The 115,343-nt window shown below is 33.5% G+C and carries 106 protein-coding genes (1 of these 106 running past the window's edge); 12 read left to right on the forward strand and 94 right to left on the reverse strand.

Features of this window, described 5'->3' with window-relative positions; translation table 11 throughout:
* Positions 1 to 85: 85 nt before the first annotated feature.
* From QO182_RS11485 to recR, 48 genes are all read right to left on the reverse strand, one after another.
* Positions 86 to 2,044: a polysaccharide biosynthesis protein gene (locus QO182_RS11485; protein WP_371561826.1), complete on the reverse strand. Its 1,959-nt coding sequence runs from the start codon at positions 2,042 to 2,044 to the stop codon at positions 86 to 88.
* Positions 2,045 to 2,148: 104 nt separating this feature from the next.
* Positions 2,149 to 3,288 carry a DegT/DnrJ/EryC1/StrS family aminotransferase gene (locus tag QO182_RS11490; protein WP_371561716.1) on the reverse strand — a complete coding sequence of 380 codons (1,140 nt, stop codon included), beginning with the start codon at positions 3,286 to 3,288 and terminating at the stop codon, positions 2,149 to 2,151.
* A 55-nt stretch (positions 3,289 to 3,343) separates the two neighbouring features.
* The gene (locus tag QO182_RS11495; RefSeq protein WP_371561718.1) at positions 3,344 to 4,297 is read right to left on the reverse strand and encodes a glycosyltransferase family 4 protein; all 954 of its coding nucleotides are present in this window, start codon (positions 4,295 to 4,297) and stop codon (positions 3,344 to 3,346) included.
* Positions 4,298 to 4,368: 71 nt separating this feature from the next.
* On the reverse strand, positions 4,369 to 5,235 hold the full coding sequence (rfbA, locus tag QO182_RS11500) for a glucose-1-phosphate thymidylyltransferase RfbA (RefSeq protein ID WP_371561720.1): 867 nt from the start codon (positions 5,233 to 5,235) through the stop codon (positions 4,369 to 4,371).
* Positions 5,236 to 5,804: 569 nt separating this feature from the next.
* Positions 5,805 to 6,854: a dTDP-glucose 4,6-dehydratase gene (gene rfbB / locus QO182_RS11505; RefSeq protein ID WP_371561722.1), complete on the reverse strand. Its 1,050-nt coding sequence runs from the start codon at positions 6,852 to 6,854 to the stop codon at positions 5,805 to 5,807.
* Between the two features lies 1 nt (position 6,855).
* The gene (locus tag QO182_RS11510; RefSeq protein ID WP_371561724.1) at positions 6,856 to 7,251 is read right to left on the reverse strand and encodes an endonuclease domain-containing protein; all 396 of its coding nucleotides are present in this window, start codon (positions 7,249 to 7,251) and stop codon (positions 6,856 to 6,858) included.
* A gap of 218 nt (positions 7,252 to 7,469) precedes the next feature.
* Complete coding sequence (gene rfbD, locus QO182_RS11515) at positions 7,470 to 8,324, reverse strand: dTDP-4-dehydrorhamnose reductase (protein WP_371561726.1); 855 nt, start codon at positions 8,322 to 8,324, stop codon at positions 7,470 to 7,472.
* 279 nt (positions 8,325 to 8,603) lie between these two features.
* The gene (gene rfbC, locus QO182_RS11520; protein WP_371561728.1) at positions 8,604 to 9,152 is read right to left on the reverse strand and encodes a dTDP-4-dehydrorhamnose 3,5-epimerase; all 549 of its coding nucleotides are present in this window, start codon (positions 9,150 to 9,152) and stop codon (positions 8,604 to 8,606) included.
* A gap of 10 nt (positions 9,153 to 9,162) precedes the next feature.
* Positions 9,163 to 10,062, reverse strand: coding sequence for an NAD-dependent epimerase/dehydratase family protein (locus tag QO182_RS11525; RefSeq protein WP_371535268.1), 900 nt, complete (start codon positions 10,060 to 10,062; stop codon positions 9,163 to 9,165).
* The gene (locus tag QO182_RS11530) at positions 10,062 to 11,168 is read right to left on the reverse strand and encodes a glycosyltransferase (RefSeq protein ID WP_371535269.1); all 1,107 of its coding nucleotides are present in this window, start codon (positions 11,166 to 11,168) and stop codon (positions 10,062 to 10,064) included. Before QO182_RS11530 ends, QO182_RS11525 begins: the two co-directional genes overlap by 1 nt.
* Before the next feature lie 2 nt (positions 11,169 to 11,170).
* The gene (locus QO182_RS11535; protein ID WP_371535271.1) at positions 11,171 to 12,199 is read right to left on the reverse strand and encodes a glycosyltransferase family 4 protein; all 1,029 of its coding nucleotides are present in this window, start codon (positions 12,197 to 12,199) and stop codon (positions 11,171 to 11,173) included.
* 135 nt (positions 12,200 to 12,334) lie between these two features.
* Positions 12,335 to 13,459, reverse strand: a complete 1,125-nt coding sequence (locus QO182_RS11540) for a glycosyltransferase family 4 protein (protein ID WP_371561730.1) — start codon at positions 13,457 to 13,459, stop codon at positions 12,335 to 12,337.
* Positions 13,459 to 14,271, reverse strand: a complete 813-nt coding sequence (locus tag QO182_RS11545) for a glycosyltransferase family 2 protein (protein ID WP_371561732.1) — start codon at positions 14,269 to 14,271, stop codon at positions 13,459 to 13,461. The genes QO182_RS11540 and QO182_RS11545 overlap by 1 nt, the downstream gene beginning before the upstream one ends.
* Complete coding sequence (locus tag QO182_RS11550; RefSeq protein WP_371561734.1) at positions 14,264 to 15,202, reverse strand: O-antigen ligase family protein; 939 nt, start codon at positions 15,200 to 15,202, stop codon at positions 14,264 to 14,266. The genes QO182_RS11545 and QO182_RS11550 overlap by 8 nt, the downstream gene beginning before the upstream one ends.
* Positions 15,203 to 16,203: 1,001 nt before the next feature.
* Positions 16,204 to 17,421 carry a glycosyltransferase gene (locus QO182_RS11555; RefSeq protein WP_371561736.1) on the reverse strand — a complete coding sequence of 406 codons (1,218 nt, stop codon included), beginning with the start codon at positions 17,419 to 17,421 and terminating at the stop codon, positions 16,204 to 16,206.
* Complete coding sequence (locus QO182_RS11560) at positions 17,422 to 18,297, reverse strand: glycosyltransferase family 2 protein (RefSeq protein ID WP_371561737.1); 876 nt, start codon at positions 18,295 to 18,297, stop codon at positions 17,422 to 17,424. It abuts the gene before it with no gap.
* Positions 18,297 to 19,187 (reverse strand): hypothetical protein, encoded by an 891-nt coding sequence (locus tag QO182_RS11565; RefSeq protein ID WP_371561739.1) that lies wholly within the window; start codon positions 19,185 to 19,187, stop codon positions 18,297 to 18,299. Before QO182_RS11565 ends, QO182_RS11560 begins: the two co-directional genes overlap by 1 nt.
* A gap of 370 nt (positions 19,188 to 19,557) precedes the next feature.
* A complete protein-coding gene (locus QO182_RS11570; protein WP_371561740.1) occupies positions 19,558 to 20,877 on the reverse strand; it encodes a glycosyltransferase in 1,320 nt (439 codons plus the stop codon).
* Positions 20,870 to 22,411 carry a murein biosynthesis integral membrane protein MurJ gene (gene murJ, locus QO182_RS11575; protein WP_371535285.1) on the reverse strand — a complete coding sequence of 514 codons (1,542 nt, stop codon included), beginning with the start codon at positions 22,409 to 22,411 and terminating at the stop codon, positions 20,870 to 20,872. The genes QO182_RS11570 and murJ overlap by 8 nt, the downstream gene beginning before the upstream one ends.
* 566 nt (positions 22,412 to 22,977) lie before the next feature.
* On the reverse strand, positions 22,978 to 23,916 hold the full coding sequence (locus QO182_RS11580) for a UDP-glucuronic acid decarboxylase family protein (protein WP_371561742.1): 939 nt from the start codon (positions 23,914 to 23,916) through the stop codon (positions 22,978 to 22,980).
* A gap of 454 nt (positions 23,917 to 24,370) precedes the next feature.
* The gene (locus tag QO182_RS11585) at positions 24,371 to 25,435 is read right to left on the reverse strand and encodes a Wzz/FepE/Etk N-terminal domain-containing protein (RefSeq protein ID WP_371561744.1); all 1,065 of its coding nucleotides are present in this window, start codon (positions 25,433 to 25,435) and stop codon (positions 24,371 to 24,373) included.
* Positions 25,436 to 25,600: 165 nt separating this feature from the next.
* Positions 25,601 to 28,027: an SLBB domain-containing protein gene (locus QO182_RS11590; protein ID WP_371561746.1), complete on the reverse strand. Its 2,427-nt coding sequence runs from the start codon at positions 28,025 to 28,027 to the stop codon at positions 25,601 to 25,603.
* A 396-nt stretch (positions 28,028 to 28,423) separates the two neighbouring features.
* Positions 28,424 to 30,799, reverse strand: a complete 2,376-nt coding sequence (locus tag QO182_RS11595; protein ID WP_371561748.1) for a GumC family protein — start codon at positions 30,797 to 30,799, stop codon at positions 28,424 to 28,426.
* A gap of 8 nt (positions 30,800 to 30,807) precedes the next feature.
* Positions 30,808 to 31,572 carry a polysaccharide biosynthesis/export family protein gene (locus QO182_RS11600; RefSeq protein ID WP_371561750.1) on the reverse strand — a complete coding sequence of 255 codons (765 nt, stop codon included), beginning with the start codon at positions 31,570 to 31,572 and terminating at the stop codon, positions 30,808 to 30,810.
* 163 nt (positions 31,573 to 31,735) lie between these two features.
* Positions 31,736 to 32,899: a DegT/DnrJ/EryC1/StrS family aminotransferase gene (locus tag QO182_RS11605; RefSeq protein WP_371561752.1), complete on the reverse strand. Its 1,164-nt coding sequence runs from the start codon at positions 32,897 to 32,899 to the stop codon at positions 31,736 to 31,738.
* 175 nt (positions 32,900 to 33,074) lie between these two features.
* Complete coding sequence (locus QO182_RS11610; protein ID WP_371561753.1) at positions 33,075 to 33,839, reverse strand: WecB/TagA/CpsF family glycosyltransferase; 765 nt, start codon at positions 33,837 to 33,839, stop codon at positions 33,075 to 33,077.
* Between the two features lie 45 nt (positions 33,840 to 33,884).
* A complete protein-coding gene (locus QO182_RS11615) occupies positions 33,885 to 34,988 on the reverse strand; it encodes a glycosyltransferase family 4 protein (RefSeq protein WP_371561754.1) in 1,104 nt (367 codons plus the stop codon).
* Positions 34,989 to 35,018: 30 nt separating this feature from the next.
* Positions 35,019 to 35,951 carry a sugar transferase gene (locus tag QO182_RS11620; RefSeq protein ID WP_371561756.1) on the reverse strand — a complete coding sequence of 311 codons (933 nt, stop codon included), beginning with the start codon at positions 35,949 to 35,951 and terminating at the stop codon, positions 35,019 to 35,021.
* A complete protein-coding gene (locus QO182_RS11625; RefSeq protein ID WP_371561758.1) occupies positions 35,936 to 36,769 on the reverse strand; it encodes a glycosyltransferase family 2 protein in 834 nt (277 codons plus the stop codon). The genes QO182_RS11620 and QO182_RS11625 overlap by 16 nt, the downstream gene beginning before the upstream one ends.
* Positions 36,770 to 36,784: 15 nt before the next feature.
* Positions 36,785 to 38,077 (reverse strand): hypothetical protein, encoded by a 1,293-nt coding sequence (locus QO182_RS11630; protein WP_371561760.1) that lies wholly within the window; start codon positions 38,075 to 38,077, stop codon positions 36,785 to 36,787.
* Positions 38,078 to 38,282: 205 nt separating this feature from the next.
* Positions 38,283 to 39,380: a glycosyltransferase gene (locus QO182_RS11635; RefSeq protein WP_371561762.1), complete on the reverse strand. Its 1,098-nt coding sequence runs from the start codon at positions 39,378 to 39,380 to the stop codon at positions 38,283 to 38,285.
* On the reverse strand, positions 39,355 to 40,335 hold the full coding sequence (locus QO182_RS11640) for an acyltransferase family protein (RefSeq protein ID WP_371561764.1): 981 nt from the start codon (positions 40,333 to 40,335) through the stop codon (positions 39,355 to 39,357). Before QO182_RS11640 ends, QO182_RS11635 begins: the two co-directional genes overlap by 26 nt.
* A complete protein-coding gene (locus tag QO182_RS11645; RefSeq protein ID WP_371561766.1) occupies positions 40,328 to 40,489 on the reverse strand; it encodes a hypothetical protein in 162 nt (53 codons plus the stop codon). The genes QO182_RS11640 and QO182_RS11645 overlap by 8 nt, the downstream gene beginning before the upstream one ends.
* Before the next feature lie 32 nt (positions 40,490 to 40,521).
* Positions 40,522 to 41,694: a glycosyltransferase family 4 protein gene (locus tag QO182_RS11650; RefSeq protein ID WP_371561768.1), complete on the reverse strand. Its 1,173-nt coding sequence runs from the start codon at positions 41,692 to 41,694 to the stop codon at positions 40,522 to 40,524.
* An 18-nt stretch (positions 41,695 to 41,712) separates the two neighbouring features.
* Positions 41,713 to 42,678 carry a hypothetical protein gene (locus tag QO182_RS11655; RefSeq protein WP_371561770.1) on the reverse strand — a complete coding sequence of 322 codons (966 nt, stop codon included), beginning with the start codon at positions 42,676 to 42,678 and terminating at the stop codon, positions 41,713 to 41,715.
* Positions 42,679 to 42,683: 5 nt separating this feature from the next.
* Positions 42,684 to 43,688 carry a hypothetical protein gene (locus QO182_RS11660; protein WP_371561772.1) on the reverse strand — a complete coding sequence of 335 codons (1,005 nt, stop codon included), beginning with the start codon at positions 43,686 to 43,688 and terminating at the stop codon, positions 42,684 to 42,686.
* 46 nt (positions 43,689 to 43,734) lie between these two features.
* A complete protein-coding gene (locus tag QO182_RS11665; RefSeq protein WP_371561774.1) occupies positions 43,735 to 45,276 on the reverse strand; it encodes an MATE family efflux transporter in 1,542 nt (513 codons plus the stop codon).
* A 162-nt stretch (positions 45,277 to 45,438) separates the two neighbouring features.
* The gene (gene gmd / locus QO182_RS11670) at positions 45,439 to 46,563 is read right to left on the reverse strand and encodes a GDP-mannose 4,6-dehydratase (protein WP_371561776.1); all 1,125 of its coding nucleotides are present in this window, start codon (positions 46,561 to 46,563) and stop codon (positions 45,439 to 45,441) included.
* Between the two features lie 230 nt (positions 46,564 to 46,793).
* Positions 46,794 to 47,138, reverse strand: coding sequence for a four helix bundle protein (locus tag QO182_RS11675; RefSeq protein WP_371561778.1), 345 nt, complete (start codon positions 47,136 to 47,138; stop codon positions 46,794 to 46,796).
* Positions 47,139 to 47,366: 228 nt separating this feature from the next.
* Entirely contained in the window at positions 47,367 to 48,317 is a 951-nt protein-coding gene (locus tag QO182_RS11680) for a GDP-L-fucose synthase family protein (RefSeq protein ID WP_371561780.1), read from the reverse strand.
* A gap of 7 nt (positions 48,318 to 48,324) precedes the next feature.
* Positions 48,325 to 49,332, reverse strand: coding sequence for a mannose-1-phosphate guanylyltransferase (locus QO182_RS11685; RefSeq protein ID WP_371561782.1), 1,008 nt, complete (start codon positions 49,330 to 49,332; stop codon positions 48,325 to 48,327).
* Positions 49,333 to 49,391: 59 nt separating this feature from the next.
* Positions 49,392 to 50,675 (reverse strand): nucleotide sugar dehydrogenase, encoded by a 1,284-nt coding sequence (locus QO182_RS11690; protein WP_371561784.1) that lies wholly within the window; start codon positions 50,673 to 50,675, stop codon positions 49,392 to 49,394.
* Positions 50,676 to 51,193: 518 nt separating this feature from the next.
* Positions 51,194 to 51,661, reverse strand: coding sequence for a UpxY family transcription antiterminator (locus QO182_RS11695; RefSeq protein ID WP_371561786.1), 468 nt, complete (start codon positions 51,659 to 51,661; stop codon positions 51,194 to 51,196).
* A gap of 388 nt (positions 51,662 to 52,049) precedes the next feature.
* Positions 52,050 to 53,441: a UDP-glucose 6-dehydrogenase gene (locus QO182_RS11700; protein ID WP_371561788.1), complete on the reverse strand. Its 1,392-nt coding sequence runs from the start codon at positions 53,439 to 53,441 to the stop codon at positions 52,050 to 52,052.
* 489 nt (positions 53,442 to 53,930) lie between these two features.
* Entirely contained in the window at positions 53,931 to 54,914 is a 984-nt protein-coding gene (locus tag QO182_RS11705) for an SDR family oxidoreductase (RefSeq protein ID WP_371561790.1), read from the reverse strand.
* A 25-nt stretch (positions 54,915 to 54,939) separates the two neighbouring features.
* Positions 54,940 to 57,402 carry a polysaccharide biosynthesis tyrosine autokinase gene (locus QO182_RS11710; RefSeq protein ID WP_371561791.1) on the reverse strand — a complete coding sequence of 821 codons (2,463 nt, stop codon included), beginning with the start codon at positions 57,400 to 57,402 and terminating at the stop codon, positions 54,940 to 54,942.
* Positions 57,403 to 57,417: 15 nt separating this feature from the next.
* Complete coding sequence (locus tag QO182_RS11715) at positions 57,418 to 58,209, reverse strand: polysaccharide biosynthesis/export family protein (protein ID WP_371535323.1); 792 nt, start codon at positions 58,207 to 58,209, stop codon at positions 57,418 to 57,420.
* A gap of 70 nt (positions 58,210 to 58,279) precedes the next feature.
* Positions 58,280 to 58,900 (reverse strand): recombination mediator RecR, encoded by a 621-nt coding sequence (gene recR / locus QO182_RS11720; RefSeq protein WP_371535325.1) that lies wholly within the window; start codon positions 58,898 to 58,900, stop codon positions 58,280 to 58,282.
* Between the two features lie 259 nt (positions 58,901 to 59,159).
* Here recR and QO182_RS11725 point away from each other — a divergent pair, with 259 nt between their 5' ends.
* The gene (locus tag QO182_RS11725; RefSeq protein WP_371535327.1) at positions 59,160 to 60,668 is read left to right on the forward strand and encodes a sodium:solute symporter; all 1,509 of its coding nucleotides are present in this window, start codon (positions 59,160 to 59,162) and stop codon (positions 60,666 to 60,668) included.
* A gap of 131 nt (positions 60,669 to 60,799) precedes the next feature.
* Here the strand turns inward: QO182_RS11725 and QO182_RS11730 are convergent, their stop codons facing one another.
* Positions 60,800 to 61,165, reverse strand: coding sequence for a CoA-binding protein (locus tag QO182_RS11730; RefSeq protein WP_371535329.1), 366 nt, complete (start codon positions 61,163 to 61,165; stop codon positions 60,800 to 60,802).
* 174 nt (positions 61,166 to 61,339) lie between these two features.
* Between QO182_RS11730 and QO182_RS11735 the strand changes: the two genes are divergently transcribed.
* Positions 61,340 to 61,969, forward strand: a complete 630-nt coding sequence (locus tag QO182_RS11735) for a MarC family NAAT transporter (protein ID WP_371535331.1) — start codon at positions 61,340 to 61,342, stop codon at positions 61,967 to 61,969.
* Positions 61,970 to 62,027: 58 nt separating this feature from the next.
* On the opposite strand, the gene ctlX is transcribed toward QO182_RS11735, so the two are convergent.
* From ctlX to rpsL, 37 genes are all read right to left on the reverse strand, one after another.
* Positions 62,028 to 62,963, reverse strand: a complete 936-nt coding sequence (ctlX, locus tag QO182_RS11740) for a citrulline utilization hydrolase CtlX (protein WP_371561793.1) — start codon at positions 62,961 to 62,963, stop codon at positions 62,028 to 62,030.
* A 49-nt stretch (positions 62,964 to 63,012) separates the two neighbouring features.
* A complete protein-coding gene (locus tag QO182_RS11745; RefSeq protein WP_371561794.1) occupies positions 63,013 to 63,927 on the reverse strand; it encodes a dimethylarginine dimethylaminohydrolase family protein in 915 nt (304 codons plus the stop codon).
* A gap of 67 nt (positions 63,928 to 63,994) precedes the next feature.
* Positions 63,995 to 65,278 (reverse strand): citrate synthase, encoded by a 1,284-nt coding sequence (locus QO182_RS11750; protein WP_371561796.1) that lies wholly within the window; start codon positions 65,276 to 65,278, stop codon positions 63,995 to 63,997.
* 155 nt (positions 65,279 to 65,433) lie between these two features.
* On the reverse strand, positions 65,434 to 66,726 hold the full coding sequence (eno, locus tag QO182_RS11755) for a phosphopyruvate hydratase (protein ID WP_371561799.1): 1,293 nt from the start codon (positions 66,724 to 66,726) through the stop codon (positions 65,434 to 65,436).
* Between the two features lie 349 nt (positions 66,727 to 67,075).
* Positions 67,076 to 68,176 (reverse strand): glutamine-hydrolyzing carbamoyl-phosphate synthase small subunit, encoded by a 1,101-nt coding sequence (gene carA / locus QO182_RS11760; RefSeq protein ID WP_371561801.1) that lies wholly within the window; start codon positions 68,174 to 68,176, stop codon positions 67,076 to 67,078.
* A gap of 242 nt (positions 68,177 to 68,418) precedes the next feature.
* Positions 68,419 to 68,910 (reverse strand): 50S ribosomal protein L17, encoded by a 492-nt coding sequence (gene rplQ, locus QO182_RS11765; protein WP_091091615.1) that lies wholly within the window; start codon positions 68,908 to 68,910, stop codon positions 68,419 to 68,421.
* A 62-nt stretch (positions 68,911 to 68,972) separates the two neighbouring features.
* Positions 68,973 to 69,965 (reverse strand): DNA-directed RNA polymerase subunit alpha, encoded by a 993-nt coding sequence (locus QO182_RS11770; protein WP_074724330.1) that lies wholly within the window; start codon positions 69,963 to 69,965, stop codon positions 68,973 to 68,975.
* A gap of 21 nt (positions 69,966 to 69,986) precedes the next feature.
* The gene (gene rpsD / locus QO182_RS11775; RefSeq protein WP_074724331.1) at positions 69,987 to 70,592 is read right to left on the reverse strand and encodes a 30S ribosomal protein S4; all 606 of its coding nucleotides are present in this window, start codon (positions 70,590 to 70,592) and stop codon (positions 69,987 to 69,989) included.
* A 90-nt stretch (positions 70,593 to 70,682) separates the two neighbouring features.
* Complete coding sequence (gene rpsK / locus QO182_RS11780; protein WP_007136543.1) at positions 70,683 to 71,066, reverse strand: 30S ribosomal protein S11; 384 nt, start codon at positions 71,064 to 71,066, stop codon at positions 70,683 to 70,685.
* Positions 71,067 to 71,074: 8 nt separating this feature from the next.
* Positions 71,075 to 71,449: a 30S ribosomal protein S13 gene (gene rpsM, locus QO182_RS11785; RefSeq protein WP_074724332.1), complete on the reverse strand. Its 375-nt coding sequence runs from the start codon at positions 71,447 to 71,449 to the stop codon at positions 71,075 to 71,077.
* Between the two features lie 2 nt (positions 71,450 to 71,451).
* On the reverse strand, positions 71,452 to 71,568 hold the full coding sequence (gene ykgO, locus QO182_RS11790; RefSeq protein WP_074724333.1) for a type B 50S ribosomal protein L36: 117 nt from the start codon (positions 71,566 to 71,568) through the stop codon (positions 71,452 to 71,454).
* Between the two features lie 12 nt (positions 71,569 to 71,580).
* Positions 71,581 to 71,796 (reverse strand): translation initiation factor IF-1, encoded by a 216-nt coding sequence (gene infA, locus QO182_RS11795; RefSeq protein ID WP_007136545.1) that lies wholly within the window; start codon positions 71,794 to 71,796, stop codon positions 71,581 to 71,583.
* Between the two features lie 4 nt (positions 71,797 to 71,800).
* Positions 71,801 to 73,147 (reverse strand): preprotein translocase subunit SecY, encoded by a 1,347-nt coding sequence (secY, locus tag QO182_RS11800; RefSeq protein WP_074724334.1) that lies wholly within the window; start codon positions 73,145 to 73,147, stop codon positions 71,801 to 71,803.
* A gap of 13 nt (positions 73,148 to 73,160) precedes the next feature.
* Positions 73,161 to 73,613, reverse strand: coding sequence for a 50S ribosomal protein L15 (gene rplO / locus QO182_RS11805; RefSeq protein ID WP_101137086.1), 453 nt, complete (start codon positions 73,611 to 73,613; stop codon positions 73,161 to 73,163).
* Positions 73,614 to 73,624: 11 nt separating this feature from the next.
* Positions 73,625 to 73,807 carry a 50S ribosomal protein L30 gene (gene rpmD, locus QO182_RS11810; protein ID WP_091203662.1) on the reverse strand — a complete coding sequence of 61 codons (183 nt, stop codon included), beginning with the start codon at positions 73,805 to 73,807 and terminating at the stop codon, positions 73,625 to 73,627.
* Positions 73,808 to 73,819: 12 nt separating this feature from the next.
* A complete protein-coding gene (rpsE, locus tag QO182_RS11815; RefSeq protein ID WP_091091607.1) occupies positions 73,820 to 74,344 on the reverse strand; it encodes a 30S ribosomal protein S5 in 525 nt (174 codons plus the stop codon).
* Positions 74,345 to 74,350: 6 nt separating this feature from the next.
* The gene (gene rplR, locus QO182_RS11820) at positions 74,351 to 74,701 is read right to left on the reverse strand and encodes a 50S ribosomal protein L18 (RefSeq protein ID WP_371535346.1); all 351 of its coding nucleotides are present in this window, start codon (positions 74,699 to 74,701) and stop codon (positions 74,351 to 74,353) included.
* A gap of 11 nt (positions 74,702 to 74,712) precedes the next feature.
* On the reverse strand, positions 74,713 to 75,255 hold the full coding sequence (gene rplF / locus QO182_RS11825; RefSeq protein ID WP_371535348.1) for a 50S ribosomal protein L6: 543 nt from the start codon (positions 75,253 to 75,255) through the stop codon (positions 74,713 to 74,715).
* A gap of 15 nt (positions 75,256 to 75,270) precedes the next feature.
* A complete protein-coding gene (gene rpsH / locus QO182_RS11830; protein ID WP_066081018.1) occupies positions 75,271 to 75,669 on the reverse strand; it encodes a 30S ribosomal protein S8 in 399 nt (132 codons plus the stop codon).
* Between the two features lie 70 nt (positions 75,670 to 75,739).
* A complete protein-coding gene (gene rpsN / locus QO182_RS11835) occupies positions 75,740 to 76,009 on the reverse strand; it encodes a 30S ribosomal protein S14 (RefSeq protein WP_074724338.1) in 270 nt (89 codons plus the stop codon).
* 3 nt (positions 76,010 to 76,012) lie between these two features.
* Entirely contained in the window at positions 76,013 to 76,564 is a 552-nt protein-coding gene (gene rplE / locus QO182_RS11840; protein WP_074724339.1) for a 50S ribosomal protein L5, read from the reverse strand.
* A gap of 2 nt (positions 76,565 to 76,566) precedes the next feature.
* Complete coding sequence (gene rplX, locus QO182_RS11845) at positions 76,567 to 76,881, reverse strand: 50S ribosomal protein L24 (protein WP_371535350.1); 315 nt, start codon at positions 76,879 to 76,881, stop codon at positions 76,567 to 76,569.
* Positions 76,882 to 76,892: 11 nt separating this feature from the next.
* Positions 76,893 to 77,261 carry a 50S ribosomal protein L14 gene (rplN, locus tag QO182_RS11850; protein WP_007136556.1) on the reverse strand — a complete coding sequence of 123 codons (369 nt, stop codon included), beginning with the start codon at positions 77,259 to 77,261 and terminating at the stop codon, positions 76,893 to 76,895.
* 2 nt (positions 77,262 to 77,263) lie between these two features.
* Complete coding sequence (gene rpsQ, locus QO182_RS11855; protein WP_091091594.1) at positions 77,264 to 77,524, reverse strand: 30S ribosomal protein S17; 261 nt, start codon at positions 77,522 to 77,524, stop codon at positions 77,264 to 77,266.
* Positions 77,525 to 77,535: 11 nt separating this feature from the next.
* A complete protein-coding gene (gene rpmC, locus QO182_RS11860; protein WP_371535353.1) occupies positions 77,536 to 77,733 on the reverse strand; it encodes a 50S ribosomal protein L29 in 198 nt (65 codons plus the stop codon).
* Between the two features lie 13 nt (positions 77,734 to 77,746).
* Positions 77,747 to 78,172, reverse strand: a complete 426-nt coding sequence (gene rplP, locus QO182_RS11865; RefSeq protein ID WP_016989325.1) for a 50S ribosomal protein L16 — start codon at positions 78,170 to 78,172, stop codon at positions 77,747 to 77,749.
* Positions 78,173 to 78,190: 18 nt separating this feature from the next.
* Positions 78,191 to 78,940 (reverse strand): 30S ribosomal protein S3, encoded by a 750-nt coding sequence (gene rpsC / locus QO182_RS11870; protein WP_026707012.1) that lies wholly within the window; start codon positions 78,938 to 78,940, stop codon positions 78,191 to 78,193.
* Positions 78,941 to 78,946: 6 nt separating this feature from the next.
* Complete coding sequence (gene rplV / locus QO182_RS11875) at positions 78,947 to 79,357, reverse strand: 50S ribosomal protein L22 (RefSeq protein ID WP_007136561.1); 411 nt, start codon at positions 79,355 to 79,357, stop codon at positions 78,947 to 78,949.
* A gap of 6 nt (positions 79,358 to 79,363) precedes the next feature.
* Entirely contained in the window at positions 79,364 to 79,642 is a 279-nt protein-coding gene (rpsS, locus tag QO182_RS11880; RefSeq protein WP_007136562.1) for a 30S ribosomal protein S19, read from the reverse strand.
* A 6-nt stretch (positions 79,643 to 79,648) separates the two neighbouring features.
* Complete coding sequence (gene rplB / locus QO182_RS11885; RefSeq protein WP_091091587.1) at positions 79,649 to 80,473, reverse strand: 50S ribosomal protein L2; 825 nt, start codon at positions 80,471 to 80,473, stop codon at positions 79,649 to 79,651.
* A gap of 9 nt (positions 80,474 to 80,482) precedes the next feature.
* A complete protein-coding gene (rplW, locus tag QO182_RS11890) occupies positions 80,483 to 80,773 on the reverse strand; it encodes a 50S ribosomal protein L23 (protein ID WP_007136564.1) in 291 nt (96 codons plus the stop codon).
* 6 nt (positions 80,774 to 80,779) lie between these two features.
* Positions 80,780 to 81,409 (reverse strand): 50S ribosomal protein L4, encoded by a 630-nt coding sequence (gene rplD / locus QO182_RS11895; RefSeq protein ID WP_371535361.1) that lies wholly within the window; start codon positions 81,407 to 81,409, stop codon positions 80,780 to 80,782.
* Positions 81,409 to 82,026, reverse strand: coding sequence for a 50S ribosomal protein L3 (rplC, locus tag QO182_RS11900; RefSeq protein WP_371535363.1), 618 nt, complete (start codon positions 82,024 to 82,026; stop codon positions 81,409 to 81,411). Before rplC ends, rplD begins: the two co-directional genes overlap by 1 nt.
* A gap of 153 nt (positions 82,027 to 82,179) precedes the next feature.
* Complete coding sequence (rpsJ, locus tag QO182_RS11905) at positions 82,180 to 82,485, reverse strand: 30S ribosomal protein S10 (RefSeq protein ID WP_011963470.1); 306 nt, start codon at positions 82,483 to 82,485, stop codon at positions 82,180 to 82,182.
* 11 nt (positions 82,486 to 82,496) lie between these two features.
* Entirely contained in the window at positions 82,497 to 84,653 is a 2,157-nt protein-coding gene (fusA, locus tag QO182_RS11910; protein WP_371535365.1) for an elongation factor G, read from the reverse strand.
* Positions 84,654 to 84,663: 10 nt separating this feature from the next.
* Entirely contained in the window at positions 84,664 to 85,140 is a 477-nt protein-coding gene (rpsG, locus tag QO182_RS11915) for a 30S ribosomal protein S7 (protein WP_091091578.1), read from the reverse strand.
* 73 nt (positions 85,141 to 85,213) lie between these two features.
* Positions 85,214 to 85,597, reverse strand: a complete 384-nt coding sequence (gene rpsL, locus QO182_RS11920; RefSeq protein ID WP_022828353.1) for a 30S ribosomal protein S12 — start codon at positions 85,595 to 85,597, stop codon at positions 85,214 to 85,216.
* A gap of 274 nt (positions 85,598 to 85,871) precedes the next feature.
* Here rpsL and QO182_RS11925 point away from each other — a divergent pair, with 274 nt between their 5' ends.
* The 6 genes from QO182_RS11925 to QO182_RS11950 all read left to right on the forward strand — a co-directional run bounded on the left by QO182_RS11925 (position 85,872) and on the right by QO182_RS11950 (position 98,199).
* On the forward strand, positions 85,872 to 87,572 hold the full coding sequence (locus QO182_RS11925) for a hypothetical protein (protein WP_371561804.1): 1,701 nt from the start codon (positions 85,872 to 85,874) through the stop codon (positions 87,570 to 87,572).
* An 85-nt stretch (positions 87,573 to 87,657) separates the two neighbouring features.
* Positions 87,658 to 90,885 carry a SusC/RagA family TonB-linked outer membrane protein gene (locus tag QO182_RS11930; RefSeq protein WP_371561806.1) on the forward strand — a complete coding sequence of 1,076 codons (3,228 nt, stop codon included), beginning with the start codon at positions 87,658 to 87,660 and terminating at the stop codon, positions 90,883 to 90,885.
* A gap of 3 nt (positions 90,886 to 90,888) precedes the next feature.
* A complete protein-coding gene (locus QO182_RS11935) occupies positions 90,889 to 92,358 on the forward strand; it encodes a SusD/RagB family nutrient-binding outer membrane lipoprotein (protein ID WP_371535374.1) in 1,470 nt (489 codons plus the stop codon).
* A gap of 65 nt (positions 92,359 to 92,423) precedes the next feature.
* Positions 92,424 to 93,158, forward strand: coding sequence for a 23S rRNA (guanosine(2251)-2'-O)-methyltransferase RlmB (rlmB, locus tag QO182_RS11940; protein WP_371535376.1), 735 nt, complete (start codon positions 92,424 to 92,426; stop codon positions 93,156 to 93,158).
* A 391-nt stretch (positions 93,159 to 93,549) separates the two neighbouring features.
* Positions 93,550 to 96,693, forward strand: a complete 3,144-nt coding sequence (locus QO182_RS11945) for a SusC/RagA family TonB-linked outer membrane protein (RefSeq protein ID WP_371561807.1) — start codon at positions 93,550 to 93,552, stop codon at positions 96,691 to 96,693.
* 9 nt (positions 96,694 to 96,702) lie between these two features.
* The gene (locus tag QO182_RS11950) at positions 96,703 to 98,199 is read left to right on the forward strand and encodes a RagB/SusD family nutrient uptake outer membrane protein (protein WP_371561809.1); all 1,497 of its coding nucleotides are present in this window, start codon (positions 96,703 to 96,705) and stop codon (positions 98,197 to 98,199) included.
* 82 nt (positions 98,200 to 98,281) lie between these two features.
* On the opposite strand, the gene QO182_RS11955 is transcribed toward QO182_RS11950, so the two are convergent.
* Positions 98,282 to 99,034, reverse strand: coding sequence for a rhomboid family intramembrane serine protease (locus QO182_RS11955; protein WP_371561811.1), 753 nt, complete (start codon positions 99,032 to 99,034; stop codon positions 98,282 to 98,284).
* A gap of 232 nt (positions 99,035 to 99,266) precedes the next feature.
* Here QO182_RS11955 and QO182_RS11960 point away from each other — a divergent pair, with 232 nt between their 5' ends.
* On the forward strand, positions 99,267 to 100,544 hold the full coding sequence (locus QO182_RS11960; protein WP_371535386.1) for a replication-associated recombination protein A: 1,278 nt from the start codon (positions 99,267 to 99,269) through the stop codon (positions 100,542 to 100,544).
* A 65-nt stretch (positions 100,545 to 100,609) separates the two neighbouring features.
* On the opposite strand, the gene QO182_RS11965 is transcribed toward QO182_RS11960, so the two are convergent.
* The 5 genes from QO182_RS11965 to QO182_RS11985 all read right to left on the reverse strand — a co-directional run bounded on the left by QO182_RS11965 (position 100,610) and on the right by QO182_RS11985 (position 105,418).
* A complete protein-coding gene (locus tag QO182_RS11965) occupies positions 100,610 to 101,371 on the reverse strand; it encodes a hypothetical protein (protein ID WP_371561812.1) in 762 nt (253 codons plus the stop codon).
* Between the two features lie 2 nt (positions 101,372 to 101,373).
* Entirely contained in the window at positions 101,374 to 102,063 is a 690-nt protein-coding gene (locus QO182_RS11970; RefSeq protein WP_371561814.1) for a YjjG family noncanonical pyrimidine nucleotidase, read from the reverse strand.
* A 9-nt stretch (positions 102,064 to 102,072) separates the two neighbouring features.
* Entirely contained in the window at positions 102,073 to 102,765 is a 693-nt protein-coding gene (radC, locus tag QO182_RS11975; protein ID WP_371561816.1) for a DNA repair protein RadC, read from the reverse strand.
* A 541-nt stretch (positions 102,766 to 103,306) separates the two neighbouring features.
* On the reverse strand, positions 103,307 to 104,662 hold the full coding sequence (gene murC / locus QO182_RS11980) for a UDP-N-acetylmuramate--L-alanine ligase (protein ID WP_371535393.1): 1,356 nt from the start codon (positions 104,660 to 104,662) through the stop codon (positions 103,307 to 103,309).
* 51 nt (positions 104,663 to 104,713) lie between these two features.
* Complete coding sequence (locus QO182_RS11985) at positions 104,714 to 105,418, reverse strand: tetratricopeptide repeat protein (RefSeq protein ID WP_371561817.1); 705 nt, start codon at positions 105,416 to 105,418, stop codon at positions 104,714 to 104,716.
* A gap of 187 nt (positions 105,419 to 105,605) precedes the next feature.
* Here QO182_RS11985 and QO182_RS11990 point away from each other — a divergent pair, with 187 nt between their 5' ends.
* The 3 genes from QO182_RS11990 (at position 105,606) to QO182_RS12000 (ending at position 113,941) form a co-directional block, all read left to right on the forward strand.
* On the forward strand, positions 105,606 to 106,595 hold the full coding sequence (locus tag QO182_RS11990; protein ID WP_371561818.1) for a glycosyltransferase family protein: 990 nt from the start codon (positions 105,606 to 105,608) through the stop codon (positions 106,593 to 106,595).
* Between the two features lie 246 nt (positions 106,596 to 106,841).
* Complete coding sequence (locus QO182_RS11995; RefSeq protein WP_371561820.1) at positions 106,842 to 107,303, forward strand: DUF962 domain-containing protein; 462 nt, start codon at positions 106,842 to 106,844, stop codon at positions 107,301 to 107,303.
* Positions 107,304 to 107,437: 134 nt separating this feature from the next.
* Entirely contained in the window at positions 107,438 to 113,941 is a 6,504-nt protein-coding gene (locus QO182_RS12000) for an MG2 domain-containing protein (protein ID WP_371561823.1), read from the forward strand.
* Between the two features lie 69 nt (positions 113,942 to 114,010).
* Here QO182_RS12000 and obgE read toward each other — a convergent pair whose 3' ends face one another.
* Both obgE and QO182_RS12010 read right to left on the reverse strand, forming a co-directional pair.
* Entirely contained in the window at positions 114,011 to 115,012 is a 1,002-nt protein-coding gene (gene obgE, locus QO182_RS12005) for a GTPase ObgE (protein ID WP_371535406.1), read from the reverse strand.
* Between the two features lie 152 nt (positions 115,013 to 115,164).
* Positions 115,165 to 115,343, reverse strand: the 3' end of a protein-coding gene (locus QO182_RS12010) for a hemolysin family protein (RefSeq protein ID WP_371535511.1). It continues 1,045 nt past the right edge of the window; only the last 179 of its 1,224 coding nucleotides appear in the window; the start codon falls outside the window, past its right edge — the gene reads right to left on this strand; the stop codon is at positions 115,165 to 115,167.

A 115,343-nucleotide genomic window follows, 5' to 3' on the forward strand; every position in this document is an offset into this window, starting at 1 on the left:
ATTTTAATGAAAAAATTAACCGCATAATTAATAATCGAAATTTAGAATAACTCTCTTGTTTTATAGGGGTCAAAACATTTAGTTATTATTTTACATCCAACAATTCAAAAGTAGAATTCATACTTTTAAATTCCGGAACTATTTTTTTCATCTTCCTAACGATCTCATCGTTTCCAAAATAATTTGCTTGATCGATTAACTCTTCGATATCAGCATGCAAAGTTTCAAACTCATCTTGAATTTCTTCTGCAATCATTATTTTTTCATGATAAGTAGGAATCGTTTTCGAAGTATCATTAAGTAATTCTTCATATAATTTCTCCCCTGGTCTTAAACCTACGATTTGTATTTTGATTTCTTTTTCAGGAATGTATCCGGCCAACTTAATCATCTTCCTTGCCAAATCAATGATCTTAACAGGTTTTCCCATATCAAAAATATAAATTTCGCCTCCTTTACCCATCGCACCAGCTTCCAGAACTAACTGGCAAGCCTCTGGAATAGTCATGAAGTACCTAATAATATCAGGATGTGTTATTGTGACTGGTCCCCCTTGCGCAATTTGCTTTGTAAATAAAGGCACAACAGACCCATTAGATCCTAAAACATTACCAAAACGGGTAGTAATAAATTTGGTAGTGTTTTTTTCGCCTACATTTTGAACTTTTAATTGCAGCGACTGTACATATTTCTCGGAAATACGCTTACTTGCCCCCATAACATTACTAGGGTTAACTGCTTTGTCAGTAGATATCATTACAAATTTCTTTACCTTATACAAACAGGCTAAGTCAGCAAGATTTTTAGTCCCTCCAATATTGGTAAGAATAGCCTGAGAAGGATTTTCTTCCATTAAGGGCACATGCTTATAAGCAGCTGCGTGGAAAACTACCTGGGGCTTATATAGCCTAAAAACCTTATCCATTGCATCTTTATTTCTAATATCTGCAACAATAATTTTAATTTTTGAATTTGTAGGTAGCATTTCAGTCTCTAAATTCAAATGATGTAATGGAGTCTCAGCTTGGTCTAAGATAATAACCTTTTTAGGATTATAAATTAATACCTGCCGTACAATTTCACTACCTATAGAACCTGCGGCGCCCGTAATTAAAACCGTATTGTCTTTTAATTGTTTTGAAATAGATTTATTATCTAAAACAATTGGTTTTCTTTCCAGAAGGTCTTCAATTTGAATCGTTTTTACTTTTTGCGATATCTCTTTTTGATTTTCCCAGTCAGCAATAAGTGGAACTATGTATACCTTATAATTAAACTCTAAGCATTGGTCCACAATGATTAATCGTTCTTCTTTTGACAAACTTTTATCAGCAATAATTACTCCCTCTGCTCCCACGGAGCGCATTAAAGTGGGAAGTTTTTTCTTTAACGTTAAAATAGGCAAATCCAACATTCGTTTGGAGGAGTTTTGATTATTTCTATCTACAAACCCTACAATTTTAAAACGAGGAGGGGATTCCAGCTTTAAAGCTTTTGCAACTGACATAGCGTTAGCGTCTGTTCCATAAATAACAGTTCTTGATAGTTTTATATCACTTTTTTCTAAAAGATAATGCTCGAAAGTTTGTTTGACAATAACACGATACAAAAATAATCCACAGAAAGAAAGCACCATATTGATAAAAAGTGCCGTATTCAAAAATGCCTTATGTCCGTATAGAAGATCAAAAGCAAAGTTAAACATTATGAATAATATTAGAACCGCTAATTGCGAAAACAATAATTTAACAGCATCAATGAAAGAAGAGTGCCTTATAATTCCAGAATAAGTCCTAAACAACCAAAAAAAGAATATATTAACACCAAATAGCAATAAAATAAATAGTGCACTATAAGGAGTTGTTATATAATTTAACCCAGTACCCCTAAAAAGTAGATAGGTAAAAAAAAATGTAATTACTAAAACAAAAAAATCCAACCCAACTATTATCCACCTAGGTAAATAGCTTATATTATGGATATTAAATCTTAACTTTTCTTTAGAAAAAAGATTTCTAAAAAATGAATTTGAACGCGGATTTATATAATTACTCAAAATAGATTTTTTACTAATTTAAATTAAGATGTCAAAAATACTACTATTTATTTTATTTATTCATATTATTTAAAATCAAATATTAAACATTTTTATTTACTGAATAAATCTAAAACAATAGATTTTATTCTGTTTCGATCCTGTTTTGTAAGATTAGAGCCGGATGGCAAACAGAGTCCATTTGAAAAAAGCGTTTCAGAAACACCGTTACCATAATAGGGGTAGTCAGAAAAAATCGGTTGTAAATGCATCGGTTTCCATAATGGTCTTGATTCAATATTCTCTTTCTCTAATACTAATCGTAACATTTCCCTTGTTATTGCATTTGTTTTCGAAGGATCTATTAGAACAGCACATAACCAATAATTGGAGAAGAAACTTTCGTCAGGCACAGTAAAGACAGTAACCCCTTCTATTGCGCTAAACAAATCCACATAAAATTCATGCATTTTTCTTCTTAAAAACACATGAGCATCTAGAACTTCCATTTGTCCTCTGCCTATTGCTGCACAAATATTACTCATTCGATAGTTATATCCAATTTCAGAATGCTGATAATGTGGCGCATCCTCTCTTGCTTGAGTTGCTAAAAAAATGGCTCGTTCTTTTAGTGCCTTAGAATTGGTTACAATCGCTCCTCCACCCGAGGTCGTTACAACCTTACTTCCGTTAAAAGATAAAACGCTAATATCTCCAAAAGTGCCACATTTTTGACCTTTATAACTACTCCCCAATGCCTCTGCACTATCTTCTAGAATGGGTATCGAATATTTATTTGCAATGCGCCTTATTTCCTCAATTTTATAAGGAGTACCATATAAATCGACAGCGATTATTGCTTTTGGTTTTAGTCCTTTAGAAATTCTGTCTAAAATCGCTGTTTCTAGCAGTATGGGACATAAATTCCAAGTCTCTGGTTCACTATCAATAAATAAAGGGGTAGCTCCCAAATATAAAATAGGGTTGGCTGACGCCGAAAAAGTCATGCTTTGACATAATACCTCATCCCCTGACTTAATTCCTAAAAGAATTAATCCTAAATGAATGGCTGCTGTCCCCGAATTTAGTACCGCAACATATCCTGAAAGTAAATAATTTTCTAAATTTTGCTCAAAAATAGCCAAATTTGGACCCATTGGAGCAACCCAATTAGAATCAAAAGCCTCTTGAACGTACTTTTGTTCATTTCCACCCATATGAGGAGTCGAAAGCCAAATTTTATTCTCAGCCATTTCTTAAAAATTAAAAATCATTCAGTTTATACTTTCCCAGTAAGCAGAATAATAATTATGCCCTATTAATACGCACTTTACTAATAATGATTGCCCTACTCCCTAAATAAATAAGAGTCATCAGTAGTAAAAAACCTCCTATAAAAAGCAGTGACAAACTTCCATTTGTAGCCATATATATCACAATGACATTGATTCCCAACTGAACTACCGCATAAAGAAATGCAACAGCGACATGAGAATATCCCATTTCATTGGCTAGGTATTGATACAAATGAGAACGATGAGGCTCAAATATATTTTCTTTCTTAAGCAGTCTATTTACGATAGTAATGACAGCATCAATTCCGTAAACGCTAAAGAATAAAATGTATCCTAATTGACCAGAATCTGTAATTGTCTTTATCATAAAATAGCCCAAAAAAAGCGCCATACTAATACTTCCCACATCACCAGCAAAGGTTTTTGCTTTTTTTCGAACATTAAATATTCCGAAAACCACACAAGACAACCCCATTGTGATAAGAAGTGGTAAGCTTTCTTCGTTTATTGCTAAATAAGCAAAACTTATAATGGCAGTTAGTGCATACAATACTGTTATTCCGTTGATACCATCCATAAAATTGAAAGCATTAACCCAACCTATCATCAAGACAAATAGAATTGGAAGCAACCATATTGCTTCAGAAAATAAATTCAAATCATAAAACACTAAAAGCACAGCAACCACATGTGTTGCAAAACGTGGCAATTGTGACAATGGTTTAATATCGTCAATAAAACTTACTAAAGCGACCATTGTAACAGCCAACGTTAGCTCCCACGAAACATATCCCAAAGAAAAAGCAATTAAAGTGGCTACTGGAAAAATAATTCCACCCCCTCTTAAAGTGATTGCTGTATGAGAAGACCTACTGTTAGGCTTATCAATAATATTGTATTTGTCTGCTATTTTAAAATAAATAAGCTCAATAGCGATTAACAAGATGAATAATATGAGGTATTGCATATATGGAATATTGATTTCATATTAGAAAATGATTACATCAATTTCTAGAAAGCACTAATTTTAAATAGTTACTATTTGTGTTTTAATAATCCTAAAAGATACTCACCATAACCTGATTTCTTTAAAGGGTCGGCTAGTTCTCTTAGTTGTTGTTCTGTGATGAATCCTTGGCGCCAAGCAATTTCTTCAATACATCCCACTTTTAATCCTTGTCGTTCTTCAAGAACTTGAACAAATTGACCAGCTTGCATTAAGCTATTGAAAGTCCCTGTATCTAACCAAGCAGTTCCTCTACTTAAAATACCTACTTTCAAATTTCCTTTTGCTAAATATACTTTATTAACATCCGTGATTTCATATTCACCACGAGGACTTGGCTTGATATTTTTAGCGATTTCGACTACTGAATTGTCATAAAAATACAATCCTGGAACTGCATAATTTGATTTTGGTTCTAAAGGCTTTTCTTCGATAGAAAGCGCTTTGAATTCCTTGTCAAATTCTACCACTCCATAACGCTCCGGATCTGAAACGTGGTAAGCAAATACAACTCCGCCTTGCGGCTTGGTATTTGAACGAAGCAATTCTTGCATATTCGAACCAAAGAAAATATTGTCACCTAAAACTAAAGCTACATCATCATTTCCAATAAATTCTTCTCCTATAACAAAGGCTTGGGCTAAACCATTAGGAATAGCTTGTTCAGCATAACTGAATTTACATCCTATAGTAGAACCATCTCCCAATAACTTTTTGAAATTGGGCAAATCGTGTGGTGTTGAAATAATTAAAATCTCATTGATACCTGCCATCATCAATGTAGACAATGGATAATAAATCATGGGTTTATCATAAACCGGCATCATTTGCTTACTCATTGCTAATGTAAGTGGGTGCAATCGTGTTCCTGAACCTCCTGCTAATATAATTCCTTTCATAGTTTATTTTGTTATTAGTAATTCGAAGAGCGTGATCCGAATTACATTCTTATTTATTATTCACATATCTGATAAGACCAAAAAACCTCTTAAGTTTATTTTCAATATACATCAAATCGCTGTCTTTTCCGTGATGCAACTGTCCGTAGCTTACGCAGATGCGCTAAGCGAACAGCCACAGTAAACTCCTCTTAAAACAACGATTAAGTGAGCTAAAAGAAAAACGCTAATTCAAAGCACTCAGTCATCTCCTAACTAATAACACCTCTTAATAATGAAAGGAAGCACTTCTCACCGCGCCCTTAAATTAAAAACGTCAAAAAACATTTGAAATTAAAAGGAGGACTGCCAGTGGCAGTCAGGTAGCAGCAGTCCGCGAGTTGAGCCTGAAAGGCGAACGGCTCGGGCTGCGGAACATAGTTTTGAGGTAGTTTTTAAGTTTTGAATTTTCAGGCTTGATCTTTTGTTTCTTTTGCATCAAGGCAAAAGAAAATTAACAAACTTTAATTTCTAACTTTTAACGAAACGTCATTGGTAGCATCCATTAGTGAAATTCGGATAAATTCGAGTTAATTTGCGTACTGCTTCTCATAATACGTTGCATACTCCCCACTAGTGATATTACTCAGCCAGTTCTCATTTTCTAAATACCAATTTACTGTTTTCTCAAGCCCTTCCTCAAAAGTAACCGAAGGCTTCCACCCTAGTTCTTTATTAATCTTATTCGCATCAATTGCGTAACGCAAATCATGACCAGGACGGTCTTTCACATACGAAATCAATTGTTCTGACGTACCTGCTTCACGGCCTAATTTTTCATCCATGATTTTGCAAAGTAATTTTACCAAATCGATATTTTGCCATTCATTAAATCCACCAATGTTGTAGGTATCGTGATTTACACCTTCATGAAAAACTAAATCAATGGCAACCGCATGATCTTCTACAAAAAGCCAATCGCGAGTGTATTTTCCGTCTCCATACACAGGTAAAGGTTTATTTTGTATAATATTATTGATAAATAATGGAATCAATTTTTCAGGAAAATGAAATGGCCCGTAGTTATTAGAACAATTGGTCAAAACATAAGGTAAACCATAAGTCTCACCATAAGCACGTACAAAATGATCTGAACTTGCCTTTGAAGCCGAATAAGGTGAATTAGGATCGTAGGCTGTAGTTTCAGTAAATAACCCTTCTGCTCCTAAACTTCCATAAACCTCATCAGTACTGATATGGTAGAAACGTTTTCCTTCCATATTATCTTTCCAAATCGTTTTAGCCGCATTCAATAAATTCATCGTACCTATCACATTTGTTTTTACAAAAGACAACGGATCAGTAATAGAACGATCCACATGCGATTCGGCAGCTAAATGTAAAACGCCATCAAACTGATGCTCTTCAAATAATGCATCTATAAAATCAGCATCAACAATATCTCCTTTTACAAACGTATAATTGGGTTCGTTTTCAATATCTGTGATGTTTTCTAAATTACCCGCATACGTCAATGCATCCAAATTGAATATTTGATAGTTTGGATATTTTTTAACAAAAAGGCGAACTACATGCGATCCGATAAAACCTGCACCACCTGTGATTAATATTTTTTTCATTTTATAATAGTTTCAATTGTATAAATTTTTTTATCTTATTCAAGACCGTATTAATATCTGTCAGCACTTCATCGTTGGTAAAACGGATTATATCTAATCCTTGAAATTCAATAGTTACAGTTCGTTCCTTATCTAATTTCTTTTGCTCCACAGTTTGGTGGTATTCTCCATCAATTTCTACCACTAATTTCAATTGGTGACAATAAAAATCCGCTACATAATTCAATAATGGATGTTGCCTTCTAAATTTACAACCCTCCAATTGGTTATTCCTCAAAGACAACCACATTAGTTCTTCAGCTTGAGTAGGGTTTTCTCTTAATTTTTTAGCATTAGAAAAAATAATTTCCGAAGTACTTTTCCACATAGTATCTGAAAGTAATGGATTCTTTTTCATCCTAAAGGGTGTAAATAAATTTTAGTCAGTTTCTTTTTTGTTTCCCCTTGCCCTAAAGGGAGCAAAAAAAAAAACACAAAATTACAATTTAAATTGGCACCACATTTTAGTTACAATTATACTCTCAATTTTCAGCCCCATTTAGTGTCGAGATAAATTCACGCTCTTAATTTTCGGCTCCCTTTAGGGACGGGGCAAACCGAAAACATTGAACAATTTTAAACTTTAAACATTAAACATTTTTTCAAACTTTCTCTATACTCCGGCACTCCAACACCATAAACATCTTTAATCTTGGATTTGTCCAATAATGAAAAAGCGGGTCGTGCCGCAGGAGTTGGATACAATGAAGAAGGTATACCACTCACTTCACAACTATCTCCTGTAATTTCTTGAATAGCCAATACAAATTCGTACCAACTGATCTCTCCTTCATTCGAATAATTATAAATCCCAGGAATCCATTCTTGAGCATTTATTATGTCAATCATCGCCTGACCTAAATCGGCGGCGTAAGTAGGCGAGCCTATTTGGTCATTTACCACTCCTAACGTATCACGTTCTTTCAACAAACGTTGCATCGTTTTTACAAAATTATTTCCAAAACGACTGTACACCCATGACGTTCTAATAATCACAATATCTGAATTAACGGCTATAGCAGCTAATTCCCCTGCGCGTTTAGTCGCCCCATATACATTAATAGGATTTGTATTTGTGACTTCTTTCAAAGCAGTTGAAGAGGTACCATCAAAAACATAATCTGTCGAAATGTGTATCAACTTAACCCCATGCTCTTTTGCATAGGTAGCAAGCACTTCAACAGCTAGATGATTCACTACATCAGCTAATTCGGTTTCCGTTTCTGCTTTATCCACAGCAGTATAAGCGCCACAATTTAATATAACATCAGCCTGGATCCTTTCTAATTGTCCTTTAAGTAAATCTAAATTACCCAAAGAAACATCTGTTCTATCCGCAAAAACCCATTCGTATTGCGCATAATTCTCGGATAATACTTTCAATTCTGAACCCAATTGTCCGGTTGAACCTGTAACTAAAATTTTTTCCATTTTTGTTTTTTAACACAAAAGCACAAGGTATTGCAGCTGCTTTTATTTTATTTTGATTGTTGCATTTGCAAAGAGATGTAAGCCTCAATCCAACTGACAACTTTAAACCTTAAACATTTAAACAATTTTTAAAACTCCCAGAGTACACAATTTCAGTACAAACAACTTTGAGTCCTTTGCGTCTCCTTTGCAAACTTTGCGGTTAAAACCAACTCTCTATCTAACCGACAACTTTAAACCTTAAACTTTTTTATAAACTTTAAACTTATAAACTCTTTTTTAAAACTCCCAATCAATTTCATCAAAACCAGGCAATATCAAATCCTTTTCAGAAACAATAACTTCCTCTGGACTTAACTGCCAGTCTATCGCAAGCGTGGCATCATCATAACGAATTCCTCTCTCACTTTCTTTATTGTATAACTGATCTACTTTGTACATCACTGAAGCCGTTTCACTCAAAACCGAAAACCCGTGCGCAAAACCATGGGGCACCATCAATTGTTTTTTATTGTCTGCACTTAAAACCACACTAAAATGTTGTCCGTAAGTCGCAGAATTTTTACGCAAATCTACTGCCACATCCAGAATTTCTCCTTCTAACACCCTTACTAATTTAGCTTGGGCAAAAGGGTTAATTTGCAAATGCAATCCACGTATCACTCCTCGTTTTGAGAAAGATTGATTGTCTTGTATAAATTGATAATTGATCCCATTCTCAAGAAATTTAGCCTGATTGTATGCTTCGAAAAAGAACCCCCTAGAATCTTCAAAAACCCTGGGAGTTATAATCACTAAATCTTGTATTGTTGTTTTTTCAATTGTCATATTGTGCCTATTATTTTTTGAATGATTGGAATGTTTTCAACAAACCTTCTTTTGATTCTATTGGCAAAGGTTTACCTAAAGCCATTACAATTTTTTGATTTCTTACCACATAATTTTCAGTAAGTTTTTGTAGGCGCTCTGAATTTAAAGGCAAATGCAAGTAGTCTCCTAATTTTGCTATTGATGTTATCCCCTTTTGTGATACATTCAATATTCTGCTTCTTTTATTTAAACTATTCCCTAACAATTGAATTAATTCATTTGTAGATAATGGTTTGTCATCAGCAATTTGGTAAACTCCTGAAAGAATTGAATCGTTTTCTAGTATCTCTTTAATAACGAAGCAAAGATTTTCAATACTTAAAAAAGAGCGTTGATTCTCAAAAGCACCTAGTGGCCAAGGCAATCCTTTGGAAACTAATTGGTATAATAAATTGAGATTTCCTTTATTTCCAGGACCGTGAATCATACAAGGTCTTAAAATATAAACTCGTTTTCCTTTGGGTATTTCTTGCGATAAAATATATTGCTCTGCTTTAAACTTTGCAATTCCATAATGCGTTTGAGGATCTGGCATCGTATCTTCTGTTAAAATGCCATTTACAGAATCAGCTACAGCTTTAACCGTACTCATGAAGACAAAAACAGTTGCTTCTGACGCCAAGAAAGCATCAAATAATTGCTTAGTCAACTCAAAATTAGCATCGTAATAATCCTGCGGACTAGACACTTTTTTCAAATCGTGCGCTTTCCCCGCTAAATGAATAATCGCATCAGAACCAATTACAAAATGTTGATTGGGTTTAAAACGTACGCTCCATGGTTGCACTTCATAAGATGACTTTAAATAATCTTTAAGATTGATCCCTACAAATCCGGAGGCGCCTGTTATTGCAACTTTTTTTACCATTATGATTTATAAATTTCTATGTATGCTTTCGACATTTTTTCCCTTGAAAATAAATTTACTCTATCTAAGGCATTAGAAGAATATAATTCATACAACTCTCTGTTATTAATCATTTTTTCAATAGCTTCTTTTAATTCGTTAATGTTTTTTGGTTCGACTGTAATTCCTGAATAATCATGTAAAGAAACAAAAGGAACGCCCGACTCTAAATTAGTATTTATCACCGGAAGCCCGTTAGCCATTGCTTCTAATTGAACAACGCCAAAAGCTTCGGCTTCATTAATGGAAGGCAATACAAACAAATCAGCTTCTTTATAAAACGCAGCTAACTGTTCATCATTGGCATTGGAAATAAAAGTCACTTTGTTACCAATTTGTAATATTTCTACTATAGATTTTAAACTTTCCAATTCCTCACCATTACCTACTATATTCAATTTTACGTCTAAATCTACTATGGCATTTAGCAAATATTCAACTCCTTTATACTTTCGCAGTTTCCCCACAAAAAGCAGTTGAAAACTGCGATCTTCTGGATATTTTTTTGAAATTGTCGTGGCATATTTTGGATCGAAACTTAGCGGGATCGTATGTACTTTATCAGCGTATTTTTGAAGTATCTGGGAGGCTTCAAAAAGTTGCGGAGACGTAACAACAATTGCATCTGCTCTATCAAGAACCTTTTCAATCATTGGATTATAAACACGTTCAATCCAACTCCACCTCGAATTTTTAATATTTGCATGCCAGGTAATTATAAACTTTTTACCTGACATTTTTTTAAAATATCGCAACAAGGCAAATTCCATTGTTGGAAAAGGATAATGATGATGAATTACATCATTATCCATTATTAACTTTTTTAAAGATGGGTATCTTAAATTTAGAGGTTGACTTTTTAAATAGAAAGGTGTAATTTCTTTTATGATTGTTTCTCTTTCTTTTTCTTTAATAGCCTTCACAAAATTTTGTTTGTGATTATTAGAATAGACTGTAAATCGTATATCATCAGAACTATCAATAATCCCCTGAACTATATTTTTAACGACTGTTTCCATTCCTCCTTGACATGGATCATAATATTTCACTAACTGAATTACCTTCATCTTTAAACTCTAATATTATTTATTACATCATATACTTTAACTCCAGATACTTCCCATTTGAAAAATCTGGAACGTGAACTCCCTTTTAGTTTTAATTCTTCTTTTAACTTTGAATCTGTAATAATTTTCAAAATTCCATTTTTTATACTCTCGTTATCAAAAGGGTCAACATAAAGAGCAGCATCCGAACAAACCTCTCTCAAACTAGGAATATCCGAAACAACAACAGCACAATCATTTCTCATGGCTTCTAAAGGAGGGATACCAAAGCCCTCATATAATGAAGGGTAAATAAAAAAATCACATTTTTTATACAAAACAGAAAGATCTGAATCAGAAACAAACCCTGTAAAAATAACACTCTCTGGATTTGACCGCAACTTAATGTTAAAATGACTCGAGGTTTTACCAACCAGAACAAGCTTGTAATCTTTTAAATTTAGTTCCAAAAAAGAATCTATCAAACGTTGCAAATTTTTTCTGGGATCTATTGAAGATACTGCTAAAATATATTTACGATCCACAACACAGCTTACAATCGGACTAATTTGGATATTATAAGAAAATTTTTCAAGATCATTAGCAACTGCGTTGTACACAACTTCTATTTTACCTTCATCAATCTTAAGATATTTTGTAATTTCAGTTTTAGAAAAATCACTTACAGTAAGGATTTTTAGAGCATTTTTTGCTGAAATAGGTGTTGCAATACTATAAAAAAGAGTGTACGCCTTCGAAAACCATTTCTTGTTATCATAAAAAGACAAATCATGAATGGTAATGATTTGATTCTTATAAAATAACGGTCCCAATCCTGACAGATTTAAAAGCAATGGATTTCCTTTACTTTTAAGGAATCGCAACAAATCTATTTGTTCCCAAAAATGAGATTTTAAATGACCAAACTGAACAATTTCAAACCCCTCCTTATTTTCATATACAACCCACTTTGGAATTATAATTTTAAAATCTAAACCTAATTTTTTCAATTGTTTGCAAATCTCCAGTGAAAATCTACTTATGCCATCCATTTTGTGACAAAGGAATCTACCGTTTATATAAATCATTCTAATAATTATGTTACAGAATTTTATTAAATAAATATCACTTTTAAATACACCAAAAAAATCAAATCCAATATATCAAAAAATTAAAATTCCAATCTCCTATTTATTTAAGTAAACATCAAGGTCGCTACCAATTTTCTCCCAATTATATTGCGAAACTTTAGATTCTAACTTTTTTGTCATTTCATCTCTGTTTTTAATTGTAGCAATGATACCGCTAACCCATTCATCTTTTTCCCAACCAACAATGCTAGTGCCAAATCCTGAAACGATATCAATCATTGCAGAGTTATGAGGGGCCACAACCGGACATCCACAAGCCATTGCCTCTAATAAGGGCAAACCAAAACCCTCATTTAAAGAAGTAGAAATAATTATATCTGCAACATTATATATTTCAACTAAAGAGTCAGTAGAAACATATCCTAGAAATTGTACATTAGAACCGTATTGCTCTTTTGAATCATTATGAAGTACCTCTTCAACACTACCCCAACCTTTACCCCCTATTACTGCAAGTGAAATTCCTTTTTCAGATAGGACAGACATCAAACTTAGCAAAAACTTTAAATTTTTTCTTGGTTCAAGTGTTCCAACAAAAACCATAGTCGTACCATTAAAATGATATTTCTCTCTTATCTTTTTTTTATCTAAATCGTCAAGATTTATCTTTTTAAATACCGAATTATCAATACCTGAACCTACGAAAATATCTTTGGCTTTTCGATGTGGAAAAAACTGTTTAAGTTCCTTGGAAGTATATTCTGAAACACACCAAATAAAATCAGCATTTTTAATTGTTCTTGAAGTGGATAAGAAATTCTCTATTCTAATATACAAAGACATTGTTTTGACGTAAGATTTAAAAACTAAATCATGTATGGTTACCATACGCTTAATTTTCCCTGTCAAAAAAGAAGGCGGCAAAACTTGACTAGGGCCCCAGAGTATATCAAAGTTCCCAAATCTTATCAAAAAAGGAAATTTTAAAAAAAACCATAGAACACCAATATCTTTTAAGAAAAATAGAGGCTTTACAGTAATAAAAACATTTCCATTTTTAAAAGACAAACGCTTTAGTATGGTATTGTTAATTTCTTTATGAGAAAAAATAAAAATTACATTCTTTTTGTCTTCTGAAAGAGCATTTATTGCATTTAATGTAAAATTTGAAATTCCTGCAGGTTCAGAAGATAAACTTCGACCATCCAATGCTATTCTCATTATCTTTTTAGTCTATTTTGATTAATAATATTAGTCATTTTTTCTCCTATTAAAAGCCTAATCAAACTTTTTAACGAGAAATACAAGAAATTAGAATAATAAACCTTGTAATATCTAAATTTACTAATAAATGAATAATTCAACAATATTCCTAATTGCTCTTTCACTGCTATTAAATAATTCTTTCTAAATGAAGAAACTCCATTTCTTGTAAAGCACGCAACAACTTCCTCAATTAATTCAAATTTAATTTCCGATCTTAAACACCTAATCCAAAAATCATAGTCCATATGAATTTTATAAGGTTTAAAATTTCCTATTTTATTGAAAACTTCTAACTTAACAAAAGTGGCCTGATGTGCAATTATATTTCTATTCAGCAAATCATCAATAGATACTTTTCCATTTGGATGATTATACCCTAATGGTACTTGGTTAACATCAACAATCTTAACTTTTCCTGAAACTATACTACTTTTTGATAAACTTAAAAATGAATTATAAATTTTGGTTAGTGTATTGTTTTCCGCAAAAAAATCTCCTGCATTTAAAAAATAAACCCAATCTCCATTGCAAAATTTTAACCCCTTATTAAAGGCATCTGCGATACCATTGTCTTTTTCTCTTACGTATTTTGTAATATGTTCGATATACTTGTTTGCTAAATCTGAAGAGCCATCAGTAGATAGACCATCGATCACTATAAATTCAAAATCTTTAAAATCCTGATTTAAAACACTATTGATTGTCTTTTCTAATCCAATTTTATCATTATAAACAATTGTGATTATCGAAATTTTGGGATTATACATTTTCAAACTGAGTTGTAGAATTTCTACGTAGATTAATAAGTTCAACAATTACTACTAAAATCAATAAGGCTAAAGGTACATTAACTAATGGTCGTTGAATAAACAATAGTAATTCAATAAATATTAATTTTAAAACAAAAACATCAATTTTTAAATCACCATTAAATTTAAAAATATACGTAAATTGATATAAATAAATCATAAAAATAATACTTGTCCCTATTACACCATAAAAAACCAGATAACCAACAAACGAAGAAGGATCATATCCAAAAAATTTTCTACCCGTTAATACATTTTCTTGCCCATGACCTAATAGTGGCTTTTCTTTAAAAAATTCAATACCTTGTTCAAAATAAACAGTTCTATTATCACCTTGAATCATTCCATCATCCGAATTTTGAAGCCTACTTAATGTCATTAAATTGATCATTCCTGATATAGAGTTGGTGTCTTTTGTCAATGAAATGGTGAAAAATAATGCGCACAAAATAATACATAATCTTATATATGTTTTTTTCCAATTTGGATAAAACGAAAAATACACAATTAAAGTAAAAAAGAAGGCTAGCGAAAATGTAAAAATACCTGAAAATATTATTAATTTATCATAAAATCTATTCTTAAAAGTCATTTGATTTAATAAAAGCGCAAAAGTTAAATAAAAGGCCATGGTTCCAGGCTCATCAAAATACCCTGCAACTCTAATCAATTTAAAATCTCCATCTCTATTAAAAACAGAATTAGAAAATGTAAAAAGATAGTTCATTGATTCCTTAACAGGATCACCCACATAGCCCAAATTGGGTAATTTATCTACAAGTCCTAGCAAAAAAGCAAAGAACCCCATAAATCCCATTGCAATCATGAGAAACAGGTAAGATTTTACAAATTTTTCAAAACCAATTATATTCTTTATTACAATATACATAATCAAAACATAAACTACTGGAAAAGCTTGAGATATATAACTAAAATCATTTTGATATATAAATGAAAATAAATAAAATGCAACATTCAAAAATAAAATAAAAACAATTGCGTAAATCTGTAATGATATTACATACCTCTTTTTCGATATTAATATCAATGCCAAAACCGTAAAAGAAAATAATTTTATTAATAAGTGCGGAAATCCCGCAACTAGATAAAAACTAAATGGTGGATTACATAATAATAATAGCCACACGAAAAATAGTGATATTGTCTTTATGTTAACTTTATACCTCAATTTAATATTTTTTTTACTTAATTATTAGTTTCCATTATAATTCGTTCAAGATTTCTTTTGAATTATACTTAGAATTAGCTCTTGTTAAAGTTTATATGTTATATCCTTGTTTTGGTTTTTCACTAGGATAGTCATATCCTTCAAAGTAGATATAGAATTTCTTTTATTCATTATTTTTAATAGCTTTTGAATCACAGACCAACCCAACTAATAATCCTTTAAACCAAATTCCGCTTGTTCTTTTTTTATAGCCTTCTCACCGCAAACATTATTAACCCCAAAATTATAAATAACGTCTTCAAAACTTTGCTTTATGATACAAAAAAAATCTTCATCGTTGAAATTTAATGCAAACTAAAAAAATGGCCGTTTTTTACCTACCTCTAGTTATCAAATAATAAAATTTTGGTAAGTTTTTTTTAAAGAATAACCAATTAGTAATATAAAAAATATTGTAAAAGCGAGATGAGAAATAAATTCAGTATTACCCAGAAAATGGAATAAGACAACTTTAAAAAAACTCAATATTGGTTCATGTAAAGCATATAAAAAAAATGAATATTGAAAAAATGAGTTACAATTCTTATCAATTCTTAAAACATCACCATTCCTTATAATTCTTATATTATATGAATGTGTACAAACTACGATTACAGTTAAAAAAATAAAAATCTATTTTAACTTAATACTTAAATATTTATTCATATTTTATAAAAGTCAATCAAATTATTAACTACAATATTTTCAGAGAACTTGAATGACACAGTTTTAAAAGCATTTTCAGACAAGTCATTTGACAAAACAAATTGAATTCCTTTAGCTAAATCTTGTACGTCAAAAGTCTGAGCCAAATAACCATTAACCTTGTGTTCTAAAATATCCTTTAAACCTGATGTATTAAATGCTACTACAGGTGAACCGCAAGCCATAGCTTCAATAGCAACTTGTCCAAAACTCTCTTGCTTAGAAGGCACAACAACGACATCTGATGCCGAAAAAAGACTTACAAGTAAATCTTGGCTACTTATATAACCCAAGTACCTCAAGGTGAAACCTTTAAAAATTTCCCTACCCTCTTTTTTAGTCCCAAAAATAAAAATCTCAACATTATTTTTATTATCTAAATATTGGAGAGAATCCAAAAAAAGCATCATACCTTTATTAGCATCGAACTCAAAATTAGATCCTCCTGTAGTTATTATTTTGACATCCGAGCTAATGCCAAAAAAAGATTTTGAATCTACTTTTGATTTTGCAGTATATATTTCAGTATCTATCAAATTTGGAATACATGTCACATTTTTATTCTTAAATATAGAAGAGGATTCCGCGCAAATTTTCATCCAATTGCTTGGAGCAGTCAAGTTTATATTTCCGTAGTCATGTAAATATTTAAACTTTTTTTTCCACAATTTCTTACTAATATCATTCTCTTTCTCTGAATTAAGATAATTACAAGCCCCACATGAGTTTTGATATCCTAAACAATCATATGTTGTATGACAACCCCCTGTAAAAATAAAAGAATCGTGTAAAGTCCAAACTATTTTTTGCTTAATTAAAGATAATCCTTTGATAGAAATAATTCCAGGTCCTAAATAATGAAAATGAACAATATCGGGATTTAATTTATTAATTTTTCGGACAAGACCCTTGTCAGGAAAACACATTATAGAAAAGTCACTACCCTTTCTTTTTTTAAAAAAACTAATCAAAAATCTTTGAAAATAAAAACCCAAATAAGCAAATATTTTTTCAGCAAAACTGGACATTTCAATTATTGAAGGATCATTCAATGTTTTTTTATAAACTAACATCGTCGTGTCAATGCTGTTTTTTTTTAAAGCATAATGAAATCTTAAAGCAGCTTTAGCGGCACCGCCTATATTATCAGTGTAACAAATATGTAGAACTTTCATTTATTTTAATTTATATATAAATACAGCTCTTTTATGCCACTCTTTATCTAAATACTTTAGCCACAAGAATAGGTATCTAAAAATAAAAATTGATTTAGAAAATACTATGAACTTTTTCGAATAATACTTTCTCAAAAAAACATACCTACTTTCTTCAAACCATTTAAATTTCTGAAATGAAACCTGCATCGTTTGTCCCATTAAATGAATGAGTTTTGCTTGTGAAGTAATTCTAATCTGATATCCTGCATTTTTTATCCTCATACACAAATCTACCTCTTCAAAAAAAAGGAAAAAATTTTCATCAAAGCCTCCTATATGATCCAACACGCTTTTTCTGACAAACAAATCTGCCCCAGATATAAATTCAACATCTAAATCTAAATCCTCGGTAAGGTATCCTTCACTTGAAATCTTATTTTTATAGTTGTCAGAAACCCATTTTACAGGAAAAACCTCTAACAAATATTGAATTACACTAGGAAACTTTCCATAGGACATCTGATTGTTTAAATTTTCATCATAAACTCTGCAACCTAAAGCGGCGACATTATTGTTAAGCTCTAAATAATCGTACAGGGTTTGACATACATTATTAAGAAGTAAGGTGTCTGGGTTTAAAAAGAAAACATACTTCCCTTTAGCGTGAGCTAATCCAATATTATTGGCATATCCAAAACCTCCGTTGTAATCATTTTTAAAAAACAGGATGTCTGGATACCTAATCACTACATCATCCTCTATGCCATCACTAGAATTATTATCGACAACAATTACTTCATAAGTAATTAACTCTGTCAACTTCTTTATTGAATCAATACATTCAAAAACAAAACTCTTACAATTATAGGATACTATTATTATGCTGACCTCCATCAAAATTTAAAAAAAATTCGCAAAAAAGATTTTATTATACGTTTTATAAGGCTGAACATTTTATCTTTTTCAGCCAATAGCTTTTCTGGGTTACTGGTTAAAAATTTCAACAATTCAGGTATACTATTAGATTTTACATATTCTAATTTATACCAAAATTTATTTTCTAAAGGGTGAAAATCTTTGATATACTTATAATTATTCTTGTCAATTGCCTTCCACAGTTCAAAGTAACTCTTAACATCAAAATCATTTGCATGACTCCAATTACTCAATTTAAGAAGTAGTTGATCTTCAGTTCTTGCCCAAGTATCGTGAATTATATAAAAATCAGTACTAATAATTTTATTTCTACCAACTCGCGCATTAACATAATCTGGTTTATTTGTTGCTATCGGAAACTTTATTATTGCATCCTCTGATTGTATTACAAAAAAATACCCTTCAGAATTTTTTTTAAATAAAGATATCACCGGACAATAAATGTCGACAGCATCCTTGTGTTTTTTATACGATTTTTTAAGGAAGTCAACAAAACCTTCGTAATCAATAAAATACTCATCACTATCTATTTGTAAATGCCATCCCCCTTCTCCCATAAAATCTGACAACATTCTCCTTTCACGAGTATCATTTTCCATAACAGTTAAACTACTATCATAAAAATCATCTTCATAAATTGATATTTTATTCTCTAAATCAAAGCCCTTGATAAAGTTAAAGAATTCATCGGGTAGATTATACTTATTACCACTCCACGTATTTCTATTTATATCTACTGCAAGAGTTATTTTATCAGAGTGCCCGTAAATAATAGGTAGAGATTGCTTTAAATATTCCCAATCATATGAGACTAATATTCCTACTTTAATTAAATTATTTATTCCCATATATTATTATTCAATTATTATTATACTCTTTTTATCCTAAAAATAACTTCATCTTGAACAAAAACACAGCCCTGATTTCAGTTTAATTAGAACTTCATTTAAAGATTTGAATTCAGCCCTGATTAGAATATGATTCTTAACCTATCGCTGTCCTTGCTCTTTAATTTTGCTGATTTAAATTACTTTTGACACATAATTTAATCAAATGCAGGGAGTTTTGAACTAAAAAACGGTTCTATATATTTATCGTCCTGTTTCATTGCTCTAAAAGAAACCAACTGAAATTATTAACTATTTCATCCACAGACTTATCATTACTTATATTAAAAAAAACACCAAGTCACTCAAATCATTATCTTATGACTATTGCTTATAAAACATTAGATTTTTCAAAAATCATATTAATTTTCTGTTTCAAAAAATGTTTCAAGAAAGAAAATGAAAAATACTTTTTTGCGTTTTGGTTTGACAAAACAATTCTATCAGTTACATTTAGAGTTCCATATAAATCATTACACCTGTATTTATAATCTTCGATTAAAGACTCAGAAAAATCCATCACTAATGTTGACCTATTTACTTCTTGTTTTTTTGAAGAGATATGTTCTAAAACAAGTTTTTCAAAACTTAAAACAATATTTTTTGCAGCATATTTTTCTAAGACCTTAATCCTGGCCATTTTTGAAAAACTCACTCTTTGTTCACTAATTTCATATAGCTCTGATAAAGCTGCTCCTATTTTATTTTTTAATCTAGGTACCACAAATCCATTTAAACCATTATCAACCAATTCAATTTGTGCATTATCTTTTTCAGGAGTACTAATTGTTACTACAGGAATTCCAGAGAACATAGCTTCAGCTATAACCATTCCAAAACTCTCTCCAATATTACTTGCCGCCAAAAAGACATCCAAGCTTTTATAATATAGAAGCAATACGCTTAGATCACTCGATGTTTCTAAAATCAACATCTTATCTAATATGTTTAATTTTTTAGCATGCTGTAGAATTTTTGGTGTAGAACCAACTAATAAAAATCTTACGTTTTCTTTCGTTTTGGCAAATTCAGCAAATCCATCTAAAGTAATTAGGTCAAATTTATGATCATCTGATCTACCAATTCTTCCAACAACAAAATGTCCAGTTAAATCATTCTCTTTTTTAAATAAAGAAATTTCTTCGTCAGTTGGACTTAAAGATTGTAAATGCTCTATATCAACCGGATATGATAAAACTTTCCTTTTATTCTCAAATTTATTTAAAAGTTTTTTGTCAAGCTGCATCCTTCTGACTAGAATCATTTTTGATACATATAAATCGTAATCAATTAATTTATAGTATTGTGAATTATCAAAATATCCAAAAACATTCGTCTGCACTACTAAGTCAGGTTTAAATTTCTCTAGCAAACTAAAGATTTTATCGTCTAGAATTCCATTGCCATGCCAATGAAAAACATCCGTAGATTTTAAAATCTCTTCAAATCTTTTTAAATCTCCATCTAATACAATTACCTGAACCCCTAAAGCTTCAATTAATTTTACCCTTTCACCTCCATTATATATTGCTACTACTACTACTTCAAATAATTCCTTATTAAGATACTTACTGTATAACTGCAAAGCATATTCTGTACCTCCTAAACTAAGCTGATTTACAGCTTCAACAACCTTTATTTTTTTACTCATTTGATTTAAAGTATTTTGTAAGAAACTCTCTCTCCTCTATTTTGAAAATAAAAACAAAGACAATCTCTGTAATAACGATAGATAAACTAATCAGAAAAAATAAAATCAAAGTTCCTACCACACCAGTAAAATAGAAGTGTATTAGATGGTAAACCATTAAATTTACAACTATTGTTAATAAAAGAATTAAATAAATTTTGGCTACCTCGCTTACTATTCGGCTTCTAAATTCAATTATCCCAAAATACAGTATCAGACTACTAATTATAAATTGAGTCAGCACCCACGAAATTGGGAAAGTAAGTAAACCCAGATTACGGAATAAAGAAATATTAAAGATGATTTTAAAAATGTAAGTTCCTATTACTATATATGAAAACAAATGAACTTTTTTCTGAGCGATTAGAATTTGCGAATAAACAATATATACAGCTGTAACAAAAATTCCGAGCCCATACCACCTCAGAACACTGCTTATTGGCTCTACATTCTCTACTTTAAATGCTCCTCGCACTAAAACCAATGTTACTATCTCATTGGGCACAACTATAAACAATGCAGTTAATGGTATTATCATCAGAGATATCATTCTAAAGTATCTTTGAGTTTCATCAACCATATTGAGTAAAGTACTCTTCATAAAGGCTAATGCCAAAATAGGTGTCAATACAGTTGTAACCACACTAATTAACATATTAACAGGCAAGTCAGAAAATTTTTTTGCATAATCTAAAACTGAAACACTACCCTGAATCATTTTAGAAGTCAATGCCTTCTCTATAACTATATCAGTTTGCGAAAAAACATAATTGACGTAAAAAGGGATCGCAAATAACACAAATGGTTTGATTGATTGCCATTTAGGCTTTACTATTTTAAATCTATAATTATATTTTAAATATAATTCTCTGTAAACTATCACTATTAAAAGTAAAGAACTTACATATGCAGAAATAACTAACGAATATATTCCTATTAATGGTGCTAAAAATAGTAAAAAAAGTATGTTTATAATTATTGAAAAAAAGGAAAATATATCAGGTATGTAAAATGAATTATAAGCGTTCAACATAGAATTCCATATGTCAGTAACTTCTATAATTAGTAGGGATGGTACTAGAACTTTTATCATAAGTACCAAGACAGCCCGTTGTGCTTCAGTAAACCCTGGAGCAAAAATATTTGCCAATATATTTGGAAAGAAGAAAACAAATAACGAAATAAAAACTCCAATAACAATAATTAAAGTTATTAAAGAATCAGTAGAATTAGAAACTTCTTCTTTGGAGTACTCTTCTCTTAAATGAACATATTTTGTTCTAAAGGTCTCATTTATAGGGCCAAATACAACCTGAATCAGCACTGAAATTACTGCTCCCCCTAATATCCACGCATCCCTTTCTTCTGAAGTTCCAAAAAATTTTGCTGACAAAATTACCACAAAAAGAGAAAACATTGCTTTTAAAAACTTGATAACCCCTAATCCTAAAGAAATTCTTCTATTAGATGAAGAAAAAAAATTAAATAATCTCATTATGCTTTAATAATACTGTTACTTATAGAATATAATGTCTTTCCATAATAATTTAATTGATTCTCTATAACTCTAAGTATTCGAATATTGAAGGCAACATTTTTCTTTTTCAAATCACTTTGATTAAAACTCTGATTCACTCACTCAATTATTTAGGGTTGCATAAATTAAAAATGACTATTTGTATATCGTCAATCCTCTCTTGCTATTTATCTTGGGGCACTCGTCACTTTACTACTTTGTCTTATAAGGATTCCTTTTACCTTTATTAACATTAAGTATGCAACGTTAATTAATAGATATATCAATCAAGACTATTAATTTTTTAGCAACTACATTAACAGTTACTGAATTTGTCTCTCTTGTATTTAGAGCACAAACCTTCTATAGCTTTGGTTAATGAAAATTTATTTCCCAATTTTAATAACACCATCTAGCATAAAATCAAAAAGACAAGCAAGTTTAGAGTTAAAAAAATGTTTTATAGCTATTTCTTATAATATTTCTAAACTAAAAAAAAAGGAAACTGCTGTTCTAATTAATTACACTAAATGGCTTATGATAAACTATATTATTTTCTTAAAATATTCTATTGTTTTAAAAAGTCCTTCATCCAACTGAATATTTGGTTCCCAGTTTTCTAATTTTTGTTTAGCTAGAGTTATATCCGGTTGACGTTGTTTTGGATCATCCTGCGGTAAGGGCATAAAAATAATTTTTGATTCAGAACCTGTTAAATGTATTACCCTTTCAGCTAATTCTAACATGGTAAACTCATTAGGGTTACCTAAATTCACTGGTCCCACAAATGAATTTTCAGAATTCATCATTCTAATCATTCCTTCCACCAAGTCGTCTACATATTGAAAAGATCGTGTTTGGGTACCCTCTCCAAAAATAGTGATATCTTCTCCTTTTAAAGCTTGCACTATAAAATTTGAAACAACTCTACCATCATTTGGATTCATATTTGGGCCATAAGTATTAAAAATCCTAATGATTTTAATTGCAACACCGTTTTGCAAGTGATAGTCCATAAATAAAGTTTCTGCGCACCGTTTACCTTCATCATAACAAGATCGTAGACCAATAGGGTTAACATTTCCCCAATAACTTTCAGTTTGTGGGTGTACATGAGGATCTCCGTATACTTCACTAGTACTCGCTTGTAAAACCTTTGCTCCCACTCTTTTTGCTAATCCTAATACATTTATCGCTCCCATTACAGAAGTTTTAATTGTTTTTATTGGATTATATTGATAATGCACTGGTGAGGCGGGACATGCTAGGTTATAAATTTCATCCACTTCTGCAAAGTATGGTTGTGTAATATCATGTCGCACTAATTCGAAAAAAGGATTGTTTAACAATTCTATGATATTATTTTTACTTCCTGTAAAATAATTATCTAAACAAATAACTTCATTTCCTTCCGCCAGCAAACGCCTGCATAAATGCGAACCGACAAATCCTGCTCCTCCTGTTACTAATATTCTTTTTTTCATAATTAATCTAGTATCCACACACAATAATATTTTATCCCAAACCTATTTACTTATGTTTTTTCATAAATATTTTGTTCTCCAAAACAATCTAAATTAATTTATCGATTATTTCCAAAGAACGTAATACTCTCATATTGTCACAATTAAACTTAAATAGCAATACCCAAAGCGAAATAGTTTTTCTATTTAAAAATGTAGAAGTTGAATTTACATCACAAAAACGACTAATTATTATTTTTGAATTTCTTACTTAATCGCTTCTTATAATTTTTAAGCAGTACCAACTTGACTTGGGCTTTTAGTCACGATTACACCATTACTATTAATACTTTGTTCTAATCTCTGGACCATACCGATAGCATAATTTAAATAAGTACTTCTATCTTCCTATACTCAATATCTGTACAAATCACATCAATTCCTTCTCCAGCAAAAAAGCTCCCTATAAATAAAATTAAATAATCTGTCTCCATACCCTTCTAACTATCAACCAAAAAAGCATCAAAAAACCAGCTAAAATTCCCCCACTTACAATTCCTTGTGCCTTCCCAAATTTCTCTTTCTTCAAAGGTAAAATAGGTTTATCTATAATCTGGATCAAAGGCGTTTCCTTGCGTAAAGTCACTTTAGCCAATTCTGCTTGTTTCACCAACTCAGTCAGTATCGCCGTATTGGCCTGCACATCTACCTGCCTTCTTGCGGAGGGCGCTCGGCGCACGTTCATCGCTGGGTTCAAACCAAAAGTATTGTCATTGGCCACCGCAACACCGGTGATAGCACCATTCAACTCTCTCCGAATAGAATCTGTTTGACGTTCCAGAATATCCATGTTCTCCCGGGATTTTTTGCTTTTAGTCTCAATATAGAAATCAGACACTTCTTTTACTAAGGCTTCACAAAAATACTTGGAAAAAAATTCATTATTTGAGACTACGTCAACACTAATAATAGTCACTTTCTTGTCTTTTTGTCCAACTGATAATCCGTTTTTAGATAAGTCTTGATATATCACCCCCAAGATACTGTCATGAACTCTCGTAAAGTTTTTCCCGTCTGCATTAGGCAGAAACTGAATACTTTTATATTTAGGATTCTTATTCCATTGAACTCTCCATTCTTGATTTTGGATATACATTTCAGCGAGAGAAATAGTCTTACCTTCTACAACGACAGGACTCAACAAAGTTTGTTCGACCATCGATCGTGATTTAAACAACTCGGTTAGATTGGATCCAGTAAAAACACTTCCACCACCACCGCCAAGGTCCAAACCTAACGAACTTGCTAATCCAAGTGCACTTCCCAATCCTCCTCCAGATTTTTCATCTTCCAATGCAAAAGACAAAGTTGCCGTGTAAACTGGTTTTTTAGAAAAAGAGTAAGCTAACCCTAAAAAAGCTCCTATAACTCCGGCCAATAGGATTATTTTCCACTGCGACAGTAAATAATCAAACCATCCCCTTCCCTTGTCAACCAATTCCTTTAAAGATATTTCGTCGTTGCGGTTTTGTTCATTCATATATATTCGTGTTCGTTGTTTGCTGTTCGTTGTTCTTTGCTCGTTGTTCTTTGTTCTTTGCTCGTTGCTCGTTGCTCGTTGCTCGTTGCTCGTTGCTCGTTGCTCAATCGAAAAACGTTCCACGATTTTCGGAAATCGATGGACGGTAAACGAAAGACGACTAAACTATCGCAATATCGCAATAATAACTCCTGCTAAACTTGCTAAAACACCAGCTATACTAACAAATTCTCCCGTGCTCAACTTTTTAACTTCAGGCTTTTCTGGAACAATAATTTGCGACCCAGGAGTAACTTTTGGATAATTCCTAAAAAACAAGAATGAACTCGCTACAGCTGCCTTACCATTAGGGTAAATAATGTAAGCCTTTTTCTTCCAACCTTTAGCATCAATACCTCCAACTGCATCCAGATAATACCCAAACCCTTTACCTTTCTCATAAGGAATTTCAGAAGTAAGCAAGACATTCCCTGTCACTTTAACGCCTTCATTGAAGGTTGCCACTTCAATTTCATCTCCTGGGAAAAGAGTAACATTAGTATTACTATTTTGATTCTTAACAATAGCTTTCCAATCCACAGGTATGATAGCAAATTTCAAATCTTCCTTTAGTTTTTTCTCCAATTTATTCTGGATACTATCTTTTTTACCCAAATTCAAATCTATACTTTCTACCGCTTCAATTTGTTTGGCTTGTATTGGTCGTTTTATCTTAACCCCTTCTACATCTGCCAATGACGTCAAACCACCTGCTCTTTTCACAATATCATAGACTTTAGCTTTTTTGCTTGCCAAAACATATTTTCCTGCATAATTTACAGCTCCACTAATAGTTACCATCTCTGGTTTTTCATACACCGCCATCTTTCGGATATTTACCACATCAAATGGATACAACGAAAAATTAGCTGCCTGTTCATTGTTATCAGGAGTGATCTCGATATTGAATAGTTCCGCTTTATTAGGATTGGCATCATCAATTTCTTCTGACATAATCATCCTTGCCACCTCTACATTTTTAGATGCTGAACCTGTCAAACCACCTGATTGAACTAACAAGTCATTCAAGGTCAGACCTTCCTGATAATCATAGATTCCAGGTTTTTTAATTTCCCCATCAATCGTAATTTTATAATCCTCAACAAAATCCAATATAGAATAAACAGTCACTACATCTTCTTTAAATAATGGAACATCAGCTTCCATATCTCCTTCTAATACTTTCGCTAAATTCACATTAACAATCTCCTTTGTCAAATCAGATTTAACACGAATAATTCTCGCTCTATTACTATAAGCATCTTCTTTTAAACCATCTGCTTTGGCAATCAAATCAGAAACACGCATCCCTTCATAAAAGGAATAAGTATTTGGCCTAAAAACAGCCCCGTCAATTCTGATTCGGTTTTCAAAGCGATTCAATATTTTAGTCACTCTAAACACATCTCCAGAAAGTGGTTTATAACTATTAAATTCAGAAGCTTTGATATCTTGTACTTTAAATTCTTTAGCCGTTTTCTGAAGCACATTTACTGATGCTGTATAAGCAAACTCATTGAATCCTGATGCAAAAGATAATAAATCAGAAAATGATTCTCCCGGTTTCATTTCAAAAATTCCAGGACGTTTCACCTGACCCTCTACCGTGACTCTTTGATTGTAGGCCGGAATACGAATGACATCATTGTCTTTTAAACCAACGTTCTCCGATTGATCTCCGTTGACCAAAAACTTATAAATATCAACTTTAGTATAAACTTTGTTGTTTCGAATTAACTCAATGTTTCTATAACTTTGATTTTTACCAGGCCCACCTCCTAAAAACAGGGCATTATACACTGTTGCTAAAGACGATACCGAATAGTTTCCTGGCTGTCTACTCCCTATCAATGTTACTCTAATTGTTCTTATTCGACTTAAACTAATTCCCACTTGAGATTGACCCGAAGCCACACTGCTATAAACTCTTGAGATTGCAGCTTTAATCTTTTGCGTAGCTGCTTCTATGGTCATACCAGAAACTGGAATTTCACCCACGTATTGTATACTAACTTTTCCTTCTAAAGAAATAGGTGCAGTGGCACTAAACTCTTGTACACCATAAACACTAATTTGCAATTCATCACCAGGTCCAAGTACATAATTAACCGGAGTAGCCAGTTTTAAATCTGGTTCAAAATTTAAAGTTGGGATATCAAATAATTGCGACCCAAAAATCAGTGCATTGACGCTGTCCTTTACCTTTGTATTGGTAATTTTCTCTTGCTTTCTAGTGAGCTCTGCGCTTTTTGTATTACCAATTAATTCCTCTGGTTTACCTACAACAGAACCTTTTGAGAGTTCCGATAGCCTAATTTTCAACTTCGCGAATTCGCTAGCGGTCATTCCCTTTGCCAAAGCCATTGGTTCTGCTTGATCAATTGTTAAATTGTTCGATTGCAACTGAGATTCTATTTTTGCGATATCAGCATCTGATAAATAATCCACTTTTAAGGTGCTCAAGTCATTACTTTTTAACAAATCTTGCGCTACAAGCGTTGATGATTGAAAAAGGGCCAATAACATTACAGCCACAATAAGTATTTTTTTCATAAGGTATCTAAAAATTAATTTATCAATTTAAGATTTCTATCCTGTCTTAACGGACCTAGACAATCTCTTTAGGAATATTCAGAAAACCCCACGGCTTCGCCACAGTGACTCACAACTAAAGTGCGAACCCTTTTTTCTAATTTCGCACAAATTTATGCTAAAAATATAGCATAAGCTATGATTGTGCCATGAAATGGGAAACAAATTTCACCGATCCCAATCGAATGCATGCTAACATTTTAATTAAACAATAAAAAAAACAGAACCGACTAACAATCATTGAACTGATTGTGGATCTAAAAAGAGTTTAACTACAATTATTTATAAGCAAAAAAAAATCGCAAAATAGAAACTATTTTGCGATTTTTTGTTCGTTTGTATACGATTAAAAACCAGCTAAGCCTTAAACCTTTTTTTGAACCAAGATTTTTTTTCTGTTTGATTTCCATAACCGTACCCATACCCATACCCTTTAGTAGAATCAGTATCATTAAGAAGCAAACACATATTAGGTAGTTTACCTTCTTTGAACAAACCATTTGCAATATTCAACATTCGTTTTTCTAAAAAGTTAGCACGAGCCACATAGATAAAAGTATCAGCATGTTTTGCTATCAACAAGGTATCTGTCACTAAGCTAACAGGAGCCGTATCCACAATAATGTAATCGTATTGCGTTTTTAAGATCTGAAAAAGTTCGTCTACTTTCTTACTCATCAACAACTCTGCTGGATTTGGCGGAATCACACCCGCCGGTAATACATGTAAATCTTCATATCCTTCGTACTTGACGATAAGATCTTCTAGCTTCATATCCTTAGACGACAAATAATTAGTAAAACCTCTCTCCGGAATGTCTAAATACTCATCTAATCTAGGATTTCTAATATCCATTCCTATCAATAATATTTTTTTCCCTGATAATGCAAAAGTAGCAGCCAGATTAGCAGAAACAAAGGTTTTACCCTCTTTTGGAAATGTAGAAGTAACGAATATAGTTTTAGCCAGCCCTTCAGGAACTTTACTTAACATAAACTCCATATTGGTCCTAACAATTCGCAATGCCTCAGCTGAACTAGTTCTACTTTCTGCTTTCATAATCACCGAAGGGGTTTCTGAGGTTGGTAAATCACCAATAAATGGGATCAATGTTTTCCCCTCTAAATCCAGGCGACTTTTAATTTTTGTATCTAACAGGTCTTCCGTATATATGATTCCAAAAGGAACTAATAAACCCAGTAACAAACTTGCTAAATAAATGATACTTTTCTTTGGAGAAACTGGAACTTTATTCCCCTTGGCTACATCGATCACCCTGGCATTAGGTTCTGTAGCTGCCATAGAAATAGCCGTTTCTTCCCTTTTTTGCAACAAATACAAATACAATTCTTCTTTCACTTTTTGTTGACGTGCAATCACCCTAAACTGACGCTCTTGTACTGGTATTTTTCCAAGTTTAGCATTCAAGATATTTTCCTCGCTATTTAAATTCCTTTTTTGGATATTTAAATTGGACTGCATCCTCTGTAAACTTCCCTGAACATTACTTTTCAAGGAGGCAATTTCCTGATCCATTTTGACCACAGATGGATTAACCTCTGTAGCTGATTTAAGAATCCTATTGCGATCTAAAACCAACTGATTGTACGAATTGATCATTCCTGACGCACTACTCTCCCCAGATATTATGTTTGTAGGAAGGAGATCAGCACTGGTACTTTTTTTCATGAAATCTAACATCGAAGACACCACATTAAGTTGGATCTCTGTCTCCACCCCTTTTTTATCATATTCGCTTGATCCTTCGATATACAGTTTAGCTTCTGATTCTATATCTGTTACGTTATTCGACTTTTTAAAACTTTGTACATCCTGCTCCACTCCATCTAATTCCTGGGTAATTAATTTGAGTCGATCTGCTATAAAAATCGAGGTATTCTCAGATATAAAATTTTTATCCGCAGCTGCATCGTCATTATAAATCTGGGTCAAATTATTTAAAAAATCTTCTGCCTTATTTATTACTGGGCTAGTTATGGATAGTACCACAACGCTACTAGTTTTATTAACAGGCTGCACATTAAGTCGTTTTTGAAAACTCTCCACTACATTTTCAAGAGGACTAACAACTACTCTAAAAGACTTACCCTCAAACTTATTCTTTTCTTGATTAGACATTAACTTACTAATAATCAATACGCCATATTTTGTATTTATAGCTTCCTCATACTTAAACTCTTTTTTATCACTTAAAATTATTTTAGATGAATCGTTTACAGCGTCATTTTCTAATTCAAAGGTTGTTGGTGTCAGCTCTGAAAAACGTAGATCAATAGCATTTTCATAAAACCCATTCGTTTTATCTATAAAGTTTACAGTAATAGCGTTATTCCCATAAACCTCCCTATCTGATATCTTACCTTGACTTATCAAACTGACATTCAGATTTAATTTCTTTACCGTACTTTCAACCAATGTACGCGATTTAAGAATTTCAATCTCGTTATCCAGATTACTACTCATTCCTCCACCCACTCCTAAATCAGCAAAAGCAGAAAGCTCAGACAGCATCCCTCCTTTTTTATCGTCTTTTACTAAAATAGTTGTTGCAACGTTATATTGGGGTGTGGTATATTTTAAATAAAAAAAGGCCAAAAACAAAGCAATACTAACTGCCAATACAAACCATTGCCAATGTATTATATATTTTTGTAGAAAATCTTTTAAATCAAAATCATTCTCTAAATCGTCGTCTAAATTATTATTTTCCATTTAAAAAATTATCTTAAAATTAAAGTTACTAATGTTATTAATAAAGAAGTTATAGATATTAGAACTCCTGTGTTAGGTCCAACAGCCGATGCATTCAATCTAGGTTTATTAGGTTCTACGTATATAACATCATTTTGAGCCAAATAGTAAAAAGGAGAATTGATAAAATCCGCTTTAGTGATATCTACCCTATTATAGGATTTCACTCCGTCAATTTCCCTGATGATTAATATATTATTCCGTTTTCCGTAAATAGTCAAGTCACCGGCCTTGCTTAGTGCTTCAATCAGAGTAATTCGCTCTGAATCTACGCTATAAGTACCTGGTAATGCCACCTCTCCTTGTACCGAAATTTTAAAATTCATTACACGAAGATTGATTATTGGGTTTTTAATATACACGCCAATTTTTTGCTGTAGCATTTCAAGCGCTTCAGAACGCGTCAAACCACTTACTTTTAATTTTCCTAAAACGGGAAATTCGATATAACCAGCGGCATCCACTAAATATAGCTGCATCGTTTGTTGCCCCATTGCAGCATCTAATTTTCCAGGAGTCTGAACAGAAATTGACTTTAAATTAAAAGGCATCGCTATTTCAGGATCTTCGGCAGACACAATGATCATTAACAAATCATCTGGTTGCAATTTTATTTCATAGGAACTGGATTTTTGATTTGCTAAACCATCAATATTTTGATAGTACACCACGTCTTTGCGGGAAGCGCAGGAAAACAAAAATAAAGCAACTAAAAAAAGGATTATTTTTTTCATAAAAAAAATATTTAGTAAGGTATTAATTTTTAAAAGTGGCAAATATAGCTATTAAAATTTAAGTAAAATAAGATTATCCTGAATCATATTGATGCTAGTTATCAGCTATTGTCAATTATCAAAAATCAGAATACATGTTTTCAATTTACGTCAAATAATTATTTTATGAAGATTCTGAACACCCCTTTACTTTAAATATCTGGCAAACCACCGCCGTAATTCGGGCTCTGTCTTCGTTAGTTAAATTAGAGCCCGAAGGCAAACACAAACCATTTTCAAATAGAGTTTGGGCTACGCTTGTACCGTAATAAGGGTATTTAGAAAAAATAGGTTGCAGGTGCATGGGTTTCCATAACGGACGCGATTCTATATTTTCTTTTTCTAAAGCCAATCGAAACTCCTTAACAGTAATCCCATGCGTTGTTTCTGGCGAAACTAATATAGCACTTAGCCAATAATTTGCAGAATAATCCGCATTAGGAGAACTAAAAACATTAACTCCTTCAATATCTTTAAAAAGATCAACATAGAAATCATGCATCTTTATGCGCAAACCAACATGTACATCTAGCACTTCCATTTGGCCACGACCAATTCCCGCAGCTATATTACTCATGCTGTAATTGTATCCTATTTCACTGTGCTCGTAATGAGCAGCTATATCTCTGGATTGTGTAGCAAAAAAAATCGCTTTTTCTTTCAACTTTTTGGAGCGGGTAATAATTGCACCTCCGCCAGAAGCAGTAATTATTTTATTACCATTAAAAGACAAAACCCCTATATCCCCAAAAGTACCACACTTCTGACCTTTATAACTACTACCCAATGCCTCTGCACTATCTTCTAAAATAGGGATACCATATTTATCTGCTAAGAGCCGCACTTCATCAATTTTGTACGGCACGCCATACAAATGCACAGCTATGATTACTTTTGGTGTTGCACCTTTGGCTATACTGTCTACTATCGATGCCTCTAAAGCCACAGGACACAAATTCCAAGTTTCCGTTTCACTATCAATAAAAATGGGGGTAGCTCCAAGATATAATATGGGATTTGCCGATGCTGAAAAAGTCATACTCTGACAAATTACAGTATCCCCTGCTTCCACTCCTAATAAAATTAGACCTAGATGAATGGCAGCTGTCCCAGAACTCAAGACTCCTACCGAAACATTCTGATTGAGATAGTTTTCTAAATCTTGCTCAAATCCATCTATATTCTTCCCTACCATAGCAACACAATCGCTATCAAAGGCTTCTCGCACAAATTTTTGTTCTGTGCCGGCCATATGTGGAGACGAAAGCCATATATTCTTTGAATTCATACGTCAAATTAACTATTACTTCTATTCCCTTGTCCCTTTGCAGTAATTGTTAATAAAATATACTACAAATAGCGATCTATAGAAAGTCTTTTGCGCATTAAAGCATCAACTACAGCTAATTTTAGGAGTATAGACCTATCCGTTTCATTAATCTGAGCAAGACCCGTTATTCCGGTTATAAAGATGGTTTTATTTTTATTCGTAAATTCCCCCTGTTCTCCTTCATTAATTTATTTTCTTTTCTATAAACCTGAGGCAATACTAAGACTATTTCTTTACATCGTTTGAGCTGTTTTTTTGGTTCTGTAAATATACGATACAACCAAATCGAATGTGTCTTTCTTGCCCAACTAGGAATATCCTTCACTTCTCCGGTAAAATAATTCAACGCTGCTCCCACTCCAATCATTACTCCTTTATCAATAAATGGTAAAAGCTTTTCCATAAATTCTTCTTGTTTAGGAGCACCTAATGAAACCCAAATAAACCGAGGATGTATTTGATTAATCTTATTTGCTATCTCCTGATAGTCAAATTCATCTACACCCTTAAAAGGCAATGGAATAAAAAAAAGACTAGAGGCATCGCTCCCATTTAATTCTAACTTTGCCTTAATCTTATTGAATACCTCTTGGGTATTTCCTATCACATATTGTGGATAAGGTTTATAGATAAATTTTTTAAAAAAATCAGGTCCTATATATTCCTTTAATTGCTTTTTATGAATTTTACTTGCCAACATGGCAATATAACTCCCATCACACGAATTGACTAACGAATTATTTAATATCTTTCTAAAACACTCATTCTTAAAAGAATACACCAATGAAGTCGCATCAACAAAACAACAATAGCCTTTTCCTTCTCTAGAAGTTTCTTCTATAGTACGCTCTAATTCTTGATGATTGAATTGAAAGTTGATGTTAAAATATTTTTTCATAATAGTAATTCTAGTTTATTATAGATTTAAAAAAGAGGATACTCCTTATTTCAAAACCGCGGTTAAAATATGGGTCATTTTATTTTCAAACGCTGTCAAGGTAAATTCTTTTTCATACTTAACTCTTCCTGCAACACCCATTTTTTGTCGTAGCTCCGAACTATTTAGTAACAGTTCCATTTTAGCCGCCAAAGCCTCTACATTCTGTTGTGGAACTAAAAAACCTGTCACTCCTTCGACAACCACATCTGGAATGCCACCTTCATAAGTAGAAATAATAGGAAGCGAAAATTGCATGGCTTCTAAATTAACCAAACCGAAAGTTTCGTTGTGATAGTAGGTTGGAAAAACAAAAATATCGGCTTCAGCAAAAGCTTTTTCTTTCTCTTGACCGTATTTTCTCCCCTTATAAACTACAATATCCTCAAGGCCTAATTCTTTTCTTTTGGCATAAAATTGTTCTTCGCTAACATCTCCAATTCCTCCCACAAAAACACAATTAAAATCAAATTTCTTTTCTTTCAGCATTTTACAAGCTTCTAATAAAACAAATACCCCTTTGGATGCAATCAGATTAGACAAAAACAAAATAGAGACCCTATTTAATTTGTTACCATTTGTTTTTATAGGAGTTGCGATTTCTGGAATCCCATTGGGGCAATAATATACATTCTCTTTCGAAACATATTTTTCAATATCAGCATACAAATGGGATGATAGTAAAATTATTTTAGTGTCTTTAAATACAAAACGATACAACAAATGATCCATCCACTTGTCTTGTCTCGTACTGACTCCCTTATTATGAAAATGTAAAACTAGGGGTACTCTAAACAATTTGATAAAAAAAATTAGAAAGGCATCTTTATAAAATCCAATTCCTTTGGCAGTCATCGCAAAATAAACTAGATTCGGCCTGTTAGAAGCACACTGCGAGATACAGTTTATTAAAATAGCAAAATATGTTCTTATTTTTTTTAAAGGGTTTTTACCTATCTCATCAATAGATTTTGAAGTACCTAAATTGACAAATTCTGCATCAAACTCCTGATTCACGAGTTTGCTATCCTTTATGTATTGGCCTACCATGGATGAACCGTGTACTGGTGGAGGCAAGTGTAAAATGAAAAGGATTTTATTTTTAACCATTATCGCTATTTTTAAGAATTAGATAAAAATTCAATTAAAAGCTTTCAAAAACTTATAATACCAAGTGATCAATTTACCTTTAATCCTCGTTTTAATAGAATAATAACTAACTATTTCCCCTACAATATCTTGATTCAATATTAATTTATCAGGAAATAAAAAACTATTAAAATAGCTTTTATCTAAATCTACTACAAACCTATCATGTACATTACAATTTGTTGCATTTTCACCAAACCCAATATTATTTATTTTAGATACAATTGGAAAAACAGTTAATTTATTTAATTTAAATTGGGCATAACAAAAACGTATAGCCCATGAATTATTCTTGCCATCCATATAATCTTTAAGCATAGAAAACATATCACTTCCGTTTCTATTAAATTGATTTATTTTATTCCTGTCCTTGCTGAACCCTTCCCAATCTTTCACTTCCCAATCAATTACATTCCATCGACTTTTCCAAGTAGCCCAACCCCAAGAAGCTGCTCTTCCATATAAATACACGTCTCCAACATAGCCTTTGGGAAGATTAAACTTAAGACTATGCCCTGAAATAGAGATTATTGATTCATTGTCATTGTATTGCACTAAGCATTGATTCATAAAATCCAAAAAATTTGGTGTTGTAATCAAATCATCTTCAAGGACAATTACTTTTCCATATTGATTTACAATTTGACTAACTCCTTCAATAATAGAATTAGCCAAACCTTTGTTTACACTAGATTCAAAAATAGTTACTGATTTAAAACCTTCAATGGTTTTTAAAAAGTCTCGGACTTTACCCACCTTGATTGCTCCATCAGCATCTTTGTAACCATCAGAAAACACAAACAACTCACTTTGAGAAGCCAAAAAATTATTTTGTAAAGCTTCAACCGTTAGTCTTGTTTCGTCCAAACGATTGTAAGTAAAAAGGCAAATAGGAGCTAAATTATTTTCTATTTTTTTTCCCATAAGGTAGGTATTAAGGAATGAAGATGAATGCTAAAAAAATGTTTCACCGCATTTAGTAAACCAAAATATCTATAATCATACTTAAAATAAACAATAGGATTCACTCCTAATGGAGAGTACAGATGTTTCAATCTATCGATAATTGGCACATCTACTCTAAAAGACTTATTCGCTCCTAAGTTTTGCTCACAATAGCCGATATAAACAGGAGATATAAAAGAATCAATACCTTTTTTTTGGGCACGCAAACCATACTCATGATCTCCCAAAGCGTGGTGAAATAATGGATCTAAAATCCCATTTAATTCATAAACTGCTTTGGGTATTAATAAAAAATTACCATTTATCAAATCACATTTTTGTAAACTACCATTCGGTTCTATCATTACACCATCTTTTCTACCTCCGTAAGTAATTTTTTTATTTTCTAATGATTGGGTACAACCACATATTATCGCTTCATTCTTTTTGGTTTGACTAGAATTTAACATAATATTTATTGCATTTTCAAAAAGAATAGTATCATCATTTAACCATAAATAATAATCATAGTCCTTTGTGGCTACTGCTGTTTGCCAGGCTAAGTGCATTCCCCGATTCCAATACAAATTGCCATCACCATATACTATTTTAACAGAAGGAAAGTTAATTTTTATAGCTTCTGCAGTTCCATCAGTTGAACCATCATCAACAAGAAAAACATCAAGAATAAAATCCTGAGGTAAATTACTTGTATAAAAACTAGTCAAACAACCTAATGTTTTAAGCTTACGATTATGACAGGTTAGGAGAACAGCTATATTTTGTTGAACAGACATTAAAATTTAAAAATATTATAGATTATACGATTTAAACATCATTTTTTTTGGCATTGGTTTTTTCTTCTCGAAAATACCTCTAACCCATTCTTTCACTTCCCTGTCATTCATTTTACGAAAAGAAGAGGAATAACAAATTCCTAGCATGAACCAAAGTATGAAATACGTCAAATTAAAATAATTGGCATCTTCTACCCAAGCATACACCCATCTAAAAGCGACAAAGATTCCCATAATTTTACTAAAAACACTATTCGATTTATTAATTGCTAAATAGGAGGCTTTATAAAATACCATAAAATACAAAATGACGCCAATAATTCCGGTCCAATTAAAAACATTAGCAATTGCCATTTCATTACTTGCACGCTCCCCTCTTTTGTTTAAATCAGAATCACCAAAAGATTCTGAAATAACCCCTCTGGCAGGACTCCTCCCCATCCACCAAGAATTATAATAATTTGCCGTTAGTAAAGCCTCAGTGTACATGAAAGACCGCGAATCTGCAATTAAATCATCTTCCACTTTATTACCCGATCCATCTGTTCTCATCTCCGTATAATTACCTTTTATATACTCGTCCATTTTGAAAACATTGAAATCAAAATTAACTGCAAGGAATAAAAAAAGCAAAGGAGTTATAAAAAATATTTTTCGAATTAATTCATATATTTTAGTTGAAACTATAAATCTAAAATAGTATAAAAAACACATAGCCATAGGGACTACGAATCGTATCACATTACTTCTTGCGGTAAGATCAGCTAAAACAGTAAATAAGCCTATTGCCAAAACCACCCATTTCCATGGCATTTTTATAACAGGGAGAAATAAAATTAAAAAACTGATGGGAACTAAATAAAACCCGTAAGCATCTGTATTAATTAAAAAAGAAATTACCACAAAAAGAGGGAGTGTAAATCTTAAATAAAAATTAAAGGAAGATTGCAAAATCGAAAGATTGGTTGCTGCATAACATGCAATTGGCACCAGCAATGCAAATCCATTTGTTGCCAGTGTCTTCCAGTCCCAATAGGTTTCTGCAAAAAAAAGCCCCCTTATGATATTAAACACATTCCATACAAGATACAGTTTTACCCATATCATAATTTTATTTTGTTTTTTATCAAAGAAATATTTCTTTGCTTTAAAAAAATAAAACAAAATCATGACTTGAGCCGAAAACCAAAAAACTCCATTGGTAACAGGCAAACCTGTTAGTTCTTGCATTGAAAAAACTACCGAAAATAGTGCCACAAAAAAAAGACTTATAGGAATGTATCGATTTTGTATCTTTAATTTATTCATTTTATACTATCCCTTTTTTACTTATTTTTGAATCCAACGCAAATTCAATCATACCTATTGTCACTTGTTCGCTAATGATAATCATTTATAAAATAATAATTATATAATGTAAACAAAGAAAAACAATCAAATTAGCCAGCTTATAAAACCATTATTTGACATATTTTTGCAATCAAACATTGTGTGTAAAAAATTATAAATCAATTCAGCTATATAAATTAAAAATTTCATTTGCGTTTTTTTCTAAATTATAAAATTGTTCTACATGTGATTTTGCACTATTTGCAATCTCTACTAAATCACTACCGCTGTCTAAAATAGTCCGCGCTAATAGTTTATAATCCTCCGTTATTAGAATACTGTTGTTTCCGTATTTATTAAAATCTCTTAACCCAGGAACATCGTATAAAATTGCAGGGATATTACATGCCATTGCTTCAATTGTTGTTATGGAAATTCCTTCTAATTTACTAGTCATTAGATATACATCAGAAGCAATCAGATATTTACGGACATCTTCTTGATTTCCGCAAAATCTTACTTTTCCCTTAATACCTAATTCATCACTTAGGCTAATTTCCTCTGCTTCAGTACTGCCACATCCCAAATGAAGATATAAAATATTCTCTTTTTTATTTAAAATTGATGGCAAAGCCTTTATAATATCTGAGTGTTGTTTATTAGGACTGCAACCTCCTATTGATATCAAAACAAATGCATCAACGTTTATATTTAATTCTTGGCGAACTTTTTCTTTTTCAAATTCCAAAGCAGGATAAAACCGCTTGCTACCATACCAATTATATATTTTATAAGTTTCATTATGAAATAATTTTAACTCATGATCGTAAACTGTATTACTAATGGATTGAAATTTACATTTAAAAATGCTTTTTGCACACCATCTCACAAATAAATGGTAGGGATAAGAAAAAAACCTAGTTTTGAATGTACTGTGAAAAGTATAAACAGACTTAATATTAGCAAACCAAGCACAAAATGACAAACCAATCATTGTTCCATTACTATGAATATGGACGACATCAAATTGATTCTTTTTCAAAAGTTTAATAAACCAAATATAATAACTTAGTCTTTTAAAAATCTTTTTAAATTGAGGTATTGGTTTATGGATTACATCGTAACCAGCATTTTTAAAAAAAGGAGCGTATTCGCCTAATTCATCTGCTGTAGCTAGCACGCTTAGATCACATCCTTTATTTTGAAAAAAAGGCGCAGCATCAACATACATAATTTCTGCACCAGAAAACTTTAAGCTATGAAGGATATAAATTATTTTCATTTAAAACGTTTTTATTTAAAATCAATCGTATTGATTTCTTTCTTGAAAAAAATATGGATATTTTACTAAAAAAAGCATTTGATATTAAATCTAATTTTCCCAAGCTGATTTTTTTTCCAATTTTAATGAAAACTAATTCTATAAAATTATAAACTAAGTAAGAGAATACTATTGTAACAATCAATGAGCAAAGAAAAATTAATAAAAAATTGTTTGGAAAAACCGAGCAAAAAATTAGTAAAATTGGTAAATGAAAGCTACATGAAATCCTACCTAGAAATTGTACTATATCAGTATTTAGTATAAATTGAATTAATCCTTTTTTCATCGCAAATAACATAAAAAAGGCGCAACCTATTGCTGTAAAAATTAAAACTAAGTAATGTCTATCTTCAATTAAGTAACTAAGATTAAATCTACTTGTGTACAAAAAAGATGAAATTACTAAGAAAATAATTTTATAAAAAGTATTACTTTTTTCTTTTATAAAATCCAAAATAACTATTCTATTAATAGCGATCATAATCCCTAAATAAAAAACACCAATTAGATCTCTACCTATATAAACAAAACAAATTAGAATAAGAAAATTTAAGAGCAACCGCACTCTTAAAGCTATATAAATTAAAAAAGGCAAAACTAAAGAAACTTGCATTTCAGTTCTTAAAGTACCAATTACTGGATCAAATAAATCTGTACTAATATTAGGTCCAATTAAAATAAACGTATTAAAAAATTCTCTAAAAGTAATCTCTTTGATATCCCATTTCCAAAATTCATTTATCCATTCTGAATAATATGTCATTTTTGAAGGATCAAATAAATACACTTTAATTATAATTGCAAAAATAAAAGCAGGATAAATTCTAAAAACTCTTTTTAAGTAAAAAGAAGGCAAATTTAAAGAATTTTTATCCTTAATATATGGCAAAGTCAAAACAAAACCACTAAGCAAATAAAGTAACCGCCCCTTCTCCGTGCCAAAAAATGTGAAAAGGGCTATTTGACAAAAACAAAGAAGAATTCACAATAAAAACACCAAACAAATGTGAAAAATAAACTGACAATGCTGCAACACCCCTTAATCCATCTAATTCTGTATATCTCATAAAAATGTATAATTATACTCTAATCAAAAATTTTATTTTTTATGAGTGATCAATTCATAAATTTCAATGTACCCCTTTACAACCTTGTCTTTACTAAATCGATTTACTGCTATTTCCCTAGCTAAAAGGGATGTTTTTGTATAAATAGCAGGTTCAATAATATCAACTAAAGCATTTTTAACTGCAATTGCATTAGTAATATCAACTAACATCCCCCCTCCATTTTTTAAAATCCATTCAGGTCCACCAGAATTATTTCCCGCAATTACAGGCATTCCCATAGCCATTGCCTCAACTAATGCCATACCAAAAGATTCTTGTTTAGAAGTATGTAAAAAAACATCCATCGCAGACATTTCCCTTATCAACCGATCAAAGTTCAATTGGCCATGAAAAAAAACATTTTCAGAGCAAGACTTATTAATTGCCCAAAGATTTGCTTCTTCTCCTATGCCAAATGATTTGCCAAAAAGATGTAATTCAGCGCTAGGAAAGCGATCTCTAAATGATTTAAAAGCAAAAATTCCTATTGAAACATTTTTAAGATTAGTAAATCCATTATTAACCATAACAACACGAATAATACTATTGTCAGTTATTGTTCTAGGACTGTAGAGATCAAAAACTTTATCGGGTTCAAAATTAGGTATAACAGCAATTTTCTTTAAAGTAATTAATTTAAGACCTTTTTTACAACTATCAGAAACTGTCGTTAAAAAAATTGCTTTTTTTAGCACAATAAAAGCAAATACAAGCCTAAACAACCGATATACATCGGGTTGAGATTTAAATACATGAACTGGAGAGTCATGGCAGGATACAAGTGTTGGAATCCCACTATCTATGGCGCCCCAAGCCCATTCATATTGCCAGTGTGCATGCACAATGTCGGGTTTTACTTTTAAAATAATATTCTTTATATACTCTCTTTCGACAGCAAAAAAATCAAAAACTTGCAATTTAGCTCTTTTTCTGTACGGACCTATATAAATTGAAATATTCTCTTCATGCCATTCAAATGATTCACCAATTTCAATTTCGGGAGAAGATGAAAATACAGATAACTGATATCCTAATTCTAGCAAAGCATTTATCAAATGATTGACTGGAACACCCCCCATTCCTCTAGGCCAATTGGTTCGATCGCCTTTATACCCTAAATTTATAGAAGGTAAATAAATTGGACCTGTAATTCCGATATGCATCTTTTATTTGATTTTTGATTACCAGTAACAAGCCCCTTCGACAGCGTTGACATTTTTGGGTTTAACTTCTTCATTTGGCTTCACCCAATATTCATTCATTAATTCATAATAATTATAAATGGGATTATAATTTGGATCTTCCCATCTTTTACCACGAATTCCAAAAAGCATTTGCAAACTTCCTCCCATATGAACTGCTTTTTTACCATGACGTTTTACATGAGCTGCCAAATGAAAACCGTAAGCACCACAGCCTATAAGACATATATCATAATCCTGTTTGTCGATTTCGGTTTTCATGAAATCTAATGCTTCAAACCAATCATTAAATTGCGTTGGGTTATCAGCAAGACTCAGGACAGCCTGCACTGTCTTTAACTCAAAATCTGGCAATACATCATCTTTAAATAACAATTCACGCTTTTTATATTGTTGTTCTATAGTTTTCGCAAAAGGGTGAACCACCAATATTTTTTTTCCTTCCAAAGCTTTAGTCCAAGGACTACTAGAAAAATATGGATTCAATAATTCAAAACCGATTTTTGTAGAATTCTGTAATTCTTTATCAAACAACTGTTCATTTTCTAACCAAGACGCCAGTACATCAACTTCTGGAATATCTTGTAGCATTAATTCGCCAAATTTTTCGAATTCACTAATTTTTGGAGGAAAAAAGCCTGCCACGATATGCATATTTTTTAAATTTTCCTCATTCCACCACCAAGCAGAAGATTTACTAGTGATATATGTAAACAAATTTCTATTATTCTCTTTAACTCCCATATAAGTAACAAGACATAATAATTCATTCGACCCAAATCGAGCAATCATACAAGGTTTATCAGATGTCAAAACATCATAAATAATTTGCGAAGCTTTGTTTGGATTTTCCTCACATTTAGGTAGTGTAAGAACTTTCACGCCAAAAGATTTAGTATGCAATTTACGTAAAGCTTTAAGCAGGAAAATAGTTGGTTTATTCATTTACATTATATATTTAACTTATTACAATCGAAAGTACCATTATCATCCACTAAAATCCAATCCGTTTTAACTGGATAACTGTGCCAAAAATTGTTAGGACAAACCTTAATTCCATTTGACAACAATGCTGGTTTATATGAAAATGAGCTTTTGCTAGTGATCAACAAATCGGCATTCACCATGTGTAAAAAAGAATCTTGCGCATTCATATCCAGACAAAAATGAAGATTAGAAAATTGACTAAACTGAGGAAAATCAGTTTCAAGGCCTTGTGAAAAAAGATAAATTGTAACAGGTTTAGTTGTTTTGATATTTGCAATTACAGCATTCAATACGTTTTCGAAATAATCATTTCCCTGCCAACGTAACAATAAATTAGGATTTTGATTTTCTTGACCTATAACAATATCTCCTCTCCTTACATGAATAGCAATATTGAATGATTTAGAATCAAAAATGATTTTCTCTTTTTTTCTCGCTGGAGCAGTATGAAATTTTTGTTTGATAGCATCCATAACTCCAAATTGATTGCTATAAGATTGGTCTTGTTCTGCTACAAAAACCACTTTTTGATTGGAATAAGAAGCTATTATTTTTTTATTTAATGCAATTTCCTTTTCATTATATTCATCAAATAACGGTAACCTTACTTTTTTATATCCTTTACTTACTAAATAATCTACATGAATCTCTTTTTCTCCAAATCCTAAAAAAGAATCCCATTTTTCATTAGAAAAAGGAATGTGGGCAAATTGTAAACCAAATTGTCCTGCAAACCAATAGCCCGCAATCCAGTTGGCCATTTGATGCCCTATTCCTGCTCCAGGATTAGGAATTGCTGAATAATAATTATGAATAGTACTTTCTTTGGGCTTGCCTGAAAAAAGATAATGCCAATAGGATTTGTAAATTTTCGGATAAAAAGATGTTTTCCTAAAAAAAGAGACTACTTCCTTATAAAATCTATTTTTTATTTTAAAAAACAGAATTGGTATTTTTTTTAATATCATAATTAGTATTGGCCTTAAAAAAAGCTGCTATTCTTTGTTAAATTTATTACTTCTTCAATAAATTATTTACCTGAACTATTATATTCTTTTTTAAATTTAATACCAATATCTTTTCTACTGCAGATAAAGCAAACATCCATATAAATAGAGTATACGATACACCTCCAACAACACACACGAAGACAAACTGAAGAAATTCATTAGATATTATAAGAATTGGTATAGTTGAAACCAATAAGGCTAGTAAAAAAACAACAAAACAGTTGAATACAATTTCTTTAAAAAACTTACTCACTTGTAAATCACAATTCATTTTTGCAAAATAAATAACATTAAACAACATCATTAATGAAAACAATATAAAAGCAATATAAAGAGTATATGGAGGGAGTCCTATATAAAAAAAGACATAAGAAACGATGATAGGTATTATATTTAAAAAGGAACTTACCATTTGAAATTTTTTAATATTTCCTACGGCACCAAGTGCATTGGTTAAGGGTATATACAATTGTTCGATTAAATTCCTTATTAATAATAATCGACAAAAAACTACAGTAAACTCAGGAACATTTTTAAGCCACAAACCCAATATATATGGCATTTTGATCAAAAAAGGAATATAAAGGAAGCTAAGTAAAAAAAATGATATTTTTGTTCCTCCCAAAGTAGCTTTCAACATCATTGCTCTATTTCCTGCACCTTCACTTTTATCAATTAAAGGGTTCAATGCTTTACTAAGTGTTAATGAAAACACTCCTAACTGCCCACTTATTTGAGCAGCAACACTTTGTGCCGCATTAACCAAAGTGCCAAAAAAAACATTAATTACAATTCCTTGCCCGTAATTGGCAATCATACTACTTGCCGAACCTAACAAAGACCAGCCCGCAAAATTACTAATCTCTTTCATTAAACTTTTTTCGTAGTACTTACGAAAGTTCAAAACACATTCTGCATAGTACCGATGGCAATATATCCGGCGTAAAATCAATGAAAAAACAGATAATGCTGCCATCAACAATCCATACATTACTAAATGATCCAAAGCACTGTATGTTATATAAAAGGCTATTCCTAATTTCAGTACAGATTCAATAATTCCCAAAATAGCATAGAACAGCATATTTTCGTGTGAAGTAATCACCGCTTCATAAGGAACGGACAAAACCGTAAAAAAAGTACTTACCACCATAAAATGGTAAATAATTTTAGCAACTTCAAGTCTATCCGGAGCTATATTTAATATCCCATTAAAAAAAAAGTAACCCGCAATTTCCAAAACCAATACCATCACTACAGCAATACCGGCATGTAACAACGTACTCATATTAAAGATGCGCTTTACCTTTTCTAAATCCCCTGCTCCTTGTGCATAAGACATAAATCGTTGGGTAGCTGCAGCCATGGAACTGTTTAAAAAGCCCAACATCGCAATAACTCCTCCTACCACATTAAACAAACCAAAATCAGCCACTCCCAAAGCAGCTAAAACTAATCGAGTGGCATACAGCGATATAAAAACAGTAATCGCCATACGGGCATATAGTATGCCTGTGTTTTTAGCTACACGATGAGCTGCTTGCATTGATAGTTGGGTTAAGGGTGAACTGGTGAACTGGTGAACTGGCTAATCGAATGTAACATTTACATTATGGGTTATTGAGTTAATTTTAGATTAACTGGTTAATTGCATTTATATTTCCTACTTTCAATTAACCAATTAAACTTCTCTGACCGATTAAACTTTTTACTCAAAATAATTCAAAGTAGTATAACCACCATCTTTTAAGTACTGGTCTTTCTGCATCAATTTCAAGTCAGACTGCATCATATCTTTCACCAATGCAGGTAAATCATACTTGCATTCCCAACCTAATTTGGTTTTTGCTTTGGTAGGATCTCCAATCAACAAATCAACTTCTGTTGGTCTGAAATATTTAGGGTCTACCGCTAGTATTTCCTTTCCAATTTCCAATTGAAATTCTGGGTTGTTACATGCTTTTACAAATCCTTTTTCATTTATTCCTTCTCCTACGAATTCCAATTCAATTCCAACCTCAGCAAAACTCATGCGTACAAAGTCTCTTACTGGAGTTGTTTTTCCTGTTGCGATAACCCAGTCTTCTGCTTCATCAGCCTGTAGAATCATCCACATCATACGAACATAATCTTTGGCGTGTCCCCAGTCGCGTTTTGCATCTAGATTACCCAAGTAAAATTTATCTTGTAAACCCAATGCAATTCTGGAAGTCGCTCTGGTAATTTTACGGGTAACGAAAGTTTCTCCACGTATAGGTGACTCATGGTTAAACAAGATACCGTTACAAGCATACATTCCATAAGCCTCTCTATAATTCACCGTTATCCAGAACGCATACATCTTTGCCACTGCATAAGGAGAACGTGGGTAAAACGGTGTTGTTTCTGATTGTGGCACTTCTTGCACTTTACCATACAACTCAGAAGTAGAAGCTTGATAAATACGTGTCTTTTTCTCTAATCCTAATAAACGAACCGCATCCAAAATACGTAGCGTTCCCAACCCATCGGCATTACCTGTATATTCAGGAGTTTCAAAAGAAACAGCTACATGACTCATAGCTGCCAAATTGTAAATTTCGTCTGGCTGAATTTCTTGAATTAAACGAGTAAGATTTGTACTGTCAGTCATGTCCCCATAATGCAAAATAAAATTGCGATGGTCCATATGCGGATCTTGATACAAATGATCAATTCTATCTGTATTAAATAAAGACGAACGTCTTTTTAATCCATGAACAATATATCCTTTTTTTAATAAAAATTCACTTAGATAGGCTCCATCTTGTCCTGTAACTCCAGTGATAAATGCTATTTTTTGTGTTGCGCTCATATTTGTTGTTCGATTTTCGTTGGTCGTTGGTCGTTGTTCGTTGTTCGTTGTTCGTTGTTCGATTTTCGTTGTTCGTTGTTCGATTTTCGTTGGTCGTTATTCATTGTTCGTTGTTCGATAATCGGTGGACGAAATTCGGTGGACGATATTCGATTTTCGTTGGTCGTTGGTCGTTGGTCGTTATTCGATGATCGGTAGACGTAAGTCGGTGGACGAAAAACGGTAAACAACTATTCCATTGACTTAATTAATTTATATAACATCATTTTTATTCTAGTACATAACTCAAATAATACAATATATTCACTTTCAGATATATACTCTAAATCTTTAGATAAAAACAAATGATAATTTGTTTCTTCTAAAGAACCCTTTGCTATATATAAAAATTGCTTAAATTCTTTTTTATATTGCCTAGCTTGCCCTTCAATAATATTAGTAGGAACACTACTAACACTTCTTCTAACTTGACTTACTAAACCAAATTGCTCCGATTTAGGAAATTTTTGGGTAATCTTATAAACATCTATTGTTAATTGATGTGATAATTTCCAAACTTCTAAATTTGACTGCATACTATTCGATGTTCGTTGGTCGTTGGTCGATTTTCGTTGGTCGTTGGTCGATGTTCGATTTTCGTTGTTCGTTGCTCGTTGCTCGTTGTTTGTTACTCGTTGGTCGTTATTCGATAATCGGTAGACGATAATCGGTGGACGAAAGTCGGTGGACGAAAGTCGGTAGACGAAAGTCGGTGGACGAAAGTCGGTAGACGAAAGTCGGTGGACGAAAAACGGCAAACGATTCTACATTTTCACTTCCTTAAATCGGTCGATATTTTCCAAAAACCAATTGTGTGTTTTTTTTATCCCTTCTTCCAATTGTACTTGGTGTTTCCACCCTAATTCATGCATTTTAGAAATATCCATTAGTTTTCTTGGTGTACCATCGGGTTTACTACTATCCCAAATGATTTCTCCTTGATGTCCCGTTATTTTTTGAATCGTTTCAGCCAATTCTTTGATGGTCAAATCTTCCCCTGTTCCCACATTATATAAATAATCGGGCAGTTTGTTTTCTAAAGCAAAAACAACAGACTGCGCCATATCATCTACAAAAAGAAATTCTCTCATAGGCGTCCCACTTCCCCAAAGGGTCACAGCAGCATTACCATTTTCCTTTGCCTCATGAAACTTACGTATCATAGCGGGTAAAACGTGAGAAGAATTTAAATCGAAATTATCATGGGTACCATAAAGATTCGTCGGCATCAAGCTTACGTAATCCTTACTAAATTGATTCCTGATGGCTTGACAGGCTTTCACCCCTGTAATTTTTGCAATAGCATACCATTCGTTAGTTGGTTCCAAAGTATCCGTTAACAAATACTCTTCTTTTAATGGCTGTGGAGCTAGTTTTGGATAGATGCAAGAACTTCCTAGAAAAATAAACTTCTCCACACCGGATTGTAATGCGGTATCGATTAGATTATTTTGGATTTGCATGTTTTCCATAATGAATTGATATGGAAAATCATTGTTTGCTAATATCCCTCCCACTTTTGCGGCAGCATCAATAATCACTTCCGGTTTTTCGGTAGCCATAAAGTCCTTAACTGCTTGTTGATTTCTCAAATCCAGTTCCTTACTGGAAGCTCCAATAAGGTTAGTATAACCTTTAGCCGTCAGTGTTCTCCAGATAGCACTACCCACCATTCCGTTGTGTCCAGCAATGTATATTTTAGTATCTTTATTCATGATAATATTAATTTAGCAAGTCTGATTTTTCTCGTTCTAGAGCATTATAAACGTTTTTTACATCCTGAGAAAATTCTTTTTTCAAAATTAAATTAGCTGTATCTGTATGAACAAAAATAGTATCCTGTACCCCTATAAAAGCAGTATAATTATTCGTACCAATCACCATATTTCCATTTTCATCCACCGGATGACCAATAGTAATCAAATAATCATAAACCGACTCAAAAGACCCCAAATCAGACCAGCCAAATTTAGAGGAAACCACTTTAATTTTCTTTGAGCGTTCCATCACCGCATAATCAATGCTAATGGATGGAATATCCATAGAAAGCGCTAAATCTAAATTTCCACTACTATTGTTTTCCCAAGCTAGTTTTGATTTCTCATACACTTCTGGAGTGAACGCCTTTAATTCTTCCAACAAGACTCCTGCTTTAAAGCAAAACATTCCGCTGTTCCAAAGAAAATTTCCTTTGGCTATAAAATCCCGTGCAGAAACTTGATTAGGCTTTTCTCTAAAAGAAATCACATCATCTCCCTTACGTTCAATATATCCATATCCCGTTTCTGGTTTAGTGGGAACAATCCCAAAAGTAACAATATATCCATTTGAAGCTTTATCAACCGCTTCGTTTATCGCCTGTTCATAATCTTGCATCTCATCAATAATATGATCAGACGGAGTAACTACTAAGATATCATCAGGATCAGAAGCAAAGGCTGCAAAAGCAATCGCTGCCGCAGTATTTCTTGGCGTAGACTCTATGATATCAATATAAGAAGTATTGGATTTTTCTAATACTTTTTTACTTAAATGGCAATTATCGATGTTACCCACCACCATCACTTTATCGGCAATATTTCTATTGCGATCGACGGTCATCTCAAACAAAGATTTACCATTAAAAATATCCAAGTACTGCTTGGGTTGACTTTTACGAGACAGTGGCCACAAACGACTACCAACGCCCCCAGTTAGTATAACATGAGTTATTGAGTTCTTGTTTTCCATACTTTTCTTTTATAGTTAAGTTGAGTGTTGAATTAGCTGAAATTATATCTTAAAATTATTTACAATCTTCCGTCAACCTTATCCCCTAAAACCCCTTTTACATCGTACACTAAACTTATTGGATTTTGTAATTGTGTTAAGTCTAGGTTTAAAAACTCATTATGAGCTACTCCTAAAACAAGAGTATCAAATTTTTGATTGGGCACAACATTAGTTGTCTTTAATTTATATTCTTTAAACACAGCAGCAGGATTAGCTAGAGGATCATATATAGTTACAGTAATTCCATAATCAGTTAAAGCGGCAATGACATCTACAATTTTAGTGTTACGAACATCCGGACAGTTTTCCTTAAACGTAATACCAAGCATTAAAAGTGAGGCATTATTAACCGAAATTCCTTTCTTGATCATCAGCTTCACAATTTGAGAAGCCACATATTCTCCCATGCTGTCGTTCAAGCGCCTACCCGCTAAAATAATTTCAGGGTGATAGCCTAATTCCTGAGCCTTCTGAGCTAAATAATAAGGATCAACCCCTATGCAATGCCCTCCAACCAATCCTGGTTTAAAGGGTAAAAAATTCCATTTGGTCCCAGCCGTTTCTAAAACTGCTTGAGTATCTATATTCATTAAGTTGAATATTTTAGACAGTTCGTTCACAAAGGCTATATTAATATCCCGTTGCGAATTTTCGATTACTTTGGCAGCCTCGGCTACCTTGATAGAAGGTGCTAAATAAGTACCTGCAGTAATAACTGTTTGATATAATTCGTTTATCTTTTGTCCAATTTCTGGAGTAGAACCCGAGGTAACTTTTAATATTTTATCTACTGTATGTTGCTTATCTCCTGGATTTATGCGCTCTGGAGAATAACCCACGAAAAAATCAATATTAAATCGTAATCCCGAAACTCGTTCTAAAACAGGTACGCATTCTTCTTCTGTTACTCCTGGATATACCGTTGATTCATATACGACAACATCTCCTTTTTTAAGCACTTTACCTACTGTCTCACTCGACTTGTAAAGTGGAGTTAAATCAGGTCGGTTATTTTTATCTACTGGTGTAGGTACCGTCACAATATAATAATTACAATCTGCGATGTCAGCTAACACCGTCGTGCAATACAAACCGTTACCACTCCCTTGTTTTTCCTGCAATACCTTTTGCAAAGTAACAGAGTCTATTTCTAGAGTAGTATCAACGCCTAATTTTAATTCTGCTACCCGGGTTTCATTAATATCAAAACCGACAACAGCATGTTTTGTGGCAAATAATCGCGCTAAAGGTAAACCTACATACCCAAGGCCTATAATTGCTATTTTTGAATTGATTTCCATCTCTTTAAAACTATTTTCTAAGCTATTTGTTGGTAAAAAAGCACCGCGACGCAACTCAAGCCCACATTAGTGCGCTCAAATCATGTTTTTTCAAGTGCGCAAATATAGGTACAATAAGCCGGTTTATTTTATTAATAAATTAGTCCTGAACCATCAAAAATTCACTTTAGTTGAATAAAAACAACTAACCCATTGTTAATCAGAGCCTCAAACAAACTATTATTTTAATAAGTTGTCAAAAAAATCACCTAATTTAGTTACCCTACTATTCATAAGAATAATTCCAAATCAAGCAACCAAAAATCTAATTATGGCGGTTCCCAAAAAACGTGACCCCTTAAATTTTATAGGAACAGCATGTAGCTCTCAAAAAATTAAAAATATTCATAACCAAGAAATTACAGCGCCTAAACTTTGAGCCTTCAACCATTGGTAATTCTTTTGTTTATTTGATCTCAATATTTTAAGAATTCAAGTCTGTTTTTTAAATTACTCTAAAACATTACAAAGAAATCATATTACTTAATTTTCATTTTCAAAACACATCCCAAGGTTTCTAAAACAAGGATATAATGCGTTTTATTCACTTCTTGAACAACGGCTTCCTGAGCAGAGAAAGGACCATCTTCTAAAGTGATTTTATCCCCTACTTGTATCGAGTCTATAGACACATCATAAGTGTCAGGAGTATCCAACCATTTTTTAATGGTACTTATCTCTTCATCACGAACGATGGCCGGTTTTCCCAACCAAAACAAATAGCGAACCGCCCCCGTTGATTGAAACACTAGGTTTCTTTCGGCCTCCGTTACTTGCACAAAGACATAGGAATTAAAAAGAGGCACAATTACCTTCTTCTTTCTATCAGACCATTGGCGCACCTGCGTAATCAGAGGACAATAGCATTCTACCCCAATCTTTGTAAGTTGCTCCGCAACTTTCTTCTCCCATTTAGGTTTTGTATACACCACGTACCAGTTCTTCATTTGCGTTGTGTTGAAATAACATCTTGTTGTTATTCTTGTTTATATATGACTCTCTATTTGTTGTTCCCACATTATTTTTCAGCCTCGAATTATCAAAATTAGCAGCAATCATGAATTATCAAAACTGCTCGATTCCTTTATGACCGTTTTAACTCCAAATTATCCAATTCATATTTAAACTACTTTCAATACCGATTGTGTTTTTATTATGCTAAGACGATTTTAATTTAAGAGCGGAAACGTAGTCCTTAACAAGGCTGTTCTTTGTTCTTTGTTCTTTGTTCTTTGCTCTTCGTTCTTCGTTCTTCGTTCTTCGTTCTTCGTTCAACATTTTCCAAACTCCATTTTTCTAAGAATAGTCTCGATAGCTCGGACGATATGTTAGGATTTAAGAACCGATAGCTTGATATACAAATCCAATTTTTTCTAAAGCCACACCATCCAATATATTTCTTCCGTCAAAAACAAAAGCAGGCTTTTGCATGGAGTTATAAATCCGTTGCCAATCATACTGAACAAACTCATCCCATTCCGTAAGTATCGCTATAGCATGTGCCTCCTTGCATGCGTCATAAGGATCCACAAATGACATCACGCTATTGCTGTTTTTATCTGCAGTTCTAGTTTCTAAATAATCTAAATCCATTAAAATTTTGTTCCTTGTGACTTTAGGATCGTAAACCGCAATTTTTGCATTTTCATTGATTAGATCATCTGCCACATAAATCGCTGCAGATTCTCTAGTATCGTTAGTGTCTTTTTTGAAAGCCCATCCTAATAAAGCAATTTTCTTATCAGAAACGGTATTGTAAAGTGTTTCCACTATATTATTTGCAAAACGTCTTTTTTGATAGTCGTTCATAATAATAACCTGCTCCCAATAATCAGCCACTTGATTCAATCCGTAGGATTTTGCAATATAAACTAAATTCAAAATATCCTTTTGAAAACAAGAACCTCCAAATCCCACAGACGCTTTTAAGAATTTAGATCCTATTCTGCTGTCCATTCCTATCGCTTTTGCCACTTCGTTTACATCAGCACCTGTCTTTTCACAAAGCTCAGACATCGCATTAATAGAAGAGATTCTTTGTGCCAAAAACGCATTTGCGGTCAATTTAGATAACTCTGATGACCATACATTAGTAGTCAATATTTTATCAACTGGAACCCAATTAGAATAGACCTCTACCAATGCTTTTATCGCTTTTTGACCGTCTTCAGTCGTATCGCCTCCAACTAATATCCTGTCTGGGTTCAATAAATCCTCAACTGCTGTACCTTCAGCCAAAAATTCTGGATTAGATAAAATTTGAAATTTCACGCCGTTACCCGTATTGTCTAAAATGCTTTTAATAGCCTCAGCTGTACGAACCGGTAATGTTGATTTCTCTACTACGATCTTATCGTCCTTGGCAATTTTAGCAATTTGTCTGGCACACAATTCAATGTATTTTAAATCGGCTGCCATACCCTTGCCTTTACCATAGGTTTTAGTAGGTGTATTTACCGATATAAAAATAATTTGGGCTTCGTCAATTGCTTTCTCAACATCGGTAGAAAAAAATAAGTTCCTACCTCTTGCATCGCCAACAATTTTATCCAATCCCGGTTCGTAAATAGGAATATTATCTAAATTCTCATCATTCCAAGCCGCTATTCGTTCTTTATTTAAATCAACAACCGTAACTTGTATCTGTGGACATTTTTGTGCTATAACCGCCATTGTAGGTCCGCCAACATATCCGGCTCCAATGCAACAAATTTTTGTGATTTTCATTTCTTCTGTTTTTCTTTCTTTTTTATTCCTTATTCTTTGTTCAACGTTTTCTAGCCTCTTTTTCTAAGGTCCGTTTTAGGTTTACTGAACTTGTATTTTAAGTGGTGTTCACTGAATTATCGATTTGTCTTGATAAAAAAAGCGATACCGTTTGTGCTTTTATTACTATTTTACTTTTTTGCTCGATCAAAAAAGTAACCAAAAAATCACTGCCTAAAAATCCAAAACTTAAAAACTACCACAAAACACCGTTCCGAGCCCCGAGCCGTTCGCCTTACAGGCTCAACTCGCGGAGCTCTGCCTCTTTCTTTTGCCGTTGTTTTTTGACGTTTTTAATTTAAGGGCGGGGCTAAGATCTTTAAATATGATATCTCTGTTCTTTCTACTATTTTCTTTGTTCTTTGCTCTCTATTAAAAGTTTTATCTAAGTACCTCTATCTTTAGACAACCGCAATCGAATAGACATTAGCTGTGATAACCGACAACGATCTATTTTAAATTATTCCAATACCAGTCAATCGCTTCTCTCAACCCTTGCTGTAAAGAATACTGCGGATTATACGCTAATAACTCTTTTGCTTTATCAATACTAGCCAAAGAATGCGGTATATCTCCAGCTCTATTTGGACCATGAACCACTTCAACATCAGCAATTGCAGAATCATATTTGGTCAAATATTCTTTCAAATAATTCACCAAATCGTTTAATGTATTTCGATCTCCAAATGCCGTATTATACACCGTATTCACCGCAGCTGGATTTTCTGTAGTCATTGCTAATTCATTCATCTGAATCACGTTTTCAATGTAAGTGAAATCGCGTGAATAATTCCCATCTCCGTTAATAGTGATAGCTTCATGATTCATTAATTGCATCACAAATTTAGGAATGACCGCTGCATACGCTCCATTAGGATCCTGTTTTCTCCCAAAAACATTAAAATAACGCAACCCTATTGTTTCTAAACCATACGTTTTACTAAAAATATCAGCGTACAGTTCGTTTACATATTTAGTTATGGCGTAAGGAGAGAGTGGCTTTCCAATCACATCCTCCACTTTAGGCAATCCAACCGAATCTCCATAAGTAGAAGAACTGGCTGCATACACAAAACGCTTCACCTTGGCATCTGTAGCAGCCACAAGCATATTCAAGAAACCAGAAACATTGACATCATTAGTCGTAACCGGATCATTAATAGAACGAGGTACTGAACCCAGCGCTGCCTGATGCAAAACATAATCGATGTCTTTTACTGCATTCTGGCAATCAACAGCGTTTCGTATATCGCCTTCAACCAACCTAAAATTAGGATTAGTAATAAAATCCTTTAAATTATGTCTGTGACCCGTAGCAAAATTGTCTAAGCATACTACTTCATGTCCTTTAGATAAAAAATACTCACAAAGATTAGAACCAATAAACCCGGCTCCACCTGTAATCAATATGCTGCTTTTTGTTCCCTCTTTCATTTATACTAATTTAAAAATCCTTCTATTATTTTTTTGTTTTTATACCTAATTTTCTAAGAATTGAATCATAGAAATTTTTTGGTTTATCTTCATCTGTGTATCCATTTGAATAAGCACCGTAACCGTAGCCATAGCCCATACCATAGCCAGAACCATATTTAGCCTTATTTTCAAAACCATTTAAAATAATACTGGCATTGTCTAGTTCTCCTCGTTTTACTCTATTATTCAATAAAGTAATCATTTCCTTTTTAGAAAAATTCTGTCTTACAATATATAAAGTAACATCCGAATATTGTGATAATTCCAAAGCATCAGAAACCAGTCCCACCGGTGGCGTATCCAATATGATATAATCGTACTTTTTCTTTAATTCTTCGATTAATTCTCCCATTCCATCACTCAAAATCAATTCTGACGGATTAGGAGGAATAGGCCCCGAAAGGATGACATCGAGATATGGAATCTGAGTATGATTTATAATATCATCCACACTTTTCTGCTTTATTAAGTAGTTGACAATCCCCACTTCATTAGACAAATTAAACTCGTCAAATAATTTGGGTTTCCTTAAATCACAACCTATAATAACTGTCTTTTTTTCGCTTAGCGCAAAAACGGTAGCGATATTTATAGAACAGAATGTCTTTCCTTCTCCACTGACTGACGATGTTATCATCAATGTTTTGGCTCCACCTACATTTTGTTTTTTATACAAGTACTGTAGCGAAGAGCGAATTGCTCTAAAGGATTCAGACAATGCTGATTTGGGTTTGTCATAAACCGCTAACTCCGAACTTTCCTTACTTAGACCTACAACTCCAATCAAGGGAATTTTTGTGAGTTTTCCAATATCGTCCGTATTTTGAATGGAATCATTGATAAAGAAAATAAAAAACACAAACAACAACGGAAACAATATCCCAAGAAAAAGCGCCAAAACATAATTAGCGGATGTTCTTGGACCAATTTGCCCTCCACCTACATCTTTTGCCGGATCAATAAAGTGAATATCAGATAAATTTGCCGCTTTTACAATATCAGCTTCGCTTCTTTTTTGAAGAAAAGTATTGTAGATATTATCGCTTAAATCGTATTTTCTCTTTATTTTTATTAACTCCTGCTGCTCGTCAGGAAGCGCCTTAATCGTACTTTCCGTTTGACTAATTTTATTATTAATCAGTGCCAGATCATATTGAAGAGAAGATTTTGCTGAAGCAATATTCTCTAATAATACATTTTTAATAGCCACCATTTGATTATCAAAATCTTTAAATATCTTATCACTTTTTACTGCGTAAGCCATTTCTGATCGTTGACCTGAAAGAGAAATTAATTTGGAGACATTAGTCACCACATTTGGATCATCAATACCCGCAACTGATGGCGCTGGAAGCTTTGAGTAATCTACACTGTTTTTTAAATAGGACTTTAAGGAGTTGTAGTAGGATATTTTTCGGGTGATTTCATCTCTACTAACATCAAATTCGAGCATCTTATCAGAAAACTTAGCGCCTCCTTCTTCAATATCATAGATATTCTTGCCTTTCCTGAATGTTTTTAGTTCGTTTCCAGTTTCTTTCAACTGCGACTCCATCGCAATTAATGTGCTGTCAATAAAAGCAATTGTATTTGTGGCAAACTGATTCTTACTATCTAGTTGTCTTTTGATAAGCATTTCTACGGTCGAATTCAGGTATGTAACCATTCTTGCCTTATTTGCTCCTTGCATTCCAAGCGTAATTATAGAACCGCCCTTGTCATCTGAACGAACATTTATCCCTCGATACCCTGCAACAGTTCCATTAAAATCACTAAACGAAACAAAGTATTCATTGCCTTTGTAAAACCCAGGATTGTCATTTATCTGCAATTTCCAATTTAGAAATGGTAAAGAAACCCTTTCGCCCACCTTATATCGCTTAACAAAATCCCCAGTCGCAACAGCTGTAGTACTATATGAATTATCAGAGTAGGTAATTAAGGAAGCATTTTGACTTGCAAATGGAATTCTAATTTCATAAACATTTTCATTAACAAAGCGAATCCCAATGAGATTTCCTGATAGTTGTCCTTTTGATTTGTCGATATCAACGTAAAAAGGAACTGCGCCATAAGCATCCTCAAGGGCATACTTACCTTGAACTAGATAATTAATATAATATTGCAGTTTATCAACCACAAGTTCGTTATGAGATCTAGACTGTATCGTGGTCGAAATGGTTTGAACTTGGTCAGAAGTACCACCCCAATTAAAGACCAGACTAGTATTTGAAGTAAACAACGGATTACTTTCTTCCTTTACAGAAATAAGCGTCTCCATACTATACACTTTCTCTTTACGAATATTTACCTGGTAGGCAATAGCAAAAGTGATTATTAAGCTTAATAGAAACCATTTCCAGTAACTTCCTATTTTTATTAGAAATCCCTTAAAGTCAAAACTAACCTGATTTTCAAAAATCGAAAAATCTTTTATATCTAACATTTTTTGATCTCTGTTTTAATTTTTAAATAGCAAGAAAAAGGTTGTAGTAGCCAGTGACAACAAGGTAATAATCGTTCCTAACGATTCTATCCCCGTTTTTCCTGTTCCCCAAGTTTTTTGTTTGAGTGGTTTTACATAAATATAATCATTCGGTTGCAGATAAAAATAAGGTGAATTCATTACGTTGATATCAGTAAGATCGAGATCATGCATTTGCACTCCCGTTGGAGAATTTCTGATAATCGTTACTGCTTTTCTATTTCCTGTTATCGTTATATCTCCCGCATTTGCGATAGCTTCCATAATATTCACATTATCCTTAAATAGAGTCTTGGTTCCTGTACTTCCTATTTCGCCATTTATGGTATACTTGAAACCCGCTAATTTTACAATAACAAAAATATTAGCTTCTTTCTTAAAATATTCAGCTAACAATTGGTTTTCAATTTTAACTCTTATTTCCTCTAAAGTAAATCCAATTACATTAATTTCTCCCAAAACAGGCATCCTAATATTCCCATGATCATCAACCGTAAAACCATCAAAATACAATCCCGATTCAGATTTACCAGTGACACCCTCGTTTGTGGTACTAAAAATAGCAACTAATTTTGGATCAATAGCCTTTATACTAATGCTTAAAACATCGTTAGTTTGCAATCTATAGGGCTTAGCTACAATAGCCGAAATTCCTGTTTCTGTTTCAGAATTATTCTTTTTTTGCAAGTAAATCAAATCCTGAGTAGGAATACATGAAGTAAATAACACACTTATACTAAGTAATAAATAGAATATATGCTTGCTCATTTTTATATTTTAGATAACAAATATAGCTTTTCATTTACTATATCAAAAGTTTAGCTATTTATTAAGACAATTAATTATTTTTGAAAGACTTTTCGAATGGTACGCGCTGCAATATGCTCCTTCCCAAAGTAACTTCATCTGCATATTCCAATTCATCACCCACGGCAATTCCGCGAGCAATTGTAGAAATTACAATATCAGCCTCAGCTATTTGTTTATAAATATAAAAATTTGTGGTATCCCCTTCCATTGTTGAGCTTAAAGCAAAAATAACTTCATTCACACTTCCTGCCTTTACCTTTTCTACTAATGTTGTAATTCTCAACTGACTAGGACCTACTCCATCAATAGGAGAAATTTTACCACCTAAAACGTGATAAACCCCTCTAAATTGTCCTGTATTCTCGATTGCCATCACATCACGAATATCTTCTACAACGCAAACAATTTGATGATTCCGATTTTTATTAGCACAGATTTCACAAATATCACTATCTGAAATATTGTGACAATTTGTACAATACTTGATATCTTCTCGCATATTCACCAATGCTTGAGACAAAAAACTGGTTTGTTCTTTGGGCTGTTTCAATAAATGTAACACTAAACGCAAGGCAGTTCTCTTCCCTATCCCCGGTAATTGAGATATTTCGTTAACTGCTTTTTCTATTAATTTTGAAGAAAATTCCATAACTGCAAATGTAGCAATTTGTTTATTTCTTTAAATAGTTATTTACTTAATCCCTTCTATAAATTCGATTTGGTTGAAATAAAGAAACAAACAACCTATAAACATAGTCAACAAGGTATTAACGAAGTAGCATTTACCGATTTTAAAAAATCATTTTTCCACGTGCAGACCTCTGGCAAAAAATGAAGCAGCCGTTACAGGAATTAAACCTAAAGAGATTAACTAAAAAATTGTACTTTGGCTTTTCAAAATCCAAAAAATGACACCTTTCGCCATTCTCTCGCTTATCGTTATCTACCTCGGAATATTATTCACTATCTCTCATTTTACGAGTAAAAAAGACAGTGGGAATGACGCTTTCTTTAATGCGAATAAAAACTCTAAATGGTATTTAGTCGCTTTCGGGATGATAGGAACAGCACTTTCTGGTGTCACTTTCATTTCTGTTCCTGGCGAAGTGGGTGCGCCAAGTGGAGAACAATTTAAATATTTTCAGTTTGTTTTGGGGAATGCTATAGGATTTATATTCATCGCCAAAGTACTATTGCCTTTATATTACCGAATGAACTTGACGTCTATTTATGGCTATATAGAACGTCGTCTAGGAATCTACTCCTATAAAACTGCGGCCACTATTTTCTTGATTAGCCGAACTATCGGATCCGCGTTTAGATTGTATCTCGTCGTGATAGTTTTACAGCGCTTCGTATTTGATTTTTACGGAATTCCCTTTGCTGTTACTGTATTGATTTCACTAGCTTTGATATTTGCTTATACCTATCGCGGAGGTTTAAAAACGATTATCATCACTGACACCTTACAAACATTTTTCTTAGTCACTTCTGTTTTTATGACTATTTATTTTATCTGTCAAAGTCTAGACCTTAATGTAATTGAAGCTTTTGAAGAAGTTAAAAACAGTAACTATTCTAAAATATTTTTCTTCGATGATTTTCTGTCCAGTAAATTTCACTTTGTAAAACAAATTCTAGGTGGAATTTTCGTTACAATTGCTATGGTAGGATTAGATCAAGACTTAATGCAGAAGAATTTAAGTTGCGCAACCATTGGCGAAGCCCAAAAGAACATGTTTACTTTCACCGGAATATTTGTACTGATTAATATATTCTTTTTAAGTGTGGGTGCCTTACTTTATATCTATGCTGCAAAAAACGGAATTGAAGTCCCTACAGATTTGGTTACCGGAAAACCAAGGACTGATTTGCTATTTCCTGAAATTGCCTTTCATCATTTAACCTTGATTCCGTCAGTAATATTCTTGTTAGGTTTGACAGCGGCAACTTTTGCTACAACAGATTCTGCCTTAACAGCGCTAACAACTTCTTTTTGTGTTGATTTTTTGGGCATGGATAAAACTGAAAACCGAAACAAACCCAATGCAGTAAGAGCCAGACATTTTACTCATCTTGGGTTTTCATTTCTTATGTTCTTAGTGATTGTATTTTTCAACTCTGTTAACGACAGTTCTGTTGTAGGAATGATTTTCAGGATTGCTTCTTATACCTATGGACCATTACTGGGATTGTATGGTTTTGGTTTATTCATAAAAACAAAAACAGTTAAGGATCAATTTGTACCGCTTATCTGTATATTATCTCCTGCGCTAACTTATCTCCTTAGCGAAAATTCAAAAGCACTATTTTTTGGATATGTATTTGATAACGAACTGATAATCGTAAATGGACTAATCACTTTCACAGGACTGCTCGTGATTAGCAAACCCACCTCACAAGAAACTCGTTTCTAATTTCACACAGACTATAAGGAAACATTTTGTAATTGCATCTCGTCTCAATACTAAAACGAGACGAGATGAAAACAATATTGTGATTTAGGAAGTATTAAAATACTTCACAATTTATAAACAAATTCAGTTATTTAATACCTATTTGTAGTCAATAAAACCAATGTACAAGCCACTTCTGATTTTATATTATTCAATTCCAAAAGTTGATAAAGCTCTGGGTTTTCAGTCCCTGGATTAAAAAGCACTCGTTTTGGCTTAGTTTCTACTATGTAATTGTAATAATCTTTTTGACGGGCAGGATTTAAATATAGAGTAATCGTATCGATGTTTTTTAAAGGAATCGCTTTAGTTTGAATTTTGATTCCAGCTACTTCTCCAGCATTTTGACCGATAGCAAGAACTGAATGCCCTTTTTCAACAAGCATCGTAATCGCTTTATAAGCATATTTCTCTGGTTTTGCTGATGCACCAAGAACTAAAGTTTTTTTATTTTTCATTATTTTATTGTTTTTTTGTAAAAGTACTAAAATACTATAGTCCGTTTTAATAAAAATTAATATCTTTCGATTCTAACTTTATTATATTAGGAACCTATTCTTCATATTTTAACCTTTTCTTAATCCTAAAGAAGCTTTAAAAAGTAATACAACCAACTAATTTCGCGAAAAAACATGGAACTTTTTATTTATTTGTTTGCTGCCCTTTTTTCAGTCATCAACCCCATAGGCACAGTTCCCATTTTTGTTGGACTAACACAGGGTGACAACAAAAAAGAACGCTCTCGTATTTCACTATGGACGGCAATCAATGTTTTTGTGATTATGATTATCTCCTTTTTTTTAGGGGAATATGTTTTGTCCTTTTTTGGAATTAGTATGGAAGCTTTACGCATTGCGGGAGGAATAGTTATCGCCACTTCTGGATTCTCACTGCTATCTGGTCAATTCAATAAAAAAAGAGGCGTGAGTAAGAAAGTAGAAAATGATGCACAAAAACGAAATGACATTGCTTTAACTCCATTGGCCATCCCTATGCTTGCCGGACCTGGATCTATGTCTCTGCTAATTGCATTTTACAGCGAACATCAGGAGACGTCCCAAATAATTATTTCAGTCTTGGCCATGATCGCCGTTTCCATCTCCATTTTTATTATTTTAAGAAGCGCTCATTATCTAGCTAAAATACTTGGAGCTTCAGGAATCGTCGCTATCTCAAGAATCGTAGGTTTTATTGTAATCGCAATAGGAGTTCAATACATTATCAGCTCAATCATAACAATAGTTAAAACAAATTTGATGTAAAAAAAGATCGCTATAATTCAAAAAAAAAAGACCTTCAAAAACATTGAAGGTCTTTTTTTTATGCTTTTGGCAAAAATATCTCAGCCATCATACATCTGGCGCTTCCACCCCCACAAGCCTCGATAGTGTCTAGACTTGAGCTAAGAATCGTAGCATGTTTTTCTAACTGCTCTACTTGCTTCGGTTTTAAGCTCTGATGCGCAGCCGTACTCATAACCAAATATCTTTTATCATTGGCACCACGAACTTCCAGCATGTTTCCAGCAAAATTATTAACCTGCTCTTCTGTGATTAAAACCACCTCTTTATTATCTTTTTTAAGATTATCCAAAACCATTTTACGTTCTTTTCTATCATCAATGCAATCAGCACAAATCACCGCAAAAGTTTCACCCAAACACATCATAACGTTAGTATGATATATCAATTTTCGTTCTCCATTTACAGTTTGAAAAGCTTCAAACAATACAGGTGCGTAGTCAAAATCTTCACAGAACTCTATGAATAGTTCTTCGTCGGCTCGGGGAGACAAAGCACAATATGCTTTTTCGTTTGCTCTATCAAGTAGTAAACTTCCCGTTCCTTCCAAGAAAAAACCATCTTCTTCAGCAGAAGTATAATCTACAATAGAATCCATTTTGAATCCTTTTTCTTCTAACACATCCAAAATTTCTTCACGACGTTCCTCACGACGATTCACTGCAAACATAGGGTACAATGCCACATCTCCATTTTCATGAAAGGAAACCCAGTTGTTAGGAAAAATACTGTCAGGAGTATCTGGATTTAATGTATCGTCAACTACAGTAACATCAACACCAACAGCTCTTAGCTTTTCAACAAAAGTGTCAAATTCTTGTTGCGCTTTTGCATTTACCGTTGCTGGTAAAAGATCATCTAATACTTTTTGATAATAATTATTAACTGCCGTTTGTTCGTTCATTCTAAACGCCACTGGCCGAATCATTAATATAGAATTTGTTGTTTGTTTCATTTTGTATTTTATTTATATAGCAACACATTAAAATGTATCACTAATCGAATTAATCTCTTATTAAAGGTAATGTGGAACAACGTAATAATCCTTCCTGTTTCGAAATCTCAGCATAGGGAACCTCCTCAACTGTAAAACCTTCAGATCGCAACCAATTATTTAATCTCGTAAAGTTCTTTTCAGAAACCACAACATTAGAATCAATAGAAAACACATTAGAATTCATAGTGTACATCTCATCTCTGCTAATGTGAAATAAATTCTCTTTTCCAAAAAGATTCACAAGATACATATAATCTGCCTCTTCACGGAATCCGCTTTTATAGATAATTCCTTTATTAGGTCCTATCGGCTGAAAACAACAATCAAGATGTAAAGCATTGTCTCGGGCTTCAATTTTAGATTTTACTAAATCAAATTCTTTAACGATCTTATCAGGGAACAAATCTTTTATGAATTGTACGCCCTCCTTATTTGTTCTTGCCGTAATATAATCTTTGTAGTCACTTCCTTTATAAGTACCTATAAATATATGATCATCCCATAACATAACGTCGCCGCCTTCTATATGCACCTCCTCAGGAGGACGAACGACTTTTAAAGGGTCTATCTGATCAATTACATATTGAATCGCATCGAGTTCTCTCTCACGTTCTGGTAAAATATTACTCTTAATAAAAACACCATCAATCACAAAACCAATATCTCTTGTAAATATCTGATTATAATCAGCAATTAATTCGGGTCTATAAATTGTGACGTCATACTTTTGAAGCACTTTATTAAAAGCATCCATCTCAGCTACCATGTCCTTTTCAATCGGATAAGTCCCTGCTAATATATGCTCTAATGATTTTGGATCATACGCTTCAGCTATTGCCGGTATTTGACCATTACTAGTCGCAGTTCCTAAAACTACTGCGCGTAATCTTGAAGTCTCATTCTTTACATTTAATTTTAACATATAGTATTTCAATTTGGACAAAGATAAAAAAAGCCTCACTAGAAAGTGAAGCTTTTTAAAATTGAATTTAACGTTTATCTACAGTTTTAAAATCTCTTAACGGAGACCCTGTATATATTTGCCTTGGCCTTCCGATAGGCTCTTTGTTTTCACGCATTTCTTTCCATTGTGCAATCCAACCTGGTAAACGTCCAATAGCGAACATTACGGTGAACATGTCAGTAGGAATTCCTAATGCTCTATAAATGATTCCAGAATAGAAGTCCACATTTGGATATAAGCTTCTTGATTTGAAATATTCATCTTCTAGAGCTAGTGCTTCTAATTTTTTTGCAATAGCAAGAATTGGATCATCAACACCTAAAGTTTCTAAAACTTCATCTGCCGCTTTCTTAATGATTTTAGCACGTGGATCAAAGTTTTTATAAACTCTATGACCAAAACCCATTAATCTAAAAGGATCGTTTTTATCTTTGGCTTTAGCCATATACTTATCAGTATCCCCTCCATTATTATGGATTTCTTCTAGCATTTCAAGAACTGCTTGATTTGCACCTCCATGTAGAGGTCCCCAAAGTGCAGAAACACCTGCTGATATTGATGCAAATAATCCTGCATGAGAAGAACCAACCATTCTTACAGTAGATGTAGAACAGTTTTGCTCATGATCTGCATGAAGAATAAACAATTTATTTAATGCATCAATTACAATTGGACTTGCTTTATAAGGCGCCGTTGGAATTTCAAACATTAATCTCATGAAATTTTCTACATATCCTTTTGTATTATCATAATAATTCAAAGGGTAACCCATGCTTTTTCTGTAAGTCCATGTTGCAATTACAAGGAATTTCCCCATAGTTTTACAAACGGCATGATACATTTCTTTTTCATTATCAACGTTTACTGATTTAGGATTAAATGCTGTTAATGCACTAGTCAATGCAGCTAAAACACCCATCGGATGCGCTGTTCTAGGAAAACCATCAATGATGCTTTTCATTTCCTCATTAACTAATGTATGTCTTCTAATATCATTTTCAAATTGCTCTAACTGAACAGCAGTTGGCAACTCTCCAAAGATTAAAAGAAAAGAGACCTCTAAAAAATCAGCTTTAGCAGCTAATTCTTCAATTGAATATCCTCTGTAGCGAAGTATTCCAAGTTCTCCATCTAAGAAAGTGATTTTACTGGTACAAGAACCTGAATTTTTATACCCTGGGTCAAGAGTGATTACCCCAGTTAAATCTCGTAATTTGTTAATATCGATAGCTTCTTCGTTTTCGCTTCCTTCTACAACAGGAAACTCATACCTCTTACCATCAATTTCTACTATAGCTGTTTTTGACATAATATTTTGAAAATAAAACTTTATATTTAATAATCTACCAAATCTAAGGATAATAACATTAAATAAAAAGCGAAATCGATAATGTTATTGTTAAATTAAACAAAAAAGCCATCCGAATAACTCGAATGGCTTTTTATAAATAAAAATATAAAATCTTATTTTATCTTGAATGCTTTTTTCCCAGGAAAATAAGCTGTTTCACCAAGCTCTTCTTCTATTCTTAATAATTGATTGTATTTTGCCATACGATCAGAACGAGACGCAGAACCAGTCTTAATTTGACCACAGTTCAAAGCAACTGCTAAGTCAGCAATTGTATTATCTTCAGTTTCTCCAGAACGATGTGACATTACAGAAGTATATCCCGCATTTTTAGCCATATTAACAGCTGCAATAGTTTCTGTTAATGTACCAATTTGGTTGACTTTCACTAAAATTGAATTAGCGATTCCTCTATCGATACCTGTAGACAAACGCTCTACATTAGTTACAAACAAATCATCTCCTACTAATTGAACTTTATCTCCAATTTTCTCAGTAAGCAATTTCCATCCGTCCCAGTCATTTTCATCCATTCCATCCTCAATTGAGATAATTGGATACTTAGCAGCTAATTCAGCTAAATAATCAACCTGCTCAGCAGAAGATCTAACTTTACCTGTTTCTCCTTCAAATTTAGAATAATCGTATTTACCGTTTACATAAAATTCAGCAGCAGCACAATCTAAAGCGATCATAATTTCGTCTCCAAAAGTATAACCTGCATTTTCAACTGCTAACTTAATTGTATCCAAAGCATCTTCCGTTCCACCAGCTAAAGTTGGAGCAAAGCCACCTTCATCACCTACAGCTGTAGAAAGACCTCTGTCATGTAATACTTTTTTAAGACTATGAAAAATTTCAGTTCCCATTTGCATGGCTTGCGTAAAAGAAACTGCTTTTACAGGAATAATCATAAACTCTTGAAACGCAATAGGCGCATCAGAATGTGAACCACCGTTAATGATATTCATCATAGGAACTGGCAATGTATTTGCAGAAACCCCACCTACATATCTGTATAATGGCAATCCTAATTCATTAGCCGCTGCTTTAGCCACAGCAAGGGAAACCCCTAAAATAGCATTTGCACCTAATTTCGATTTATTTGGAGTTCCATCTAAATCGATCATCATTTGGTCAATTACATTTTGTTCAAAAACAGACGTACCTAAAAGTTCTTCAGCAATAATGGTATTAACATTTTTCACTGCATGTAAAACTCCTTTTCCTAAATAGGCTTTCCCTCCGTCTCGTAATTCCACTGCTTCATGTTCTCCAGTTGAAGCTCCAGATGGAACTGCAGCTCTACCCAAAACACCATGTTCAGTAACTACATCTACTTCTATAGTAGGATTCCCTCTTGAATCGAAAATTTGTCTTGCGTGAATTTTGATAATAATACTCATACTACTTTATTTTAATTTTTAATAACACAAATATATTCTATCTTTTCTAATGATAATATGAAAATAATGAATCTTATTAACGAAAACGTTATAATTATGTGTAAATAAAAATTCTATCTGTAATTTTACAGAAATAATACATAAAATTTACATTTTCGTAAAGTAAAAAGAAAATGTATTGTCACTACAAATCTAAAATAAGCAACAAAAATAAAAAGAAAACCAAACCTTTGTTTAGATTTCTTAACCAAATCCGTTGATTCATAAAGACATCAATTAAAAAAGGGTACTAACTTTAATAAAAAAGAAAGTACCCCTATAGTCTAGATAAAAACGAAAATCTGTGATCTTATCCTTTAATATTTTCAATGAATTGGTCAAATAAATAAGATGAATCATGAGGTCCCGGACTTGCTTCTGGATGATACTGAACTGAGAAACAATTCTTGTGCTTCATTCTCATACCAGCAACAGTTCCGTCATTTAAATGTACATGTGTGATCTCTAAATCAGGATTACTTTCTAATTCTTCCTTATTAACTGCAAAACCATGATTCTGCGAAGTAATCTCACCTTTCCCAGAAATCAAATTCTTTACTGGATGATTTATTCCTCTGTGTCCATTGAACATTTTGTATGTCGAAATTCCATTGGCTAACCCAATTACTTGGTGTCCCAAACAAATTCCAAACAATGGCTTATTATCCGCTAGAATTTCTTTTGCCACTTGAATAGCTCCTGAAAGTGGTTCTGGATCACCAGGGCCATTAGATAAGAAAAAACCATTTGGATTAAACGAGGCTAAATCTGTGTATGTTGAATCATAAGGAAAAACCTTAATATAACAATCTCTCTTAGCTAGATTACGAAGGATATTTGTCTTAATCCCTAAATCCAATGCTGCAATTTTATACGTTGCATTTTCATCACCATAGAAATAAGGCTCTTTAGTAGATACTTTTGAAGCTAGTTCTAATCCCTTCATATCAGGAACATTTGCTAACGACATCTTTAAATCTTCTAGAGAAGTTCCATCAGTACAAATAACAGCATTCATAGCTCCATTATCTCTAATGTAACTTACAAGCGCTCTAGTATCTACATCTGAGATACAAATAAGATTTTGTTTAATAAAATAGTCTTCTAAACTCTCTGAAGCATCTGCTCTAGAATAATTAAAGCTAAAGTTTTTACAAACCAAGCCAGATATTTTTATTCCATCGGATTCAACTTCGTTTTCATTTACACCATAATTCCCAATATGAGCATTTGTGGCGACCATCAATTGTCCAAAATAAGATGGATCAGTAAAAATTTCTTGATAACCGGTCATTCCGGTATTAAAGCATACTTCTCCATAAGTTGTTCCACTGATCCCTATAGATTTTCCGTGAAAAATGGTTCCATCACTTAGTAAAAGTATGGCGCTTTGTCGTGTTGTATATTTCATGAGTAGTTAAATATTGTGCAAATTTAATCCATTAATACAATGGATGCAAACTTTTAAAATTTATTATAAAATAAAAGGCGAAAAATAACCCTTCTGACATCTTTTAATTAATTGAATGTAAAGGCTAACAGTACAGCGGGAAAGACTAAAAAATCTAATACGTTTGTTCAAAAAAAAGCAAAAAAAAAGGATAAACTACTAATAGTTTATCCTTAATTTTTATTGAATGATTATCTTCATAACTACTCAGCAGCGTCTGTAGTTGTATCAGCTTCAGCAACTGGAGCTTCTTCAGTAGCTTCATCTGCTTTTTTAGCTTTTCCACCACGACGGCTTTTTGCTTTTTTAACTTCTTTTTTACCACCATTGTAAAGCTCATTGAAATCTACAAGTTCGATCATTGCCATATCAGCATTATCTCCCAAACGATTTCCAACTTTAATGATACGTGTGTATCCACCTGGACGGTCTCCTACTTTAGCAGCTACGTCTCTGAACAAGTCAGTTACCGCATATTTGCTACGTAAGTAAGCAAAACAAATACGACGATTGTGAGTCGTATCAGTTTTTGATTTTGTTATTAAGGGCTCAACGAATTGTTTAAGCGCTTTTGCTTTAGCGACAGTAGTGTTAATACGTTTGTGCTCAATAAGAGAACAAGCCATATTAGCTAACATAGATTTTCTATGTGCAGTCTGTCTGCTAAGGTGATTGAATTTTTTTCCGTGTCTCATGACCAATTTATTTTAACTTCATCTTGCTACAATCCATTATGGAGAGCAAAATATGAAGTAAATTATTCTTTATCTAGTTTGTATTTTGCTAAATCCATTCCGAAGTTCAAATTCTTAATAGCAACTAGTTCATCTAGTTCAGTTAAAGATTTTTTACCAAAATTACGGAATTTCATTAGGTCATTTTTATTGAACGATACTAAATCTCCAAGTGTATCAACTTCAGCCGCTTTCAAACAATTTAACGCTCTTACAGATAAATCCATATCAACAAGCTTAGTTTTAAGCAATTGTCTCATATGTAATGATTCCTCATCATACGATTCTGTTTGTGCGATTTCATCAGCCTCGAGTGTAATTCTTTCGTCAGAAAACAACATGAAATGGTGAATTAAAACTTTAGCAGCTTCAGTAAGCGCATCTTTTGGATTGATAGATCCATCAGTTTTTATTTCAAAAACTAACTTCTCATAATCTGTTTTTTGCTCAACACGGAAATTTTCAATTGAATATTTTACGTTTTTTACCGGAGTAAAAATAGAATCCGTAAAAATAGTTCCAATTGCAGCGTTTTGTTTTTTGTTCTCCTCAGCAGGAACATATCCTCTACCTTTTTCGATTGTTAAATCGAAGTTCAGTTTGATTTTTGGATCTAAATTACAGATAACTAGTTCTGGATTCAAAACTTGGAAACCTGAAATGAATTTTTGAAAATCACCAGCTGTTAATTGATCTTTACCTGAAACAGAAATAGTAACTGCCTCATTATCTATATCTTCAATTTGACGTTTAAAACGTACTTGTTTAAGATTAAGAATAATTTCGGTAACGTCTTCAACAACTCCTGAGATAGTAGAAAACTCATGATCTACACCTTCAATACGAACGGATGTAATTGCATAACCTTCTAATGCTGAAAGCAAAACTCTTCTAAGTGCATTACCAACGGTCAATCCGTATCCTGGTTCTAAAGGTCTGAATTCAAACTTACCTTCAAAATCGGTTGAATCGATCATGATAACTTTATCGGGCTTCTGAAAATTAAATATTGCCATAAATTTCGACTAAGTCAATTATTATTTGTTGTACAACTCTACGATTAATTGTTCTTTAATGTTTTCTGGGATTTGAAGTCTAGCTGGTACAGAAACGAAAGTACCTTCTTTAACGTCATTATTCCAAGTAATCCATTCATAAACATGACTTGAATTAGATAAAGAACGTTCGATAGCCTCTAATGATTTAGATTTTTCACGAACTCCTACTTTATCACCAGGTTTAAGGTGATAAGAAGCAATATTTACTACATCACCGTTAACAGTAACGTGTCTGTGAGATACTAATTGTCTAGCGCCTCTTCTAGAAGGAGCGATACCCATTCTAAATACTACGTTATCTAATCTTGCTTCACACAATTGTAAAAGAACTTCACCAGTAACACCTTTAGTAGCTGATGCTTTTTTAAATAAACCTCTGAATTGTTTTTCTAAAATTCCATAAGAATATTTAGCTTTTTGCTTCTCCATTAACTGGATTGCATATTCAGATTTTTTACCTCTTTTTTTAGCCATTCCGTGTTGCCCAGGTGGGTAACTTCTTCTTTCGAAAGCTTTGTCATCTCCGAATATTGCTTCGCCAAATTTACGAGCAATTCTAGTTTTTGGACCAGTATATCTTGCCATTTCTAAAAATTTTATTAAGGTAGAGATTATGAATTCAGGTCATATCCTTCGATAATCGTGTTTTCTACCTAGTTATACTTAAATATATTATTAAACTCTACGTCTTTTAGGAGGACGACATCCGTTGTGAGGCATTGGAGTAACATCGATAATCTCAGTTACTTCGATTCCACCGTTATGCAAAGAACGGATAGCAGACTCACGTCCGTTTCCTGGTCCTTTTACATAAACTTTAACTTTTTTAAGTCCTGCTTCAATAGCTACTTTACTACAATCTTCTGCTGCCATTTGGGCCGCGTATGGAGTGTTCTTTTTAGAACCTCTAAAACCCATTTTACCAGCTGAAGACCAAGAAATAACTTCACCTTTTTTGTTTGTCAAAGAAATAATGATGTTATTGAAGGTAGCAGAAATATGAGCTTCTCCCGTTGATTCAACGATAACTTTACGTTTTTTTGCAGTTGCTTTAGCCATATTACTTATTATTTAGTTGCTTTTTTCTTGTTGGCAACAGTTTTTCTTTTACCTTTTCTTGTTCTAGAGTTGTTTTTAGTTCTTTGTCCTCTTAAAGGAAGACCAGTTCTATGACGGATACCTCTATAACAACCAATATCCATTAAACGTTTGATGTTCAAAGAAACCTCAGAACGCAATTCTCCTTCAATTTTGAATTCAGATACCGCTTCACGAATTGCTCCGATCTCGTCATCATTCCAATCTTGAACTTTTTTATCTTGGCTAACTTGAGCTTTTTCTAAAATCTCAATAGCTCTACTATTTCCTAATCCGAAGATATAGGTAAGTGCTATAACACCTCTCTTGTTTTTCGGGATATCTACCCCTGCTATTCTTGCCATAATTATCCTTGTCTTTGTTTAAATCTAGGATTCTTTTTGTTTATAACGTACAATATCCCTTTTCTACGCACAATCTTGCACTCGGGACTTCTCTTTTTTACTGATGCTCTAACTTTCATTGTGAATATCCTTTAATATCTATAAGTAATTCTTGCTTTTGACAAGTCATAAGGGCTCATTTCTAGTTTCACTTTATCACCAGGTAATAATTTGATATAATGCATACGCATCTTTCCAGAAATATGAGCAATTACAATATGTCCATTCTCTAACTCCACACGGAACATCGCATTTGATAATGCTTCAATTATGGATCCGTCTTGTTCTATTGCTGATTGTTTTGCCATACGATTAAGCTACTGCTTTTCTATTTTTTCCACTCTTCATTAAACCGTCATAATGCTTGTTTAACAAGTATGAATTAATTTGTTGAATTGTATCTATGGCAACTCCAACCATAATTATTAATGAGGTACCCCCAAAAAACATTGCCCAAGATTGTTGAACATCCATAAGACTTACAATAATCGCTGGGAACACAGCTATTAGAGCTAGAAATAAAGATCCTGGGAAAGTTATCAAAGACATCACTTTGTCAAGAAAATCGGAAGTTTCTACTCCTGGTCTAATACCTGGAATAAATCCACCACTTCTTTTCAAATCATCTGACATCTTATTAGTAGGAACTGTAATTGCTGTATAAAAGAATGTAAATACAACTATCAAAGTTGCAAAAACAAGATTATACCAAAAACCGAACATATTACTAAAAGCGCCAACAACTGATTGTGATGCATCTGATTTAGACAACCCAGCTACAGCTGCAGGTATGAACATGATAGCCTGAGCAAAGATAATTGGCATAACTCCAGAAGCATTAAGCTTTAATGGAATCCATTGTCTATTACCACCCATCATATCTTGTTCAAAATCACCTGACGTAGTACGACGAGCGTACTGTACTGGTATCTTTCTAATTGCCATAGTTAATAAAACACAGGCAACAATAACTAAAAGCCAAATAATAATTTCGATAACCAATAACATTGGTCCACCGTTGTTATTCGTAACTCTAGTAGTAAATTCCTGTATAAATGCTTGAGGAAATCTAGCAAGTATACCTACCATAATTAAAAGTGAAATACCATTTCCAATTCCTTTATCAGTTATCTTTTCACCTAACCACATGGCAAATATTGTACCTGTAACTAAGATAATCACTGAAGAAAATAAGAATTCAAAAGAATTAAACCCTAATAAAAATGCACTACTAGGTAAAGTTCTATATAGATTATAGATGTAAGTTGGTCCTTGTACTAGTGTAATAACAATAGTCAACCAACGTGTTATCTGATTAATCTTTTTTCTACCACTCTCACCATCATTTTGAAGTTTTTGCAAATAAGGAATCGCAATTCCCATAAGCTGTACAACAATAGAAGCCGAAATGTAAGGCATAATTCCTAAAGCAAAAACTGACGCTTTAGAGAATGCACCACCAGTAAACATGTCTAGGATAGATCCGATACCACTTTTGGTCTGACCTGCTAAACTATTTAATTGTGTTGCATCAATTCCCGGAAGCGTAACATGTGCTCCAAAACGATAAACTAAAAGCAGACCTAATGTAATTAGGATTCTGTTTTTTAGTTCCTCGATTTTCCAAACATTACTTATTGATTCAATAAATTTCTTCATATTAATTGAAAAATTACATTGTTACCGCTTCTCCACCAGCAGCTTCAATAGCAGCTTTTGCAGTAGCAGTAAATTTGTGAGCAGTTACTTTTAATTTTGCTTTCAATTCTCCTCTTCCTAAAATCTTAACGATCTCATTTTTAGTAGCCAAACGATTTGAAACATAAACTGTCATATCGACAGTATCTGTAATCACACCATTGTCAACTAACAATTGAAGTGTATCAAGATTAACACCTTCGTATTCTTTACGATTGATGTTTGTAAAACCAAACTTAGGCACACGTCTTTGAAGTGGCATTTGCCCACCTTCAAAACCAATCTTTTTAGAATAACCTGAACGAGATTTTTGTCCGTTGTGACCTCTTGACGAAGTACCACCTTTTCCAGAACCTTCTCCTCTACCTAGTCTCTTATTTTGACTGTGTGTTGAACCCTCAGCTGGTTGTAAGTTACTTAAATTCATACCAGTATTTGTTATTTAGCTTCTTCTACAGAAACTAAGTGTTTAACTTTGTTTATCATCCCAAGGATTGTAGGGTTTGAATCATGCTCTACAATTTGTCCCATTTTACGTAGACCTAAAGCTTCCAATCCTCTTTTTTGAGTAAGAGGACAGTTGATTTTACTTCTAACTTGTTTTACTAATAATTTAGCCATAATTTCCTTGAATTAACCTTTAAAAACTTTTTCTAAAGAAACTCCTCTTTGTTTTGCAACACTATAGGCGCTTCTCATTTGTAACAACGCATCAAAAGTCGCCTTAACTACGTTGTGAGGGTTTGATGATCCTTGAGATTTCGACAATACATCGTGAATCCCAACTGACTCAAGAACTGAACGAACAGCTCCACCTGCAATAACTCCTGTACCATGAGAGGCAGGAATTAAAAATACACGTGCTCCACCAAATTTACCTTTTTGTTCGTGTGGTACTGATTGTCCATTCAAAGGAATTTTCACTAGATTTTTCTTAGCATCTTCTACCGCTTTCGCAATTGCTTCAGAAACGTCTTTAGATTTTCCTAGTCCATGACCTACAACACCATTTTCATCACCTACAACTACAATAGCAGAAAAACCGAAAGCTCTACCACCCTTTGTAACTTTAGTAACACGATTAACACTCACCAAACGATCTTTTAATTCAAGACCACTTGGTTTTACCAACTCTACATTCTTGTATTTATTAGACATAATATATTAGAATTTAAGTCCAGCCGCTCTCGCGCCTTCTGCTAATGATTTAATACGACCGTGATACAAGTAACCTCCTCTATCGAATGTTACAACTTCTATCCCAGCTTTTAACGCTTTCTCTGCTACAAGTTTTCCAACTGCAATAGCAACATCTACGTTAGTACCTTTTCCTATTTCTTTTTCTCTTGAAGAAGCAGCCAAAATAGTAACTCCGTTTACGTCATCAATAAGTTGAGCATAAATTTCTTTGTTACTTCTAAATACAGATAGTCTTGGATTTGTAGCAGAACCACTAATCGTTTTTCTAATTCTGAATCTAATTCTCTGTCTTCTTTCAGGTTTTGATAATGACATAATCTTATTTTTTAAGCTGATTTACCTGCTTTTCTTCTTAATACTTCACCCACAAATTTAACACCTTTTCCTTTGTACGGCTCAGGCTTACGGAAAGCTCTAATTTTTGCCGCAACTTGACCTAAAAGTTGCTTGTCAAACGATGTAAGTTTAACAATTGGGTTTTTACCTTTTTCAGATATAGTTTCTAAAGTTACTTCAGCAGCAACTTGCAAAACGATATTGTGAGAATATCCAAGAGCTAAATCTAATTTTTGTCCTTGATTAGAAGCTCTATAACCAACTCCTACCAATTCTAATGATTTTGTAAAACCTTCAGTTACACCAATAATCATGTTATTGATTAAAGATCTGTACAAACCGTGTTTTGCTCTTTGGTCTTTGTGATCAGACGATCTGTCTACTTGAACTTGACCGTCTTCAACTGTAACAGTTACGTCCGAAAACTCCTGTGTAAGTTGACCATTTTTTCCTTTTACTGTAATAATACCATCTTTAACTTCTACAGTTACTCCAGCAGGGATTACAATTGGGCTTTTACCTATTCTTGACATCTTATAGTCTATTTATTAGTATACGTAACAAATTACTTCACCACCAACATTCAATTGTTTTGCTTTTTTTCCTGTCATCAATCCTTTTGATGTAGAAACAATAGCAATACCTAATCCGTTAAGGATTCTTGGAATGGTTGAAGAACTTGAATATTTACGTAAACCTGGTTTACTAATTCTTTGGATATCTTTTATTACTGACTCTTTAGTATCTTTATCATACTTCAAAGCAATTTTGATTGAACCCTGAACAGCGTTGTCTTCAAATTTGTAACTTAAGATATAACCTTGATCAAATAAGATCTTAGTTATTTCTTTTTTTAGATTAGATGCAGGGATTTCAACAACTTTGTGGTTTGCAGCCACAGCGTTTCTAACCCTTGTTAAATAATCTGCAATAGGATCTGTATACATATGTATAAATTTGCGGTTATGGTTTTCTTCAGACCTTCTGAAGAACCTTTAACCAATTAAAATTAATTTTCTACCAACTAGCTTTTTTAACCCCTGGTATCAATCCGTTATTTGCCATTTCACGAAATGTAACACGTGAAACACCAAATTGGCGCATATAACCTCTAGGTCTACCTGTAATTTTACATCTGTTGTGCAAACGAACAGGTGAAGCGTTTTTAGGTAATTTCTGCAAACCTACGAAATCTCCAGCTTCTAACAAAGCTTTTCTTTTCTCAGCATACTTAGCTACCGTTTTTTCTCTCTTCACCTCACGGGCTTTCATTGATTCTTTAGCCATATCTTAATTCTTTTTAAAAGGTAATCCTAATTCAGCCAATAATGACTTTGCTTCCTTATCTGTTTTTGCAGTAGTTACAAAAGAGATATCCATACCTGATATTTTGTTTACTTTATCAATGTCAATTTCTGGGAAAATGATTTGCTCTAAAACCCCTAGGTTATAGTTTCCTCTTCCGTCAAAACCTGTAGCTTTTATACCACTGAAATCTCTAACACGTGGTAAAGCAGAAGTAATAAGTCTATCTAAAAACTCGTACATTCTTTCTCCACGTAAAGTAACTTTAGCACCAATTGGCATTCCTTTTCTCAATTTGAAAGATGCAACATCTTTCTTTGAAATTGTAGATATCGCTTTTTGTCCAGTTATCTTTGTTAATTCATCAACTGCATAGTCAATTAATTTTTTATCAGAAACTGCTGCTCCAACTCCACGGCTCAAAACGATTTTTTCCAATTTTGGAACTTGCATTACGTTTGTGTATCCGTACTCCTCTTTAAGAGCAGATATTACTCTGTTCTTATATTCTTCTTTTAGTCTAGGTGTATACTCCATTACTATAGTACTTGATTAGATTTTTTTGAAAATCTTACTTTCTTATCTCCTTCAACTCTAATTCCAACTCTAGTTGTTTCCTTTGTTTTAGGATCAATTAGAGATATATTAGATATTTGAATAGAAGCTTCTTTTTTCACAATACCACCTTGAGGGCTTTTCGCACTTGGTTTCGTATGTTTTGAAACCATGTTTACACCTTCAACAATCGCTTTGTTTTTCTCACGGTCAACACGCAATACTTTACCTTCTGAACCTTTATGGTCTCCAGCAATTACTCTTACAATGTCGCCAGTTTTTATTTTTAGCTTTATCATCTTAAAACGAATTAAAGCACTTCAGGTGCTAATGATACAATTTTCATGAATTGTTTTTCACGAAGTTCTCTTGCTACCGGTCCAAAAACACGAGTTCCTCTCATTTCTCCTGCAGCGTTCAAAAGAACACATGCATTGTCATCGAAACGGATATAAGAACCATCGGCTCTTCTCACTTCTTTTCTGGTACGTACAACTACTGCAGTTGAAACAGCTCCTTTTTTAACGCTTCCGTTAGGAGTTGTATCTTTGATAGAAACTACAATCTTGTCACCAACAGAAGCATACCTTCTTTTGGTACCTCCTAAAACACGGATAGTTAAAACTTCTTTAGCCCCTGTGTTATCTGCTACTTTTAGTCTTGATTCTTGTTGTACCATAATTATTTAGCTCTTTCTAGGATTTCAACTAACCTCCAACATTTAGTTTTACTTAAAGGACGCGTTTCGCTAATCCTTACAGTATCTCCAACGTTACAGTCGTTCGTTTCGTCGTGTGCATGATACTTTTTAGTTTTCAACACGAACTTACCGTATAATGGGTGTTTTACTTTACGCACTTCTGCAACAACAATAGATTTATCCATTTTGTCCGAAGTTACAACACCAACTCTTTCTTTTCTTAAATTTCTTTTTTCTTCCATCTTTCAGCAGATTACAATTGTTGCAATTCTCTTTTAGTTAGCTCTGTAGCTAATCTCGCAATTGTTCTTCTTACACTTCTAATTTGAAGTGGATTCTCAATTGGCGATAAAGCATGAGCCATTTTTAGGTCAGCATATGTTTTCTTAGTCAAACTAAGCTTCTCTTGCAACTCCGCTGCAGAAAGATCTTTTATTTCTGATTGTTTCATAATATAATATAGATTATGCTTCGAAATCTCTAGCAACTACGAATTTAGTTTTAACTGGAAGCTTTTGAGCCGCAAGACGTAACGCCTCTTTTGCAACTGATAAAGGAACTCCTCCAACTTCAAACATAATTCTTCCGGGTTTAACAACGGCAGCCCAATACTCAACTGCACCTTTACCTTTACCCATACGTACCTCAAGAGGTTTCTTAGTAATTGGTTTGTCTGGAAATATTTTGATCCATAATTGCCCCTCTCTTTTCATGAAACGAGTTGCAGCGATACGTGCTGCTTCAATTTGACGTGAAGTTAGAAACATTCCATCTTCATGTACAGATTTAATACCAAACATTCCATTAGAAAGTTCATGCCCTCTTCCAGAGTTCCCCTTCATTTTACCTTTTTGTACCTTACGGTATTTTGTTCTTTTAGGCTGTAACATTTTTCTTTAATTTAAAAATTACTTTCTTTTACGAGCGTCTGGTTTTCCACCTTTATTAAAGTTAGATTTCCCACGAGGAGAATCTCCACCTTTTCCGCCAGATTGTTTCTTGTCCATTCCAGCAAGCGGAGAAAGATCTCTCTTTCCGTAAACTTCACCTTTCATGATCCACACCTTGATACCCATTCTACCATAAGTAGTATGCGCTTCAGCTAATGCATAATCAATATCGGCTCTGAAAGTTGATAAAGGAACTCTTCCCTCTTTGAAACCTTCTGAACGTGCCATCTCTGCACCATTCAAACGACCAGAAATCAAAACTTTGATACCTTCAGCGTTCATACGCATAGAAGCAGCAATAGCCATTTTGATTGCACGTCTGTAAGAAATACGGCTTTCGATTTGACGACAGATGCTTGTAGCAACTAGATACGCGTCAAGTTCAGGTCTTTTGATTTCAAAGATGTTGATTTGAACCTCTTTGTCAGTAATTTTCTTAAGCTCTTCTTTCAACTTGTCTACCTCTTGTCCACCTTTTCCGATAATGATACCAGGTCTAGCAGTAGTGATAGTAACGGTTACAAGTTTTAAAGTTCTCTCGATGATTACTTTTGATACACTAGCTTTTGATAAACGAGCATGGATATACTTTCTGATTTTGTGATCTTCGGCAAGTTTATCACCATAATCATTTCCACCATACCAGTTTGAGTCCCATCCTCTGATGATACCAAGTCTATTTCCAATTGGATTTGTCTTTTGTCCCATCTTGTATTAAATTGCTTGTGTGTTATTAATAGATCCTAATACGATTGTAACGTGATTAGAACGTTTTCTTATTCTGTGTGCACGACCCTGTGGAGCTGGACGAAGTCTTTTCAACATCATTCCACCATCTACTGTAATCGTTTTAACAAATAAACCTGCTTCTTCCATATTAGCATCAGGGTTTTTTGCTTGCCAGTTGGCAATAACAGATAAAACCAATTTTTCTAATTTTCTTGAAGCTTCTTTAGAACTGAATCTTAAGATGTTTAGTGCTCTTTCTACCTTCTGACCTCTTACCAAGTCCGCTACTAAGCGCATTTTTCTAGGTGAAGTAGGGCAGTTATTCAATTTCGCGAAAGCAATAGACTTATTAGCCTCTTTTCTCGCATCTGCTGTTTCTCTTTTACGAACTCCCATTGCTTCTTATTTTTTACCTTTATTTTTTGCTCCAGCATGACCTCTAAAAGATCTAGTTGGTGAAAACTCTCCTAATTTGTGACCTACCATGTTTTCTGTTACGTAAACTGGTACAAATTGACGACCGTTATGAACTGCGATAGTTTGCCCAACAAAGTCTGGAGTAATCATTGAAGCTCTAGACCATGTCTTTACAACTCCTTTATTTCCACCTGCGATGTTTTCTTGAACTTTCTTGTCTAACTTATAATGAACGAAAGGTCCTTTTTTTAATGAACGTGCCATATCTTATTATTTCTTTCTACGTTCTACGATATACTTGTTACTCGGGTTTTTCTTAGAACGAGTTCTATAACCTTTTGCTGGTATTCCATTTCTTGAACGTGGATGTCCACCAGAAGAACGTCCTTCACCACCACCCATTGGGTGATCGACAGGGTTCATTGCAACAGGTCTTGTTCTAGGTCTTCTACCTAACCATCTTGTTCTACCTGCTTTACCAGATACAACTAATTGGTGGTCTGAATTAGAAACAGCTCCAATTGTAGCAGCACAGGTTAACAAGATTAATCTCGTTTCACCTGAAGGCATTTTGATTGTTGCGTATTTCCCGTCTCTTGCCATTAATTGAGCAAATGTTCCAGCAGAACGAGCAATTACTGCTCCTTGACCTGGTCTTAACTCAATACAAGAAATAACAGTTCCTAATGGAATTCTGCTTAACGGCAATGCATTACCAATTTCCGGTTGAGAATCTGGACCAGAAACTAATTTCTGACCGACTTTCAATCCGTTTTGAGCAATAACATAAGTTTTCTCACCATCAGCATAAGCTAACAATGCGATAAATGCAGTACGATTTGGATCATATTCAATTGATTTCACTGTCGCAGGAATCCCTTCCTTTGTTCTTTTGAAATCAATAATACGATATCTCTGCTTGTGACCACCACCCGTATAACGCATGGTCATCTTTCCTTGACTATTTCTACCTCCAGAGTTTTTTATCGGCGCTATCAAAGAGCGTTCCGGCTTATCAGTTGTAATGGCGTCATAACCATTCACAACTCTAAATCGCTGACCTGGGGTAATAGGTTTTAATTTTCTTACTGACATTTTTCTATCTTAGATATTGTTGTAAAAATCAATTGTTTCTCCTTCTTGTACTTGAACAATTGCTTTTTTAATTGCATTAGTCTTTCCACTGATTAAACCACTTTTAGTGTATTTTGTAGTTCTATCCGGTCTTACGTTCATCGTGTTAACACTCAAAATAGTCACACCATAAGCAGCTTCAATAGCTTTCTTAATCTCAACTTTATTTGCTTTTTTGTTAACAACGAATCCGAAGCGGTTTAAAACTTCACTTTCTTTGGTTACTTTTTCCGTTACTATAGGTTTAATTATGATGCTCATATCCTATTATTTACTTAAATTTTCTTCAATTATCTCCAAAGAGCTTTCTAAAAGAACTAGGTTATTAGCGTTAAGAATAGCATAAGTACTTAATTCTAAGCTACTTACTACGCTAGACGCCTTTAAATTGCGTGACGACAAATATACATTTTTATTCGCATCGCCCAACACAAATAGAGATTTTTTATTTTCTAACTCTAAAGCTTTCAAAACATTAATGAAATTTTTAGTGTTTGGTGTTTCAAATTTAAAGTCTTCAAGAACAATAATATTTGCCTCTTTTGCTTTAATTGAGAAAGCAGATTTTCTTGCCAAACGTTTCAAGTTTTTATTCAATTTAAATGAATAACTTCTTGGTCTTGGTCCAAAAACCGTTCCACCACCTTTAAACAATGGATTCTTTGCACTACCCGCACGAGCAGTACCAGTTCCTTTTTGTTTTTTAATCTTACGTGTACTTCCCGCTACTTCAGCTCTTTCTTTTGCTTTGTGCGTTCCTTGTCTTTGATTAGCTAAATACTGCTTAACATCAAGGTATACTGCGTGATTATTTGGTTCAATTGCGAATACTGAATCAGAAAGTTCAACCTTTCTTCCAGTATCTTTTCCGTTGAAATCTAATACTTTTACTTCCATTACTTGTGAATGATTACATAAGAGTTGTTACATCCAGGAACGCATCCTTTTATAACAAGTAGATTCTTTTCAGCAACTACTTTTAAAACTCTAAGGTTTTGAACGTTTACATTTTCTCCTCCCATTCTTCCAGCCATACGCATTCCTTTGAATACTCTAGATGGATAAGAAGAAGCTCCTACAGAACCCGGCGCTCTTAAACGGTTATGTTGACCGTGAGTTGCTTGACCAACACCACCAAAACCGTGACGTTTTACAACCCCTTGAAAACCTTTACCTTTAGATACACCTTGTACATCTACAAATTCTCCTTCTACAAACATAGAAACATCTATAAGATCTCCTAGTTTTTGTTCTGTTGCAAAATTCTGAAATTCAACGACTTTTTTCTTAGCTACAGTTCCCGCTTTTTTAAAGTGACCTAAAGCCGCTTTTGTGGAATGTTTCTCGTTTTTGTCATCGAAACCCAGTTGCAACGCTTCGTACCCGTCAACACCAATGGTTCTGACTTGGGTAACAACACAAGGACCAGCTTCAATTACTGTACAAGGAATATTCTTCCCGTTTTCATCGAAAATACTAGTCATGCCGATTTTTCTACCAATTAACCCAGACATAAATATTAATTATTAATTATTAAATATAAAAATAGAACACATCATTTAAGTGGAACTCATTTTTAAAGTGGTGCAAAAGTATAACTTATTTACACACAATCCAAAAAAAATTTCCACTTAAACAAAGTGCCCTTTTTACTCTTAAGTAAATCCTTAAACTTTGATCTCTACTTCAACTCCACTAGGCAATTCTAATTTCATTAAAGCATCAATAGTTTTAGATGAAGATGAATAAATATCAATCAATCTCTTGTATGACATTACTTCAAATTGTTCTCTCGCTTTTTTGTTAACGTGTGGAGAACGTAGCACTGTAAAAAGTTTTTTGTGAGTTGGTAATGGAATTGGTCCTGTTACTACTGCACCGGTACTCTTAACCGTTTTTACAATCTTCTCAGCAGACTTGTCTACCAACATGTGATCGTAAGATTTTAGTTTTATTCTGATTTTTTGACTCATTTTCTTAAAGATTAAGCGTTTCCTTTTGCTTTTTTAATTACTGCTTCTGAAATATTAGAAGGAGTTTCCGCATAATGTGAAAATTCCATAGTAGATGTTGCTCTACCAGATGATAACGTTCTTAATGTCGTAACATAACCAAACATTTCTGACAACGGCACATCAGCCTTAATAGTTTTAGCACCAGCTCTATCACCCATATCATTAACCTGACCTCTACGACGGTTGATATCACCTACGATATCTCCCATGTTTTCTTCTGGTGTAATAACTTCCATTTTCATGATTGGCTCAAGAATAACAGCACCTGCAGCTTTAGCAACTTCTCTATACCCCATTCTTGCCGCTAACTCAAAAGAGAGTGCATCAGAATCGACAGGGTGAAAAGATCCGTCAGTTAAAGTTACTTTTAAACTATCCACTTGATAACCAGCCAAAGGACCCGTTTTCATAGCTTCTCTAAATCCTTTTTCTACAGAAGGAATATATTCCTTAGGTACGTTACCACCTTTTACAGCGTTAACAAACTGTAAACCTACAGGAACTTTACCATCAACTTCATCAGCTGGCTCAAGTTTAAATACGATATCACCGAATTTACCACGACCTCCTGATTGTTTTTTGTATGTTTCTCTGTGAATTGCAGTTTTTGTAAAAGCTTCTTTATATTCAACTTGAGGCTCACCTTGGTTTACTTCAACTTTGAATTCACGACGCATTCTATCTACTAAGATATCTAAGTGAAGTTCACCCATACCCGAGATAATAGTTTGCCCTGAAGCCTCATCCGTTCTAACAGTAAACGTTGGATCTTCTTCAGCTAATTTAGCCAAAGCCATACCCATTTTATCTACATCAGCTTTAGTTTTAGGCTCAATTGCAATACCAATTACCGGCGCAGGGAATTTCATACTTTCTAGGATAATTGGGTGTTTTTCATCACACAATGTATCTCCAGTTTTAATATCTTTAAACCCTACTGCTGCTCCAATATCACCTGCTTCGATATAATCGATTGGGTTTTGCTTGTTAGCATGCATTTGATATATTCTTGAGATTCTTTCTTTGTTTCCAGAACGAGTGTTCAAAACATAAGAACCTGCATCTAAACGTCCTGAATAAGCACGGAAGAAAGCTAAACGTCCTACGAAAGGATCTGTAGCAATCTTAAATGCTAAAGCAGCGAACGGCTCTTTAACATCTGGCTTACGAATGATTTTAGTTTGATCTTCTTCTAATAATTCAGCATCATCAGGATGAATCCCTTCGATACCTTCTTTATCCATTGGAGATGGTAAGTATTTACAAACTGCGTCCAACATAAATTGAACACCTTTGTTTTTAAAAGAAGAACCAGCAATCATTGGAATGATAGCCATGTCCATTACAGCCGCTCTTAACGCAATGTTGATTTCTTCCTCTGTAATAGAGTTTTCATCTTCCATGAATTTTTCAAGCAAATTCTCATCATAATCAGCTACTGCTTCAATAAGAATTGATCTGTATTCTTTAACTTCTTCAAGCATATCTTCAGGAATAGGCACAATATCATAAGTCGCTCCTAAACCTTCTTCATGCCATACAATAGCTTGATTTTTTACCAAATCCACAACACCTCTGAAATCATTTTCTTCACCAATTGGTAAAGTGATTGCAACTGCGTTTGATTTCAACATATCTCTTACTTGCTGACATACCATCAAAAAGTTAGATCCTTGTCTATCCATTTTATTAACAAAACCAATACGCGGTACACGGTATTGATCTGCTAATCTCCAGTTTGTCTCTGATTGAGGCTCTACACCATCAACAGCACTAAACAAGAAAACTAAACCATCCAACACACGTAATGAACGATTCACCTCTACGGTAAAATCAACGTGTCCTGGAGTATCAATAATATTAAAGTGGTAAGGTAACGTCTCCGGTAACGGCTTTCCTTGTGTAGTTGGAAAATTCCACTCACAAGTTGTAGCAGCAGAAGTAATTGTAATACCTCTTTCTTGCTCTTGAGCCATCCAGTCCATTGTTGCAGCACCATCATGTACTTCACCAATTTTATGTGATTTACCAGTATAAAAAAGAATACGCTCTGTTGTTGTTGTTTTACCAGCATCAATATGAGCAGCAATCCCTATATTTCTTGTGTATTTTAAGTCTCTAGCCATTTCTTATGAATTAAAATCTAAAGTGAGAGAATGCTTTGTTAGCCTCTGCCATTTTGTGAGTATCCATTCTTTTCTTAACAGCTGCTCCTTCTTCTTTAGCCGCAGCTAAACATTCTGAAGCCAACCTTTGAGCCATAGACTTTTCATTTCTTCTTCTTGCATAAAGTATTAACCACTTCATTGCCATAGAAATTTTTCTGTCTGGTCTAATCTGCATTGGAATTTGAAATGTAGCTCCACCTACTCTACGACTACGTACTTCTACGTGAGGCATAACGTTTGCTAAAGCATCTTTCCAAATATCTAATGATGGTTTTTCTGCATCTTGCTTTTTAGCTTCTATAATGTCAATCGCATCATAAAAAACTTTAAAAGCTGTTGATTTCTTACCATCCCACATTAAGTTGTTCACAAAACGTGTTACCAATTGGTCGTTAAACCTTGGATCTGGTAAAAGTGGTCTTTTCTTTGCCGCTCTTTTTCTCATGTCTTTTTTTTAATAAAATACAATACCTATACTATCGCAATAAATCACGACACTACAAATACATTATTTTAAATTACTTTTTTGCTTCTTTTGGGCGTTTTGCTCCGTACTTAGATCTTCTTTGCGTTCTTCCTGCTACTCCTGACGTATCAAGTGCACCACGAACGATGTGATATCTAACTCCTGGTAAATCTTTTACCCTTCCACCCCTAACTAATACTATCGAGTGCTCTTGTAAATTGTGTCCTTCACCAGGGATGTATGCATTTACTTCATTACCATTTGTCAAACGTACACGCGCTACTTTACGCATTGCAGAGTTTGGTTTTTTTGGTGTTGTAGTGTAAACACGCGTACAAACCCCTCTTCTTTGAGGACAAGAATCTAAAGCAACCGATTTACTCTTCTTAGTCATCTGAGTTCTTCCTGTTCTTACTAATTGTTGAATTGTTGGCATAATTAATACTAAAAATTTATTATGTATATTTAATTCCCGCTTTTTACGGGGTTGCAAATGTATAAAATATTTTTCACTCCACAAACGTTAATTGATTAATTTTTACCACAAGTAAACATTTGTTATTTAACCTAATAAAGAATCTCCGTTATCTCTCCCGAAGCAAAAACAACTTCCCGATTTCAAGGCTATTTTTAATATGCTTGCTCGGCGATTTGATTTTTACATCAAACCTTCGTTATTTGCATTACTTTTATAAAAACTTAAATTCAAATTGAAATATTTTTTAATCCTTTTTATTCTTCTCATGGCAAGCCTGAATTGCCATGCTCAAAACTTTGAATTGCAATTAACCGGCAACAGCGTTCTAGAAAACAAAATAATTGACTCCTTAGGCTACATTTCAAAACATAAAAACATAAAATCTTTAAGCACCGAAATCGAACAAACCTCGCAAAAACTATCGAAACTAGGCTATATCCAAAACAAAGTAACGGAGCAGCTTAAGATAAATGACACAACCTATATCGCACGCTTCAACTTAGGCACGCAAACAAAATACATACATATATATGTAGGCAAAATAAAAACCACAGTAAAACTGCTACTGCCCAACATAAAACAAGACACCATCTTCCTAAATTACACCGTGATCGAAATTTTTTTAAATCAGAACACGATCGCTTTAGAAAACAAAGGCTATTCGTTAGCCAAACTTAAACTGACAAACATCCAACGAAAAAAAAACACACTTTTTGCCGAACTTTCATTTGAATCAGAAAATCAAAGGAAACTTAATTCTATTGTAATAAAATACACAAACAAACTACAGAATACCAATTTCCCAGCTAGCTACTTAGCACAAATAAACCGCAAATACAAAAACAAAATATTCAACCAAGACCTGGTAGCTAAAATTCACAATGAATTTAAAACCTACAATTTCATAACCCAAACAAAATACCCAGAAATATTATTCACAAAAGACTCTACCAAAGTTTACCTGTATCTAGAAAACCGGAAATCAAACACTTTTGATGGCTTCATAGGGTTCAGCAATAACGAAAATAAAAAAATAACATTAAATGGCTACCTCGATCTAACATTAGAGAACACCTTGCAAGTAGGCGAACAATTCTCGCTTTATTGGAAAAGTGACGGAAACCAGCAAAGAACATTCAACACATCCCTAGAACTCCCCTACCTTTTTAAAAGTCCGATTGGACTTAAAGCACAATTAAACATTTTCAAACAAGACAGTACCTTTCAAAATACCAAAACCGAAATCGACATCAGTTATTTTATTAATTATAATACCCGTTCCTATATAGGATATCAATCAACTGTATCCAGCGATATACAAAACAGCGACAACACCATCATCACCGATTACAAAAATAAATTTGTAACCGCAAATTTAAACTATTCAAACCGCGACTATACAAGCACTTTGTTTTTCGAAAAATCATCGGTAGCATTAAAAACCGGTTTAGGCAAAAGAGAAACAGACAACCAAACAGAAAACAGCGAAAAAAACAAACAATTCTACATAGAACTCCAGGCTATGCATAATTTCTACTTTAATGCAAAAAATAATATTAACATAAAAACGCAAAACTACTATCTACACAGTTCCGACTATTTAGACAATGAATTGTATCGTTTTGGCGGAGTAAATTCTATCCGAGGATTTACAGAAAACAGTCTGGCAGCAAATTTCATGACTTCCATTATTACAGAATATCGATATATCGCCTCACCGAACCTTTATTTCCATACTATACTGGACTATTGCAGACTAACCACATCTAGTACAACCGACAACAAAACAAATTTACTAGGAATAGGAATAGGAATGGGCGCCAAAACAACTACTGGCCTACTAAAAATATCATTAGCAAATGGCGGAGTAGAAAGTAAAAAAATATATTTATATAACACAATCATTCACATAAGTTACAATGTTAAATTTTAGATGCGTGCATAAAAAAGCTTTTATTTTATTAGGAATGTTAACAAATTATTAAGATTTTTGTGTTGCTAATTCAAAATAATTAAAAATGAAACTAAAGTTCAATGGAATCTTAGTACTACTTGTAGTACTGATGGCGCAACTAACTTTTGCGCAAGAGAGAGTTGTGACAGGAGTCGTTTCTGACAATGCAGGAATGCCTATACCAGGTGTAAGTGTATTAGTTCAAGGAACAAAATCTGGCACACAAACTGATTTTGACGGGAAATACGCTATCAAAGCAGCTCCAAGTCAAATCTTACTTTTTAGCTACATTGGGATGAAAACCCAATCACTAGCAGCTAAATCATCACTTGTTAACGTTACAATGATTGGTACTGCAGTAGAACTTGAAGGAGTAGTAGTAACTGCTTTAGGTATTAAGAGAGAAAAAAAATCATTAGGTTATGCAACTCAGGAAATAAAATCTGATGAGTTAAAATCTGGAACTTCAAGTGGAAACTTCTTAAATGAGCTTTCTGGAAAAGTGGCAGGTGTTAACATCACAAGAAACACAAACTTTGGTGGATCTACTAGTGCGATATCTCGTGGTATCAAATCTATCGGTCAAAGTAATGAGATGCTTATCGTGATTGATGGAATGCCTATCAATAATTCAAACACTTCTATCAACGGTTTAACCGCCCAATCAACTGGTAGAGAAGGATATGATTATGGAAATAATGGTATGGACATCAACCCCGACGATATCGAAAGTGTTAACGTTCTTAAAGGAGCCGCAGCGTCAGCGCTATATGGTTACCTAGCAGGAAATGGAGTATTGATGATTACTACTAAAAAAGGTAGATCTAAAAAAGGATTAGGAATCACTGTTTCATCTGAAGTAGTATCTGGTTCTATTGACAAAAGCACTTTTATTAAATATCAAAAAGAATATGGTGCAGGTTACGGTGAATCTTACGACAGTGATAAAAATGTTTACTTTGATGCTGATGCATCAGCAGGTGATGCTTTCGACCCTACTTTAAACTTATTCCAATGGGATGCATACTCTGCTTACCCTGGAAATGCAAATTATGGTAAAGCAACTCCATGGGTTGGAGCTAAAAATGATCCTACTAGCTTTTTCAAAAACTCGCTTTCGCTTGTAAACAGCGTTTCGTTTGAAGATGCTAACGACAAGAGTAATATGGTTTTTAACTATAGTAATACTAAGCAAACTGGAATTTTACCTAATAGTGATTTGAATAAAAACAACTTTAGTTTAAAATTAAATCATCAATTTACAGATAAATTATCACTTAGCTCTTTTGCTAACTTTTCTAATCAAGCTACAACAGGTAGAAACTTGACTGGATATGGTGATAACTTCGTTACTGGTTTCCGTCAATGGTGGCAAACTAATGCTGACATCAAACAACTTGAGCAAGCATACAACGCCTCAGGAGAACAAAACATCACTTGGAACAGAACTTCAGCTACTGACGGAAGCCCAGCGTTCTGGAATAATCCATATTTTGAACGTTACAAAAACTATCAAAATGATTCTAGAAACCGTTTTGTAGGTTATGCAAATTTAACATACAAAATTAACGATTGGCTTTCTGCAACAGGTAAAATATCTACAGATACTTACTCTGAAATACGTGAAGAAAGAGTTGCTGTTGGTTCAGTAGCAAAAACTTTCGGTATCAATAGATTAGACGAAACTTCAGGTTACCAACGTTATAACGGGAACTTTTCTGAGCAGAATTATGATTTAATTCTTACGTTTAAGAAAGATTTTGGTAAAGATTTCAATTTAACTGCACTTGTAGGAGGAACAGCGAGAAGAAATGTTTTCAATTCTATTACAGCTTCTACTCAAGGTGGGCTAATTGTTCCAGGATTATACGCTCTTGACAACTCACTTTCAACAAGTCCATACGCATATGAAAGGGCTAATAAAAGCGGAGTAAATAGTTACTACGGATCAGCTTCTTTAGGATATAAAGACTTCTTATTCTTAGACGCTACTTCTAGAAGAGACGCATTCTCAAACTTACCAGTAGGAGACAACTATTTATTTAGTAATTCTGTTTCAGGTAGCTGGGTTTTCTCAAGCAACATTGAAACAAATTGGTTATCTTTTGGAAAAGTAAGAGGAGGTTATTCTGAAAGCCCTCTTGGAACACCAGGATTAGCACTAGTTGATACCTATTCAAAATCTGATGCTTTTAACGGACAACAACAGTACTCAGTAAACAGTACCAAAAACAATCCAGACTTACAACCAATTAAGACACAGACTTATGAAATAGGTCTTGAAACACAAATGTTCAAAAGAAGACTTGGATTTGATGTAAGTTTATATAAAAACATTAATGACGGAGAAGCTGTTAGCGTGCCTTACTCAACTTCTACTGGAAACTCTGCTCGTTATTTGAACGCAGCAACTATTGAGAATAAAGGTATCGAACTTCAATTTAATGCGACTCCAGTAAGAACAGCTAATTTTGCTTGGGACATCAATTTAAACTGGTCTAAAAACGAAAACTTAGTAACTAAATTAGCAAACGGAGTAGACAACTTACAAGTTAGCTCATTTCCTGGTACTGTTACATTGAATGCAGAAGTAGGACAACCTTTTGGAGTATTAAAAGGTACAGATTTTACTTACACTGCTGATGGCCAAAAAATTATAAACCCTACTACTGGTAAATATGTTATCAACACTAATACTAATAACATTATTGGTAATGTAAACCCTGACTGGGTTGGAGGTATTCGCAATAAATTAACCTACAAATCATTATCTTTTAGCTTCTTAATAGATATCAAACATGGAGGAGATGTATTCTCTACTGATCAATGGTATGGTGTAGGAGGAGGATTAGGAGTACAAACAGTTGGAAACAACGATCTAGGCAATCCAAAAAGAAATTCTCTTGCTGACGGTGGTGGTGTAATACTACCTGGTGTTTATGCAGACGGAACGCCAAATACAGTAAGATCAGCATATTTTGCTGGAGGAGCTATTACTGAGGCTTACGCTGGAGGAACTGGAGCTAGAAAAGCTTATGTATACGATGCTGGTTTTATTAAATTAAGAGAAGTAAACATTACTTACAACTTCCCAACAGCACTTGTATCAAAACTGAAGTTAAATGATATGAAAGTATCTCTTGTTGGATCAAACTTATGGATCATCCAAAAAAATCTTCCAGATGCTGACCCAGAAAGTGGGGTAGGTTCAAATGCTGGCTCATTAGGACTGTCTATTGGTTCTTTACCAACAACTAGAAACATTGGTTGCAACCTAACAATAAAATTTTAAACTATGAAAAATAAACTGCTTATATTAATACCGGCTATCAGTCTTTTTGTATCGTCATGCAGTGATGACATTACAGGACTGAATACGGACACAAAACGCGCCACAGTAACAGAAGCAAACTTCCTATTTACAAGCGCAGAACATGCAATGATGGATCAAGTAACAAGTACGTCTGTAAATTACAACGTATTTAGATTATTTGCACAACAATGGACAGAAACACTATACCCACAAGAAAGTCAATATGACCTTACCGGTAGAAAAATTCCTGACACGCATTGGACTGTTTATTATCGTGATGTTTTAAGAGATTTTAAAGAAGCAAAAGACTTGTTAATTGCACAGAAAGCAACTTTTACAGGATCAGCTACTGAAGCAAAAGCTTTAAATAATAAAATAGCTATACTTGATATATTAAGCGCTTACTCTTATAGTGTTTTAGTTGACACTTTTGGGGATGTACCTTATACTGAATCTTTGGATATTATTAAATACCCACAACCAAAGTATGATGACGCTCAAACGATATACAAGGATCTTATTGCTAAACTAACAACTGCTTCTAGTTCTTTAGATGTTAGTGCAGGAAGTTTTGGAAGTGCTGATCTAGTATACGGAGGAGATGCTGCAAAATGGAAGAAATTTGCAAATACACTTCGTTTGAGAATGGCGATAAACATGGATGATGTTGATCATGCATATGCGACAACTCAAACTTTGGCAGCTATAGCAGCTGGTGTAATTACTACTACTGCTGATAGCGCTTACCTTAAATACGCATCTGTACAACCTAATACAAACCCACTTTATGTTGATTTAGTAGCAAGTGGACGTAATGACTTTGTACCTGCAGATACATTTGTAAATAAGTTAAATGCACTTAGTGACCCACGAAGAGCTAAATACTTCACTCCATTTCCAGTGGGATCAACGACTTATAAAGGAGGAGTATATGGTGTACTTAATACTTATGCTAACTTTTCTCATCTTACAGAAACTATTAAAACACCTACTTATCCAGGAGTTTTACTTACTAATTCTGAAGTTGAATTCTTATTAGCCGAAGCTGTAGAAAGAGGTATTGCAGTAGGCGGTACAGCTACATCTCATTATAATGCAGCAATTACTGCATCATTACAAGACTGGGGTGTTGCTAGTGCTGATATTGTTACTTACTTAGCAAGAACAGATGTAGCTTATGCAACTGCGACTGGGACATGGAAACAAAAAATAGGTGAGCAATCATGGATTGCTTTGTTTAACAGAGGTTTTGAAGCTTGGACATCTTACAGAAGATTAGACTTCCCAGTATTAAAAGTTCCTACTGTAACCTTCGGTGACATTAAGGAAGTTCCTAAACGCTACTCATATCCTGGAGCAGAGGAAACTATCAATGCTACTAATTTAGAAGCAGCTTCTACTAAACTAGGAGGAAATACTGTAATTAAACACGTATTTTGGGATAAATTATAATTATCATTTAAATATTATTAAAACCATCAGCGAAAGCTGGTGGTTTTTTTTTATATCTTTGCGCCATGGAAAAAGAACATCAAATATTTGGGATTAGAGCAATAATCGAGGCTATTCAAGCAGGTACAACAGTAGATAAAGTCTATATTCAAAAGGAAGCAAGTAGCGAACTAATGAAAGACTTAATGAAAGTGATGAAGCGTGCCAACGTGAACTTCTCCTATGTTCCCGTAGAAAAACTAAACAGATTAACACCTAATAATCACCAAGGTGCTGTAGCAAGCATCTCACCTATTTCCTTTTTTGATCTAGAGACCTTAATTGACACAGTAGTAGAAAATGGAAAAAAGCCTTTATTTCTTATCCTAGATCAAATTTCAGATGCACGTAACTTTGGTGCGATCATCAGAACAGCCGAATGTACAGGAGTAAATGGTATTATAGTACAAAAAGCAGGGTCAGCACCAGTAAATGGTGACACGGTAAAAACATCAGCAGGCGCTGTATTTAATATCCCCATTTGCAAAGTAGAACATATCAAGGACGCAATTTTCCTTCTTCAAGCGAGCGGAATTAAAACTATTGCTGCAACCGAAAAAACCGACACAACCATCTATGATATTTCTTTAAATGAAGGAGTAGCTATAATAATGGGATCAGAAGACCGAGGTGTAAACCCTTCTGTTTTAAAAATTGTAGATGAAAAAGCTAAACTACCTATGTTCGGAACTATTGGTTCCTTAAATGTCTCTGTAGCTTGCGGTGCTTTTTTATATGAGGTAGTACGACAAAGAACCTAAACAAACATATCTTAACTTTCAAAAGAGAATCAGTACTTCGGTATTGATTCTCTTTTTTTTTTTTACAAATCCCATATTATTGCTGCCCCAACGTATAAAATACCTATATTATTACAACAATTATAGATTAAAATGTTATAATTATATATTTACCCCCAATCTCAATACTAATTTTGCCGCCTACTGACTATCAATTTACTCACAACAACAGGAAGAAAAAGAACACAAAAGCCAATTAAATCAAACCTTTGCATGATTTTAACACGAACAACAACATATGTTCAACTAACCTCATAGATATGAAAATATTTAATAACATCCAACTTTAAAAAACATAGTAATGTTAACATTATCTTAAGATATTTGCGGCACTAATTCAAAATATCTTAAAATGAAACCAAAGTTTAATCAAATTTTAATGCTGGTACTAGCATTAATTACGCAAATTACTTTTGCGCAAAACAGGACCGTGAGAGGAACTGTTACCGACAATTCAGGAACGCCACTTCCTGGAGCGAGTGTTATGGTAAAGGGTACGCAAACAGGATCCCAAACAGATTTTGATGGAAAATACTCCATTAAAGCTGCAGCAACCCAAACCTTATCTTTTACTTACGTTGGGACTGAAAAGCAAGAAGTAAAAGCCACTTCAACAATTATCAACATCAAACTTAAGGACATCTCACAAAACTTAGACGAGGTTGTTGTTGTAGCTTATGGTAAAGCTAAAAAATCTTCTTACACGGGATCTGCAACGGCTATTAAAGGAGAAGACCTTGACAACAGAGCTGTTACCAACGTACTTTCAGGAATTGAAGGAGCAGTTTCCGGAGTTCAAATCCAAAGTGGTTCAGGACAGCCAGGCTCACAGCCTGAAGTTAGAATTAGAGGTTTTAGTTCTATTAGTGGCTCAAACACCCCTCTTTATGTGGTTGACGGAGTCCCTTTTGCAGGAGACATCAATAACATTAATGCAGCAGACGTTGCAAGCATGACAATACTAAAAGATGCAGCTTCTACCTCTTTATACGGGTCGAAAGCGGCAAATGGCGTGGTAATGATTACAACAAAAAAAGGAACATCGTCTAAAGACAAATTCAACTTAAACATAAGTACAGGTCTTTCTACAAGATCTATCCCAGAATATGACAGAGTTGATGCTTTTCAGTACTACCCTTTAACCTGGGAAGCTATTAGAAACAGTAGACCAATGAGTACTCCAGCATTATTAGCAACTGCAAATGCTTATGCTTCTAATAGAACTCCTATAGATTTAGTTAACAATCCTTTTAACATACCAAAAGCTAGTTTATTTGATGCAAACGGACAACTAAATCCTGATGCACAACTTTTATATCCAGATGATTTGGACTGGGGAAAACAACTAGAAAGAGCCGGATTAAGAAGAAACATTGATTTCTCTTACCAAGGAAAAACAGAAAGAAGTGATTATTTTGTATCTATTGGAAACTTAAGCGAGGAAGCATCGATTCAAAACTCTGATTTCAAGAGAACGACTGCACGTTTAAATGTAAACACTAAACTAAAAGATTGGTTCAAAACAGGTGCTAATGTAGCAACTACATTTACTAATTCAAACCAAGCGGTTGACGGAGCAGCAAATACTTCATCTTTCAATAATCCATTCCGTACTATTCGTTATATGGGGCCAATCTACCCTGTATTGAGTCATGATTCAACTACTGGAGCAGTAATACTAGACGCAACTGGTAACCCAGTATATTCAGCATTACGTGGATCAGGAGCATCAAACGGAAGAAACGTTGTTTATGAAACTTTAAACAACGAAAACAAAGATAAAAGCTTATCATTTAATGGTCGTACTTACTTAGAAATAAAATTCTTAAAAGACTTTAAATTCACAACTAACTTTGCATTTGATAACGCACATTTCAATAACAATGTATTTTGGAATAAACTTATTGGAGATGGAGCGCCTGATGGGTTTGCATCGCGTACAAACACTATTACAACTGGAGTTACCTGGAATCAATTACTTGACTACACTAAAAGTGTAAACAACAATAATTTCAGCGTTTTAGCAGGTCACGAAAGTTTTGATTACGAGTACAATTATCTTTATGGTTCAAAAAGAATTCAAAATGTACCAAATAACAATGAATTCATCAACTATATTACTGTATCTGATTTAACTTCGTACACAAGAAATTACGCAACAGAATCTTACTTCTCACGTATAGGCTATGATTATGATGAAAAATATATTTTATCAGGTTCTGTACGTAGAGACGGATCGTCAAAATTCGCAGCTGCTAACAAATGGGGTAATTTCTGGTCAGTAGGTGCCGCATGGAACTTAACTAGAGAATCATTTATTGAAAAACAAACTTGGATCAATGAATTAAAATTAAGAGGTTCATTTGGACAAGTGGGTAATGATTCACATATAAGTAATACTGGATTGAGTTACTATATAGGCGCTGCAACGTATTCATTAGGGTATAACAATGCTAATGAAGGGGGAATTATAACAAACGACTCAGGAGCTCCAAATTTACAATGGGAAAAAAACACCCAAAAAGATATCGCAGTTGATTTTGCACTTTTTGGAAATAGATTAAGAGGTTCTGTAGAATACTATAACAGAACAACAGACGGATTGATCTTTAACGTGCCTCTTCCACTTTCTTCTGGATTAGATTCTAAAGTCGAAAACATTGGATCAATGTTTAACCAAGGAATTGAAGTTTCGTTGGATGCAATGGTTGTAAAAACAAAACAATTCTCTTGGAACATAAACATCAATGCATCTACTATTAAAAATGAGATTACTGCGTTGCCACAAAAAGAAATTATAAATGGTACTAAAAAATATGCAGTAGGAAGTTCAATTTATGACTATTGGTTAAGAAGTTATGCGGGTGTAGATCCTGCAGATGGATATGCCTTATATGTAGTTGACCCATTATTAACAACTGCAACTGACACTGATTCAAGAACAGTAAATGGAGTTAATGTAACAATAAATCAAAACAAAGCTTTGTACGAATACCATGGATCTGCTTTACCTGATTTATTTGGTAGTTTCACCAATACTTTTAAAGTAGGAGGTTTCCAAATGGATATTTTAATGACTTACCAATTAGGTGGGAAAATTTATGATTCTAACTATGCTGCATTAATGCATTCAGGTAACAATTACGGATCGGCTTTACATACTGACATTCTAAACAGATGGCAAAAACCAGGTGACATCACTGATGTACCTGTAATGAATATATCTAGAAACACTCAAAACTCTGCGGCTTCTGACCGCTGGTTAGTAGATTCTGATTACTTATCATTAAGACAAGTGTCATTATCTTATAACTTACCATCTAGCATCATTTCAAAATTACAAATTGATGCCATGAAGTTTTACGTGAATGGTGAAAACTTAAAATTATTCTCTAAAAAAGAAGGATTGGATCCACAAGCGAACTTTAATGGAACTACTCAAAATAGATTCTCACCATCTAGAACAATTTCATTAGGAATCAATTTAAACTTTTAATACAATATCATGAAAACACTTAACAAAAAATTTTTACTGGTGGTATTATCGATACTGTCATTAAGCTCGTGTTCAGAAGATTTCTTAGTAAAAAAACCAACTGAATATGTTGACTACGCGTCGGCAACTTCTTCAACAGACAATTTATTTTCATTATTGAACGGTATCCATAGATCTTTATACATCAGATATGAAGGACAAAATGAAACTGGGATTGCTGGATGTATGCAACAAATAGATATTGCAGGAGAAGATCTTGTATTTCCTATATCAAACGGATGGTTTTTAGGGGTTTATAACTGGACTGGTTTAAACAATGAAAATTCGCAAGATGTTGCTTTTCCCTACAGAACTTTCTATAGAATCAACAGAAACGCCAATACGATTTTAGACGCTGTTGACATTGCAACTGGTTCAGCTGCAGATAAAAAAATAATAAAAGGTCAAGCACTATTATATCGCGCCTTTGCTCATTTCCAATTAGTACAATTGTACGGAAAACGTTACGATGCTACAGCAATACCTAATACTCAACTAGGAATACCTTTAGTATTAACCGTGTCAAATGACCAATTGTCTAGATCAACTGTAGAAGAAGTTTACACTCAAATCAATAAAGACATTGATGACGCTTTACTTCTATTAGTTGGTTACTCAAAGACTAACAACTCTCATTTAGATCTAAGAGTGGCTCAAGGATTAAAAGCACGTGTAGCTTTAGTTCAACAAAACTGGCCAGTAGCATCTGCTAACGCGATACTTGCAAGAGCAGGTAAATCATTAATGAGCAACACAGCTTATGCTTCAGGATTCAACTCATATACAAACTCAGAGTGGATGTGGGGTAGTTTTGTAAACGAACTACAATCTGAATCATTTGCTAACTTTGGAGCATATATGTCTCGTAATTACAGCTCTACTGTTATTCGTTCTTGCCCAAAAGCAATTTTTAATAAACTTTGGGACCAATTTCCTTCTACAGATGTACGTACTACAATCTTTAGTAAAACAGGATTACACCCAAATATTACTTTAGTTTCAAATGCAGTTAAATTCCCTTATACTAGTCAAAAATTCCTATCGGTAAGTACTGGAGATAGTAGATGCGATGTTCCTTATATGCGTATCGCTGAAATGTACCTTATTGAAGCTGAAGCAAAAGCAAAGATGAACGACGCTACGGCTTCTACAGCTTTATTTACTTTAATTTCAAATAGAAATCCTGCTTATGTGAAGTCTACAGCTACAGGTCAAGCTTTAGTTAATGAAATCTATTTGCATAGAAGAATTGAATTATGGGGTGAAGGATTTAGATTTTACGATTTAAAAAGAACAAACTCACCATTAGACAGAGTTGGACCTACAACAGTTCCTGCTACGACATCTAACCATATTTCATCAGTTGCTCAAGTATTTAGCGTTCCTGCTGGTGACAAAAGATGGCAATGGCTGTTCCCAAGAGCAGAAATTAATGCAAACCCTGCAATTGAGCAGAATCCTAATTAGTATTTAAATTGACTTAGTTAAAAAATCCCGAATGCGAAAGCAAACGGGATTTTTTTGCATTTCTAAAAGTCTAAATATCAATTCATTCATTCTCCTTATTCTGCACGATTGTATAATTTATTTTAAAATTTGAATCAAAAAAAGGCAGTGTCTCTTCTATTAAAACCTCTTCTGGTATATTTGTAAAATTACCATTTTCATCAAATCGTTGCATAAACTTATCCTCCGACTCATCAAAATCAATTTGCTCCCAATCGTACTTAGTTGGTTTTTCATACTCTGGAGTCTTATAAACAAAAGAAAGAACTAAACCAGTTATTAAACCCGCAAGATGCCCTTCCCAGGAAATAGTATCGTCCACCTCTGGGAAAACATACCAAAGTATTCCTCCATACAGCATTATCACAGCGAGCGACACCGCGACCAATCGATAATACCTTGTCAATATTCCCTTGACAAAAATAAAGGACACTAATACATAAATGAGTCCACTCGCACCAATATGATAACTGGACCTACCAATCAACCAAGTCAAAATTCCTGAAAACAAAATTCCGTACCCTATAACTGCATACGATTGCTTTGCATAAAAAAATTGCAGAGCTGCTAGCAAAACCAGCAAAGGCATCGAATTATTATAAAGATGGTTCAAATCTGAATGGATGAAAGGACTAAAAAAAACGCCCTGAAAACCAGAAAATGTTCGAGGAAAAATTCCGTTTTTAACGAAATCCAAACCAAATCGAATTTCGATCCAATAGACAAACCAAAGGAAAAGCACAAAAAAAAGCGGTACTCCTACAACAGAATTGGTAAATTTAAACTGATTATCCATCCTAGTATTTTTATTTCAAAAGATAAATCAAATATATATCCAAAAGCAATTTAATGCTATTTTGTCAGATAATCGGGATTGTAATCTAAAAATGAATTTTCCTCCTCCTTAGAATATACTATTCGAAAAATAGCCCAGATCAAAACGGCATCCTTTTATTTCGTTTTTTAACGAAACAAAAGATATAGTGTAGAGCTGGAATAGCTTCAAATAAAAACAGTAATTTTGCAGAATGGAAGCACCATTAGCAGAACGAATACGTCCACAAATACTAGAAGACTACATAAGCCAATCTCACCTCGTGGGACCAAATGGCTCGTTGACCCAACAAATAGCAAAAGGAATCATTCCTTCTCTAATTTTATGGGGCCCGCCGGGAACGGGGAAAACAACATTAGCACAAATCATTGCTCAAGAATCAAAACGTCCTTTTTATATTTTAAGCGCCATTAATTCAGGAGTAAAGGACATTAGGGATGTAATCGAAAAAGCAAAACAAAGCGGAGGCCTTTTTACCACTAAGAATCCTATTTTATTTATAGATGAAATTCATCGTTTTAGTAAATCACAGCAGGACTCTTTATTAGCCGCAGTTGAAAAAGGTTGGATTACATTAATAGGTGCCACTACCGAGAATCCGAGCTTTGAAGTTATTCCCGCCTTGCTATCGCGTTGCCAAGTTTATATCTTAAATGCTTTTACAAAAGAGGATTTAGAGTCTTTGTTACAACGTGCATTAAAAAAAGACAGTTTTTTAATGTCTAAAAATATCAAATTAAAGGAAACAGAGGCTTTATTGCGTCTTTCTGGAGGTGACGGGCGCAAACTATTGAATATATTTGAACTCGTCGTAAACGCCTCAGCTGAAGACGAAATAATTATTACTAATGACCGCGTTTTTGAACTAGTACAACAAAATACAGTATTGTATGACAAAAGTGGCGAACAACACTATGATATTGTTTCGGCATTTATAAAATCAATTCGCGGTAGTGATCCAAACGGAGCTGTTTATTGGTTAGCTAGAATGATCGAAGGCGGAGAAGATGTAAAATTCATAGCCAGACGCATGCTTATTCTATCTAGTGAAGATATTGGTAATGCAAATCCCACCGCTTTTATAATGGCCAATAATACTTTTCAAGCGGTAACCACAATAGGTTATCCCGAAAGCCGAATTATCTTAAGTCAATGTGCCATCTATCTTGCTACCTCTCCTAAAAGCAACGCTTCTTATTTAGCCATTGGTACAGCGCAGCAACTGGTAAAGCAAACTGGTGACCTCCCCGTCCCTATCCATTTGCGCAATGCGCCTACTAAATTAATGAAAGAGCTTGGATATGGCGACGAATATAAATATTCACATGATTTTGCTAATAATTTTGCAGAACAGGAATTTTTACCCGAAGCAGTGAAAAATACACCACTATACGTTCCTGGTACTAATTCAAGAGAAAATACGACCCGAGATTTTTTAAAAAATCGTTGGAAAGGTAAATACGGTTATTAAAGAAAAAAGGTTCTAAGAACAGCATAAATCTGTTTTTAGAACCTTTTCCTTAAAATTGGTAAAATCTAAAACTTAACCGCAATTTTCTCTGAGATAAGCTTTTGATCTTTATAATACTCAAAATACCATGCTCCATTTTTAGAAACTAATACCCCTTGAACTTCTCCTTTGGAGGCAATATAAGTTGACGGACTAGATGTTTTAATAACTTTCATAACTACTTTAGGACTTGCATCTACTAATTGATATCCGTTTTCTATAGGTTGCGCGTATAATATGTCGGTTGCGTTTGCAACTTCTTGTACTACCGCTGTCACATTATTTTTAACTGGCTCCTCCTTGATAATTGTCTCAGGTATATCTTCTTCCGCAACTACAGTTCCGACAGTAAGTGGTTTAGCTGACCCTGCGTAACTATAATGCAAAGCGTAAATTGATTCAAATGCTTGATTTAAACATTCCACATATGCCGTTTCATAATCTTTCTCTTTACTTCTAGCTGTTTCTGACTGAAAGATTAATTTTCCTTCGCAATCTTTTAAGGTTATAAAAAGTTTTGTAACTAAAAATCCGCCTTCCTTTTCGACGTTCACATATAGTAAATCACATCTTTTAACAAATTCTTTTGGCATTTGTTCATTCGAATAAAAAGCTTCAAATCCTGCTTTTTTCAAATTAAACTTTGACAATGTATTTAAACGATATGCATTCTCTGATTTCAAAAAATCAAATTTCACAGGTACAACAACTGCCTTGTAATTATTTACTGATTGTGCATTAACAAAATTCCCTGCTACGATTAGCAGTAATAAAATATATTTTCTCATAATTAAAGGTATTTTTTAAGTTCTAATAAATGGTTTATTTGTTTTATATCATTCCCCACTTGGGTCTTCTTTTCATTAAAGAAAATAGCATCAAGTCCCATATCAAGAGCTCCTTGCACGTCAGCGTCTAGGGAATCCCCTATCATAATACTGTTTTCTTTTTTGGCTTTGGCCAAATCCAATGCATATTCAAAAATAATAGGATTAGGCTTCTTTACTCCTGCCATATCAGAGTTTGTGATGGTATGAAAATAATCATGCAACTTAGAATTTGTAATTTTTCTTTGTTGCACTTCGGCAAAACCATTAGTAATAATATGAAGTTTATAATTTTTATTTAAATAGTCTAAAATCTCAAAAGTCCCATCAAAAAGATGATTGTTATCTGGTAACATCTGTATGTACTCCTGAGCAATACTTTCAATTTGCTCATCAGAAATAGAATAATTGATTGCATCAAAAGAATGTTTCAATCTATTATAACGCAGCTCTTGGTGCGAAATTTTATCATATTGATACAATTTCCAACACGCCTGATTTATTGGTACGTACTTTTCGATAAACGTATTAATTTCTACTGTGGGGTGATTTCTTTGAAAGATACCTGCAAAGGTTATCTCTGAGTTTTTATCAAAGTCCCACAGTGTGTGGTCTAAGTCAAAGAACACATCGCTAATATTTGTAATCTTCATTTGTAATTTTTAAAATATTCCTTCGTCTACAAAGCTAAAATAATTTACCTCAGTAATAATCAAATGGTCTAAAACTTTAACTTCTAAACTATCGCCAGCAAGTTTCAATTTCTTAGTTATATGCTTGTCAGCTTCGCTAGGAACTAATGTTCCTGAAGGATGATTATGACACAGAATTAATGACGTAGCACCTATTTCTAAAGCTAATTTAAAAACAATACGAACGTCTACTAAAGTTCCAGTAATTCCGCCTTTACTTAACTGTGCTTTTGACAAAACTTTATTTGAGTTGTTTAAATACACAATCCAGAATTCCTCGTGTGGTAATTCGCCTATAAGCGGCTGCATTAATTCAAATATAGCTTTACTGGAAGTGATTTTAACCAAATCTACGGCATCTTCTGACCTCCTACGTCTTCCTAATTCTAAGGCTGCAATTATCGAAATAGCCTTTGCCTCGCCTATTCCTTTATACTGCATTAATTGTGCTATAGAAAGCTTCCCTAACGAATTAAGATTATTATTTACACCCGCCAAAATTCTTTTACTTAATTCCACTGCTGATTCGCTTCGACTTCCAGACCCTATCAATATAGCAATTAGTTCAGCGTCACTCAAAGCGCTTTTACCTTTAAGCATAAGCTTCTCTCTTGGCCTATCGTCTTCTGACCAATGTGTAATTGGAAAATTATTTTTTTCCATACTAATTTTTGTATCAATGTTATTTAGCTAAACTACACAAAAAAAGGAACTTAACTAAACCCCTGTCAAAAATATCCATAACTTTAAAATAAAAAAATGAAATTCACTATTGCTACCACAACCTTTCTATCCTTTTATTCTTGCGGTCAATAAGAAGGAAACAAAGCCTCGCTAATTGTCAAAAATGCAACTACAAAACCCTTTGAACAAAAATTATCAGATGCAGCACTATCCATAATTAATCCTTCAATAATCTATAATTCCAGATATTTCGATTGAATAACTTTCTGTTGATATTGCTACAGATAAAGATGTAAGTACCAATGTAATTATTTAAACTAAAAAGTCACTTAATATAGGATTTATAACCAACAACAAATCAGTTGGCACAAAGCGAACTTTAATAGCACATAAAATCGGCAGAGGTTGAGTTCTCGCTGATTATTTATTTAATTTTTAAAGTGTAGAATACTATAAATACAAAAAATAAAAGCCAATTATCAAATTGACAATTGGCTCTACTATTTTGTTACAAACTGTATTACTCAATCAATTCTTTTACCTCATCAAAATTCAATCCGCCGTAATTTCCTGAACTCATTAGCAACAACGCTGAGTTTTCAAGGTTTAGATTAAACAAATAATCTTTAAAGTCTTTTGGATTTGTATAGATAATTAAATCTTTTCTATTAAAAGCAGTAGCAATTTGCTCATAAGTCACTTCCTCAAGTTGTTTGATCTTAACCGCATCGGGCGAATAGAAAACCACGGCTACATCTGCGTATTCCAATGCTCCTTCGTATTCTTTTAAAAATTCTGAATTCAAACTGCTGTAAGTATGTAATTCTAAACAAGCTACTAAAGTTCGATCCGGATATTGTTCTTTTACAGCTTTGGTAGTCGCAGCCACTTTACTTGGTGAATGAGCAAAGTCTTTATAGGCTACTGTAGTTTTACTTTCAGCAATTTTTTCCAATCGTTTTGAAGCTCCTTTAAAACTCGCAATCGCTTCATAGAAATCAGCTTCATCAACACCCATGTTTTGACAAATCCATTTGGCACCAGCCAAATTATTTAGGTTATGCCCTCCAAAAACTTCAATAGGCATATCTCCCTCAGGAGTTTCTAATAAAGTTATTCCGTTCTCCACTCTATAATTTGGAGTAGTATAGCCTAATTTTCGTGTTGGACTTATTGCTGCTTCGGCCACACGTTTCACTTCTGCATCCTCCTCATTATAAACTAAAATACCTCCGCGTGTAATTTTTTCTACAAAAATCTCAAACTGCTCTACATAATTCTCATAGGTAGGAAAGACATTGATATGATCCCATGCAATTCCAGATATCAAAGCAATATTAGGTTGGTACAAATGAAATTTAGGTCTTCTATCTATTGGCGATGACAAATACTCATCCCCTTCTAAAACGATAAAATCATTTTCTTCTGTAAGATGAACCATCGTATCAAAGCCTTCTAATTGTGCCCCTACCATATAATCCACCGCTATATCATTATAATGCATGACGTGAAGAATCATCGATGTTATAGTTGTTTTCCCGTGAGACCCACCGATAACAACACGCGTTTTATTTTTAGACTGCTCGTATAAGAACTCTGGATAGGAATAAATTTTCAGCCCTAACTCCTGCGCTTTTAACAATTCTGGATTATCCGCTTTAGCATGCATCCCCAAAATCACCGCCTCAATATCATTTGTGATTTTTTCTGGGAACCAACCCATCTCAGCAGGCAAAATTCCTTTTTTATCCAAACGTGATTTAGAAGGTTCAAAGATCGCATCGTCACTTCCCGTTACCTGATACCCTTTATTATGTAATGCTAATGCAAGGTTGTGCATTGCACTTCCTCCTATGGCGATAAAATGTGTTCTCATTTATTTTTTATTCAATTATCCGTTTGTATATCTATTCAACCAGCTGATTTTCTATTTAATCGCTTGGTTTTTCTTTTTGAACTCTTCTAAGATTACTTTGGCTCTTTCTGGTTCATTCATCTTATTTTTATATAAGTCCGCAAGCATTTGATAGCTCTCTACAGAATTTCCTGCGGCAATTGCTTTTTTGTATTGTAACTCTGCTGACTTATATCTTTTAAAGTATTCTTCGATACGCCCTCTTGACATATAGCCATCTATAGGAGACAATTTCAAGAGTTCATTCGAGTATCGTATTGCCTTACCTTCGCTCCCACCCACAATTCTTGGCAATTGAATATAAAGTTCGACCAAAGCCCATCTGGCATCAATATGTCCTGGGTCAAGTTGTAATGCTTTTTCAAAGGATGATTTGATTTCATCGATCATTCCAAGCGCCCTAAATTTATTAACTTCCAAAGCACGCATTCCAGTCGCTCCACCGTATTTGTAAAAATAATTTGCCTCCGTAGGTTTTAAATCTTTCAGCTTTTCATAATACCCTATGGCCTCTTCCCACGACTTGCGACTTCCCGCAATATCACCTAAACATTCTATTATTCTTAAATTAGACGAATCCGTTTTCAACAGTGCTTCAAAGACAGGCTGTGCCTGTTCATACTTTCCATCTTTGAATAGTTTTTCAGCTTTGTCAAAATTAGATTGCGACCAAATCATCATTGGAAAGAATAAAAATAGAAATAGAATTTGTTTCATTTTTCAAAAATAAGGTATAAAAATATTACTACTTGAGATAAAAACCAAATTTACCCCAATTTAAAAAGAAAACTATAATACAATAGAAAACTTTAAAAAACCTTAACATAACATCTGCAAACTACTTTCGTAAAGCATTAATACAAGTTAATCCACCTTCTTAATTAATTATAACAAGCTTTACGAAATGAAAATATTTTATGCTATTCAAGCTACCGGAAACGGACACATCAGTAGAGCTACACAATTACATCCCTACCTACTTAAATATGGCACCGTAGATTTCTTCTTAAGCGGCAATAATGCTAGTCTTGACATAAAATTACCAATAAAATTCAAAAGTAAAGGTTGTAGTCTTCATTACAGCAAATGCGGCGGTCTCGATTATTGGAATACACTTACAAATATCAGGCCACGCCAAATGTATAAAGATGCTGATGCATTACCATTAAAAGAGTATGACGTAATAATCAACGATTTTGACTCGATAACAGCGTTAGCCTGTAAATTACAAAATGTACATTCAGTACAATTTGGACATCAAGCCAGTTTCATTTCTAAGGCTACTCCAAGACCCAATAAGAAAAGCTTTATGGGCGAAATGATTCTCAAACACTACGCCCCTTCTCCTAAAAACATTGGATTGCATTTTAAAAATTACGACAGCTTTATTCGTCCTCCTATTATCAAGGATCAAATTATAGAAGCAGAGCCAAAAAACTTAGGGCACATTACAGTCTACCTGCCTTCATTTGACAAAGACTGCTTAGAAAAAGCGTTCAATAAAGTAAACCATGTTCATTTTCATTGGTTTTTAAATGATGTAGAATCACCTTACACGATTAGAAATATTACCTACTATCCAGTCAATCAAAAAAAATTCAATAAAAGCTTAATCAACTGCGAAGGAATAATTACAGGTGGCGGATTTGAAACTCCAGCAGAAGCGCTTTATCTTAAAAAGAAAATCCTTAGTATACCTATTCGCAATCATTACGAACAAGAATGTAATGCCGCAGCTTTAAAAAGACTTGGCGTTCCCGTTGTTTATAATGTTGAAGATGACTTTAACTTAATTATTGAAAGCTGGCTCGACAAAGAGATCCTCTACCCAACCATAAAAGCCAACAACATCCCAGAAACACTTGACTATTTATTTGACACCTACAAAGAATAAAACAATATTAAATCAATTTGTTTTCAGGGGCTGCCCCTCCAAAAAAAGGAGGGTCGGGCTATATGTTACAATCTTTTTGAGGTAAAAAAACCTCAAAAAAGGATTTCCACTACTATCCCTCATCCAAAAAACCAACTCGCATAAGATCATAATTCTCCTAACTAATAATAATTCAGTAAATCAGCCAAAACAACAATTGTTTTCTAATTTTTTTATTAAATTAGCTTGCAATAGTAAAAATAACACATGAAAACATTAAATGAATGGTTTGAAGAATATAGCGTGAGCCATAAAAACTTAACCAATAAAAAAATCCATTACATCTGTGTTCCTTTAATCTTTTTCTCGGTAGTTGGACTTTTTATGAGTATTCCAAGTCAAATTCTAAATCCACTAGCTTCAATACATCCCGTTTTAGCTAATTGGGCTTTTATAGTTTTAGTTTTTGTGCTGTTTTTTTATTTTAGATTATCCATAATAATGGGGTTAAAAATGCTTGTTTTCACAACGATTTGTCTCATTGTAAATTACATTATTGCTCAATCATTACCATTATTCTGGTTTTCAATTGCGGTCTTTACGGTAGGATGGATTGGTCAATTTTACGGTCACAAGATTGAAGGGAAGAAACCCTCTTTTATCAAAGATTTACAGTTTTTACTTATTGGACCAGCTTGGGTTATTCACTCCGTATTTAAAATGAATTAAAAATTATATACTTTAAGAAAAAAAGTACAACACCGCTGTGATAATAGCTCAAAAATAAACCTCAAAAAAGCATAGTTAAGATAAATAGTATTAAATTCACGTAAGAAAAACGTTTTATTACTATTTGATATCTTATGAAAAAAATATTTTTATTCTTACTATTTAGTTCTCTTTCCGTTCTTGGTCAACAATATGACAAAAAATGGAATTCCGTCATTAGTCTAGAAAAAGAAGGCAAAATTAAATCAGCCAATGTTTTAGTCGATAAGATATACAAAACAGCCGTTGCTAGAAGTAATGAACCACAGATTATAAAATGTTTTTTTTATAATTCTAAATACCTTCAAACACTAGAAGAAAATGCCCAAACCAAAATACTAAATAATCTTAAGCAGCAAATAAATAATGTTTCAGAACCATCAAAAGCGTTATTGAATTTTGTTTATGGTAAATGTTTAGCCGATTATTATGACCAGAATAGTTATAAATTAAAATCAAGAATAACCACTGATAGTTTAAGCAGTAATTTCCTGTTATGGTCTAACGAAAATTTTAAATCTCAAATAGACCTTGCTTATAAAAATAGTATTGCAAACGAAAACCTTCTCAAAAAAACACCCTTACAATCCTATCTGTCTTTATTTGATTCTCATTCTGATGAAAAATTAAATGAACTAACGCTATATGAATATCTTCTAAATGAAAATATAAGTTATTATTCAAAAAGATTAAATTATTGGAATGCAGAAACGAGCATTTACAAGAAATACAAAGAGCAATTATTTGGGAATTCAAATGACTTTATTGCTCTAAATCTAGATTTTGTAAAAGATTCTATCTCCAGAAAACTAATTTCATTTTACCAGACTAAAGAGTCTGAAGCCAACTCTTTAATCAATCGGTTCAAACGTATGCAATTTTGCAATACCTATCTAATTCAAAGTGGCACCGATTATTTAAATGCTTTAGAAAAAGTTCAATATCAAAACAGCGATCCTCAAACCCAACAAACAATACAACTTGAAAAAGCTAATTTATATGCACAACTAGCCTCAAAGGATGCTTACCCTGATTACAATATCAAAGCAATCACATTACTCGACAGTATACTTATTATAAAAAACAGATCAAATGCATACAAATTAGCCGGTCAAAAAAAACAAAATATCGAAGAAAAAGAACTTAACGTACAGCTTCTTGCAAATAGTTATCAAAACGAAAATACAAGAGCATTCATCAGTTACAAAAATGTAAATAACCTAAGTGTTTCCTTCTTTAAAATAGACAATACCACATTAGTAATACTTAACAATTGGCGAAAGGAAAGAGATAGTCTTGCTGCGGGTATCATTGAAAAAAATCCTTTAGTAAAAAGCCTTAATTACGCGCTAACAAATAAAAATGATTATTTAAATCATACTACCGAAATTGTATTGCCCCCACTCGAGATTGGTACTTATATGGTTTATTTTGAAAGTGAGTCTGACATAAAAAACACAAAAGCATTTGCATACCAAACCATTATGGTTAGTAACCTTTCAGTACTGACTAGTTTTGAAAACAACACCGACTACTATCAAGTTTTAGATCGCCAATCTGGAAAACCGATAGAAAACGCCAGTATAAAATTCAATAACACTGAATTAATCACAGATAAAAACGGCGATGCTTTTTTTAAACGAGGAGACAATAACTACAATAACTTTGAGCTCACAATCACTAAAGAAAACGACTCCTTAATCACCTACAAAAGAGCTTATAATTACAATAAAACCAACGTTAAAGAAGATCCTAAAGCAAAGCTGGAGTTCTATTTAGACCGAGCAATTTATCGCCCAGGCCAAACAGTCTATTACAAAGGAATTGCTTTTAGTGAAGACAATGAAAAAACAAAAACAAAAGTTGTCCCTGATGTTTTATTAAAAATTATTCTTAAAGACGATAACAATAAAGAAATCCAAAGCTTTGAAACGACTACTAATTCTTTTGGTTCTTTTTCAGGGGAAGTACTACTCCCAAAAAATGGTTTGACTGGCTATATGACACTTGAAGCAGAAAGGCCAGATAACACTGAAGGCGAGGATCTTTTTTGGGACAAAGTGAAGTTCGAAAACTCAAGAATTAATTTTAGAGTAGAAGAATACAAACGTCCCAAATTTGAAGTTTATTTTGAGCCTAATAAGCAGAATTATTTAATAAATCAAAACATTCAAGTTGAAGGAACTGCAAAATCGTTCTCAGGAGCAAACATTTCTGATTCAAAAGTAACCTATAGAATTTCCTATGAAGTTTACAATAATAACCAAAATATTTATAGCAATAGGGGGCAAGGTGGAATAATTGGGACTGGAGAGACAACGACTAATGGTTCTGGAAAATTCATTATCGACTTTCTTGCAAAAGCCGATGACCGTTTCCCTAAAGAGAATCTACCCGTTTTTAGTTATCGTATAACTGCAGATGTTACAGATATCAATGGAGAAACACATTCCTCAACTAATACAATCAACGTTGGTTATCATACAATCAACTTAAAAATAAATGCACCAAAAGAAATCAACACCAAAGACAAAAACACTTTAGAAATAAGCAGCAAAAATCTTAACGATCAGTTTGTAGCCGTTAAAGGAGAAATAAATCTATACTACATCAAGGAATTTCCAAACAAAATAAAATCAAGAACCTGGCCTATTCCAGAAATTGAATCTATTGAAAAACCTGAGTTTGCAAAACTATTCCCTTTCGAGAATAATGACAAACCCATAACCGGAAAAGAAGTAGGAACACTAGTTTATTCTCGAAACATAGATACTGAGAAAGATAAAAATATTGCCCTTGACTTTATCTCAAATTATAAATCTGGTTTTTACAAAGTAATTTTAACTGCTAAAGAGGAGAATAACTTCCCTCTGGAAAGTCAAGCAATTATTGAAATCAATCAGAGTACTGAAAGATTAAATCTCAATAAATTATTTACAGTTGAGCAACTAAATGACAACCCAAAAAAGGATGGCTTTGTACTACTCCATATTAGAGCTATAAACTCTAATCAATATTTTAAAATTATGGGATTTTATGAGAACGTGCTCTTTTATGATCAAAATAAAACATTAAAAAATAATGAACTTACCGTAAAAATACCTTTAGAAAAGCGTTTTAAAAACTCACTGAAAATTGGTCTGGAAACAATATTTGAAAATCAATATTTCAACCGGGAAATCGATATGCTATTAAAGGAACAAGAGAAAAAATTAGATTTTTCTGTAGAAAGCTTTAGGAACAAAATTCAGCCAGGAAGTGAAGAAAACTGGTCTTTTAAATTGGCGGCAACTAACACTTCCGTAGAATCGGAGGTACTTGCTTCTATGTATGACAGTTCACTAGATCAAATCCAGAAAGGGTACTGGAATACTCTAAATACAAATCAATATAGTTACAACCAAATTCAGTTTAGAGATGAATTAGCTTTTAACAAAACTTATTCAACATTACGAAATCTAAATCCAAGAGCCAGCTCAACTTACTTGAAAGAGGAAACAACTCAATTAATGTGGTTTGGATTTAATTTCACTAACCCAAAAGATTATTATACCCTAAATAAATATCAAAAATATCTTTATAAAAACAACCCAAGACAAGTCAACGGCAAACTCATTTCAGGATATATTTCAGATGAAAACGGAGAATCTATCCCTGGCGTAAGCATTACTGTAAAGGGTAAAAGAAATGGCGTAACAAGTGATTATGATGGCTATTATGAAATCGATGCTAAACAAGGAGACTCCTTAACTTTCGCCTATATCGGATTGAAAACGCAAACTATCCTCATTGACAAAAAAGCGATTGATATTACTTTAAAAGGAGGACCTAGTGACTTAAAAGAAGAAGTGATTATATATAATTATGGCGGTGTAAAAAAAAACTCACTAGGATCTTCTACTCAAATACTAGACAGAAAAGCAAGCGCCGAAGCAGTGCTGTCTGTTTCTCCAGCTAATACGATTGTAGAAGAAGACAATCAAATATACAATACTGCAGGCACAGACCTTAAACTTGAAAGCCGTGTTGCTGGAATCATGATAAAAAACGCAACAAAAAATCAAGACATTGCAAATGCACTTTATATTATTGATTCTGAATTTGCAACTCAAAATCAAGCCGAAGCATTAGATTATAAAAACATCCTAACCATTGAATTTTTAGAAAAAGAAAAAGCAATCAGTATTTACGGTAAAAAAGCAGAAAACGGAGTCGTAATAATCACCACTACTAAATCACTTGCGGCTTTGGCAAATGTCAAAGCCAGAAAAAATCTATCAGAAACAGCTTTCTTTTATCCTCATTTAAAAACAGATCATAAAGGAAATATGAGCTTCAACTTTAATTCACCTGAAGCACTCACAGCATGGAAACTTCGCTTACTGGCGCACAATAAAAATGCAGTTTCAGGATATTTAGAAAAAATCGTTATTACCCAAAAAGACATCATGGTAACCCCGAATTTCCCAAGGTTTTTTAGAGAAAAAGACAGCATCACAATCACAACAAAAATTGCAAATCTGACTAAAGAACCTAAAACAGGAATAGCAGTTCTGCAATTGTTTGATGCAACAACAATGAAGTCTATTGACGTAAAAATGTTGAATGAAAAAAACGTGAAAAATTATACTGTTTCAGCTTACGGCAATACGACTGTGAGTTGGAATATTTACGTCCCTGGGGGATTACAAGGTGTACAATACAAAGTTTTAGCAAAGTCTGGTAACTATTCTGATGGCGAAGAAAACATTTTGCCTGTGCTTACTAATTCAATCCTCGTGACGGAGAGTATGCCTATTTGGTTTAGAGAAAATTCGAAAAAAGAGTACACCTTTGAAAATTTAAAAAACAATAATTCAACAACACTTAGAAACCATCAATTCACTTTAGAATACACCTCAAACCCTACGTGGATTGCCCTCCAATCTTTGCCTTATTTAATGGACTCTGAACACGAATCTTCAGAACAAACGTTTGCTCGTTTCTATGCAAATGCATTAGCAACTACAATTATTACAAGCAATCCTCAAATCGCCGCTGTTTTTGAATCGTGGAAAAAAGACGGAAAACCACATTCAAAACTAGAAGAAAACGAAGAACTTAAATCATTAATCTTAGCAGAAACACCATGGATCAAAGACGCACAAAGCGAGGAAGAAAAAAAGAAAAACTTGGCTTTGTTATTTGATTTAGAAAAAATGAAAAGTTCACAAGATGCCACTTTTGAAAAACTGAAAAAGAAACAAACTGCGTCTGGAGGTTTTACTTGGTTTGGTGGAAACGAGCCAAACGAATATATCAGCCGTCATATTTTAGCTGGGTTAGGACATTTGTTAAAACTAAGTCCAACGGAAGATAATAAAGCAAAAATCACTCAAATTGCAGCGACCGCAATTCCATTTTTAGACGAACAGTTTTTAAGCAATCACAGAATAAGAACTCAAAATCTAAAAAAGACAGACAAATTAATTTGGGTAAATCCGAATTCTGATTTGCACTATTTATACACTCGTAGTTTCTACTTAGAAAGCAATCCTGTTACGGATACTTTGAAAAAAGCAACTTCGCTGTATATTGAGAATATAAAAACAAATTGGCTTACCTATTCACTATACGAAAAAGGATTAGCCGCTTTGACATTAAATCGTTTTGAAGAAAAAGCTGCGGCCAAAAAAATTATTGAAAGTTTAAAAGAAACGGCTTCTAATAATGAAGATTGGGGCATGTATTGGATTGAAAATAAAGCGGGCTGGTATTGGTATCAAGCGCCTATAGAAACTCAAGCGTTGTTGATTGAAGCTTTTGCCGAAGTGACTAATGACAATAAATCAGTTGATGCGATGAAAGTATGGCTACTAAAGAACAAACAAATTAAAAATTGGCCTACTACTAAATCGACCACCGAGGCCGTCTATGCGTTACTAATGCAAGGTTCAGACTGGCTGAGCGTAAAAGACAATACAGTTATCAAAATAGGAGACGAGAAAATACTTACTAAAAAGCTCGCAGAAAATCAAAAAGAAGCAGAAACAGGCTATCTCAAACTCAACTGGAAAGCCGATGAAATTAAAAAAGAAATGGCAACTATTAGCATTAACAATAAATCTAATGTTCCTGGATATGGCGGTGTCTATTGGCAGTATTTTGAAGATTTAGATAAAATTAAAAATGATAACAATAACAGTTTATCAATTACGAAGGAATTGTATTTAAAAAAAAATAATGCTGCAGAAGCTGTTTTAACTAAAATAAATGGAGAATTGACTATTGGAGATTTAGTTACCGTACGATTAATCATTTCGACAAAAGAAGATATGGAATTTGTACATTTAAAAGACATGAGAGCTTCCTGTTTTGAACCCGTTGATGTTTTATCCGGTTACCAATACAAAGATAATTTAGGATTTTATAAAAGCACAAAAGATGCGGCAACACATTTCTTTTTTGACAAAATCAATAAAGGAACTTACGTCTTAGAATACGATGTAAGGGTAAATAACAAAGGAAATTTCTCTAACGGAATTACGACAATTCAAAGTATGTATGCTCCTGAATTTACCAGTCACAGCAATGGAATCCAAGTAAAAGTGGAGAACTAAATCAATAGAAAAGCAAAAATCCGTTTCAATTACTTGAAACGGATTTAGTTTTTTATAGCGATAGACTATTTAATCATTCAACATTTTCCATAATTTGTCTTTCAATTCTGTTAACCCTTGTTGGGCAACAGACGAGATAAACATATAAGGAACTCCTTTTAGGGAAACATCTAATTCTTCTTTTAATTCTGCTCTCAATTCATCATCCAGCATATCACATTTTGATATTACCAAAAGACGTTCTTTATCCAACATTTCTGGATTGTATTTTGTTAGTTCGTTTACCAAAATATCATATTCTCCTTTAATATCTGGTGTGTCAACAGGAACTAAGAATAACAGTGTTGAATTTCTTTCGATATGTCTCAAGAAATAATGTCCTAATCCTTTTCCTTCTGCAGCACCTTCAATAATACCAGGGATATCAGCAATTACAAAAGATTGAAAATCTCTGTAAGCTACAATTCCAAGGTTTGGTTTTAAAGTTGTAAACGGGTAATCAGCAATTTTTGGCTTAGCCGATGTTAGAACAGACAATAGCGTTGATTTCCCAGCATTTGGAAAACCTACTAAACCTACATCTGCTAAAACTTTAAGTTCCAAAATTACATCCATCTCAGATCCCGGTAATCCAGGTTGAGAATATCTTGGTGTTTGGTTTGTAGAACTTCTAAAGTGCCAGTTTCCTAAACCCCCTTTACCACCTCTAGACAACACTTGTCTTTCCCCATCTTCGGTGATTTCAAACAAGGTTTCCCCAGTTTCTTTGTCTTTTACAACAGTTCCTAAGGGCACTTCAATGAATTTATCGTCACCATCAGCTCCTGTACTTCTATCTCCACTACCATCTCCACCATTTCCTGCTTTGATATGACGTGCAAACTTAAGGTGAAACAAAGTCCAAAGTCCTTTATTCCCAACTAGATAAACGTGTCCTCCACGACCTCCATCACCTCCATCAGGACCTCCCTTTTCAATAAATTTTTCTCTATGCAAATGCGTAGATCCTTTTCCTCCTTTACCAGAAGAAACAAATATTTTTACGTAATCTACGAAGTTCCCTTCAGTCATAATCTTTTCTTTTACTTCGACATTGATCTAAAGCACCTAACAGCTGCTGGCTGTCTTCCTTTTAATTTCAAATCTTCTGTCCTCTTTTTATTATTCAATGTTCAGCTACAATATTCAGCGCTTTTTTAGCACTATAAATACCGCACACTATTTTATTTTCGCAATGACTTCACCATTACTTTATCAATCTTTATTCCGTCCATGTCAATCACTTCCAACTCATATTTGTTCCAGATTAACTTTTCACCTTGCTTTGGAATATGGGAAAGTTCGGTCATTATTAAACCACTAACCGTAGTTACATCATAATCCCCTATCAAATCATCCAACT

It is taken from the genome of Flavobacterium sp. Arc2 (assembly GCF_041431385.1).
GTDB lineage: Bacteria > Bacteroidota > Bacteroidia > Flavobacteriales > Flavobacteriaceae > Flavobacterium.

Bases quoted from the DNA above. Each gene is read 5' to 3' on its own strand.
- rpsN (WP_074724338.1), bottom strand. From the start codon at position 76,009: ATGGCTAAAGAATCAATGAAAGCCCGTGAGGTGAAGAGAGAAAAAACG.
- QO182_RS11735 (WP_371535331.1), top strand. From the start codon at position 61,340: ATGGAACTTTTTATTTATTTGTTTGCTGCCCTTTTTTCAGTCATCAAC.
- QO182_RS11965 (WP_371561812.1), bottom strand. From the start codon at position 101,371: ATGAGAAAATATATTTTATTACTGCTAATCGTAGCAGGGAATTTTGTT.
- QO182_RS11510 (WP_371561724.1), bottom strand. From the start codon at position 7,251: ATGAAAAAGAATCCATTACTTTCAGATACTATGTGGAAAAGTACTTCG.
- QO182_RS11610 (WP_371561753.1), bottom strand. From the start codon at position 33,839: ATGAAAAAATATTTTAACATCAACTTTCAATTCAATCATCAAGAATTA.
- QO182_RS11680 (WP_371561780.1), bottom strand. From the start codon at position 48,317: ATGAATAAAGATACTAAAATATACATTGCTGGACACAACGGAATGGTG.
- rfbD (WP_371561726.1), bottom strand. From the start codon at position 8,324: ATGGAAAAAATTTTAGTTACAGGTTCAACCGGACAATTGGGTTCAGAA.
- QO182_RS11715 (WP_371535323.1), bottom strand. From the start codon at position 58,209: ATGAGCAAGCATATATTCTATTTATTACTTAGTATAAGTGTGTTATTT.
- rpmC (WP_371535353.1), bottom strand. From the start codon at position 77,733: ATGAAACAATCAGAAATAAAAGATCTTTCTGCAGCGGAGTTGCAAGAG.
- QO182_RS11730 (WP_371535329.1), bottom strand. From the start codon at position 61,165: ATGAAAAATAAAAAAACTTTAGTTCTTGGTGCATCAGCAAAACCAGAG.
- QO182_RS11695 (WP_371561786.1), bottom strand. From the start codon at position 51,661: ATGAAGAACTGGTACGTGGTGTATACAAAACCTAAATGGGAGAAGAAA.
- QO182_RS11990 (WP_371561818.1), top strand. From the start codon at position 105,606: ATGAAAATATTTTATGCTATTCAAGCTACCGGAAACGGACACATCAGT.
- ctlX (WP_371561793.1), bottom strand. From the start codon at position 62,963: ATGAAACAAACAACAAATTCTATATTAATGATTCGGCCAGTGGCGTTT.
- QO182_RS11710 (WP_371561791.1), bottom strand. From the start codon at position 57,402: ATGTTAGATATAAAAGATTTTTCGATTTTTGAAAATCAGGTTAGTTTT.
- QO182_RS11530 (WP_371535269.1), bottom strand. From the start codon at position 11,168: ATGAAGGTAATTCAGTTAGTGAAATATTATGATCCATGTCAAGGAGGA.
- QO182_RS11930 (WP_371561806.1), top strand. From the start codon at position 87,658: ATGAAACTAAAGTTCAATGGAATCTTAGTACTACTTGTAGTACTGATG.
- QO182_RS11635 (WP_371561762.1), bottom strand. From the start codon at position 39,380: ATGAAAATAATTTATATCCTTCATAGCTTAAAGTTTTCTGGTGCAGAA.
- rpsD (WP_074724331.1), bottom strand. From the start codon at position 70,592: ATGGCAAGATATACTGGTCCAAAAACTAGAATTGCTCGTAAATTTGGC.
- rpsQ (WP_091091594.1), bottom strand. From the start codon at position 77,524: ATGGAAGAAAAAAGAAATTTAAGAAAAGAAAGAGTTGGTGTTGTAACT.
- infA (WP_007136545.1), bottom strand. From the start codon at position 71,796: ATGGCAAAACAATCAGCAATAGAACAAGACGGATCCATAATTGAAGCA.
- QO182_RS11945 (WP_371561807.1), top strand. From the start codon at position 93,550: ATGAAACCAAAGTTTAATCAAATTTTAATGCTGGTACTAGCATTAATT.
- QO182_RS11935 (WP_371535374.1), top strand. From the start codon at position 90,889: ATGAAAAATAAACTGCTTATATTAATACCGGCTATCAGTCTTTTTGTA.
- QO182_RS12000 (WP_371561823.1), top strand. From the start codon at position 107,438: ATGAAAAAAATATTTTTATTCTTACTATTTAGTTCTCTTTCCGTTCTT.
- QO182_RS11970 (WP_371561814.1), bottom strand. From the start codon at position 102,063: ATGAAGATTACAAATATTAGCGATGTGTTCTTTGACTTAGACCACACA.
- rpsS (WP_007136562.1), bottom strand. From the start codon at position 79,642: ATGGCACGTTCATTAAAAAAAGGACCTTTCGTTCATTATAAGTTAGAC.
- QO182_RS11490 (WP_371561716.1), bottom strand. From the start codon at position 3,288: ATGGCTGAGAATAAAATTTGGCTTTCGACTCCTCATATGGGTGGAAAT.
- QO182_RS11550 (WP_371561734.1), bottom strand. From the start codon at position 15,202: ATGTATATTGTAATAAAGAATATAATTGGTTTTGAAAAATTTGTAAAA.
- QO182_RS11995 (WP_371561820.1), top strand. From the start codon at position 106,842: ATGAAAACATTAAATGAATGGTTTGAAGAATATAGCGTGAGCCATAAA.
- rpmD (WP_091203662.1), bottom strand. From the start codon at position 73,807: ATGGCTAAATTATTAGTAAAACAAGTTAGAAGTAAAATCAACTGTCCT.
- QO182_RS11630 (WP_371561760.1), bottom strand. From the start codon at position 38,077: ATGAATAAATTAAAGATACAAAATCGATACATTCCTATAAGTCTTTTT.
- rfbC (WP_371561728.1), bottom strand. From the start codon at position 9,152: ATGACAATTGAAAAAACAACAATACAAGATTTAGTGATTATAACTCCC.
- rplQ (WP_091091615.1), bottom strand. From the start codon at position 68,910: ATGAGACACGGAAAAAAATTCAATCACCTTAGCAGACAGACTGCACAT.
- rlmB (WP_371535376.1), top strand. From the start codon at position 92,424: ATGGAAAAAGAACATCAAATATTTGGGATTAGAGCAATAATCGAGGCT.
- QO182_RS11700 (WP_371561788.1), bottom strand. From the start codon at position 53,441: ATGAAAATCACAAAAATTTGTTGCATTGGAGCCGGATATGTTGGCGGA.
- QO182_RS11625 (WP_371561758.1), bottom strand. From the start codon at position 36,769: ATGTCTGTTCAACAAAATATAGCTGTTCTCCTAACCTGTCATAATCGT.
- radC (WP_371561816.1), bottom strand. From the start codon at position 102,765: ATGGAAAAAAATAATTTTCCAATTACACATTGGTCAGAAGACGATAGG.
- QO182_RS11580 (WP_371561742.1), bottom strand. From the start codon at position 23,916: ATGAAAAAAAGAATATTAGTAACAGGAGGAGCAGGATTTGTCGGTTCG.
- QO182_RS11955 (WP_371561811.1), bottom strand. From the start codon at position 99,034: ATGGATAATCAGTTTAAATTTACCAATTCTGTTGTAGGAGTACCGCTT.
- murJ (WP_371535285.1), bottom strand. From the start codon at position 22,411: ATGAGATTATTTAATTTTTTTTCTTCATCTAATAGAAGAATTTCTTTA.
- eno (WP_371561799.1), bottom strand. From the start codon at position 66,726: ATGAGTATTATTATCAAAATTCACGCAAGACAAATTTTCGATTCAAGA.
- QO182_RS11615 (WP_371561754.1), bottom strand. From the start codon at position 34,988: ATGGTTAAAAATAAAATCCTTTTCATTTTACACTTGCCTCCACCAGTA.
- rpsH (WP_066081018.1), bottom strand. From the start codon at position 75,669: ATGTATACAGATCCTATTGCAGATTATTTAACAAGGGTTAGAAACGCT.
- QO182_RS11560 (WP_371561737.1), bottom strand. From the start codon at position 18,297: ATGGAGGTCAGCATAATAATAGTATCCTATAATTGTAAGAGTTTTGTT.
- QO182_RS11620 (WP_371561756.1), bottom strand. From the start codon at position 35,951: ATGGGAAAAAAAATAGAAAATAATTTAGCTCCTATTTGCCTTTTTACT.
- rplR (WP_371535346.1), bottom strand. From the start codon at position 74,701: ATGTCATTATCAAAACCTGAAAGAAGACAGAGAATTAGATTCAGAATT.
- obgE (WP_371535406.1), bottom strand. From the start codon at position 115,012: ATGACTGAAGGGAACTTCGTAGATTACGTAAAAATATTTGTTTCTTCT.
- rplB (WP_091091587.1), bottom strand. From the start codon at position 80,473: ATGTCAGTAAGAAAATTAAAACCTATTACCCCAGGTCAGCGATTTAGA.
- QO182_RS11600 (WP_371561750.1), bottom strand. From the start codon at position 31,572: ATGAAAAAAATAATCCTTTTTTTAGTTGCTTTATTTTTGTTTTCCTGC.
- QO182_RS11650 (WP_371561768.1), bottom strand. From the start codon at position 41,694: ATGCATATCGGAATTACAGGTCCAATTTATTTACCTTCTATAAATTTA.
- QO182_RS11660 (WP_371561772.1), bottom strand. From the start codon at position 43,688: ATGATATTAAAAAAAATACCAATTCTGTTTTTTAAAATAAAAAATAGA.
- rplN (WP_007136556.1), bottom strand. From the start codon at position 77,261: ATGGTACAACAAGAATCAAGACTAAAAGTAGCAGATAACACAGGGGCT.
- fusA (WP_371535365.1), bottom strand. From the start codon at position 84,653: ATGGCTAGAGACTTAAAATACACAAGAAATATAGGGATTGCTGCTCAT.
- QO182_RS11685 (WP_371561782.1), bottom strand. From the start codon at position 49,332: ATGGAAAACAAGAACTCAATAACTCATGTTATACTAACTGGGGGCGTT.
- rpsE (WP_091091607.1), bottom strand. From the start codon at position 74,344: ATGTCTAATAAATACAAGAATGTAGAGTTGGTAAAACCAAGTGGTCTT.
- QO182_RS11750 (WP_371561796.1), bottom strand. From the start codon at position 65,278: ATGTCAAAAACAGCTATAGTAGAAATTGATGGTAAGAGGTATGAGTTT.
- QO182_RS11675 (WP_371561778.1), bottom strand. From the start codon at position 47,138: ATGCAGTCAAATTTAGAAGTTTGGAAATTATCACATCAATTAACAATA.
- rpsL (WP_022828353.1), bottom strand. From the start codon at position 85,597: ATGCCAACAATTCAACAATTAGTAAGAACAGGAAGAACTCAGATGACT.
- recR (WP_371535325.1), bottom strand. From the start codon at position 58,900: ATGGAATTTTCTTCAAAATTAATAGAAAAAGCAGTTAACGAAATATCT.
- QO182_RS11540 (WP_371561730.1), bottom strand. From the start codon at position 13,459: ATGAGAATAGCATTGGATGGTCGAAGTTTATCTTCTGAACCTGCAGGA.
- QO182_RS11535 (WP_371535271.1), bottom strand. From the start codon at position 12,199: ATGGATGGCATAAGTAGATTTTCACTGGAGATTTGCAAACAATTGAAA.
- QO182_RS11570 (WP_371561740.1), bottom strand. From the start codon at position 20,877: ATGAGTAAAAAAATAAAGGTTGTTGAAGCTGTAAATCAGCTTAGTTTA.
- rplD (WP_371535361.1), bottom strand. From the start codon at position 81,409: ATGGAAGTAAAAGTATTAGATTTCAACGGAAAAGATACTGGAAGAAAG.
- QO182_RS11725 (WP_371535327.1), top strand. From the start codon at position 59,160: ATGACACCTTTCGCCATTCTCTCGCTTATCGTTATCTACCTCGGAATA.
- gmd (WP_371561776.1), bottom strand. From the start codon at position 46,563: ATGAGCGCAACACAAAAAATAGCATTTATCACTGGAGTTACAGGACAA.
- QO182_RS11770 (WP_074724330.1), bottom strand. From the start codon at position 69,965: ATGGCAATATTTAATTTTCAGAAGCCCGATAAAGTTATCATGATCGAT.
- QO182_RS11705 (WP_371561790.1), bottom strand. From the start codon at position 54,914: ATGAAAGAGGGAACAAAAAGCAGCATATTGATTACAGGTGGAGCCGGG.
- rplX (WP_371535350.1), bottom strand. From the start codon at position 76,881: ATGATAAAGCTAAAAATAAAAACTGGCGACATTGTAAGAGTAATTGCT.
- QO182_RS11665 (WP_371561774.1), bottom strand. From the start codon at position 45,276: ATGCAAGCAGCTCATCGTGTAGCTAAAAACACAGGCATACTATATGCC.
- murC (WP_371535393.1), bottom strand. From the start codon at position 104,662: ATGAGAACACATTTTATCGCCATAGGAGGAAGTGCAATGCACAACCTT.
- QO182_RS11645 (WP_371561766.1), bottom strand. From the start codon at position 40,489: ATGAGATATACAGAATTAGATGGATTAAGGGGTGTTGCAGCATTGTCA.
- carA (WP_371561801.1), bottom strand. From the start codon at position 68,176: ATGAAATATACAACACGACAAAGCGCCATACTTTTACTAAGTGATGGA.
- rplP (WP_016989325.1), bottom strand. From the start codon at position 78,172: ATGTTACAGCCTAAAAGAACAAAATACCGTAAGGTACAAAAAGGTAAA.
- rpsM (WP_074724332.1), bottom strand. From the start codon at position 71,449: ATGGCAAGAATAGCAGGGGTAGATATCCCGAAAAACAAGAGAGGTGTT.
- rpsG (WP_091091578.1), bottom strand. From the start codon at position 85,140: ATGAGAAAAAGAGCGGCAAAGAAAAGACCACTTTTACCAGATCCAAGG.
- rpsK (WP_007136543.1), bottom strand. From the start codon at position 71,066: ATGGCTAAAGCAACTGCAAAAAAACGTAAAGTTATCGTTGAATCAACG.
- QO182_RS11590 (WP_371561746.1), bottom strand. From the start codon at position 28,027: ATGAAAAAAATACTTATTGTGGCTGTAATGTTATTGGCCCTTTTTCAA.
- secY (WP_074724334.1), bottom strand. From the start codon at position 73,147: ATGAAGAAATTTATTGAATCAATAAGTAATGTTTGGAAAATCGAGGAA.
- QO182_RS11565 (WP_371561739.1), bottom strand. From the start codon at position 19,187: ATGGGAATAAATAATTTAATTAAAGTAGGAATATTAGTCTCATATGAT.
- QO182_RS11745 (WP_371561794.1), bottom strand. From the start codon at position 63,927: ATGTTAAAATTAAATGTAAAGAATGAGACTTCAAGATTACGCGCAGTA.
- QO182_RS11555 (WP_371561736.1), bottom strand. From the start codon at position 17,421: ATGAAAGTTCTACATATTTGTTACACTGATAATATAGGCGGTGCCGCT.
- QO182_RS11655 (WP_371561770.1), bottom strand. From the start codon at position 42,678: ATGAATAAACCAACTATTTTCCTGCTTAAAGCTTTACGTAAATTGCAT.
- QO182_RS11985 (WP_371561817.1), bottom strand. From the start codon at position 105,418: ATGAAACAAATTCTATTTCTATTTTTATTCTTTCCAATGATGATTTGG.
- QO182_RS11605 (WP_371561752.1), bottom strand. From the start codon at position 32,899: ATGAATTCAAAGAATATATGGCTTTCGTCTCCACATATGGCCGGCACA.
- rpsC (WP_026707012.1), bottom strand. From the start codon at position 78,940: ATGGGACAAAAGACAAATCCAATTGGAAATAGACTTGGTATCATCAGA.
- QO182_RS11525 (WP_371535268.1), bottom strand. From the start codon at position 10,062: ATGGTAAAAAAAGTTGCAATAACAGGCGCCTCCGGATTTGTAGGGATC.
- QO182_RS11960 (WP_371535386.1), top strand. From the start codon at position 99,267: ATGGAAGCACCATTAGCAGAACGAATACGTCCACAAATACTAGAAGAC.
- rpsJ (WP_011963470.1), bottom strand. From the start codon at position 82,485: ATGAGTCAAAAAATCAGAATAAAACTAAAATCTTACGATCACATGTTG.
- rplO (WP_101137086.1), bottom strand. From the start codon at position 73,613: ATGAATTTAAGTAACTTACAACCAGCTGAGGGTTCAACACACAGTCAA.
- rplV (WP_007136561.1), bottom strand. From the start codon at position 79,357: ATGGGAGTTCGTAAAAGAGAAACAGCAGATGCGAGAAAAGAGGCTAAT.
- rplW (WP_007136564.1), bottom strand. From the start codon at position 80,773: ATGAGCATCATAATTAAACCTATAGTAACGGAAAAAGTAACCAAAGAA.
- rfbB (WP_371561722.1), bottom strand. From the start codon at position 6,854: ATGAAAAAAATATTAATCACAGGTGGTGCAGGTTTTATCGGATCGCAT.
- ykgO (WP_074724333.1), bottom strand. From the start codon at position 71,568: ATGAAAGTTAGAGCATCAGTAAAAAAGAGAAGTCCCGAGTGCAAGATT.
- QO182_RS11495 (WP_371561718.1), bottom strand. From the start codon at position 4,297: ATGCAATACCTCATATTATTCATCTTGTTAATCGCTATTGAGCTTATT.
- rplE (WP_074724339.1), bottom strand. From the start codon at position 76,564: ATGGAGTATACACCTAGACTAAAAGAAGAATATAAGAACAGAGTAATA.
- QO182_RS11950 (WP_371561809.1), top strand. From the start codon at position 96,703: ATGAAAACACTTAACAAAAAATTTTTACTGGTGGTATTATCGATACTG.
- rfbA (WP_371561720.1), bottom strand. From the start codon at position 5,235: ATGAAAGGAATTATATTAGCAGGAGGTTCAGGAACACGATTGCACCCA.
- QO182_RS11595 (WP_371561748.1), bottom strand. From the start codon at position 30,799: ATGGAAAATAATAATTTAGACGACGATTTAGAGAATGATTTTGATTTA.
- rplC (WP_371535363.1), bottom strand. From the start codon at position 82,026: ATGTCTGGGTTAATTGGTAGAAAAATCGGCATGACTAGTATTTTCGAT.
- rplF (WP_371535348.1), bottom strand. From the start codon at position 75,255: ATGTCAAGAATAGGTAAAAGCCCAATTGTAATCCCTGCTGGAGTAACT.
- QO182_RS11545 (WP_371561732.1), bottom strand. From the start codon at position 14,271: ATGTATAATCCCAAAATTTCGATAATCACAATTGTTTATAATGATAAA.
- QO182_RS11690 (WP_371561784.1), bottom strand. From the start codon at position 50,675: ATGGAAATCAATTCAAAAATAGCAATTATAGGCCTTGGGTATGTAGGT.
- QO182_RS11585 (WP_371561744.1), bottom strand. From the start codon at position 25,435: ATGAATGAACAAAACCGCAACGACGAAATATCTTTAAAGGAATTGGTT.